Below are 88,462 nucleotides of genomic sequence, written 5' to 3'. Positions count from 1 at the left end.
TGTTTTCCGCTCCGTTTCCGGCGCTTCGTTCATCCAACTCGCTGGTGTCTTCTGCGGCTTGACGCCCCGTCCGACGTTTCAAACTCTAGCCGATCCCCGCTCCGAAAAGCGAATCGACCGCAATCCAATAAAACGAACACGCCGAATAGGAACCAAGCCGCGACAAGACGCGACCCGGCCCGAACCGGGAAATGGTGTTTCAAAAGGATTGGCTGCCCCGGGACCGTCCGCGCGGAGATGCGTGTCCGGTGCTCCCAGCCAGGCAGCTCGAAGAACTCTACGCGTGATCGCGACCGGATGCAAACGGGGTGCAAAGGGCCGGCCGGACCCCGGGGAGAGGAGTCCGGCCGGCACGACCGCGGGGCGGGGGATCAGCTGTTGGTGGGGAAGCCGAGGTTGATGCCGCCGTGCGAGGGGTCCAGCCAGCGCTGGGTCACGGCCTTGCCGCGGGTGAAGAACTGCACGCCGTCCGGACCGTACGCGTGGGCGTCGCCGAACAGGGAGGCCTTCCAGCCGCCGAAGGAGTAGTAGGCGACCGGGACCGGGATCGGCACGTTGATGCCGACCATGCCGACCTCCACCTCGAACTGGAAGCGCCGGGCCGCGCCGCCGTCGTTGGTGAAGAGGGCGGTGCCGTTGCCGTACGGGTTGGCGTTGATCAGTGCCAGGCCCTCGTCGTAGGAGGCGACGCGCACGACGGAGAGGATCGGGCCGAAGATCTCGTCGTTGTAGACGGACATGCCCGGCTTCACGTGGTCGAACAGGGTGGGGCCGAGCCAGAAGCCATCCGAGGTCGGGGCGCCGTTCTCGTCCTCGGCGGTGACCGGGTGCTTGCGGCCGTCCACGGCGAGCTCGGCGCCGTCGGCGACCCCGGACTCGACGTAGGAGGTGACCTTGTCGCGGTGCTGGCCGGTGACCAGCGGGCCCATCTCGGAGTCGCCGTTGCAACCGGGGCCGACCTTCAGGGTGGCGATCCGCTGCTTGATCTTGTCGACCAGCTCGTCGCCGATCGGGTCGACCGCGACCAGGACGGACACGGCCATGCAGCGCTCGCCGGCCGCGCCGAAGCCCGCATTGACGGCGGCGTCGGCGGCCAGGTCGAGGTCGGCGTCGGGCAGGACCAGCATGTGGTTCTTGGCGCCGCCCAGGGCCTGCACGCGCTTGCCGTAGCGCGTACCGGTCTCGTAGACGTAGCGGGCGATCGGGGTGGAGCCGACGAAGCTGACGGACTTGACGTCCGGGTGCTCCAGCAGGCGGTCCACGGCGGCCTTGTCGCCGTGCACGACGTTGAAGACGCCGTCCGGCAGGCCGGCCTCCTTCCACAGCCCGGCGAGGAAGTTGGCGGCGGACGGGTCCTTCTCCGAGGGCTTCAGGACGACGGTGTTGCCGGCCGCGATCGCGAGCGGGAAGAACCACATCGGCACCATGGCCGGGAAGTTGAACGGCGAGATGATCGCGACCGGGCCGAGCGGCTGGCGGATCGAGTAGACGTCGACGCCGGTGGACGCCTGCTCGGTGAAGCCGCCCTTGACGAGCTGCGGGATGCCGCAGGCGTACTCGACGACCTCCAGGCCGCGGGCGATCTCGCCGAGCGCGTCGGAGTGGACCTTGCCGTGCTCGGACACGATGATCGCGGCCAGCTCGTCGCGGCGGGCGTTCAGCAGCTCGCGGAAGGCGAACAGCACGGTGGTGCGCTTGGCGACCGAGGCGGTGCGCCACTCGGCGAAGGCCGAGGCGGCGGCGGCCACGGCCTGGTCGACCTCGGCGATCCCGGCGAAGTCGACCTGGCCGGCGACCTGGCCGGTGGCCGGGTCGAAGATGTCACCGCGGCGGGGCGCCGCGCCGGCGGTGGCGACGGGCTCGCCGCCGATCCAGTGAGTGATGTGCTTGCTCAAGTCCGTCTGCCTCCGAAGTCCCGGGCGGCGTCCTGCCGCCGGTCCTGTCTGGCGCCGCCCGCGAGTGGGCCGGGCGACGGGATTCACGGGGCTACCGCGCTCGTCTCCAGTCTGGTGGCCGCCGCGCCAGGCCTCAACGAACAGGCTGACGGGGATCGCGGATTCAGCCTTACAGGTCGTCCGGTTGCTCGGCCGAACGCGTGAGAGAGCACGAACGTGTGAAGCCGGACCCGCAAGGACGAACGCGCGAGGACGAAGCGCCGCCACCCCGCGTTCAGGACTCCTCGTCCTCCAGGTACGGGTCGTGCAGACCGTCGGCCGCCTCCTGGGTCTCCAGCAGGTCCAGCCGCAGGTCCTGGGCCCAGGCGAGCGCCCACCGCTTCAGCCCGCCGACCGCTCGTGCCGCGACACCCCGGGCCCGGAACCGCCCGTCCGCCGCCTCGGCCAGCGTCTCCAGCCGGTCGGCGAGCGCCGCGGGCTGGAAGTCCGCGTCCAATTCGCCTGCCAGTGCGAGGAGCTCGCCCTCCCGGTAGCAGTCGGTGAGGGCGTGCACATCAACCAGGTCCCGCGGCATGCCACGGTCCACCAGCAGCGCGGTGGTGAGCGCGGCGGCGTCCTCCAGGGCGACGACCGGCAGGACCACCGGCAGGACGACTGGCGGCGCCACCGGCGGGACCGCCGACAGCACCACCGCCGGCTCGCCGGGCGGGGGCGCGGCAAGGTCGAAGCGCACCGGCCGGTGGGCCAGCGGCTCCTTCCGCAGCTCCACCGAGTGCGACCGCCCGCCGAGCGCGAGCCGAACGGTGAGCTGCTCCAGTCGCGGCGTGCCCGGGCGTTCGGCGACCCCGCCGCCGGCCGCGCGGTAGGCCTCGCCCAGCGCGGCGGCCACCTCCGGCAGGTCGGCCCCGCCGGTCACCAGGGTGAGGCCGTCCTGCGGGCAGGCCGCGACGCCGTGGGCGCGCAGCGCGTGCCCGCCGGCCAGGGCGAGCCCGTACCGGTCGCAGACTGGGGCCGCCAGTGCGGCGAGGCGCAGCTGGGCCGGGCCCGGTCGAAGGGGCGCGTCGACGGCGTCCGGGGCGGTGGTCACGTTTCCAGTCTGACGCGACCGCCCGCCCCGCGCGCCACCGCCGGCCGGGGCCGGAGCCCGGACCGCGGGATCACCAGCCGCTGAGCCCGGCCGCGGCCTCGTGCAGGGCGAGTTCCAGCAGCACCGGGTCGTTGAGCCGTCCGGAGCCGTCGGGCGGGACCAGCCAGCGCACCCCGCGGCTGCGGCGCTCGGGGTGCGGGACGACGATCCAGGTGCCCTCCCCCGCGCTGCGCACGCCCGTGCCGATCCAGCGGGCGGCGGTGCCGACGGGGACCAGGAAGCTGACGTGCTCGTCCCCGAAGTCGGTGAGGACGGGGCCGCAGGAGCCGGTGTCCAGGATCTCCAGGGCCGGGCGCCCGAGCCGTCCGGGGACGGAGAGGACGTCCCAGCGGCGGCCGGCCGGTAGCAGCATCAGCCCCAGTCCGGTGCGCTCCCATTGCTCCCGGAAGGCCTCCGGGTCCGGTGCCACCTGGGCGAGCCAGTGCAGTCCGGTGCTCTCCATGTCTGTCCCCGCTTCTTGCCGCTGGTTCCGGTCGGGTCGTCCCGGTCGGGACGCGGCGGGGAGACCGAGACCCGCCGTCACCAAGGAGAGGCGGACGGCGGGTCTCTCTTACACGGATAACACGGATGACACGGATAACGCGGACAACGGGGTCAGCTGTCGAAGCCGAGCCCCATGCGGTCGAGCGTGCGCAGCCAGAGGTTGCGGTGGCCGCCGTTGCGGTCCGCGCGCTCCAGCGAGCGGGTGGTGATCTCGATCCCGGCCCAGCGCACCGGCTCGGGCGGGAACGGCAGCGGCTTGCTGCGCACCATGTCCAGCGAGGTGCGCTCGGTGCGCTCGCCGGACAGCAGGTCGAGCATCACTTCGGCGCCGAAGCGCGTCGCGCCGACGCCGAGCCCGGTGTACCCGGCCGCGTACGCGACCTTGCCCCGGTAGGCGGTGTCGAAGAACGCCGAGAACCGGCTGCAGGTGTCGATGGCGCCGCCCCAGGCGTGGGTGAACCGCAGGCCCTCCAGCTGCGGGAAGCAGCGGAAGAAGTGGTTCGCCAGCGTGCGGAAGGTCTCCGGCCGCTGGTCGTACTCGTGCCGGACGTGGCCGCCGTAGTGGTAGACGGCGTCGTAGCCGCCCCACAGGATCCGGTTGTCGGCGGAGAGCCGGAAGTAGTGGAACTTGTTGGCGCTGTCGCCGAGTCCCTGCCGGCCGCGCCAGCCGATCGCGGCGAGCTGTTCGTCGCTGAGCGGCTCGGTCATCAGCGCGTAGTCGTACACCGGCACGACGTACGGCCGGACCCTCTTGACCAGCGACGGGAACACGTTGGTACCGAGTGCGACGCGCCGGGCGAAGACCCGTCCGTACGGGGTGCGGACGGCCATGCCGCTGCCGTACTCCCGCAGGTCGGTGGCCCGGGTGTGCTCGAAGATCCGCACGCCCTGGCCGAGGCAGGCGTCCCGCAGGCCCCAGGCGAGCTTGGCGGGGTGGACCATCGCCACGCCCTCCTTGTCCCAGAGACCGCCGAGGAAGGTCGGCGAGTCGACCTCGGCGCGCAGCTCGTCGGCGTCCAGGACGGTGATGTCGAAGCCGTACCGGGCGACGGCCTCGGCGATCTCGTGGAGTTCCTCGACCTGGTGCGGCTGGGTGGCGACGTCGATCTCGCCGGTGCGCTCCCACTCGGCGTCGATGCCGTAGCGCTTGAGGGTGGCCTCGATGCCGTCCAGGTTGGCGGCACCGAGGCGTTCCAGCTGGGCGAGTTCGGCGGGCCAGCGTTGCAGGCCGTTGCCGAAGCCGTGGGTGAGGCTGGCCGCGCAGAATCCGCCGTTGCGCCCGGACGCGGCCCACCCGACCTCGTTGCCCTCGACCAGCACGACGTCCAGCGAGGGGTCGCGTTCCTTGGCGATGAGGGCGGTCCAGAGGCCGGAGTAGCCGCCGCCGACGACCAGCAGGTCGCAGGTGGTGTCGCCGACCAGGGCGGGCAGCGCCGCCGGCCGGCCCGGGTCCTCCAGCCAGAAGGGGGTGGGCCTGGCGTCACTGAGTGCGCGGGCGGAGTCCATGCATTATCAGCCACTTTCTGTACTTAGGCGATGATTTGTTCGGCCACCACACCCGACCGTACGTCAGGCGGTGGCCTTCCGGCGGTTGCCCAGCCACTGGCCGCCGACGGTCAGCGCGACGGCGGCGATGAACATCGCGGTGCCGATGACGTTCACCTGCACCGGGATGCCGCGCTGCGACGCGCCCCAGACGAACATCGGGAAGGTGACCGTGGTCGGGCCCGAGTTGAACTGGGTGATGATGAAGTCGTCGAAGGAGAGCGCGAAGCTGAGCAGCGCTCCCGCCGCGATGCCGGGGGAGGCCAGCGGCAGGGTGACCCGCAGGAAGGTCTGGGTGGGGGTCGCGTAGAGGTCCTGGGCGGCCTGTTCGAGCCTCGGGTCCATGCTCATCACGCGGGCCTTGACGGCCGTCACCACGAAGCTGAGGCAGAACATGATGTGCGCGATGAGGATGGTGGTGAAGCCGAACGGGATGCGCATGTTGAGGAACAGCGTCCCGAGCGAGGCGGCCATGACCACCTCGGGCATGGCCATCGGCAGGAAGATCATCGCGGTGGTGGCCGAGCGGCCGCGGAAGCGGTAGCGGGCCAGCGCGAAGGCGACCATGGTGCCGAGCACGGTGGCGCCGATGGTGGCGAGCACCGCGATCTGCAGGCTGAGCGAGAGCGACTGGCACATGTCGGCCACGCCGCAGGGGTTGGTCCAGGCGTCGGTGGAGAACTCGTTCCACTCGTAGTTGAACTTGCCGACCGGCTTGTTGAACGAGAAGGCGAGCACGACCAGGTTGGGCAGCACCAGGTAGGCGAGGGCCAGCAGGCCGGCCAGCACCACCAGGTGGGCGCGTATCCACTTGGTAATCCGGGACATCAGACCAGTTCCTCCGTCCCGGCCTTGCGCATGTAGACCGTCACCATGCCCAGGATCAGGGCCATCAGGATGAAGCTCAGTGCGGCAGCCGTGGGGTAGTCGAGCACGTTCAGGAACTGCTTCTGGATGCCGTTGCCGACCATCTGCTCGCTCGGCGAGCCCAGCAGCTGGGCGTTGATGTAGTCGCCGGAGGCCGGGATGAAGGTGAGCAGGGTGCCGGCGACCACCCCGGGCAGCGAGATCGGGAAGGTGACCTTGCGGAAGGTGGTGAACGGCCGGGCGTACAGGTCGCCGGCCGCCTCGTGCAGGCGGGGGTCGATCCGCTCCAGCGAGGTGTACAGCGGCAGGATCATGAACGGCAGGAAGTTGTAGGTGAGACCGCAGACCACGGCGAGCGGCGTGGCGAGCACCCGGTCGCCGGAGGTGAGGCCGAGCGCGTTGGTGACGTCCAGGACGTGCAGGGTGTTGAGCACTCCGACCACCGGCCCGCCGTCGGACAGGATGGTCTTCCAGGCCAGCGTGCGGATCAGGAAGCTGGTGAAGAACGGCGCGATGACCAGGATCAGGATGACGTTGCGCCAGCGCTTGCTGGCCTTGAAGGCGATCGTGTACGCGAGCGGGTAGCCGACGGCCAGGCAGAGCACGGTGGCGATGCCCGCGTAGGAGAACGAGCGGACGAAGTGCCACTTGTACTCGACCAGGGCGTCCCAGTAGGTCGCGAGGTGCCAGGTGACCTTGAAGCCCGCTTCGAGCGAGCCGGTCTGCAGCGAGGTGGACGCCTGGTAGACCATCGGGACGGCGAAGAAGACGACGAGCCAGGCGATGCCGGGCAGCAGCAGCCAGTACGCGGTGAGCTTGCGCTTCGGCTTCCGCGCCGGTTCCGCGAGCGGTATGACCTGTGACGGGGCGGCCGGGGTGGTGGTGGTCATGCGGCCTCCTCCGCGGTGCCCGCGTCGATCGCCTGCGCGGCGTCCAGGGCGAAGGAGTGCGCCGGGTTCCAGTGCAGCAGGACGGGCGCGCCGGGGACGATCCGGGCGTCGCGCTCCATGTTCTGCTCGAAGACGGTGACCTCCTGGCCGCCGTCGGTGCGCACCACGTACTGGGTGGAGACGCCGATGAAGCTGGAGTCGAGGACGGTGCCGGCCAGCCGGTTGCGGCCGTCGGCGACCTCGGCGGAGGCGTGCGCGATGGTGATCTTCTCCGGGCGCACGCCCAGGTGGACCTGCCTGGCCTCGGTGGCGCAGCGCGCCTTGGGCACGGCGAGGCGGACGCCGGCCGCGCTGAGCAGCAGGTCGCCGCCGTCGGTGCCGGTGACCTCGGCGGGCAGCAGGTTGGACTGGCCGAGGAAGTTGGCCACGAAGGTGGTGGCGGGGTTCTCGTACAGCTCGGCGGGGGCTCCCAGTTGCTCGACCCGGCCGCCGTTCATCACCGCGATGGTGTCGGCCATCGTCATGGCCTCCTCCTGGTCGTGGGTGACGTGCACGAAGGTGATGCCGACCTCGGTCTGGATCCGCTTGAGCTCCAGCTGCATCTGGCGACGCAGCTTGAGGTCGAGCGCGCCGAGCGGCTCGTCGAGGAGCAGCACCTGGGGGTGGTTGATCAGGGCGCGGGCGACGGCGACGCGCTGCTGCTGGCCGCCGGAGAGCTGGTGCGGCTTGCGCCGGGCGTACTGGCCGAGTTCGACCAGCTCCAGCATCTCCTCGACCTGCTTCTTGACGTCCTTGCGGCCGCGGCGGCGCAGGCCGAAGGCGACGTTCTCGAAGATGTCGAGGTGCGGGAAGAGCGCGTAGCTCTGGAAGACGGTGTTCACCGGCCGCTTGTACGGGGGCAGGGCGGTGACGTCCTGGCCGCCGATCAGGACGGTGCCGCTGGTGGGCTCCTCCAGGCCCGCGATCATGCGCAGGGTGGTGGTCTTGCCGCAGCCGGAGGCGCCGAGCAGGGCGAAGAAGGAGCCCTGCGGGACGGTGAGGTCGAGCGGGTGGACGGCGGTGAAGGCGCCGTAGGTCTTGCCGATGCCGGTGAGGCGGACGTCGCCGCCGGCGGCCGCGTCGCGCTGCTGGTCTGTCATGGGTGTCTTCCTGGGTTCTCTGCCGGGAGTGGGCCGCGCGTGGGGGTCAGGCGCCGATGAGCTTGGAGAACTTCTGCTCGAAGTCGCTCTCCTCGGTCTCGGTGAGGGTGCGGAACACGTGCGACTTGGCCGCCATCTCGGGGGTGGGTACGACCAGCGGGTTGGCCGCGCTGTCCGGGGCGAGGGTGGCGAGTTCGTCCTTCATCCCGGTCACGGCGGAGACGAAGCCGATGCCCGCGACCAGCTGCGCCGCGATCTTCGGCTGATAGTAGAAGTCGATGAGCTTTTCCGCGTTCGCCTTGTGCTGCGCCCGGGCCGGGATCAGCATGTTGTCCGTCGAGGAGACGTAGCCCTTCTCCGGGATGACGAACTCGATGTCCGGGTTGTCGGCGCGCAGTTGGATCAGGTCGCCGCCCCAGGCGACGCAGGCCGCGATGTCGCCGGAGGACAGCTCCTGGCCGTAGTCGTTGCCGGTGAAGCGGCGGATCTGCTTGCTGTCGACGCCCTTCTGCAGCCGGGCGACGGCGGCGTCGTAGTCGTCGGCGGTGAACTTCGCCGGGTCCTTGCCCAGGTCCAGCAGGGTGATCCCGATGCTGTCGCGCATCTCGGAGAGGAAGGTGACCCGGCCCTTGAGGTCGGGGTCGTCCAGCAGTTGGGAGACGCTGGTGACCTCCTTCCCCTTGGTCGCCTTCTTGTTGTAGGCGATGACGACCTGGATGCCGGCCCACGGGTAGGAGTACAGCCGGCCCGGGTCCCAGTCGGGGGCGCGGAAGCGGGAGTCGATGGTGGTGATCGCGGTGGTGACGTTCGCCGGGTTGAGCTTCTGCGCCCAGCCGAGCCGGATCAGCCGGGCGGCCATCCAGTCGGTGAGGACCATCAGGTCGCGTCCGGTGTCCTGGCCGGCCGCGAGCTGCGGCTTGACCTTGCCGAAGAACTCGACGTTGTCGTTGACGTCCTCGTTGTACCTGACCTTGACGCCGGTGGCCGCGGTGAAGGCGTCCAGGGTGCCGTGCTTCTGCTTGTCCTTCTCGTCGGTGTCGATGTACAGCGGCCAGTTGGAGAAGTTGACCACCTTCTCGCTGTCCGAGAGGTCCTTGGCGGCGTTGGCGGTCGAGTCGCCGCCGACGGTCCTGGCCGCCGGGATCCCGCAGGCGGCCAGCGTGCCCGCACCGGCGGTCAGCGCGGCGGCCCGCAGCAGGGTGCGGCGGCCGATCGCGGCCCGGCCGCTGGTCAGGCTGCGTTCCCAGGCCTTGCGGACCGGTTCGGGCAGACCGTCGGTGAACTCGTTGAACGCCATGGAACGGGCCTCCTGGGGGTAAGAGGTCGAATCGGGGCGCCCTGGGGGCGGCGCCCCTGGGCAGGGGTTATCTGTCTCCGAAGACGGTGCGGTGCCAGTCCTTGCGGGCGACCGCGGTGGTGTCGAACATGACGTGCTTGACCTGGGTGTACTCGTCCAGCGAGTACTGGGACATGTCCTTGCCGTAGCCGGACGCCTTGTAGCCGCCGTGCGGCATCTCGCTGATGATCGGGATGTGGTCGTTGACCCAGACGCACCCGGCCGCGATCTCCCGGGTGGCGCGCAGCGAGCGGTGCACGTTGCCCGTCCAGGCGGAGGCGGCCAGGCCGTAGGGGGTGTCGTTGGCCAGCCGCAGGCCCTCGTCGTCGGTGTCGAAGGGCAGCACGACCAGCACCGGGCCGAAGATCTCGCCCTGGACCACCTCGCTGTCCTGGGCGGCGCCGGTGATCAGGGTGGGCGCGTAGTACGCGCCGCGGGTGAGGTCGGTGCCGTCGTGGCCCTTCTCCGGCGCGCGGCCGCCGGTGACCACGGTGGCGTAGGAGCGGGCGCGTTCGACGAAGCCGGCCACCCGGTCCCGGTGGGTGTACGAGACCAGCGGGCCGAGGTCGGTGTGCGGGTTGAGCGGGTCGCCGATCCGGATCGCGGCGTACAGCTCGGCCACGCCGGCCACGAACGCGTCGTACAGCGGGCGCTGGACGTACGCGCGGGTGGCGGCGGTGCAGTCCTGGCCGCCGTTGATCAGCGAGGCGGCGACCGCGCCGTGCACGGCGGCGTCGAGGTCGGCGTCGTCGAAGACCACGAACGGGGCCTTGCCGCCGAGCTCCAGGTGGGTGCGCTTGACGCTCGCGGTGGCGAGTTCGGCGACCCTGCGGCCGACCGGGGTGGAGCCGGTGAAGGACACCATGGCGACGTCCGGGTGCGCGACCAAGTGCTCGCCGGTGGTGCGTCCGGCGCCGGTGACCACGTTGACCACGCCGTCCGGGATGCCCGCCTCGGTGCAGGCCCGGGCGAACATCAGCGAGGTGAGCGGGGTCAGCTCGGACGGCTTGAGCACGATGGTGTTGCCCGCCGCGATCGCCGGCAGGACCTTCCAGGCGGCCATCTGCAGCGGGTAGTTCCACGGCGAGATCGAGCCGACCACGCCGATCGCCTCGCGGCGCACGTAGGAGGTGTGGTCGCCGGAGTACTCGCCGGCCGCCTTGCCCTCCAGGTTGCGGGCGGCGCCAGCGAAGAACGCCACGTTGTCGATGGTGCCGGGGACGTCGAACTCGGTGGCCAGCTTGACCGGCTTGCCGGTCTGCGCGGTCTCCACCCGGGCGAGGTCGGCACTCGCCGAGGCCAGGACGGCGGCCAGTGCGGTCAGCGCCTCGGAGCGGGCACCGGGGGTGGCGCGGGACCAGCCGGGCAGGGCCGCCTTCGCGGCGGCCACGGCCGCGTCGACCTCGCCGGTGGTGGCCAGGGCGACCTGCTCGACCACGCTGCCGTCCGCGGGGTTGACGACCTGGAAGGGCTCGCCGCTCCCCCGGGTCTGACGGCCCGCGATGTACTGCGCGCCCGCGCCGAAGTCGGTCAGGTCCATCTGGTTCCTCCAAGTGCCGGTGGGTCGACTGCCACGGCGATTCTCACGGTTGTGCCGTGGGGGAATCCGACCGGCTGATCACCGGGGTTGCGCGATCCTGGCAGTCCGGCGGACTCCGGACAAGGGATTCCGCTGTTGCATTCCGGCAACGCGATGGATTCCGGCGTGAGGTCTGTTTTTCGCCACAGCCGACCCGCTGACCATGCCCGCTACCGCCCCGGCGTGACAAGGGTCACTGCGACAACCTCGGCGGGTAGGGCCTTACAGGGTGCAAGGGTTCACCGAGGGCGACAGGTCGTCGCCGCGATGGATGATTTACCTGACACTCTGGTCCCTCAAGGCCCTGGAGGCCCGCGATGCTCCCCACCGTCGCCCGCGTGCTCGACCTGGAGGTGATGCGGCGCGGCCTGCCCCAGGTCGTCGCCGGCGCCGACCACCTGGAGCGGCCCGTCCGCTGGGTCCACGTGAGCGAACTGCCCGACGTCGCCGGGATGCTCCAGGGCGGCGAACTGGTGCTCACCACCGGCATCGCGCTGCCCGACGACCGCGAGGGCCTGGCCCGCTACGTCCGCGAACTGGACGAGGTGGGGGTCGCCGGCCTGGTCGTCGAGTACGGCCGGCGCTACTTCGACTCGCTGCCCCGCGCCCTGGTGCACGCCGCCGAACAGCGCGGCCTGCCGCTCATCACGCTCCGCCGCGAGCTGCGCTTCGTCGCCGTCACCGAGGCCGTGCACGCGCTGGTGGTCAACGCCCAGCTGGAGCAGCTGCGCGTCTCCGAGGCCGTCCACCAGGTGTTCAACGAGCTGGTGGTGGAGGGCGCCGAGCCGCCCGAGGTGATCCGCCAGGTGGCCCGGATGGCGGGCGCGCCGGTCGTCCTGGAGAACCTCGCGCACCAGGTGCTCGCCCACGACACCGCCGGCCGCCCGGAGGTCGAACTGCTGGAGGACTGGGAGCGCCGCTCCCGCGGGGTCCGCCCGCCCGGCCGCACCGGGCACGACCCGCGCAGCGGCTGGCTGGTGACCACGGTCGGCGCCCGCGGCCAGGACTGGGGCCGGCTGGTACTGGTGCAGGATCCGGGCCCGCTGCCCGAGAACGAGGCCCACCCGCACACCATGCTGCTGGAGCGCGGCGCCTCCGCGCTGGCACTCAACCGGCTGGTGGTGCGCGACCGGGAGAGCCTGGAACGGCAGACCCACCGCACCCTGCTGTCCGGCATCCTCACCCACGCGCTGACCGTCTCCGAGGTGGCCCTGCGCGCCCAGGCGCTCGGCGTCCCGCTGGAGGGCCGCCGGCTGGTCGGGGTGGTGCTGCGGCAGCGGCGCGGCCCGATCCCGGCCGCCCTGGAGGCGCAGGCCCGGCTGCGCGACTTCACCGAGCTCGCCGCAGGAGCCGTCCGGGCCTGCCGGCTCTCCGCCCTGGTCGGCGCGCTGGACGACGAGGGCGTCGGCGTGCTGATCACGCTCGGCACCCAGCAGGACGAGCACGCCGCCCTGGACGCCTTCTCGGCCACGCTGCGCCGGATGTCGGCCGAGGCCGGCCGGGACGACGCCGCCGCCGCCGCACCGGCCCCGGTGGTCGCGGTCGGCTCCTCGGTCGGCTCCGTCCGGGACGCCCGGCGCACCCTGCTGGAGGCCACCCAGGTCGCCGACGCGGCCCTGCACGACGCGCCCGGCGGCCGGGCCGCCTCGTACTACCGGCTGCCGGACGTCCGGCTGCGCGGCCTGCTCCACCTGCTGCGCGACGACGCCCGGCTGCAGACCTACGTGGAGCGGGAGCTCGGCCCGCTGCTGGCCCACGACGCCGAGCACAACGGCCAGTTGGTGCAGATGCTGCGAATCTACCTGGAGCAGGGCCGGAACAAGTCGGCGGCGGCCGACGCCGCGCACCTGTCCCGGCCGTCCTTCTACGACCGCCTGCACAAGGTCGAGCGGATCCTCGGCGTCGACCTCGACCAGGTGGAGTCCTGCCTCTCCCTGCACGTGGCACTGCTCGCCCTGGACGCCGTCCGCCGCTGACCGCTGCACGCCGGTGGCCTACACGCCGGTGATGCGCCCCCAGACCTTGTGCAGTTCGGGCCGCTCCGCCGAGGTGACGTCGCGCATGGTGTGCAGCCGGGCGCGCATCTCGTCGGTCGGGAAGAGCAGCGGGTTCTCCGCCAGTTCGGCCTTGTCCTTGTCACCGCTGGCCGCCAGCACCTCGCGGGCGGCCGGCACCGGGCAGATGTACTGGACGAACGCGGCGAGTTCGGCGGCCACCTCGGGCTGGTAGTAGTGGTCGATCAGCAGCTCGGCGTTGCGCTTGTGCCGGGCCCGGTTGGGGATCATCAGGCTCTCCGCCCACAGCTCGCCGCCCTCCTGCGGCACCACGAACTCGATGTCCGGGTTCTGGGCGGTCAGTTGGACGGCGTCGCCGGAGTAGGCCTGGCAGGCGACGGCGGCGCCGGAGGCGAGGTCGCTGGTGTAGTCGTTGCCGGTGAAGCGGCGGATGTGGCCGGTGTCGACCATCTTCTGCACGGTGTCCATCGCCCGGTGCGCGTCGTCCTCACCGAACCGGGAGACGTCCGCGCCCTGGGCGAGCATCAGCAGCCCGAGCGCCTCGTCCAGCCCGGCGAACAGGGTGACCCGGCCCTTGAGGTCGGGCGCCCAGAGGTCCGCGGTCGACTTCAGCTCCCGGCCGAGCGCCTTGCGGTTGTACGCGATGCCGGTGATCCCGGACTGCCAGGGCACGCTGCGCCGGCGCCCGGGGTCGAAGGCCGGGTCGGCGAGCTGCGGGTCCAGGTTGGCGGTGACGTTGGGCAGGTTGGCCCGGTCCATGGCCTGCACCCAGCCGAGCGAGACGTACCGGCCGGCCATCCAGTCGCTGACCACCATGAGGTCCCGGCCGGGGTCGGCGCCCTGGGTGAGCACCGGGCTGATCTTGCCGAAGAACTCGTCGTTGTCGTTGATGTCCTCGGTGTAGGTGACCGCGATGCCGGTCCGCTCGGTGAAGGCGTCCAGGGTCGGCCGGTGCCCCTGGTCGTCGGTGTCGATGTACTGGGTCCAGTTGGAGAAGGCGAGCCGCTGCTCGCGGTCCGAACGGTCCTGGACCAAGCGGCGGTCCTCGGCGACGTACGCGGACGGGATGCCGCAGCCGGTCAGCGTGCCGGCGCCGAGCAGCGCGGCCCCGCCGAGCACCGAACGCCGGCGGATCGTACGGGAGTTGTGGGGGCGGGTCGGGGTGGTGCTGCTGGGCATGGGGAAGGCCTCCGGAGCGTGGGACGGCCCCGGGCGTGCGCGACACCCGGGGCCGTCCGGTCGGTACGTCAGACGGTGTGCGCGTCGGCGAGCGACAGCACCTCGTCGAGCACCGCGAGACCGGTCTTGGCCTCTTCCTCGGTGACGGTGCACGGCGGGACGACGTGGAGGCGGTTCATGTTGACGAACGGCCAGAGCCCGCGCTGCTTGCAGGCGGCGGCCAGCTCGGCCATCGGCGCGTTGGCGGCGCCGGCCGCGTTGTACGGGACCAGCGGCTCGCGGGTCCCGCGGTCCTTCACCAGGTCGAGCGCCCAGAACACGCCGAGGCCGCGGACCTCGCCGATCGAGGGGTGCCGCTCGGCCAGCTCCCGCAGGCCGGGGCCGAGCACGGTCTCGCCGATGTGCTTGGCGTTCTCGACGATGCCCTCCTCCGCCATGGCGGTGATGGTGGCGACGGCCGAGGCGCAGGCCAGCGGGTGGCCGGAGTAGGTGAGCCCGCCCGGGAACGCCCGCTCGGCGAAGGTGGCGGCGATCTCGGCGCTGATCGCCACGCCGCCCAGCGGGACGTAGCCCGAGTTGACGCCCTTGGCGAAGGTCAGCAGGTCCGGGGTGACACCCCAGTGGTCGGCCGCGAACCACTCGCCGGTGCGGCCGAAGCCGGCCATCACCTCGTCGAGGATGAACACGATGCCGAAGCGGTCGCAGATCTCCCGGACCCCGGCCAGGTAGCCCGCCGGCGGGATCAGGATGCCCGCGGTGCCGACCACGGTCTCCAGGATGATCGCCGCGATCGTCCCGGGGCCCTCGAAGGCGATCACCTGCTCCAGGTGCTCCAGCGCGCGCTCGCACTCCTGTGCCTCGTTCTCGGCGTGGAAGTTGGAGCGGTAGGCGTACGGGCCCCAGAAGTGCACCACGCCGGAGACGCCGGTCTCGTTGGCCCAGCGGCGCGGGTCGCCGGTGAGGGCGATCGCGTTGGCGGTGGCGCCGTGGTACGAGCGGTAGGCGGACATGACCTTCTGCCGGCCGGTGTGCAGCCGGGCCAGCCGGACGGCGTTCTCGACCGCCTCGGCGCCGCCGTTGGTGAAGAAGATCTTGTCGAGGTCGCCGGGGGTGCGCTCGGCGATCAGCCGGGCGGCCTCGCTGCGCGCCTCGACCGCGAAACCGGGGGCGATGGTGCAGAGCTTCGCCGCCTGCTCCTGGATCGCGGCGACCACCTTCGGGTGCTGGTGACCGATGTTGGTGTTGACCAGCTGCGAGGAGAAGTCGAGGTAGCGGTTGCCGTCGTAGTCCCAGAAGTACGAGCCCTCGGCGCCGGCCACCGCGAGGGGGTCGATCAGCGCCTGGGCGGACCACGAGTGGAAGACGTGCGCGCGGTCGGCGGCCTTGACCGCCTGGCCGGCGGCTGAGTCAGCGGTGGGGATGCTCATGCCGGTAAGGCTAGGGAGTCGCGGCCCCGAAGTGCAGTTTCATCTTGTCAGCCGGTCACGCGAACGGCCGACAGGATGCAAAGACACCGGGCCCGGGTCGAAAGGACCCGGGCCCATTGTCCGTTCACACGATGGACGCGCGATCAGATCGCGGTCATACAGCGCCGACCGCCACGACCCGCTAGATCGCGGTCATACAGCGCCGACCGCCACGACCCGCTGGATCGCGGTCATACAGCGCCCGACCGTCACGACCCGCTAGATCGCGGTCATGACGTGCTTCACCCGGGTGTAGTCCTCGAAGCCGTACGCGGAGAGGTCCTTGCCGTAGCCGGACTTCTTGAAGCCGCCGTGCGGCATCTCGGCGACCAGCGGGATGTGGGTGTTGATCCAGACGCAGCCGAAGTCCAGCCGGCGCGACATCCGCATGGCGCGGGCGTGGTCCTTGGTCCACACCGAGGAGGCCAGCGCGAAGTCGACGCCGTTGGCGTAGTCGACGGCCTGGTCCTCGTCGGTGAACTTCTGCACGGTGATGACCGGGCCGAAGACCTCGTTCTGGATGATCTCGTCGTCCTGCCGCAGGCCGGAGACGACGGTCGGGGCGTAGAAGTAGCCCTTCTCGCCGACCTGGTGGCCACCGGCCTCGACCTTGGCGTGGGCGGGCAGCCGCTCGATGAAGCCGGCCACCTGCTTCAGCTGGTTGGCGTTGTTCAGCGGGCCGTACAGCACGTCCTCGTCGTCCACGCCGCCGGTCTTGGTCTCGGCCGCGGCCTTGGCCAGCGCCTCGACGAAGGCGTCGTGGATCGACTCGTGCACCAGCACGCGGGTGGCGGCGGTGCAGTCCTGGCCTGCGTTGAAGTAGCCCGCGACCGAGATGCCCTCGACGGCCTCGGCGATGTCGGCGTCCTCGAAGACCACGACCGGGGCCTTGCCGCCCAGCTCCAGGTGGACGCGCTTGACGTCCTTGGAGGCGGACTCGGCGACCTGGATGCCGGCCCGGACCGAACCGGTGATGGAGGCCATCGCCGGGGTCTTGTGCTCGACCATCAGCCGGCCGGTCTCGCGGTCGCCGCAGATCACGTTGAAGACGCCGGCCGGCAGCTCCAGGTCCTTGAGGACGCCGCCGATGATCTCGGCGAGCAGGACGGTGGAGGCCGGGGTGGTGTCCGAGGGCTTCAGGACGACGGTGTTGCCCGCGGCGATGGCCGGGGCGAACTTCCAGACGGCCATCATCATCGGGTAGTTCCACGGCGCGACCTGGGCACAGACGCCGACCGGCTCGCGGCGGACGATCGAGGTCATCCCGTCCATGTACTCCCCGGCGGCCTTGCCCTCCAGCATGCGGGCGGCACCGGCGAAGAAGCGGATCTGGTCCACCATCGGACCGATCTCCTCCGAGAGGGTCAGCCCGCGCGGCTTGCCCGTGTTGCGGACCTCCGCCTCGACGAGCTCGTCGGCCCGGGCCTCGACCGCGTCGGCGATCTTGAGCAGCAGCTTCTGGCGGGTGCTCGGGGTGGCGTCGCGCCAGACCGGGAAGGCGGCGGCGGCCGAGGCCATGGCGGCGTCCACATCGGAGGCACCGGACAGCGGGGACGTCGCGTAGACCTCACCGGTGGTGGGGTCGACGATGTCGAGCGTGCGGCCGTCCGCCGCGTCGACGAACTCACCGTTGATGTAGTTGCGCAGCGTGCGAAGGTCGCTCACGGGGTCTCTCCTCGGTCTGGGCCTGCGGCGTTGCAGTTTCCGGCGCCATGGTACGTCGGCGGGTCCGGCGCACGAAGGGTGTCGGGTGGCCGGGCCCTGGACGGCGCGGTCCACTGGTTTGGGGGAACGCGCGCTGCGCTGCGGGGCTGCGCGCGTACCGTGCCAGGGTAGCCGCATGACTGCTGGTATCGACAGGTGCAGTGCACGTAGGCGATGAAATCCGTACGCGGATTCCAAGATCACGACGAAATCAGCAGATTCCTCGCTTGCGAACAGGAGAACGATCAGGCACAGTGGCGGCGTGGCCAACCGCGACCGGAACGCGAGCGTTCCCCTCGATGCCGCCTCCAAGGCGATCATCGAGCAGCTCCAGGAGGACGGACGCCGCCCGTACGCCGCCATCGGCAAGGCCGTCGGCCTGTCCGAAGCGGCCGTGCGCCAGCGCGTCCAGAAGCTGCTCGACCAGGGCGTGATGCAGATCGTCGCCGTCACGGACCCGCTCACCGTCGGCTTCACCCGCCAGGCGATGGTCGGCATCCGGGTCGAGGGCGACATCGAGCCCGTCGCCGACGCGCTGGCCGCCCTCGACGAGGTCGACTACGTCGTCTGCACCGCAGGCTCGTTCGATCTCCTGGCCGAACTGGTCTGCGAGGACGACGAGCACCTGCTCGAACTGATCAACAAGCGCATCCGCGCGCTTCCCGGCGTGCGGAGCACCGAGAGCTTCGTCTACCTGAAGCTCCGGAAACAGACCTACACCTGGGGCACCCGATGACAGCCGACCCGGCGCAGAAGGACCTTTCCAAGACCGCCTACGACCACCTGTGGATGCACTTCACCCGCATGTCGTCGTACGAGAACTCCCCCGTGCCGACGATCGTCAAGGGCGAAGGCACCTACGTCTGGGACGACAAGGGACGCAAGTACCTCGACGGCCTCGCCGGCCTGTTCGTCGTCCAGGCCGGCCACGGCCGCGAGGAGCTGGCCGAGGCCGCCGCCAAGCAGGCCAAGGAGCTCGCCTTCTTCCCGGTGTGGAGCTACGCCCACCCGAAGGCCGTCGAGCTGGCCGAGCGCCTGGCCAACTACGCCCCGGGCGACCTGAACAAGGTCTTCTTCTCCACCGGTGGCGGCGAGGCCGTCGAGACCGCCTGGAAGCTCGCCAAGCAGTACTTCAAGCTGACCGGCAAGCCGACCAAGTACAAGGTCATCTCGCGCGCCGTCGCCTACCACGGCACCCCGCAGGGCGCCCTGTCGATCACCGGCCTGCCGGGCCTGAAGGCCCCGTTCGAGCCGCTGGTGCCGGGCACCCACAAGGCCCCGAACACCAACATCTACCGCGCCCCCGCCTTCCTCGAAGGCCCGGACGGCACGGTCGACCCCGAGGCCTACGGCCGCTGGTGCGCCGACGAGATCGAGGTGGCCATCCTCAACGAGGGCGCCGAGACCGTCGCCGCCGTCTTCGTCGAGCCGGTGCAGAACGCCGGTGGCTGCTTCCCGCCGCCGCCCGGGTACTTCCAGCGCCTGCGCGAGATCTGCGACCGCCACGACGTGCTGCTGGTCTCGGACGAGGTCATCTGCGCCTTCGGCCGCCTGGGCACCATGTTCGGCGCCGACAAGTTCGGCTACCAGCCCGACATGATCACCTGCGCCAAGGGCATGACCTCGGGCTACTCCCCGATCGGCGCCACGATCATCTCGGACCGCCTCGCCGAGCCGTTCTACAAGGGCGACAACACCTTCCTGCACGGCTACACCTTCGGCGGCCACCCGGTCTCCTCCGCGGTGGCGCTGGCCAACCTCGACATCTTCGAGCGCGAGGGCCTGAACCAGAACGTCCTCGACAACGAGGCCGCGTTCCTGGGCACCCTGAACAAGCTGCGCGACCTGCCGATCGTCGGCGACGTCCGCGGCAACGGGTACTTCTACGGCATCGAGCTCGTGAAGGACAAGGTCACCAAGGAGTCGTTCAACGACGACGAGGTCGAGCGCGTCCTCTACGGCTTCCTGTCGAAGGCCCTCTTCGACAACGGCCTGTACTGCCGCGCCGACGACCGTGGCGACCCGGTCATCCAGCTGGCCCCGCCGCTGATCTCCAACCAGTCGACCTTCGACGAGATCGAGCAGATCCTGCGGACCAGCCTCACCGACGCGTGGGCGAAGATCTGACCCCCTGATCCTCCTTCCCCACCCTCCGCCGAAGGGCGGTCCCACTCCCCCGGGACCGCCCTTCGGCGTTTTCCGGCGCGGACAGCCGATCAAACATGCCTGATTGCGGGTGATTTGCCCGCGATGGACCAGAGCGCCGCAACCGCACCAGGCCCCAGTCGTTCTAATCTGACGACTGTCATATCCCTGCGGCCACCCAGGATGGAACCTCATGTCAGCGGCACCGCCTGACAACGACGTGCTGTGGGCCCGGGGGATCGTCAAGTCCCATCACGGCACCCCCGCCCTGCGGGGCATCTCGATCGGCGTCCGCGAGGGCGAAGTGCTCGCCGTCACCGGCCCGCGCGGCTCCGGCAAGAGCACCCTCCTCGGCTGCCTCTCCGCCCTCCTCACCGTCGACGAGGGCGAGGTCTGGTTCAACAGCGCGCCCGTCCACACCCTCGGCCGGGCCGGGCGCGAACGGCTGCGCCGCGACCGCTTCGGCTTCGTCGGCTCCGAACCCCACCTGGTGCCCGAACTGACCGCCCGGGAGAACGTCGCCCTGCCGCTGCTGCTCGCCGGCGCCGGCAACAAGGCCGCCTACACCGCCGCCGACGAATGGCTGGAACGCCTCGACGTCGGCGAGGTCGCCCGGCAGCGCCCCGACCGGCTGCTCCAGAGCCAGCGCCAGCGGATCGCCGTCGCCCGCGCCCTCGCCCCGCTGCCGCCCGTCGTCTTCGCCGACGACCCCACCGCCCCGCTCCACCGAGAGGCCGCCGACCAGGTCCTGCGGATACTGACCAGCGCGGCCCGGTCGCACCAGCTCACCCTCGTCCTGGCCACTCACGACCCCGAGCTCGTCCGGTTCGCGGACCGCGCCGTCGCCCTCGTCGACGGACGGCTCACCGCCCCCGCCGCCCCCGTCCCGCGCGGCCCCGCCGCCCCGGGGGCGGCCGGCGCGTCCGCCGTGTCGGCCACCCGCCGCTGACGACGCCGAGCCGCTGAAAGAGTCGACGTGTTCTATCTCCGTCTGGCCCGGGGCTACCGGGTGCCCGACCTCGGCCGCTGGCTGCTCACCGTGCTGGCCGCCGCCGTGGTCTCCGCCTTCCTGCTGCGCTCCCTCGGCCGGGCGATGAGCGACCCGCTCGGCGGCGAGGACGCGCTGGTGCGACTGCTCTGGTGCCTGCCCCCGCTCGCCGCCGTCGCCTGGTTCGCGGCCGTCACCGCCCGCGCCGTACCCGCCCAGCGGCCCGAACGGATCACCGGCCTGCGCGCCGCCGGAGCCGGCTCCGGCCGGATCCGCACCCTGATCGCCGGTGAGGTCGTGCTCGCCTGCACCCTCGGCAGCGTGCTCACCCTGCTGGTCTTCCTGGTCCTGCGCAACGACATCGCCGGGCCCGCGCTCGCCCCCGATCTCGGCATGGGCGTACCGCTGCCGGCCGTCGCGCCGGTCGCCCTGCTCGCCCTGGTCCCGCTCACCGCCGGGATCGCCGCCGCCTGCGCCGTCCCGCCCACCGAGTACCTGCCCGGCAGCCGCACCCACCGCGGCACCGGCTTCGGCGCGCTGCGGGTCGCCCTGCCGGTCGGGCTCGCCGTGATCGGCCTCGCCCTCGAACTCATCGCCCTGCGGCCCGGCGCCGCCGCCGACGGCCGGCCGATCCACCTGCCCGCCGGGCTCGGCAGCACCAGCACCGCCGCACTCGGCGGCTGGGCCGCCAGCGCGGTCGGACTCGCCCTGCTCACCGGCCCGTTGCTGTCCTGGACGGGACGGCTGCTCGCGCTCGGCCGGCCCACCCCGCTGCGGCTGCTGGCCGGCCGCGGACTCACCGCCCAGGCCCGCCGCCTCGGCCCTCCGCTGGCCGTGCTCACCCTCGCCCTCGCGCTGGTGCTCACCACCATCCGCTACTGGATCGGCACGCCCGACAGCGCCGACGTGCTGCCCGCCGTCGAGGCCTGCCTGGTGCTCGGCTGCGCGGCCGCCGCCGTGGCCGCCCGGCTGGCCGAGGTCCGCACCGACCGCCGGGACGTCACCGACGTGCTGCTGCGCCTCGGCACCTCGCCCCGGCTGCTGTTCGGCGCGGTCGCGCTGCGCACCCTGGCGGTGGGCACCACGCTGCTGGTGACCGGCGGGGCGACCGCCGCACTGGCGGCCGCCGGCCTGCGCTGACTTCCCGGCCTGCGGTGATTGCCCGGCCTGCGGTGACCCGCCGGCTCAGCCCGCCGGCTCAGCCCGCCGCGGCGAGCTGGCCGCAGGCGCCGTCGATCTCCTGGCCACGGGTGTCGCGGACGGTCGTCGGCACCCCGTGCGACTGGAGCCGGCGGACGAACTCGCGCTCGTCCTCGGGCCGGGAGGCGGTCCACTTGGAGCCCGGCGTCGGGTTCAGCGGGATCAGGTTGACGTGCACCCGGTGGTTCTTGATCAGCCGGCCGAGCAGGTCCGCCCGCCACGCCTGGTCGTTGATGTCCTTGATCAGCGCGTACTCGATGGAGATCCGCCGGCCGGACTTCTCCGCGTAGTTCCACGCGGCGTCCAGCACCTCGGCAACCTTCCAGCGGGTGTTCACCGGCACCAGCTCGTCGCGCAGCTCGTCGTCCGGGGCGTGCAGCGACAGCGCCAGGCGGCAGCTGAGGCCCTCGTCGGCCAGCCGGTTCATCGCCGGGACCAGGCCGACGGTGGAGACCGTGACACCACGCTGGGACAGGCCGAAACCGTCCGGCGCCGGGTCGGTCAGCCGGCGGATCGCGGCCAGCACCCGGTTGTAGTTGGCCAGCGGCTCGCCCATGCCCATGAAGACCACGTTCGACAGCCGCGCCTCGCCGCCGGGGATCTCGCCGGCCTTGAGCGCGCGCATCCCGGCGGCGATCTGCTCGACGATCTCGGCGGTGGACAGGTTGCGGGTCAGCCCGGCCTGGCCGGTCGCGCAGAAGGGGCAGTTCATGCCGCAGCCCGCCTGCGAGCTGATGCACATGGTGACCCGGTCCGGGTAGCGCATCAGCACCGACTCGACGAGCGTGCCGTCGAAGAGCTTCCAGAGCGTCTTGCGGGTGCTGTCGTCGTCGCAGGACACGTGCCGCACGACCGACATCAGCTCCGGCAGCAGGCTCCCGGTGAGCTTCTCCCGGCTGGCGGCGGGGATGTCCGTCCAGCCCGCCGGGTCGTTCGACATCCGGCCGAAGTAGTGGTTGGAGAGCTGCTTGGCGCGGAACGGCTGCTCGCCCAGCTCGGCGACGGCCTCCTTGCGCTCGGCGGGGCTCAGGTCGGCGAGGTGTCGCGGGGGCTTGGCGCCGCGCGGCGCGACAAAGGTGAGTTCTCCGGGCTTAGGCATGGTTCATCCAGTGTCGCAGACGCCGGGAGCGGGCCGGGACGTGCGAGGGCCCCGGACGCGCAGACGTCCGGGGCCCTTCCGCCGCTCGCGGCCGGAGGCCGGGTCGAGGGCCTGTCCGAGGGCCGGACAGGCCCTAACTGCCGACGAAGGCCGCCAGCAGCAGCCAGACCACCGGGGCGGTCGGCAGGAGCGAGTCCAGCCGGTCCATGATGCCGCCGTGGCCGGGCAGCAGCGTGCCCATGTCCTTGATGCCGAGGTCGCGCTTGATCATCGACTCGCCCAGGTCGCCCAGGGTCGCGGTGACCGCCGCGCAGCCGCCCAGGATCAGGCCCTGCCACCAGCTGCCGCCGTCGATGATCAGCTCCATCAGCACGGCGCCCGCCAGCATCGACAGGCCGATGCCGCCGGCCAGGCCCTCACGGGTCTTGCCGGGGCTGATCGTCGGGGCGAGCTTGGTCTTGCCGAACTTGTAGCCCACCGCGTAGGCGCCCGTGTCGCTGCAGATCGTGACGATCAGGAACAGCACGATCCGCTGCGGGCCGTCGTCGGCCGCCAGCATCAACGCCACGAAGGTGGCCAGGAACGGCACGTAGAAGGCGGTGAACACCCCGGCCGTTATGTCCCGCAGGTAGTCCTCCGGCGGCTCGGCCATCCGCCAGACCATCACCGCCAGCCCGGTCAGCGCGAGCGAGGCCGCGGCCCACTGCACCCCGGCCCAGTAGCCGGTGGCGATCATGGCGATGCCGCCCGCGACCAGCGGCACCAGCGGCGCCTTGATCTGCTTGCGCTCGGCGAGCCGACTGGTCAGCTCCCAGACGCCGACCGACACCGCGGCCATCACGACGAACAGGAACAGCGCCTTCACCACGAACAGCGAGGCGATGATCACCGCACCGAGACCGACCCCCACGCCTATCGCGGCCTGGAGGTTACGGCCACCGCGCTGCTTGCGCGGCTGCGGCTGCGGGGCGGACTGGGCGGCCACGGGTGTCTCCTGCCCTGGATGGGACGACGGCACGAAGTGGGGCTGCCCGGCCGCCGGGTAACTCGACGGCGGCGCGGGAGGCACCGAGGCCCCGGGGCGCGGCGGGGCGCCGCGGCCGGGGGTGGCGTCATCGGTTATCGCGCGCAGCACGACCGTCTCCGTCACGCCCGGCACCGCCGCCTCGGACCGGTCGTCCCGGAACAGCGGGCCGCTCAGCCGACCGGCCTCCCGGGACTGACCGGCGGCGGGGTCACCCGGCCGGCCGGAGCCCGCCGACGGGCCCTGGTCCGGCACGCCGGGGAACGGGCCGGGGCCCGCCGGTACGGGAGGCATGACCTGAGTCTCCTCCGCGTCGCCGCCCCAGTACACCGGAGGCTGCTGCGAGTGATCCGAACGGTGGCCGGGGTCACCCGGCGCGCCGCCCGGCGCACCCGGGTGGGCGGCCCCGCCGCCCGGGTGACCGGGGTAGCCCTGGGCCTGCGGCGGCGCCGGGTACTCGCCGTACCCCGGCGCCGGGTGCGCCTGCTGCAGAGGAGCCTGCGGCCGGGGCTGCGGCGCCGGGCGGTAGGGCTGGAACTGCTGGTCGGACGGGCCCCAGTAGCCAGGGGCGTCAGGGGCGTCGTTCATCAGACTTCGAGCAGCTCGGCTTCCTTGTGCTTCAGCAGCTCGTCGACGGCGGCCACGTACTTGGCCGTGGTGTCGTCGAGCTCCTTCTCGGCGCGGCGGCCGTCGTCCTCGCCGACCTCGCCGTCCTTGACCAGCTTGTCGATGGCGTCCTTGGCCTTGCGGCGCACCGCGCGGATCGAGACCTTCGCGTCCTCGCCCTTGCCCCGGGCCACCTTGATGAACTCCCGGCGGCGCTCCTCGGTCAGCTCGGGCAGCACCACCCGGATGAGGGAACCGTCGTTGGACGGGTTGACGCCCAGGTCGGAGTCGCGGATCGCCTGCTCGATCGCCTTCAGCGCGGTCTTGTCGAACGGCGAGACGACCGCCATCCGGGGCTCCGGCACCGAGAACGAGGCCAGCTGGTTGATCGGCGTCACGGTGCCGTAGTACTCGGCGACGATCTTGGCGAACATCGCCGGGTGGGCACGGCCGGTGCGGATGGCGGCGAAGTCGTCCTTGGCGACGGCGACGGCCTTCTCCATCTTCTCCTCGGCTTCGAGGAGGGTCTCTTCGATCACTGTGATCTCCCTGTCCGGTTCATCTGCGATTGTCCCGACCGGTGTCGGCGTCGAGGCCGGTCACGGCGACGGCGCCGTCCCGTACGGCTGATTGCTGCTCAGGCCCGGACAGAATCCTGGCTGATGAGTGTGCCGATCTTCTCACTCTTCACCGCGCGCGCGATATTGCCCTCCGCCAGCAGCTCGAAGACCAGCATCGGGAGGTTGTTGTCCTTGCACAGCGTGATCGCGGTGAGGTCGGCGACCTTGAGGTCGCGCGCGATGACCTCGGAGTACTCCAGCGCGTCGAACTTCACCGCGTCCGGGTTGGTCCGGGGGTCCGAGTCGTAGACGCCGTCCACGCCGTTCTTGCCCATCAGCAGGACGTCGGCGTGGATCTCCAGGGCCCGCTGGACGGCGGTGGTGTCGGTCGAGAAGTACGGCATGCCCATACCGGCGCCGAAGATCACCACACGGCCCTTCTCCAGGTGCCGGACGGCCCGCAGCGGCAGGTACGGCTCAGCGACCTGGCCCATGGTGATCGCGGTCTGGACCCGGGTCTCGATGCCTTCCTTGACCAGGAAGTCCTGCAGCGCCAGGCAGTTCATCACGGTGCCGAGCATGCCCATGTAGTCGGAGCGCGCCCGGTCCATGCCGCGGACCTGCAGCTCGGCGCCCCGGAAGAAGTTGCCGCCGCCGATGACCACCGCGACCTCGGTACCGGCACGGACGACGGTGGCGATCTCCCGGGCGATCGCGTGCACGACGTCCGGGTCGACGCCGAGTCCGCCACCACCGGCAAAGGCTTCACCGGACAGCTTGAGCAGCACCCGGCGGCGCGAGCCGGCCTTGGGGTCCTGCGCGGTCTCCTGCGTCTCCTGCATGGACTTCTCCTTTTTGCACCTACTGGCTCACAGGCGCGGGTGTGCGGATGCCCGGCCTGCGCGTACGCGAGAGGAGGCCACTGCCGCGGGAACCGGTTCGGTGTCCTGCACGGCAATGGCCTCCTCGTCGTTCATGGTGCCGACGCGGCCCGCCCGTGGACGGTTGGCACTGGGTGAGCCCGTTCGGCGTTCCGCCCGCCCCGGTCAACGGGCGGGGGCGGTTCCCAGCGTAAGGGCGCCGGGGACCAGGTGGAACGTGGCTCAGGCGCCGACGCGGAAGCGGGCGAAGCGCTTGAGGGCGACGCCGTTCTCCTCGAGGACCTTGGCGACGGTCTTCTTGTTGTCCTTCGCGAAGGCCTGCTCCAGGACGGAGTTCTCCTTGACGAAGCCGGTGACGCGACCCTCGACGATCTTCGGCAGGGCGGCCTCGGGCTTGCCCTCCTCGCGCGCGGTGGCCTCGGCGACGCGACGCTCGTTCTCGAGGTCCTCGGCCGGGATCTCCGCGCGGGACAGGAACTTCGGCGCGAACGCGGCGATGTGCTGCGCGACGTCCTTCGCGACCTCGGCGTTCTCCTTGTCCAGCTCGACCAGGACGCCGACGGCCGGCGGCAGGTCGGGGCTGGTCTTGTGCAGGTAGACCGCGACGAAGCCGTCACCGTCGAACTGGGCGAAGCGACGGAAGACGATCTTCTCGCCCAGGGTCGCGTTGGCCTCGTCGACGAACTGCTGGACGGTCTTGCCGGCCTCGATCTCGGACGCCAGGGCGGCGTCCAGGTCGGCCGGGGCGGTCTTGGCCACGTGAGCGGCGATCGCGTCGGCGACCTTGACGAAGTTGTCACCCTTGGCGACGAAGTCGGTCTCGCAGTTCAGCTCGACCAGAACGCCGGACTTCTTGTCCTCGGCGATCAGCGCGGCGACGGCGCCGTTGGAGGCGTCACGGCCCTCGCGCTTGGCAACGCCCTTCTGGCCCTTGATGCGCAGGAACTCGACGGCCTTCTCGACGTTGCCCTCGGCCTCGTCCAGGGCCTTCTTGCAGTCCATCATGCCGGCGCCGGTGAGCTCACGGAGCTTCTTGACGTCCGCGGCGGTGAAGTTCGCCATGGTGTGAATCTCTTCTCGCGTCTCGCGTGTCTGCGTGGGGAGACGCCGGGACCGATGGTTCGGTCCCGGCGCGGGAGAGAGGGGCACCTACCGGTGTCGTACCGGCGGGTGCCCCTCACCCTTGGTACGTCAGGCCTGCTCGGCCGGCGCCTCGGTGGCCGCAGCCTCGGTGGCCGCTGCCTCGGTGGCGGGGGCCTCGACGGCCGAAGCCTCGGCGGCGGGGGCCTCAGCGGCCGGAGCCTCGGCGGCGGCGGGGGCCTCCTCGGCCTTCTTCTCGCCCTCGATGAGGTCCTTCTCCCAGTCGGCCAGCGGCTGGTCGGCGCCCGGCTCGGCCTTGACGTCGCCCTTGGCGACACCGGCGCGGGCCTTCAGACCCTCGGCCACGGCGTCGGCGATCACGCGGGTCAGCAGGGTGACGGAGCGGATCGCGTCGTCGTTGCCCGGGATCTTGTAGTCGACCTCGTCGGGGTCACAGTTGGTGTCGAGGATGGCGACGACCGGGATGTTGAGCTTCCGGGCCTCGCCGACCGCGATGTGCTCCTTCTTGGTGTCCACGATCCACACGGCGCTGGGAACGCGCTGCATGTCACGGATACCGCCGAGGGTCTTCTCCAGCTTGTCGTGCTCGCGCTGGAGGACCAGGAGCTCCTTCTTGGTGAGGCCGGAACCGGCCACGTCCGAGAAGTCCAGCTCGCCGAGCTCCTTCAGGCGCTGCAGGCGCTTGTAGACGGTCGAGAAGTTGGTCAGCATGCCGCCGAGCCAGCGCTGGTTCACGTAGGGCATGCCCACGCGGGTGGCCTGCTCGGCGATGGCCTCCTGGGCCTGCTTCTTCGTGCCGACGAAGAGGACGCTGCCGCCGTGGGCAACGGTCTCCTTGATGAACTCGAAGGCGCGGTCGATGTAGTTCAGCGACTGCAGGAGGTCGATGATGTAGATGCCGTTGCGCTCCGTGATGATGAAGCGCTTCATCTTCGGGTTCCAACGGCGGGTCTGGTGACCGAAGTGGACGCCGCTCTCCAGCAGCTCCCGCATCGTGACGACGGCCATAGCCGTGCTCCTCAGGTGTTACGGCCCGGCGGTCGCGCAACGGACGGCGGGTTCGCGCGGTGGCGCTCCCCGCTCGCGCGGTGCGTCCGGCCGGGTCAGGCTCGGTTTGTCCGTGGCAGCCAGGTGACAGCCACGCCTGACGCCCCGAACGTGCCGAGCCGCTTGAACCCACATGGTCCGGGGACCAGGCGGACTCGGCGGACCGAGCGGCACTCGCACCTGGCGGGGGCAGCGGCCGGGCCGCGTCCGTCCACCGGTGGCGGGGCGTGCGAAGTCGACCCGGCGGACCGGGTCGCGTGTGAAGTGTACGGGAAGCGCTGCGGGGCGGGCGACTCCGCGACCGGCGGGGGCCCTGGGCGGGCGGATCAGCGCTGGCGGGAGCTGGGCGGAGGCGGGCCGGAGACGGACCGGAGGCGGGCCGGCCGGGCCCTGGGAGCGCCGCTGCTGCGGTGCTTGTACACCGGATGGCGGCATCCGTACACCCGCTGGAGGGACGGGATCCGGCCACGAGGGCGGTTTGTCCACAGGAGTCCGGAAGTGGGTGGCACCGGGGCGGCGGCGCAGCAAGCCTCGGGGCATGACTGCTCGCGCTGGGTACCCGGTTCTGTCCGCCGTCGGTCCGGCCCGCTTGGGGCCGGACCGGTTGGGGCCGCGCTCGTTTGGTGTGCTGCGGGGGGTGGTCGCCGTGCTGGTGACACTGGTGCTGCTGGTCTCGGGCGGCGCGGCGCGGGGCGCCGCTCTCAGTGGGGGTGTCGGCTCAGGTCCGGGCGGGGGTGCCGGAGGTGCTGGCGGGGGCGGCGAGACCGGCCGGACCGGTTCGGGCGGTGCGCGGGCCTGGCCGGTGGGCGGGCCCGGCGGGGTGCTCGGGCGATTCGAACCACCGGCCGCGCCGTGGGCCGCCGGACACCGGGGAGTGGACCTCGCCGCCGCACCCGGGGCGGAGGTACGGGCGGCTGCCGCCGGGGTGGTCACCTTCTCCGGGCTGGTGGCGGGGCGCCCGGTGGTGACCGTCACCCACCCCGGCTCGGGGTCACCCCCCTTGCGGACCACCTACCTGCCCGTCGCCGGCACCGCCCCGGTCGGCACCGAGGTACCCGCCGGACAGGTGATCGGGCGGCTCGCCCCCGACGGGCGGCACTGCCCAGCGCGGCACTGCCTGCACTGGGGGCTGCTGCGCGGCGGACGCTACCTCGACCCGCTGGCCCTGTTCGGCGCGGGAGCGGCGCGGCTGCTGCCGCTGGGCGGCGCTGGGCGCACCTGATGAATCAGCTGAACCGGATGAACCAGACGAACCGGGCCGAATGGCGGTTCAGGCCCGGTCGAGGCCGTGCAGGGCCATGGCCACCGCGGCGTCCGCGATCAGCTCGGGGCGCTCGGCCGCACACCCGGCGCGGCCCCCCGCCGACACTTGCTCGGCCCGGCGCACGGCCGCCTCCACGACCCCTTGGAGCAGCGCCGCAGCGAGCCGGGGCTGCGCGTGACCGAGATCCTCCAGGGCCCGGACGACCAGGCCGACCAGCTTGCCGTGCGCCGCCCGGATGCGCTCGCGCGCGGCCTCGTCGAGTTCGAGCGCGGAGATCGCCACCACCGCCCGGTGGCGCGGGTCCGCGGCCAACGCCAGCTGGCCGCGGACATACGCCTCGATCCGGTCGGCCGCGCTGTCACAGCTCTCCATCCCGGCCTCGATCTCGGCCGCCCAGAGCGGGAAGTCCACCTCGCAGAGCGCCTCGACCACGGCGGCCCGGGAGCGGAAGTACTCGTAGACCGAGGAGCGCGCCAGGGAGGTGCGCGCAGCGAGCGCGGGGAAGGTCAGCGCCTCCATGCCGCCCTCCGTGAGCAGGGTGCGGGCAGCGTCAAGGAGGGCTGCGCGCTGCAGCTGGCGATGCTCGGCCACCGTGGCCGCTCGGATCTTCGGCACGCTCCCACTGTACGGAGCCCTACCTTCGGCCGGTACGGCGCCGCGCATCTGGCCGGGGAGCGAGGGCGCGCAGGCGCGCGGCGAGGCGTGCGAGTGGGCGCGCAACCCGGGGTCCGGCCCGGAGTAACGGCCCAGGGTTCCGGCCAGGCAGGTGCGGACCGGGCACGCGGCCGGGCGGGTGCGGACCGGCGGCGTGGTCGGGGTCGCGACCCGGAGGTCGGCCGGGCCGGGACGGGCCCCGGCCCTCGCTACCGGATGTCCGACAGCTTGGCGCGCAGTTGGAGGACGGACTTGGTGTGGATCTGGCTCACCCTGCTCTCCGTCACCCCCAGCACCTGGCCGATCTCGGCGAGGGTGAGGCCCTCGTAGTAGTAGAGCGTCACCACGGTCTTCTCCCGCTCGGGGAGGGTGTTGACCGCATGGGCCAGCAGCCTGCGCAGCTCGCGGTCCTCGGCCACCTCGACCGGGTTGTCGGCACCGTGGTCCACCAGGGTGTCCATCAGGCTCAGCCGGTCGCCGCCCTCCCCCACCGGGTGCAGCAGTTCGTCCAAGGCCACCACGTTGGCCAGGGACAGCTGGCTGAAGATCGCGTGCAGATCCTCGATCGCGATGCCCATCTCGGCCGCGACCTCGGGCTCGTGCGGCGTACGGCGCAGCCGGGCCTCCAGCGTCGCGTACGTCCGCTCGACGGCCTTCGCCTTCTGCCGCACCGAGCGCGGGATCCAGTCCAGGGCACGCAGTTCGTCGATGATCGCGCCGCGGATCCGGCTGATCGCGTAGGTCTCGAACTTGATCGCGCGGTCGACGTCGAACTTCTCGATCGCGTCGATCAGCCCGAAGACCCCCGAGGAGACGAAGTCGGCCTGCTCGACGTTGGAGGGCAGGCCGACCCCGACCCGCCCCGCCACGTACTTGACGAGCGGTGAGTAGTGCAGGATCAGCTGCTCGCGCAGCCGCTGGTCGCCGGTCTCCTTGTAGGAGCGCCAGAGCTCTTCGAGCGCGGTGCGCCCCTGGGCTCCGGGGCCCTGACCGCTCGGCCCCTGCTCCGGGCCTGGCGGGGGGGTGCCGTCCGGTGGCAGGGCACCGGCAGCGATCGGGCGGGCTGCGCCGTCGCCGGTGGCGGCGGCGGCGGCGACCGCGTCGGTGGGCTGGCCCGGCACCGCCGTCGGCCGGCCGCCCTGGCGCGACAGGCCCCCCATCGTCCCCGTCGCCTTGGGCGGGAACTCAGTCACGGGGCGCCGCTCGGTCCGCGGCCCTCCCGAGGACCGGGCGCCACCGGTCACTCTGTGTCCGGGAATGTGTGTGGGCATGCGTTGGTCTGCGCCGTTCTGCCGAGTCATGTGCTGATAGGGAAGGCATGTGGAGCGTAGCGTGACCGACTCGCTGCAATGCGCTACCGCCACTCGGTCGTCCCCCGATCCGGTGGCGTTCGCGCCACCGGATCCGGGCACGCGAACGGACGAACCGGAGCAGCAGGTCAGCCAGGCGATTCCGACACTCCCTCTCCACGGCACGGATGTGCGCTTCGTTCCGACCGTCACCTCCTCCGCACCAGGCGCCAGTGCGCGCCGTGCCGCTCGACGTAACCGAGCGAGCCCAACTCGTAGAGCCGCTGCAGTACTTCGTCCGGAGGGAGTCCGGACTGTCGGGCCAACCGCTCGATCGGCGCGCCCTCCGCCGTCGCCGGGACGGCCTCCAGCACCCGGGCCACCGCCGGCTCCAGCAGATCCCTGGGCAGGACCGGGCCGCTGCGCTGCGGCGCCAGGTCGTCCCCGATCGCCCCGATCAATTCGGCGATCTCGGCGGAGTCGGTGACCAGCGTGGCGCCGCCGCTGCGGATCAGGGCGTGCACCCCGGCCGAGAGTTCCGAGGTCACCGGGCCGGCGACGCCCATGGTGTGGCGGTTGAGGTCCCGCGCCCGTCTGGCCGTGCTCAGCGCGCCGCTGCGCATCGCCGCCTCGACCACCACCGTGCCCCGGGTGAGCGCCGCGATGACCCGGTTGCGGAGCACGAAGCGGAAGCGGTTCGGGTGCTCCCCGGGCGGGAGTTCGCTGACCAGCAGCCCCTGGGCGCCGATCCGCCGGATCAGTTCGGCGTTCCCCTTCGGGTAGGCCACGTCGACCCCGCAGGCGAGCACCGCGATGGTCATCCCGCCGACGGAGAGCGCCCCTCGGTGGGCGGCCGCGTCGATCCCGTAGGCGGCTCCGGACACCACGACCCAACCTCGCTCGGCCAGTTGGGCCGACAGTTCCCCAGCGACGTGGGCGCCGTAGGCCGTGCAGGCCCGGGAGCCGACCATCGCCACCGAGCGGAGCGCGAGCAGCCGCAGCGAACCCGTGCCGGTCGTCCAGAGCCCGATCGGGCGCCCGTCGCCCAGATCGTCCAGTTGGCTGGGCCATTCCGTGTCCCCCGGAATGATGAAGCGTCCACCGACGGCTCGTACCCGTTCCAGGTCCTCGGCCGGGTCCAGACCGGGGAGTCTCGCCTGGTAGCCGGCCAGCCGGGGGCCGTCCAGTCCGGGGTGCGCGGGCACCGTCCCGTCGCGGATCGCCCGGACGACGTCGGCTGCGGAGAGCTGACCGAGCCACCGGCCGACCACCGCGTCCCCGGGCTCGCTCAGCCGGCTGAGTACGGCGCGGGCGAGGCGCTCCGGTTCGGGACCGGACTCGGGCTCTGCCCGACCGGGAGGCTGAAGGTGCGTCATCATCGGGTTCATGCCTCACCGCCCTCGTTCGCCGGATGCTGGTCGCGTTTCCCGGACCGCTTGGCGGAGCCGGACCGGATGGATCGGCCAGGGGCATCGGGGCGGTCCGACGGACCAGGACTCTCCGGGCCAGGACTCTCCGGGCCAGGACTCTCCGGGCCAGGGCAGTCGGGACGATCGGGCTTCTCGAACCGGCCCGACCGGCTCTGCCCTTCGGGCGGCTCGTCGACCGGCCCGCTGCGCTGGGCCGGGATGCCACCGAGTCGGCCGTAGACCCGCTCGCCCAGCGGCAGCCCCTGCTCGACGCCGGTACGCAGGACCAGTGCGGTGCGGACGTCCCGCTGGTCCGGCCGATCGCGACCGGCGAGGTCGGCGACCGTCCAGGCGACCCGGAGCACCCGGTCCAGGCCGCGGGCGGTCAGCACCCCTCGCTCCAACTGGCGGGCGACATCGTTCAGTGCGCCGGGGGCGAGCTGCCAGCGGGTCCGCAGTTCGTGGCCCGGGACTTCCGCGTTGGTCCGCCACGGGGTGGCCGCCAGCCGGGCCGCCGCCCGTTCCCGCGCGGCCAGCACCCGGGCCGCGACGGTCTCGGTGTTCTCCGCCGTGGCGTCCCGTTCCATGAGTTCGATCCTCGTCACCGGGGCGACCTGGACCTGGAGGTCGACCCGGTCCAGCAGCGGCCCTGAGAGCCGCCCCTGGTAGCGGCTGACCATCGTAGGAGTGCACTCGCAGCCCTCACCCCGCCGTGAATGCCGACCGCACGGGCAGGGGTTGGCGGCCAGACAGAGGAGGAACCTGGCCGGGAGCCGGAGTGAGCCGGCCGAGCGGGCGATCACCACCTCGCCCGACTCCAGCGGTTCTCCAGACGCTTAAAAGTGTCTCGTTGGAGTGGAACGTGGGTGCTTCGCGTGGCCTACCTGGGTGGCTGCCCGTTGAGCGGATGAGCTGCTCTTGGGGAGTGTTGGGTGCATCTGTTCTTCTGGGACGACCAAGTTGTCTGGAAGGTCGGCGAGGTCGCTGGCCTGGGCCGCGCCGAGGTGTCTGAGCTGCTGAACCAGCGCCACCTGCCTTCTGGGACACCTGTGCTGCTTGACGATCTGATGCGGCCGGTGGAGCCGCTCTCGTCGTGGTTTCGAAGCCTCGCCTTGGACGGACGCAAGCCGAAGACCATGCGTACATACGCCTACGCGGTCTTGCGCTTCCTGGAGTACTTGCTCGATCGCGGTCTTGACCTGCGACTGGCCACCGAGAGCGACGTTCGGGAGTTCCGAGTGTGGCGCCGAGAGAGGGGCAAGGCGACAGTCCAGGGATCCACCTGGGACAAGGAGTCGGCCGCAATCAGCGAGCTCTACACCTATCTCGGCCGGACCGGGTACGTAGCAGGCCGTCCCTGGCGCTCGTCGGCCACGCTGACCGAAGGAGTCATCCGGGATCTTCGGGTTCGCCACCTTGAGCTCGACCAGTACATCTACCTGCGGGACGTGGGATTCGGCGGCCTCTCTCCTGCGGCATGCCTGGATGAGTCCTTCCACGGATGGCAGCCGCACCGAAACCGGGCATCGTGCGAGCTTGCGCTACTGACCGGGATGCGCATCCAGGAGTGGACCACTCTTCTGACAGTCGAGCTCGGCGTGGACGCGGGCCAGCGGCCCCTCACCGCAGATATCGACCTGGCGGCGTGCGCGAAGGGTGGCCGCCCTCGGTCCGTCTACGTTCCGGTCGATGCGATGGAGCTGCTAGAGCCCTACCTCATGCTGGAACGCCCCGAGATCGTCGCGAGGGCCCAGCGCACACTGCGGCGGCGAGCCGTAGACCTGTTCGTGGTCCAGCGTGTCGATCCGGATGGCGAGCACGTGCACGGAATCTTGCGAGGCTCCAGGGCCACGAAGGTCGTGAAGGACATGAGCCCCGACCTTCGCCGCATCAGCGTGCGCGAGACCGGGGACGGCCTGGACCCGCTCGGGCTGTTCATCGGTCGCGGAGCCGGGATGCTCAGCTTGTCGGGCTGGGACCGGGTGCGCTGGCGGGCGTGGGACCGGATGCGCGGCTGGTCTGGCGACCAGGCGGCTCCAGTGATGCCTCGACGCTGCTGGGTCTACCACGACCTGCGGCATACTTTCGCCCTCAGACTGCTGATCTTTCTGACCCGCGAGGCCCTTAACGACGCCGAGGTCCAGCAGCTCCCGATGTCGACGCTTCTGGACCACATGACCAGCAACCCGCTGCTGGTGGTGCAACGGCGCCTTGGCCACGCCAGTCCGTCGACGACGTACCGATATGTCCGTTACCTGAAGGAGCCCATGCGCGAGGTCGACGCCGCTTTCCGGGACTGGACGGATGCCGGCGGCGCTTCGTACGTCGACGTCGCGCGCCGCCTCATGAACCTTGAGGAGGGGCGCCTTGCCTCGCAGGGGTGAGTACAACCGCGACTTCCCTCCCCCGTCGGAGCCTGCCCAGAAGGAGACCCCTCGGATCGGTTTGCGGGAGGTCACCGCACCGGATCCCCGGGGCGTGAGGAGAACCTGCTCAGTAGATCCGTCCGAATTCCTATGCGAGCACCTGGCAATGGAACTGGCGGACGAGTGGGTGGAGTTGATGACCAGCAAGTCCTACGCGGTGGCGACAGCGGGGGCCTATCGCGAGGCGATCACGAGCTTCTGCAAGCACGTTGACGCCACCGTCGCGCGGGCGCGGGAAGCCTCGCTGGCTGCCTCCGAGCCCGATCTCCACCTGGCGGTGACCGAATGGCTCCAGGTCATGCCCTTGGGCTACCGAACGGGATCCCGCACGCCCGCGTGGACAGCCGGCAGGCTCCGGACTTTGATCGCCCGACGCATCGAGCACCCGGATCGGCACGTCGCCGGGCTGCTCGGCGGCTGGGTTTCGGGGGCCCTGGGCCTGCGCCGGGGTCAGTCGGAGGAACTCGACGAGTTCACCCTCGCGGAGAAGAAGACCATGGTGCGGGCCGCGTGGGCCGACAAGTTGGCCACCGACGCTCGGATTCGTCGCGGATGGGAACTTGCCGCCCACGGCCATAATCCGGAGCCGGATGGATGGACGGAGCCCGCGAACCTTCTCTGGGCGATCAGCAACAGCGTGTGGTCGTGCGAGGAGATCGCCCATCGCCTGCCACCGTTCCGGACGTGGCCACCAGCGTTGCGCGATCTGATTCCGGACGAAACCTACCCGAACCTTGCACGGCGGGTGGTGCTACGGGCACTGGTGCGGATGCTCCTTCCGCACAACCTGGACCTGCAGAGTTACCGCATCCTCATGATGGCGGCCACTGGTCGCGCACCGGAGGAAGTTGTCGGGCTAGACGAGGACGATATCGAGTACGGCCCGAAGAGCGTGATGATCGACTTCTCGAAGCATCGAGCACACAGCGAACAGCGCCGGGCCTTCGGGGCAGAGCCGTCCCAAGGAACGCTCCACCCAGCCAGGCCCCGGCTCGACGCGGCGGAGCTGACCCATGATCTTCTGCGGATGGCACGGCCGTTGGCGGCTCTGACCGGCGCTTCCCCGGTCCCGCTCTTCCTCCGCGCCTCCGTAGATGTCTGCTCGCTCAGGATCAGCCCTTTCTCTGGTGACATGGCCGGCGCGAGCTTCGCGACGTGGTTGCAGGCCCACAGCGTGACCGTCAAGGGTTCCAAGGACATCCGCAGGCTTCGGAAGTCGGGGAAGGTCGAGAAGGCGATCGCGTTCAAGGGACGTATCAGTGACATCGCTGACGACCACTCGGTCGAGACGTTCCGCGGCCACTACGCGCACGGCACCACGTTGCGCGTGATCGCAGGGGGCGTGATCACCGCCGCCCAGAAGCGCTGGTTCGACCAGGCACTGACGGGGCCGACCCTGCTCACGCCGGAGGCCGAGGCGACCTTGGGGGAGGCCGGAACAGCCTCAGCCCTCGGTTTGTCGGCAGAGGACATCGACCAGTTGCGGGCCGGCGCACTGGACATGGGTGTTTCGAACTGCAAGGACCCCCTCGACTCACCATATGGGCGTCCCGGCCAGCTGTGTCCGGTCGCTCCGACCCGGTGCCTGGAGTGCCGCAACGCGTTCATCCTTCCATCGAATCTGCCCCAGCTCCTGCTCTTCGCCACCCATCTCGAACAGCTCCGGCTGCGGCTGGCCCCGCCACACTTCCACGCACTTTGGGGCCAGAGCCACGCGAACCTCCAGGAGGCTCTGCGGGCCCGAACCGATGCCGAGATCGCGCAGGCGCGCCAACTCATCGTGGACGAAGGTCTATCCCTGCACCTGCCCCTCGCAACCCAGGTGGAGTTCGACGCATGACTGGCCAGCTTCCGCTGCCTCGGCAGCGATCCGTCTTCCGAGACGACGAGTGCATCGTCCAAGCCGCCTCCACGCCGGCCGGCGCCCGGCAGCCGCGGTTCGGAGACACCGACTGGGACATGAACCCGGTCCTACGGCGTCCGGCGAACCGTCGTGCGGACGAATGGCGGATCTCTTTCTCCCATCTCACGGGCCCCTGGGAGCTGCTGGCTCGCGAAACCTCCATGATCGCGTTCAACCCGCGCCATCAGGCTTTGCTGACCCGCGGCATCCACCTCGCGCCAAGTCCCGCCCAGGTCAGTAGCGTCCGAGCTCGCGTTTCGATCATCCGTGCCCTTCACGCCTTTGCCAGTTCCCGGGGGCTTCCCGACGAACTCATCCACTGGAGCGATGACGACTTCAAGATTTATGTCACCGACAGCTTGCAGAGCAGGGAACCCGAGAGCGTCGCTCCGCATGTCACGTTCATCAAGTCACTCCACCAACTCGCGCCCGTGCTCGCTGACGGCGGCATCGCCGCCGACCCCTGGCCTGACAAGACCGCAAGCAAGGTCCTGGACATCGAGTCGGATGCTCCGCTCAAGACCCCCGCGGTCAAGCCGGAGGCATGGTTTCCGCTGGTCCGCGCCGCCTGGACCTATATCGATCGCTTCGGGCCAGACATCCTCACCGCGCGCACGAGATGGCAAGCCCTCCAGGCAGCAGCCACGACAATGAGCCGATCACAAGCCCGCGCCCGATGCAACGCCTGGCTGGCGGATCCCTCCAACCTGGTCCCTATCTGGCATCAGGATGACCGGGCGAGGAAGGCCCAGGCCGCGACCAGCATCAACTGGTCGCTTCTGGCCCACATGATCGGAGCGACCAAGGACACCGGAGTCTTCGCGGTGACGGAGCCGAATGGCCGCCGTCAGCGGGCAATCGTCGAGCAGGCCGTCGCCGAAGGCAGGACCCAGTACGGCCTCCTTGCGTCACCGGCGGAGGTCAAGCGAGGGGACGGGAGCCATGGTCCGTGGACGTATAGCCTCCACCCGCACTCGCTGTGGATCGAATACACAGCCTTGCGCAACGCCTGCTACGTCTTCGTCGCCGCCCTGTCGATGATGCGCGACAGCGAGATCCGCGAAGTCCTGAAGGATTCCGTCGTCGAGCACTACGGCAGCCCTGCGGTGAAGTCGAAAAAGCTGAAGCTCGACCCCAACCTACCAGTCAAGCACTGGTGGATCATCGATCCCGTTGCTCGCGCCATCGACACCGCCTCGCAACTGTCTCTGCACGACGAGCTCGCCTTCGGCTCTGTCCAGGCGCGGTCGCCCGACAATCACTTCGACAGCGGGTGGGCCATCAACAGCTTCATCCGACATGTTAACGGCCACCGGCACCTGACCGGTCTGACGGAAATCCCCCGGCTTCGAGCGAAACCGCACATGTTCCGAAGGACCATGGCCATGCTTACCCGGGACTTCCCTGGGGCAGAGATCGCGGTCGGGATGCAACTGAAGCACGCAGCTACTCGCGCTCTGGCTAACCGCACCACCCAGGGCTACATGGATGCGGACCCTTCCTGGGCCAAGTACCTCGACGAGGCCATCGCCGACCGGCGCTTCAACCGGCTCAAGGACCTCTTCACCGCTGACAGTCACGGAGAGAACATCGGCTTCGGTCCAGGCTCCGACAAAATACGGGATGCCTTCGCCGCGGTCCGTGCCAAGGCTGCGGAGCTCCAGGCCAACGGCCAGGCCCGGCGTGGCGACCTGCGGGTCGAATACGACCTGCTCCGGCGAACCCGGATCTCGATCAGGTTCGGCAAGCTTAACCACTGCACCATGGACGATTCCAACCCCGTCGGCGCCAAGTGCATTGAGGATGCGGTCATCCCGGAAGGTCACCATGGGCCCCTGATCGACCGCTGTCAGCCATCAAGATGCGCCAACAGCGTCCTCGCTCCCGAGCACTTGCCAATCTGGACGGCGGAGCGGGCCTCCCTCGACGGACTTTTGTGTACCAAGAACCTCGCGCCGGGCCGCCGAGCCCTGATCAAGGAACAACTCCGCGAGGTCAACCTCACGATCCAGAAGATGCAGCCATGAGCACGAAGCCACCTTCACCGGTGAGCCTCCAGACCGAGCGGGCCCTGCGCGAGGCCATGGAGCGACTCTTTGCCGGCAGGCCCGAGCGTACCGACGGCCGGCTGACGAAGAACAACCTCTGGCAAGAAGCCGGCGTGAGCCGGGCCACCATGAACCGCGCCTCTACGGTCCTTGCAGAGTGGGACGCCCTGGCCGCGATGAGCCCGGCTGGGGCCTTGCAGCAGAAGCGCAACAACGAACTCGCCGAGCTCCGTGGGAGGCTCCGCCGCAGCCGTGAAGAGTGCCATCAGCTGCGGGATCAGGTCGACGCGGCTGCCACCGTGATCATGACACTCCTCGCCGAAAACGCCGCCTTGCGAGAGCAAGCCGTCAGGCGATCCGCTGTCATCGTCCCGATCTCTAGGTCCGTAGCGGATCGCCCATGAGCCGTTAGGACGTCACGTCCGCTTGCGAATGGCGATGTTGGTCTCGATCAGTATCTGCGGGAGGCTCAGCGACGCGACCAAGGGTCTTGGATTCAGATTTCCGTGAAATTTGTCCACTCTAAAACAAGGAGCTCTGCTGGGCGGGCTGCCCGCGGTCAGGCACCGACCCATACGGAGTATTGAAGGGCAGATCGTGCAGTCCTGACAGATACGCCGCAACCCGACTGCTAGCAATTCGACCCAGGCATCTGAACCCCACCAGCAATAGCGCCTTGTGCTCCATCGTAAATAGATGTTCAAATGCCTTTGACTTCCACGCCTTGCCGCCGACCAGGGCGTCAAAGCACGCCAGTTCCGCAGTCTGCAATAGCTCTCGCGCGACGTGCGGATTCGATCGCAGCCTTTCCACAAGATCAAGGTAGTCATTGATGTATGTGGGCGGAGTTGCCACAGAATCGCGCAACGAAGGGTAATCAATCCGGATTGGTTCGGCGCCTGAGCCCACGTAAGCCTTGTGTGTCCGCTCCTGCACATGGCGAATAATTGCGTCCGCCCTCTCCAGCATCGGAAGCACATAGCTGTCGTCCGGATCGCCAACAGTAAGCGCGCTCTCAAGCCTGCGCCGCAGGAGGCGATCAGAGAGGTCGTCGAGTCGTCCAGCATCCTGCAAGGCCGCCAGCAGTACCGCCATCAGGCTGTGCCCAGCCAAGATCGTGGCAGCGGGCTCGGGGAGGACGCCCTGCCGTCCCACTGCAGCACCAAATGCCTCAACCCCACGAAGGAGCGAGGGTGAGTCAGCAAGGATCGCCTCACCGCGCAGAAATCGTGCCAGCGAGGAAAAATCTGCCGGCATTCCCTTTAGCTGCGTGTCGGTCCTGGCCTCCTGGGCAGCGCATTCCGGGCCGTCCAAGTGCGCAAACCGCTCGGGAAGCCACGCGTGGGCCTTCTCTCGCCGGCTCACAGTCGCCTCGTCTGCCACGAGGATTCCAAGTCGCCGCGCCAAGGCTCGGCCCCGCGGACTTACCATCTGCCGGACAATCGTCACCCGGTCCAGATTGAGCAACTGACGAAATCCAGCCAGCCATACAATGGTATACGGCTCGCCGCTCTGTCCCTTGCCGCTCTTGCATTCCATGCTTGACCGAGAAATTCGCAGCCGAGAGTCAATATCAATCGAGAGAACGTCAATATCGGTGAGCACATCGCGGCCAGCATCTGCGTCATCCGCCGGGAGCGGGACGCGCAACCGAACGAATGCGCCGTCCGCAAACTCGAGTCGAGCCACCCGTCGCTCCAGCGTTCCCCCGGCGGTATCCGCAGGCTTCGTGCCAGCCCGGGGGGAGGCCGCAGGGCGTCGGCGCCGGCTGGGGGCCCCTTCACCAGCGGTTCCACTACTCGCTTCGGTCACTTGCGGCCGCCCATCATGCGGTTCACAGGAACCTCCCGGAGGGCGGCAATCAGCCTGGCCTCCTCGATCTTGTCAACATCGCTGGTCAACGCCAGACGCGCCCGTTCCTGCTCCACGTGGCGGTACGAACGCTGGGCTCGGAGAGCTGCCGCGTCCGCCTTCTCGTTGCCGGTACCCTCTCGGGCATTGAGCATGTCGAGGGCGTCCTGAGCAACGTCCTGCTGCAGAAGCTGGAGCGCGTACCGGCCCGGAACGCGGCCGTCTACAACCTTCACAACACCCGCCTTCTCGAGCATCGGGTAGTCCGTTCCGACGTTCGAGGTGTTGCCCGCCACACCGCGATTGATGAGCGCCTGGAGGAACGCCTCCGGCGAGTAGAGCTTGTAAGTCGCGAACGTCGCGGCGTAGATCATCGAGCCGACGAGCTGCCGGACATGACCAGACGCGTCTCCAGCTGTTCCCCCAAAAGGATCACGGCGGGCGTGAGGACTGAAGAGGAACCCCCGTTCGGCACCGTCAGAGGTCTGGATGACCGACCTCTGGACCAGGTTCTGCGAGACGGCAAAGTCCACCCATTTCGCCTCGGTGGACTGGACGTGCGCTTCGGGCAGACCTGGGTTGAGCGAGACCTCCTCCATGAGGGCGGTCACCTCAGCGGTCGCCCTGGCGTCCGCCGCCCTCAACGCCGCCTTCGCAACGGAGTCGTCACCCTGGGTCCACACATTCGGGTTGTAGAGCACGGGCCGGCCATCATCGACGACGACGCGGCGAATGAGCCCCGTATGGGTCAGGTACCTCAGAGCGTCGGCGGCCGCCTGATCGTGCCCGGTGACCCGCTCAGCCGTAGCGGCGATCTGGATCGCATCCTGCTCCAGGAGTGGCTGCAGCGTCGTCGCGCGAAGCAGCGCAAGTGCAGCCCGCTCCACAGGGCCAACCATGAGCACATCAAAGAGCGTAGGTGCGGCCTGAATGAGGTCGCCTGCCGCCGGAATACTCTCGGTAATGGACACGAGCTGACCGTTCGTGTCCCTAGCCGTCGTGATCCAGCCCATGCTCTCCATGGTCACGATGACGTCTCGCAGCCTCCGCACGCCGAGGCCGACATCGAGCCCGATGGCCTGGACCCTGCTGGCGCTGCTGACCGTACTTCCCTGAAGCCGGAAGGCGACATCGAAGGTCCAACCAGCAAACTCCAGCTGTTCCAGAGCCGCCCGCTCGGGCCCCATCTGGTACACGGAGAGATGTCTGGAGAGACCCAGGGCAAGCTCAGCATCGGTCAAGTAGCTCAAGACGTCCCCACCTCGCACTAAGGTGCCGGGCTCGCGGTAGTCCGGCAGAGCCCCGGCACCAGCCTACCGATCACCCCTGCTGTCAGCCCTCGTTTTCGTATGACAGCACCGGGCGGCGGCGGGCTCAGATCCTGGGCTCAGGAACTGACTTCTTTGCGGCAGCCCACTCAGCCATGAGGGCCGGGTCCATCTCAGCTGATTCGAACACGCGCGCTACATCGAGATTGGTTCGCACGGCACGTGGTCCCGTCACCCTCAAGTGACCGCGAGCCAGGAGACGCGTGATCGCGATCTCGCGCTCGTCGTCCGTCAAGCCGAGAAACATAGTGGCAGTCATCATGACCATCGGGTTGTTCACCACCGGGCATTCGGGGTCGTACTGGCCGATCGCAACGACAGTGAGAGCCCCCATCTCATCCGGGTCTCGGACTAGCGTCCTGAAGATCATCTGCCGGACTCCGAGAATCGGCGAAGCCGGGTCTGCGACGTTCAGGGGCTGGTAGATCCACGCAGCGTCGCGGGCAATCAGCTCGTACACCGGCAGGGGTGCCTGGTCTCGCAATGCGAACTCCACCCGTGCTCGGTGCGTATTCGACCTGCCTCCCGGGCCTGCCTTGCAGGGCTCCCCGGGTTCTGCCCAGCAGTCCGTGCAGGTCTTCAGCCGGGCTGCCTCGCGCTGCTGGGCACGTGCTGCCCGCTCCTCGCGGGTGAGTGTGTTCATGGCCGGCATCGTGCACGAGCAGATCGGCTGACCAACTTCCGCCGCGCCCGGCAACTGAGCCGGATGGGCTACAACATCTGCCTCCACGGGGAAGGACTCGTGGCCAGGCGCCTCGATGCGCACGTCGACAACATCCCACCGACGTGTCTCATGAGACATACAGCAGTCTGGAGAACACCGGCTGGCGCAGTGAGTCGAGCACCCGGACCGGAAACTCCGGCGCCTCGTCCAGGAACAGCACGCCCCGGTGGGCCAGCGAGACCGCCCCCGGTCTCGGCAGGCCGCTGCCGCCGCCGACGATCGCCGGCATCGTCGTGGAGTGGTGCGGGGCGCAGTACGGCGCCGTGTCGATGAGCGGGCGCCCTGCCGGGAGCAGCCCGGCCACCGAGTGCACGGCGGTGACCTCCAGAGCCTCCTTCTGGGTCAGTGGCGGGAGCAGCGAGGGCAGCCGCTCCGCCAGCATCGTCTTGCCCGCGCCCGGTGGGCCCTTGAGGTACAGGTGGTGACCTCCGGCGGCGGCGATCTCCAGGGCGCGCCGGGCCTCGTACTGTCCGGCCACGTCGGCCAGGTCGAGGCGCGCCGACTTGTCGTCGGACAGTCCCCGGACGCCGGCGCTGGGCAGCATCAGGCCGGCCATCAGCGGATCCGGCCGGCCGCCGATCGGGTCGGGCGGCTCCTCCGGCGCGGGCGCGCCGGTCAGGACGGCGATCAGCTGCCGCAGGCTGCGGACGCCGATCACGGTCACGCCCGGGACGAGCGAGGCCTCGGGCGCGGTCTGCTCCGCGACCACGACCCGCTGGTATCCCGCGTCGGCTGCGGCCAGCACAGACGGCAGCACCCCGCGGACCGGCCGCACCCGGCCGTCCAGCCCCAGTTCGCCGATGATCAGCAGCTCGGCGATGGAGGAAGGGTCGAGCCGCTCGGCCGCGGCCAGGACGGCACAGGCCACCGCGAGGTCGAAGCCACTGCCGCTCTTGGGCACCGAGGCCGGACTGAGCCCGACGGTCAGTTTGCGCTGCGGCCAGGCCTCACCGCTGTTGACCACGGCCGCGCGCACCCGGTCGCGGGCCTCGGACAGCGCCTTGTCGGGCAGGCCGACCAGGGTGAACGCGGCCACCCCGGGCTCCAGGTCGGCCTGGACCTCGACGATCACTCCGTCGACGCCGACCAGCGCGACGGAACAGGTACGGGCGAAGGCCATCTCAGACCACCCCCCGCAGGTGGTCGACCAGGGCCGCACCCCGGGCCCGGTTGACCACGGCCACCAGGTCGATCCGCACGCCCCCGGGCGGAGCGGGCGGCCAGTGCGGGTCCGTGGGCCCGGGGTCGTACCCGGGACCGGCCAGCCGCGCGAAGTGGCCCGGCCAGCGTTCGGCCATCCAGCGCTCCGCCAGGCGTTGCAACCGGGCGGCCTTGGCCTGGCCGATGGCCTCGCTGGGTTGTTGGAAGCCCCGCTCGGAGCGGGTCTTCACCTCGCAGACCGCCACGGTGTCGCCGTCGAGGGCGACGATGTCCAACTCACCCTCGACACAGCGCCAGTTGCGGTCCAGGATGCGGAGCCCGGCCTCCGTGAGACGGCGGGCGGCGACCCGCTCGCCGTAGCGGCCGAGCCCGTTGTTGGTACTGCGGCCGCCGGCACTGCGGCCCGGGCCCGGTCCGGTTCCGTCCCTCGTGTCGTCTTTCGTGCCGTCCCGCACGGCTGCGGCCGCTGCGGCCTGGTCCAGTACGGCCGCACCCGGTACGGCCTGGTCCTGCGTGATCGTGTTCTGCACGGTGACCACCTCCGCCGTGGAGGTTGCACCGTCGCGCACGGCGGGGCCGGGGATTTCCGGTTCCCTGTGGATAACTCGAGCCTGTGGATAACTTTTGTCACCCGCAGGAGTGAGACGCCCCGATCGCGCGAAATTCCGCTGGACAACGCCGGTCCGAGCAGTCCAACGTCAGTTCCCGAAGCCGGACTCGTCCGAGGGCAGCTCCAGATCGCTCTTCGCGAGTTCCTCGATGTTCACGTCCTTGAAGGTCAGCACCCGGACCTTACGGACGAACCGGGCCGGCCGGTACATGTCCCAGACCCACGCATCCGCCATCGACACCTCGAAGAAGACCTCGCCCTGCACCGAGTGCACCTGCAGCTCGTAGTCATTGGTGAGGTAGAACCGTCGCTCGGTCTCGATCACGTACTTGAACAGGCCGACGACGTCCCGGTACTCCCGGTAGAGCTTGAGCTCCATCTCGGTCTCGTACTTCTCGAGATCTTCGGCACTCATCCAGGCGTCCCCTCAACTTGTCACGTCCACCCATTGTGGACCACCGCACCCACGCTCAGAGCCGTACCGGGGCGACCGGCGGGCCCTCGGCCAGCAGTCGCTCCAGGAAGTCCGCCAATCCGGCCGGGTAGACCGTCTCGGCGGTCCCCCTCAGCTCCTCGACCGTCCACCAGCGCGCCGCGAGCAGTTGGGCGTGTTCCTCCTCGCCCATCCCCGAGTGGTCGAGCCCCGTCTCCGTGGTCCGGGCCAGATGGAACCACTGATCCTGCTCGTAACGCCGTCCCTGAAAGGAGAACGACACCGTGCCGTACGCCACCAAGGGCCCCAGGTCCACACCCCGCAGGCCGGTCTCCTCCGCGAGTTCCCGCGCGGCGGCCTCCCGCACGTCCTCCCCGGGCTCCAAGCCGCCGCCGGGCGTGAACCACCACGCCTCCCCCGGCGTCGCCGGGTCGGAGCCCAGGAAGAGAAGGATGCGGTCCTGCCCGTCCAGCAGCAGGATCCGCGCCGCCCTGCGCCGTTGTGCCGTCATGGCAGCGCTCCACGCTCCTTCCGTTCGCATCGGTGGCGCTACCGATCCTGCCACCCGGCGCCGCCGTCCGGGGCGATGTTCGGCAGAGCGGCCCGGGCCGCGACGACCGCGATCAGGAGCTGCGCCCCCGGCTGAGCCGGCGGGCCAGGCCCGCCACCCCGCCCACCGCCGAAGTCACGAGGATCAGCGCCGCGCCCGCAACGGTCGCGAAGGCGGCCGGTTGCAGCGGCCCGGGCGCACCGGCCTTCGGTCCGGGAAGCCCGTCGAAGGCCGCGGTCCGGCCGAGGTCGCCCACCCGGCCGAACGGCATCATGGTGGCCTCGACCCTGGCCTCCACCGCGCCGGCCGGGACGGTCCCGCCGTCGACCTCCAGGTGGGTGCGGGAGTCGAGCGAGCCCAACCGGTTGTCGCCGAGCAGGAACAGCCGCCCCGGCGGCACCGTGACGCTGAACGAGGAGCCCTGCGGGCCCTGCGCCGCGAGGTACGGCTCCTCCACCGTCTGTCCGTCGACCGTCAGCCGGTGGTCGTTGCCGGTGGCCGCGACGGTGTCCCCGCCGACCGCGACCACGCGCTTGACCATGAGCTCGCCACCCCAGTCCTGGTCCCGGAAGACCACGACGTCCCCCCGGCCGACGGCCCCGCCGTCGATCTTCCGGGCGAGCACGGTGTCCCCGATCCGAAGCGTGGGGGACATCGAGGCGGTCGGGATGCTGTACGGCCGGTAGTCGATCGCGATCAAGGCGAAGCCGCCGATCATCAGCACCAGCCCGAGCGCGATCGCGACGCCCTGCAGCACCGCCGCGGGCCGGCGGCCCGGACGGGCGGGCGAAGCCGGGTGGTCGGCCGTCTGATCAACGACACCGCTCATCGAATCCGTCCACCTCTGGCCGACCGGAGAACACCACTGGCACGCCGGGGGCACCGGCGGAAAAGCCGACGGGCCGTGGCACGTCCGAGCAGATTACTCGTCGGTACCACGGCCCGCGCAAGGGCTGGGGAGAACCCGGTGGAGCTCAGGAGTCCTTCCGGCCGTCCCTCCGCTCCCGCACCCGACGCACCAGCGGAAGCAGCGCGACCGCGCCCACCGCGCCGGCCACGGGAGGCGCCAGAGGCGCGGCCGCCGCCAGACCCTTCTGGTCGAAGGTGTTCGGCACCGAGAGCGTCGACCAGTGGCCGACCGGCCAGGCCACGACGAAGGCCCGCCCGATCACGTTGCCCACCGGAACGGTGCCGCCACCCGGCTGGTCCATGTGGAAGCGGGAGTCCAGCGAGTCGGCGCGGTGGTCGCCCATCACCCAGATCCGGCCGTTGGGCACCTTCACCGGGTCGAACGGGTGGTCACCGCAGGGGGTGTTGCCCTGGTAGACGTACGGCTCGTTGAGCGCGACACCGTTGACCTTCACCGGCCCGGTGCCCTGGCACTCGACGGTGTCCCCGCCGACCGCGATGACCCGCTTGATCAGGTCCTTCTCGTTGGCCGACGGCATCAGACCGACGAAGCTGAGCACGTCCTGGACGCCCCGGACGAAGGAGTTGCTGCTCTGCGGGGTCGGCTCGTCGTTCAGCCAGCCGCCCGGGTCGTGGAACACCACGACCTCACCGCGCTCGGGCTCCGCTCCGAACCAGGGGGTCAGCTTGTCCACCAGGACACGGTCACCGACCTGCAACGTGTTCTGCATCGACTCCGACGGAATGGAGAAGGCCTGGACGAAGAAGGTCTTGATCACCAGCGCCAGGACCAGCGCGATGCCGACCAGGATCGGCAGTTCCTTCCAGAAGGAACGCTGCTTGCGCTGCTTGCCGGGGGCCTGCGACTCCGACTGGTCCGCCGACTCGGCGTCGGGCCGGTGGGACTCCGAAGAGCCCCCGGTGGGGCCCTCCGTCCCGTCGCCATGCTCGTCGGCGGTCTGGGCCGCCGCGTCCTCGACCGAGGCCGAGGACGCACCGGACTCAGCGGACCGGGCCGCTCGACCGCCAGAGCCCTCGGGCTCGCCGGCACCTGAGCGGGCGCCGATCACCACATCCCCCACAACGTCTCCTCCCTGCTGTGCGGACGCCCGCGCGCCCGCGCTCACAGTGCCGCACAGCGGGCACCACGCTCACCACGACCATGGACGCTTCGGGACTGCCCATCGCGGGCTCCCCTGACACCAGCACAGCCTCGACGCACGACCGGGACCTCCCGGCCGCACCTGCACTTCTCTATCACTCCAAGGCATCCGGCTCGCGGTCCCACGCGCGCGGCCCGGCCGCGAGACGCCCGGCCCGGCTCACTCGGGCGGCCGCCCTGGCCGGCGAACGACGGCCGGAAGGATGCCCAACACACCCATAACGAGCGGAGGTTCCATCGGAACCGGCCCAACGCCCACGGATTCCGGCGCAGTTCCGCGCGCCTGCGGAGCCCGGGCCAACGAGGAGAGTGAACTCGGCACGCCAAGTTGATGGAGGCGGTCCAGCGGCCAGGCGTTCATGAAGGCCCGGCCGACCACACCGCTCAGCGGGATGGTCCCCTGCCCCGGGTTCCCCATGTGGAAGCGGGAGTCGGCGGACACGTCCCGGTGGTCGCCCATGACCCAGAGCCGGCCCTGCGGCACCCGCACCTTGAAGGGCTGCCGGGACGGCGGGTTGGCGGGCGCGAGGTACGGCTCGTCCACCGGCGTGCCGTTGACGCTCAACCGGCCCTGCGTATCGCAGCACTCCACGGTGTCCCCGCCGACGCCGATGACCCGTTTGATCAAGTCCTGCTCGCTGTCCGACGGCAGCAGCCCGACGTAGGTGAGGACCTGCTTGGCCGCCCCCAGCACCGGACCGTCGCCGGACGGTTTGTGGTCGCCCTCCAACCAACCGCCCGGATCCTTGAACACCACCACGTCGCCGCGCTGCGGCTCGCTGCCGAACCAGGGGGTCAGCTTGTCCACCAGCACCCGGTCCCCGACCTGGATGGTCTGCTCCATCGAGCCGGAGGGAATCACGAACACCTGGAGCAGGAAGGTCTTCATCACCAGCGCGACCAGCAACGCCACCACGATGATCAGCGGGAACTCCCTCAGCAGCGACCGCTTGCGCCGCCGGGCCACGCGTCGGGCGCTGCGGCGGCGATCGGCCCGGCCCCGGACCGGCAGCACCACGGCTGGGCCCGCACCCCCGGGGGAGGCGTCTCCTGGTCCGGCACCGTCAGATCCGCCACTCGCGGGATCGGCCTCCACACGCCCGGCATCCACACGTCTGGCCTTCACACGTCCGGCCTCCGCAGGTCCGGCACCTGCGGATCCGGCGCCGACCGGTCCGCCGGCGCCCGGCTCCGGAGCCGGGCGGTCCGCCACCCGGCCCCTGCCCCTGCTACCTCTGCTCCCCATGACCGCCCGTCCCCGCAGTCGCGGCGAAGGCTGCGGGCCGGTCCAGGCCGGTCAAGCGCGAGAACGGGTAGACCACCCAGTCCGCCCGGCCGATCACCCTGCTCTCGGGCACGAAGCCGCCGCCGGGCTCGCCGAGGTGGTCGCGGGAGTCACGGGAGGCGCTGCGGTGGTCCCCCATCACCCAGAGCTTGCCGGTCGGCACCACCACGTCGAAGGCCACGCTCGACGGCTGGTCCCCCGGGGCCAGGTAGGAGGACTCGTCGATCGGCACCCCGTTGACGGTGATCGGCCCGCCCGGGCCGGTGCTGGTCACCCGGTCCCCGCCGACGCCGATCACCCGTTTGACGTAGACCGTGTTCCCGGCCGGGGCCAGCCCGAGGTCCCGGCCGAGCGAGCTGAGCCCGTCCCAGAAGCCGGTCGGCCCGCCCGACCCCGGCAGGAAGGAGCCCGTCCCGTCGAAGACCACGACGTCGCCCCGCTGGGGGTGGCCGCCGAAGGCATAAGCGAGCTGGTTCGCGATCAACCGGTCGCCCGGTCGCAGGGTCTCCTCCATCGAACCGGACGGCACCGAGAACGGGCGCGCGACGAAGGCGTTCACCAGCAGCAGGGCCAGCAGGCAGATCCCCACGAGCAGCAACAGGTCCCGCGAGCGCGAGTGGCCCGGATCCTCATCCCCCGGCGCGCGCTCACCTTCCGGCACGCCCCCACCTTCCGGTGCACGCTCGCCCTCCGGCGCGTTCTCACCCTCTGGTGCGTCCTCGTCCTCGGAAGCGGCCTCGCCCTCCGGCGCACCCCCGGCGTCCGCCCGCGGGTCCCCACCGGGGCCGGATCCCTCCCCACCGGGCCCCGGGACGGCCCCCGAAACGACCGCGGACCGCGACAGCGAGTCCGCACCGGTGGGTACGGGACTGCCGTCGCGGTCCGCGGGTGGTTCGTGCGTGCTCATCGGGGGCTGAGCTTACCGTGCGGCGGCCCGGCCCCTCAGAGCGATCCGATCCCCCGGCGAGGCCGGGGGACGGTGGATCAGCGGTCGCGCTTCTCCTTGATCTTCGCGGCCTTGCCGCGGAGGTCACGCAGGTAGTACAGCTTGGCGCGGCGAACCGCACCGCGGGTCACGACCTCGATCTTCTCGACGACCGGGGTGTGCACCGGGAAGGTGCGCTCCACGCCGACGTTGAAGCTGACCTTGCGAACGGTGAAGGTCTCACCGACGCCGGCGCCGTGGCGGCGGATGACGACGCCCTGGAAGACCTGGACGCGGGAGCGGTTGCCCTCGATGACCCGGACGTGGACCTTCAGGGTGTCACCGGCGCGGAAGGCCGGAATGTCGCTACGCAGCGAGGCCGCGTCGACAGCAGCGAGCTTGTTGCTCATGTTGCTCTCCATCGCAGGCGCCACGGGCCGCCCACGGAAGTTCGTCACAATGGGGTTTGCTGCGGGCCGCATCGGCTGACGACGATCCCCCCGTGGCGAGGGCGCCGGTCCACGTGGCCCCTACGAAGGGGGCCCAGCAACAGACAGCAGCGGCCTATTCTTCCACACCGACGGCCACGGACCGAAATCGGCCGAGCTCCTCGTCCCAGGCCAGGCCGAGGATGCTGAGCGCCTCCCGGTCCTTCTTGTCGAAGGCGCCGTAGCGCCAGCGCTCGACCAGGTCGGTGCGGTTCGCCAGGGTCCGGGCGAAGGCCTGTTCCCGCCGCCAGCGGGCGATCCGACCGTGGTTTCCGCTGAGCAGCACATCCGGCACGGTCCGGCCGCGCCATTCGGCGGGCTTGGTGTAGACCGGGCCCTCCAGCAGGTCGGCCATCGCACCGGGCGCGAAGGAGTCGTCCCGGTGGGACTCGGCGTTGCCGAGCACCCCGGGCAGCAGCCGGGCGATCGCCTCGACCATCACCAGCACGGCGACCTCGCCACCGGCCAGCACATAGTCGCCGATCGAGGCCTCGACCACCGGCATCCGGGTGGCCGCCTCCTCGATGACCCGCCGGTCGATGCCCTCGTACCGGGCGGGGGTGAACGCCAGCCAGGGGCGGCTCGCCAGTTCCTGGGCGAGTTCCTGCGTGAACGGCCGCCCGCTGGGGGTGGGCACGACGAGCGTCGGCAGCTGACCCTCGGGCCCGCCGGCGACCACCGCGTCCAGCGCCTCGCCCCACGGCTCGGGCTTCATCACCATGCCGGGGCCGCCGCCGTACGGGCTGTCGTCCACGGTCCGGTGCACGTCGTGGGTCCACTCGCGCAGGTCGTGGACGTGCACGTCCAGCTGGCCGCGGGAGCGGGCCTTGCCGACCAGCGAGATGTTCAACGGTTCCAGGTACTCGGGGAAGATCGAGACGACGTCGATCCGCATCCCGTCCTGGACCTGCGCGACGCCCTCCTCCACCGTCACTCCGACCCCTCCGCGCCCTTGGCGCCGGCCGCACCCTCGGCGCCCTCGACACCCTCAGCGTCCTCGACACCCTCAGCATCCTCGGCGTCCTCGCCCTCGGCGGAGGCACCACGGGCGACCTCGGCCTGCTCGGGTTCGATCAGGCCGACCGGCGGGGTGATCACGGCACGCTGGTTCTCCAGGTCGATGGTCGGCACGATCTGGCGGACGAAGGGCACCAGCACCTCCGTCCCGTCGGCCTTCTCCACCGTAAGCAGGTCCTGGTACGGCAGGTGGACGACCTCGGTCAGCTCGCCGACGAGGGTGCCGTCGAGCAGCACCACGTCCAGGCCGATCAGCTGGTGGTCGTAGTACTCCTCCGGGTCCTCGGGGCTCTCCTCCGGGTCGACCTCGGAGATGAGCAGCGTGCCCCGCAGCGCCTCCGCCGCGTTGCGGTCCTTGACGCCGGCGAAGCGCAGCAGCAGCCGGCCGCTGTGCACCTTGCCGGACTCGATGGTCAGCGGGCCCACCGACGCGGGGTCGGTGAACAGGACGGCACCGGGGCCGAGCCGGAGCTCCGGCTCGTCGGTGCGGACCTCGACGCTGACGTCCCCCCTGATGCCGTGGGCGCGGCCGATCTTGCCGACGACGAGCTGCACGGTGATCGTTCTCCTGGAGTTCCTGAAGCGGGACGGAATGCGGGAAGCGCGAGAAACGCGAAAGGCCGACCGGGACGACATGCGTCCCGGCCGGCCTCACAAGCCCTGACGGCTGAACGAGCAGCTGCGTCAGCGAATGTTGTCCACGTCGACCAGGTCGACCCGGACGTTGCGACCGCCGAGGGCGCCGACCACGGTGCGCAGTGCGCGCGCCGTGCGGCCACCCCGGCCGATCACCTTGCCGAGGTCATCGGGGTGCACTCGCACCTCGATGGTGTTGCCCCGACGCAGGTTGCGCGAGCGCACCTGCACCTCGTCGGGGTGCTCGACGATGCCCTTCACCAAGTGGTCGAGGGCGTCCTCGATCACGCTCAGGCCTCGGCGGCGGCGTCGGCCTCAGCCTCGACCTTGTCCGACTTCTTGGCCTTCGGGGTGATGGCAACACCGGTGGTGGCGTCCTCGAAGCCGGCGACGGCCTTCGCGAACAGGTGCGAGAAGTCCTCGACCTTGGGCTCGGCGACCAGCAGCGGCGCCGGGGCCGGGAGGCCCTTGAACTTCTGCCAGTCGCCGGTCAGCTTGAGGATGGCGAGCACCGGCTCGGTCGGCTGGGCGCCGACGGACAGCCAGTACTGGGCCCGGTCGGTGTCGACCTCGATCTTCGAGGGGTTGTAGGTCGGCTGGTAGATGCCGATCTCCTCGATCGCGCGGCCGTCACGCTTGGTGCGCGAGTCGGCGACGACGATGCGGTAGTGCGGGGAGCGAATCTTGCCGAGACGCTTGAGCTTGATCTTGACTGCCACGGGAGTGGATTCTCCTGGTGTTGACGTGGGTGAGCGGCCGCGCCGTCGCGTGGGGTTGCGCCGTGGGCCGTTCAAGGGACACGCCAGCCGTAGGAGAGAGGGGTCCTGCTCGGCTGCCGAGTACTCAGCTGTCCATTCTGCCATACCGGCGCGAACCGCCTTCGCTCGGCCATCCGCAGGAGGCATCCCGGCTGCATCCCAGCCGTACCCCGGCCGCGCACCCAGCCGTGCCCCAGCGGCGCGCCCGGCCGTCCGCGGGCCGCGCACGACCCTCCGGAGGCCGCCCCCCGACCGCCTCCGCAGGCCCGTCCACAAGGCGCGACCGGGAGCCCTCGCTCCCGGTCCGCCCACGAACTCACCGATGTACCGCTCGCTCCGGCCGGATCCGCTGCCCGCACAGCCGTCCGCCGGCCTTCCCCGTCTTCTGGTGTTCCGGTCTAACGATCTCCCGGTCCGGTGGACCGATCGGTCACGAGATCTTGAACGGCTGCTGGCACGCGCCGCAGACGATGGACGCCTGGGCGAGCACCGACGGCACGACCCGGACGTTCCGTCCGCAGCCGCACACCGCCTTGACCCGGACGCCGCCCCCGGAGGAGCCGTGCCGGGCGGCCGGGCCGCGGAAGGCCCGCGTCGTACCGTCGCCGGCCACCGCCTCCTGGTGCGCGCCGAGGGCGCGGTCCAGTCGCTCGATGGTCTCCGCGTAGCGCTCCTGGGTCTCCTTGAGCATGGTCACCTGGGAGAAGCCGCTGCTCGCGTGCGGTTCGACCGGGTGCGCCAGTCCGAGCTCGGAGGCGAGCAGCAGGAAGCGCCGGTTGTGGTAGCGGCCGGCTCGCGAGGTGTCCCGGATGTCCCGGGCCGCGGCCAGACCGTGGGCAGCCTCGTGGAGGAGCCGCTCGAAACCGAGCCGGGTGCCACAGGCCGAGGAGGATTCGCCGATCAGGGCCTCGGGCGAGGCCAGGTCGGGGAGGTCCTGGTGGTGGGCCTGGATGTCACTCCAGGCGGCGGCCAGTTCGGCCGCGAGGACGAGGGGCTGTGTCGTGCTCACGCTAGACCAACGATGGAGTGCGAGCCGATGTTCCGCATGTTCTCGTTCTTCGGGAATTCCCAGGAAACTCCCAGGAATGCATGGTCGCGCGCGAATTGCGCGTTCCGGATCTGACGCAAGACCAACCCCCTGCCGGTTTCGGCTCGCCGCAGCTCGGCGGGCCTCGTGAATTCCGTCCGGGGGCGGGCTGTCGCCCCCTGGACGTACGGCCCGTGGACCCGTCGAGTTGACAGGGCCACGGGCCGTACACCGTACCGCTATTGCGTTAATACCGGCAGTTGACCGGCCAGTAGGGATGTCCGCGGCCGGGGCGCCCCTCGGACAGTTACCGGATTCTTACTCATCCGCATTCCGGGCAAATGTCGCCGGCAACGGTCATTACCTGCTGGTAACAGGCATCAGTACGCGCGGGCGACGATCGCGATATTGCCGTCCTGGTCGTCCGCCAGCGGCACCGAGCCGTCGGCCGCGACAATGCAGCGCACCGAAACGCCCTGCTCGGCCAGCTTGGCCTCGCCCTCCGGGCCGAGGTCGGCCCAGGAGATCCGGCCCCAACCGGTCGCGGCGGCCTCGGCGGCCTCCTCGATGGTCTTGACGTCGACGGTACGGGCCTCGCGGCGCTCGCGGGACTGGCGCAGCAGCAGCGCCTGGTCCTCCTCCAGGATGCCCGGGACCAGCGCGGCCAGGGAGTCGATGGAGACGGGCTCCTTGCCGCCGGGGATCCGGCGGGCCAGCATCGCGGTGCCGTTCTCGAGGTCGCGCGGGCCGACCTCGATGCGCAGCGGCACGCCCTTGAGCTCCCAGTCCACCGCGCGGCGGCCGAACGGGGTGTCGGTGCGGTCGTCGACGACCACCCGGACACCGGCGGCCTCCAGCGTGGCGCCGATCTCGCGCACCTTGGCGATGACCGCGTCGTCGCCCTTGATGGCGAGCACGACGGCCTGGACGGCGGCCAGTCGCGGGGGCACCCGCAGGCCGTTGTCGTCGCCGTGGGACATGATCAGGCCGCCGACCATGCGGGTCGAGACGCCCCACGAGGTCTGCCAGACGTGCTCGCGCTCGCCGCCCTGGAGCTGGTAGGTCGTGTTGAACGCCTTGGCGAAGTTCTGGCCCAGCTCGTGGCTGGTGCCCATCTGCAGCGCCTTGCCGTCGCCCATCATGCCCTCCAGGGTGAGGGTGTTGATGGCGCCGGCGAACCGCTCCTTGGCCGTCTTGCGACCGAGCACGACGTCGATGCCGAGCACGTTCGTCATGAAGTCGCCGTAGACCTGGGTGTGGATCATCGACGCGTACGCGCGGGCGTCCTCGTAGGTGGCGTGGGCGGTGTGGCCCTCCTGCCAGAGGAACTCGGTGGTGCGCAGGAAGACGCGCGGGCGCAGCTCCCAACGGACCACGTTGGCCCACTGGTTGATCAGCAGGGGCAGGTCGCGGTGGCTCTGCACCCACTTCGAGAAGTACTCGTTGATGATCGTCTCGGAGGTGGGCCGGACGACGACCGGCTCGTCGAGCTGCTTGCCGCCGCCGTGGGTGACCACCGCGAGCTCGGGGGCGAAGCCTTCGACGTGCTCGGCCTCCCTGGTCAGGTAGGACTGCGGGATGAACATCGGGAAGTAGGCGTTCTGCGCGCCGGCCTTCTTGATCCGCGCGTCCATCTCCTGCTGCATCCGCTCCCACAGGCCGTAGCCGTACGGTCGGATGACCATGGTGCCGCGCACCGGACCGTTGTCGGCCAGCTCGGCCTTGTTGATGAGGTCCTGGTACCAGCGCGGGAAGTCTTCCGCCTGAGGGGTGAGAACGGGTGCCTTAGCCATGGCCCGAATGGTACGGGGCGCGGCCCCCTGACTTCGAATCGATAACACGCCCGCGGCCGCCGGACGGACGACCGCCGCACCCGCCGGACGGGCGACCGCGCACCCGCCGGCGGCCGGAGGCGGCACCCGCCGACCGCAGGGGGCGCACGACCGCGACACGCGCGCACCACCCTGCACCCCTCTGGACGCCGGGCCCGACCCGCTGTTCGCTGGAGTGGGGCGGGACTTTGGGGGAGCCGTAGCAGCACACCGAAGGACCGGATGGGAGGCCGCGATGGCTTCAGCTCGGACGACCGGCACGACCGTACGACCGACAGGCGCACGACCGCACCACCCGCAGCCCGGGGCGGGGCGGCCCGCGCGGGCGCGCGACTGGGCGGAGATCCAGGAGCGCATGCTCGTGCCGCTCTACGAGGCGGTCCACGACCGGCTGGAGGTCGGCCCGGCGACCAGCGTGCTGGGCCTGGGCTGCCGGTCCGGACTGGCGCTGCTGCTCGCCGCCGGGCGCGGTGCCCAAGTCACCGGCCAGGAGCCGCGGGACGAGCTGCGCGAGCTGGCCCGTGGCCGTCGGCTGCGGGTGTGCGCGGGGGCCCGGCCGACCGCTGCCGTCCCCCGCTCGGCCCATTCACTGGTGACGGTGTTCGAGCAGTTGCCCGGTTGCGCCGAGCCGGGTGCGGTGGTCGTCGAGGCCGCCCGGTTGACCCTCCCGGGCGGGCACGTGGTGCTGGCCGCCTGGGGCCCTCCGGAGCGCTGCCAGAGCGCCCCGGTGCTGGACGTGGCACGTCGGCGGGCGGGCCGGACCACCGCGCGCGACCCGTTCGAGCTGAGCACGCCCGGCACGCTGGAGGACCTGCTCGCCCCGGCCGGCCTGCGCCCGGCCGGCAGCGGGCGGGTGAGCTGCCCGTTCGCCTACGCGGACCTGGACAGCGCGGTGCGCGGTCTGCTCTCCACCGGTCTGTTCGAGGCGGCCGAGGAGTTCTCCGGCGCGTCGCTGGTCGCCAAGGAGCTGGAGGAGGCGCTGCAGCCGTACCTGCGCGCGGACGGCTCGGTCCGGATGGAGAACGTCTTCCGCTACCTGATCGCCGAACGGCCCCGGTAGCGGCTGGCGGCGGCCGACCCCGACGGCGTTGGGAACGGGGCCCACGGCGACGCCCGGAACGAGACCCCGACGGCACTGGGAACGAGACCCCCGGCGGCGATCGGAACGGCCCCGGGCGACAACAGATCCGGCAACGACGAAACCGGGGGCGCCCGCCAGCGCGGCGAGCGCCCCCGGCCCGCCGGTTCACGCCTGGTCGAGCGACTTCTGGTCGGAGCCGGAGCCCTTCCGCGGCACCCCGGCCGCCCGGTACGCCTGCTCCTCGTCCAGCGTCTCCCCCTCCAGCAGCGCCGCCGCCAGCGCGTCCAGCCGGGCCCGCTGCTCGGTCAGCAGCCGCACCGCGTCCTCGTAGCACTCGGCGACGATCCGCCGGGCCTCCTCGTCCACCGCGTCGAGGGTGGTCGGCGCGGCGGAGAGCCCGTAGGCGCCCTGCGGGTCGGCGGGCACCGCGGTCAGCCGCCCGACCCGCTCGCTCATCCCCCACCGGCCGGCCATCCCGCGGGCGATGTTGGTGACCTGCTCCAGGTCGCTCTCCGCCCCGGTGGTGATCACCCCGTAGACCACCTGCTCGGCCGCCATCCCGCCGAGCGCGCCGATGATCCGGCCGCGCAGGTAGGGCTCGGTGTACGAGTAGCGGTCGTTCTCCGGAGTGGACAGGGTCACGCCGAGCGCCCGGCCGCGCGGCACGATGGTGATCTTGCGGACGGGGTCGGCGCCGGGCTGCAGCATGCCCAGCAGCGCGTGCCCGCTCTCGTGGTAGGCCGTGCGCTCGCGCTCCTCCTGCGGCATCACCAGCGGCCGGACGGCGCCGAGCTGGACCTTCTCCAGGGCGTCCGAGAGGTCCCGCTCGTTCACCGCGTCCTGCTTGCGCTTGACGGCCAGCAGGGCGGCCTCGTTGACCAGGTTGGCGAGTTCGGCGCCGGTCATCCCGGGGGTGACCTTGGCCAGCCGGGTGAGGTCGGCGTCGCCGGCCAGCGGGACGGTCCGGGTGTGGATGCGCAGGATGGCGGCGCGGCCGTCCCGGTCGGGCGGGCTGACGGTGATCCGCCGGTCGAACCGGCCGGGGCGCAGCAGCGCCGGGTCGAGCACGTCCGCGCGGTTGGTCGCGGCGATCACGATGACGCCCTCGGAGCCGGTGAAGCCGTCCATCTCGGTGAGGATCTGGTTGAGCGTCTGCTCGCGCTCGTCGTGCCCGCCCATGCCGCCGCCCGCGCCGCGCTGGCGGCCGATGGTGTCGATCTCGTCGATGAAGATGATCGCCGGGGCGACCTTGCGGGCCTCGGCGAACAGTTCACGGACCCGGCTGGCGCCGACGCCGACGATCATCTCGATGAACTCGGAGGCGGAGGCGGAGAAGAACGGCACGTCCGCCTCGCCGGCGACGGCCCTGGCGAGCAGGGTCTTGCCCGTCCCGGGCGGGCCGCTCAGCAGCACGCCGCGCGGCATCTTGGCGCCGAGCCTGCGGTACTGCTGCGGGTTCTTCAGGAAGTCGACCACCTCGGTGAGTTCGGCCTCGACCTCGTCGATGCCGGCCACGTCGGCGAAGGTGGTGCGCTTGCCCTGGTCGGCGGTGACCGGCTTGGGCGGGGCCTTGCGGCCGAGCGCGCCGGCGCCCAGCCCGCCGGCCATCCGGCGGGCGAGCAGCACCCAGATCAGGATCAGCAGCACCATGGGGGCCAGCGAGATCAGCAGGTTGGCGAGGAAGCTGCGCTGCTGGACCACCGGGGAGGTGGCGGTGACCTCGACGCCCTGCTGCTGCAGCGTGGTCCACAGGTTGTCGTTGGCGAAGGACGGCCGCTGGGTGGCGAAGTCGGTGTAGTCGCCCTTGCCGCCGTCCGGTTTGGGCTGGGCGCTCTTGAGGGTGCCCTCGATCGCGTCGCCCTTGGAGTAGATCTTGGTGATGTTGCCCTTGTTCAGCTGGTTGTTGAACTCGGTGTAGGAGATCGTGGTGGCGCCGGCGTTGCCGAAGAAGGACAGCAGCAGGTCGGAGATCAGGAACACCACGAGCGCGGTGAGGGCGAGTCCCATCCAGCCGCCGGGCATCCGGCGGCGGGGCGGCGGCGGGGGCGGGGCGCCCTCGGACCGCCAGGGCTGGTCGGGGGTCTGGCGCGGCGGCACGGGTTCGGTCACCCATCGGACGATACGGACGCGGGCTCGGGCGAGCCACCCGAAACGCCGCGCCGAGCACGCCCCTGACCAGCCGCGACGGGGCCCTGCCCGTGGCTACGCCTCCGCGCCCGGCCACTCCTCGGCGGTCAGCGCGAACCGCTCGTGGTCCCGCCAGTCGCCCTGGAGGAACAGCATCCGGGGGGTGAAGCCCTCGTGCCGGAAGCCCAGCCGCTTGGCCATCGCGACCGACCGCTCGTTGTCCGGCTGCACGTTGATCTCCAGCCGGTGCAGGCCCAGCCCGCCGGCCGACTGCGGGGCGAAGCAGCGGTCCAGGACCAGCCGCAGCCCCTCCGTCATCCGCCCGGTGCCGGCGAACGGCAGGTACGCGTCGTAGCCCAGCGCGCCGTTGCAGAACCGGCCCATCACGATGTTGGCGACGTTCACCTTGCCGACCAGCCCGCCGGTGTCCCGGTCGACGATCAGGAAGGTGCGCAGGCCCGGCCCCTGGCGGTCCAGCAGTTCGGCCAGGCCGTCCGGCTCGACCGGGTTCCACCGCCCGATGTGGTCGGCGGACCGTCGGACCGCCTCGGCGTACACGTCCTTGTCCTCGGCCCGCGGGGCCCTGATCGTCACTCGCACACCACCATCATCGGGCATGCGAGCGGCCCGCCGCCCGGAAGGTCCCGGACGGCGGGCCGCTCGAACGACGGACCGGTCTACAGCAGGTCCTTGAACTCCTTGGGCAGCTCGAAGTCGGCCGGGCCCTTGCCCGCACCGAGGCCGAACGCGCCGCCGCCGGCCGGGTCCTGGTCGCCGCCCGGGCCGAGCGCGCGGCGCTGGGCGGCCGCGGCCTCCTCCTGCGCCCGCTTGAGCGGGTTGCCGCTCTTGCGCTTGCCCTTGGCCTGCGGGGCCTTCTTGCCGGACTTCTTGGCGCCGCCGCCCATGCCCGGGATCCCCGGCATGCCGGGCACGCCCTTGCCGGAGGCCATCGCGGACATCATCTTGCGGGCGTCGAAGAACCGCTCGACCAGGTTCTTCACCTCGCCGACCTGGACACCCGAGCCCTTGGCGATGCGGGCCCGGCGGGAGCCGTTGATCAGCTCCGGCTCGGCGCGCTCGGCCGGGGTCATCGACTTGATGATCGCGCCGACCCGGTTGACGTCCTTGTCGTCGATGTTGTTGATCTGGTCGCGGATCTGGCCCATCCCGGGCAGCATCCCCAGCAGCTTGGAGATCGAGCCCATCTTCTGGACCTGCTCCAGCTGCGACAGGAAGTCGTCCAGGGTGAACGCCTTCGGACCGCCGCGCAGCTTGGCGGCGATCTTCTCGGCCTCCTCCTGCGAGAAGGTCTGCTCGGCCTTCTCGATCAGCGAGAGGACGTCACCCATGCCGAGGATGCGCGAGGCCATCCGGTCGGGGTGGAAGGCGTCGAAGTCGTCGACCTTCTCGCCGTTGGAGGCGAACATGATCTGCTGGCCGGTGACGTGGGCGACCGACAGGGCGGCACCGCCGCGGGCGTCGCCGTCGAGCTTGGAGAGCACGACACCGGTGAAGTCGACGCCGTCGAGGAAGGCCTGCGCGGTGGTGACCGCGTCCTGGCCGATCATCGCGTCGACGACGAACAGGACCTCGTCCGGGTTGACCGCGGCGCGGATGTCCGCGGCCTGCTGCATCAGCTCGGCGTCGATGCCCAGGCGTCCGGCGGTGTCGACGACGACGACGTCGTACTGCTTCTGCTTGGCGTACTCGATCGAGTCCTTGGCCACCTGCACCGGGTCGCCGACGCCGTTGCCCGGCTGCGGGCCGTAGAAGGCCACGCCGGCGCGGTCGGCGACCACCTGGAGCTGGTTGACGGCGTTGGGCCGCTGGAGGTCGCAGGCGACCAGCAGCGGGGTGTGCTTCTGGCTCTTCAGCCAGTGGCCGAGCTTGCCCGCGAGGGTGGTCTTACCGGCACCCTGCAGACCGGCGAGCATGATCACCGTCGGGCCGTTCTTGGCGAACCGGACCCGGCGGGTCTCGCCACCGAGGATCGCGATGAGCTCCTCGTTGACGATCTTGATGATCTGCTGCGCGGGGTTGAGCGCGCCCGAGACCTCGGCGCCGGCCGCCCGCTCCTTGACCTGCTTGATGAAGGCCCGCACGACCGGCAGCGCGACGTCCGCCTCCAGCAGCGCGATGCGGATCTCGCGGGCGGTGGCGTCGATGTCCGCCTCGCTCAGGCGGCCCTTGCCCCGGAGGTTCTTGAACGTCGCTGCGAGGCGATCGGAAAGAGTGTCGAACACGTCGTCGCGGGTCCTCTGCGGCATCGGTATCGGTACGGTCGTCGCCCCCCAGGGTATCCGGCCGCCCCGGGTACGGTCTCCACCCGGGTTGCCACGACCTCGGAACGGACCTCGGCAGGCGCCGGCGGGCCCCGGCGGAACCCGGCGGAACCGCACCCCGGCGAGCCCCGAAGGCCCCCGGTACGGCTCAGCCCAGCGCCGCCCGAACCGCCGCCGCCACCTCCCCGGCCCGCCCGGCGGAGAGCGACCGCCCCTCCCCGTCGGTCAGGTAGAAGGAGTCGACGGCCTCCGCGCCCAGCGTCGAGACGTGCGCCGTCCGCACCCGCACGCCCGCCCCGTCCAGCGCCCGGCCGATCCGGTGCAGCAGCCCCGGCGCGTCGTGCGCGCGGACCTCCAGGACGGTCGCGGTCGCCGAGGCCACCGCAGGCGCCACCGCGACCACCGGCGGCGGGGTGGGGATGCCCCGGCGGCGCGGGGCGGCGGCGTCCCGCTCGGCCAGCCGGCGCGCGACGTCCAGCGAGCCGTCCAGCGCCCGGCGCAGGTCGGCCCGCAGCCGGGCGGCCTCCGGCAGCTCGCCGAACTCGGCGGCCACCCGCCAGGACAGCAGCAGCACCGGGCCGGCGCCGATCGGGTCCAGCTCGCGCAGACCGGCCGAGCGGACGGCCAGCCGGTGCAGCGCGAGCACCCCGGCGACGGTGCCGAGCAGTCCGGGCCGGTCCGGGACGGCCAGGGTCAGCTCGACGCCCATCGGCTCGGCGCCCGGCTCCGCCCCCTCGGACCGCGCCAGCAGCGACAGGGCGGGTCCGCCGGTCCGGGCGGCCTCCACCGCGAGCCGTTCCTGCGCGGCGGTCGGCGCGGTCTCCACGGGCGCGGCGTAGGCGCCGGCCAGCCGGGCGGCGACCCGGGCCGCCAGGCCGTCCACCAGCGAGGCCCGCCAGCCGCTCCACGCGGCCGGGCCGGTGGCCAGCGCGTCCGCCTCGGTGAGCACGTGCAGCAGCTCCAGCTGGGCCGCGGTGCCGACCACCTTGGTGATCGCCTCGACGGTGGCCGGGTCGTCCGGGTCCCGTCGGGTCGCGGTGTCGACCAGGGTCAGGTGGTGGCGGACCAGCACCGCCAGGGTCTCGGTGTCCTCGGGGCCGAAGCCCATCCGGGCGGCGACGTCCCGGACGATGACCTCGCCGGCCTCGCTGTGGTCGCCGGGCCAGCCCTTGCCGATGTCGTGCAGCAGCGCGGCGACCAGCAGGAGGTCCGGCCGGGCCACCCGGCGGGTCATCGCCGCGGCCCGCACCGCCGTCTCCACCAGGTGCCGGTCCACCGTCCAGCGGTGCACGGCGTTGCGCTGCGGACGGCAGCGCACCCGCTCCCAGTCCGGCAGCAGCCGGGTGACCAGTCCCTCCGCCTCCAGCGCCTCCCACACCGGGACGGCCGCCTCGCCCGCGCCCAGCAGGGTGACCAGTTGCTCGCGCGCCTCGTCCGGCCAGGGCACCGGCAGCGGGCGGCACTCGGCAGCCAGCCGGCGCACCGTCGCGTACGAGACGGTGAGCCCGTTCTGCGCGGCGGCGGCCGCGGCGCGCAGCGGCAGCACCGGGTCGGCGGCCGGGCGGGCACCCTGGGCGAGCACCGCCTCGCCGTCCTGCTCGACCACGCCCTCGGCGAGCGGCCGGCGCGCGACCGCGCCCCGGGCCACCGCGCCCGCGCCGCGCCCGGCGCCGGTGAACGGGAAGGCCAGCCGGGCGGCCCGGCGGCCCCGGCCGGACCGGGCGGCGAGCACCCGCTCCACCGCCCGCCAGGTGACGTCACTCGCGTAGGCGACGGTGCGGGCGGCCTCGTAGACCTGGCGCAGCAGGGTGTCGGCGTCCAGCACGCCGAGCCGTTCGGCGACCTGGTCCTGGTCCTGGAGGCCGAGCCGCTCGGTGGCCCGGCCGGTGGCCAGGTGCAGCGCGTCGCGGACGTCGGCGAGCCGCAGCGCGGCGGCGTCCAGGCCGTCCCGGGGGGCGTCGGCGAGCCAGGTGGCGGCGACGGCCTTGAGCGCGACGGCGTCGCGCAGGCCGCCGCGGGCCTCCTTGAGGTCGGGCTCCAGCAGGAACGACAGCTCGCCGTGCCGCTCGGCCCGCTCCCGCCCGAGGTCGCGCAGTTCCGGCAGGCGCGCGGGGGCGCTCGCGCGCCAGTCGGTGAGCACGGCGGAGCGCAGGGCGGCGGTGAGCTCCTGGTCCCCGGCAAGGTGGCGGGCGTCCAGCAGGCCGAGCTGGGCCTTGAGGTCTGCGGCGGCGACGGACCGGGCCTCGGCGACGGTGCGCACCGAGTGGTCGAGCGCGGCGCCCGCGTCCCAGACCGGGTACCAGATCCGCTCGGGCAGGTCGGGGTCGAGCCGGCCGTCGTGCAGCAGCAGGACGTCGAGGTCGCTGCGCGGGGACAGCTCGCCGCGCCCGTAGCCGCCGACCGCGACCAGCGCGACGCCGGGCGGGCCGCCGGCGGCCGCGAGCAGACCGGCCAGCCAGTCGTCGGTGAGCCGGGCGAGAGCCGCGCGGCGGGGCCGCCCGGCCGGGCCGGGGCCGGCGAGCAGCGCGGCCCGGGCGGCGCCGTAGTCGGGAGGGCTGGTCTCGGTGGTCATGGCGTTTTGGTCCCGTCCGTCGTGCGGTTGAGCGGGCGGCGCCGGACGGCCTGCGGGCGGCCGATGGGAGATCTGCGGACGGCCCGGGCGGCCTGGCGCCGATGCGCCGTCGGCGGACCCGCGACCCCTCGGGGACGGCGGGCCCGCCTGCGGCGCGTCCTACGGTTCAGGGCCCTCGACGAAGGGCCCTCGGCGAAGAGCCCTCAGAGGGCGTCCGGCCCGCGCTCTCCGGTCCGGACCCGGACGGCGGTGTCGACCGGGACGCTCCAGACCTTGCCGTCGCCGATCTTGCCGGTCCGGGCGGCCTTCACCAGGACCTCGATCAGCTCGTCGGCGTCCTCGTCCTCGACCAGCACCTCGATTCTGACCTTGGGGACCAGGTCCACGGTGTACTCGGCGCCCCGGTAGACCTCGGTGTGGCCGCGCTGGCGGCCGTAGCCGCTGGCCTCGGTGACGGTCAGCCCGTGCACCCCGAAGGCCTGTAGGGCGGCCTTCACCTCGTCCAGGCGGTACGGCTTGATCACGGCGGTGATGAGCTTCATCGGGCGTCGACCTCGGTCTTCTCGGTGGGCTCGGCGGTGGTCGTGTCGGCGGCCTTCCCGGCGGCCGTGGCGGCTGGCTCGGCGGAGGGCTCGGCGGCGGCCTTCCCGGCGGCGGCCCTCTCCGCGGACCTCGCGGCCGCCGCGGCGCCGACCAGGCCCGGCAGGGCCCGCGCCAGGCCCGCGCCCACCGCGCTGAAATCGTAGGCGGACTCGGCGTGTTCGGCCTGGTCGATGCCGCCCACCTCGATCTCCTCGGCGACCCGGAAGCCGACCGTCCTGTCGATCGCCTTCGCCAGCAGCCAGGAGAGGACGAAGGAGTACGCGGCGACCACGGCCACGCCCATCGCCTGCTTGCCGAGCTGCGCCGGCCCGCCGCCGTAGAACAGGCCCTTGGCGGTCTGGCCGACCCCGCCGGTGGCGAACAGGCCGATCAGCAGCGAGCCGATCGCGCCGCCCACCGCGTGCACGCCGACCACGTCGAGCGAGTCGTCGAAGCCGAGGCGGTACTTGAGGCTGACCGCGGCGGCGCAGACCGCGCCGGCGATCAGGCCGATCGCCACCGCGCCCAGCGGGCTGACCGAGCCGCAGGCCGGGGTGATCGCGACCAGGCCGGACACCGCGCCGGAGGCGGCGCCCAGCGTGGTGAACGCGCCGTGCCTGAGCTTCTCGTAGACCAGCCAGCCGACCAGCGCCGCACCGGTGGCGACCTGGGTGTTGACCATCGCCATCGCGGCGACGCCGTTGGCGGCCAGCGCCGAGCCCGCGTTGAAGCCGAACCAGCCGAACCACAGCAGCCCGGAGCCGAGCATCACCAGCGGCAGGCTGTGCGGGCGCATCGGGTCCTTCTTGAAGCCGACCCGCTTGCCCAGCACCAGGCAGAGCGCGAGGCCGGCCACGCCCGCGTTGATGTGCACGGCCGTGCCGCCGGCGAAGTCGATCACGCCGTTGCGGTCGCCCAGCCAGCCGCCGTGGCCGCCGTCGAAGAAGAACACCCAGTGCGCGACCGGGAAGTAGACGACGGTCACCCAGAGTGCGATGAACAGGCCCCAGGCGCCGAACTTGGCCCGGTCCGCGATCGCGCCGCTGATCAGCGCCGGGGTGATGATCGCGAACATCAGCTGGAAGGTGGCGAACGCGGTGACCGGGATGGTCCCGGTGAGGTCGTTCAGGCCGATGCCGCGCATCCCGAGGAAGTCCAGGTTGCCGATGAGGCCGGCGAAGGAGTCGGGTCCGAAGCTGAGCGAGTACCCGTAGAGGACCCAGAGCACGCTGACTATGCCGAGCGAGAGGAAGCTCATCGCCAGCATGTTCAGGGTGCTCTTGGCCCTGACCATGCCCCCGTAGAAGAAGGCCAGGCCCGGGGTCATCACCATGACCAGGGCCGCACTGATGAGCACGAAGGCGGTGTCGCCCGCGCTGAAGCCGTCCGGCATCGGCGTCTCCTCTGCGTGGAAGCCGATCCAAACCCGGATTACCCGTCCCGTGCCACCCGGGGTGTCGGCGATGAAGAGGAGAGTGCCGAAGGCTGGTTTCGGCCAGTGCGGCCCGTTGTTTCGCGGCCGTGACGCGTACGACGCGCGGGTTACACCTTCGTGAACGACGGCCGTGCCACAGGGCCGAACGGGTTACCGTGCCGCCGAACGGGACGGCCGGTGGCACGACGGCCACCGACCGTGGCGGCGGCGGCCGTCACGGTCGGCGGGGTCCTCGGGCCGGATCCGCGGCCCACGGGCTCGGGGTGCTCAGACCACCGAGACGTACTCGGGGATGTCCTGGACGACGCGCTCCTTGAGCCGGCTCACCGCGTCCACGCCCTTGAACCGGGCGGCCGCGGCCTCGGTGGTCTTGCGGACCCGGGAGTTCAGCCGCTCCGAGCGCACCTTGGTGGCGATGTCCACCGCCTGCTCGGCCATCACCGCGGCCTGCTCGGCCTCCCGCTGCAACAGGTGGACGCTGGCCATGCCGATCAGGTTGAAGGCGTACGAGCGCACGTGGTCGCCGTCCTGGCGGAACAGGTCGACCGCGCGCTCCATCACCGGCGCGGACATCGAGGCGTACAGCTGGGCGTTGTCGGAGTGGTACGCGAGGTCGCGGAAGGAGTGCGCGTTCTCGGCGTTCAGCTCGGCCGGCGAGAAGAACTTCAGCCAGTCCGGCTCCTCCTCCCCCTCGCGGATGTCGGTGAAGGTGTCCTCGGCCAGCCGGACGGCCCGGGCGCAGCGGTTCACCTCGCCGATGGTGGCGTAGGCGCGCGCCTCCATCGCGTACAGCAGGGACTGCTGGCGCGCGCTGGCGGTGTCCCGGCTGCCGTACTGCGCCAGGTGGATCAGCTCCAGGGCGTCCTCGCCCCGGTTGAGGTGGATCATCTGGCGGCTCATGTCGGTGAGGATGAGTGCGCCGAACGGGCGGTCCCCGGCCTCCTTGGCGGCGTGCAGGGCCAGCACGTAGTACTTCTGCGCGCTCGGGTGCATCCCGACGTCGTACGACATCCACCCGGCCAGGTGGGCGAGCTCGGCGGTGAGCCGGAACAGCCGCCGGGTGGTGTTCTCGTTGTACGTCTCCTGGAGCAGGTCGGTGACCTCGTGGAGCTGGCCGACGACGGCCTTGCGGCGCAGCCCGCCGCCGTTCTGCGCGTCCCACTGCCGGAACATGACCGTGGTCTGCTCCAGCAGTTCGAGCTCGGGCTCGGACAGCCGGCCGGTGAACGGATCTCCGCCGTTGGCCGCGGCGAGGATCGGGGTGGGGGCGCCGGTCGGGCCGGGGGTGAGCCAGCGCTGCATCGGCTCGATCAGCGCGGCGCCGGCGGTCAGCGCGAGCGAGGTGCCGAGGAAGCCCCGGCGGTTGAGCATCAGGTCGCTGCGGGAGTAGTCGCTGATCAGCTGGACGGTCTGCGGCGCGCTCCACGGCAGGTCGACGCCGCCGCCCACGGTGGAGACCGGGATCGCGGCGCGCAGGCCGAGGTCCTCGATCGAGACCACCGAGCCGAAGCGCTCGGAGAAGAGCTCCGACATGATCTTGGGAATCGGCTCGCGGGGCTGTTCGCCGTCGAGCCATCGGCGCACCCGCGAGGTGTCGGTGGACACGTGGTGGGCACCGATCTGCCGGGCCCGTCGGTTGACCTGACGGGCCAACTCGCCCTTGGACCAGCCGCTGCGGGCGAACCAGGTGGTCAGCTTCTCGTTGGGTTGCTTCTCTGCCATGGGAACGTCCCCATCCCGCCCGGCCCCCTCGGGGCCCCGATCGTGACGCCCGACGGTTTCGGGCCCTTGCCAGACGTACCGTGCCTGAGGTGTCGCCGTACCACGCTCTCGCACTGGTGTGCCATCGTTACGGACGGACCGTCAGATTCCCAACTCCCGCGCCCTGGCGGACCGGAGTCGATTCCACGATGACGTCCGTGTGCTGAACGTAATGCCCCGCGCGGCGCCCACGGGAGCGGCCCTGGCGAAACGCCACCTTTCGCCACCCCCACGAGTGAACCGAAGCCACGGCCCACGCGCTTCACTAGGAAGTCCGACGGCCCGGCATATGCGGGCCGCCAAGGCCTCCGGCGAAACCCGGCAGCCCCGGCAACCCACCGCAGTCACAGGCGAGTTCGACGCCCACCCTGATCGGCGGCCGCCTCGCCCACCCCACGATCCGGCATCGGTGCCGCCAGCCACAAGGCGGCGCCCGAGGCGCACCACCACGACAGGCGCACACCGGGCGCTGCACGCCGCCACCGCACAACGCACCACGCAACGGACAATCAACACACAGTCACCATCCCGTAACCATCGGCGACGGGAACCTGTTGGGGGAGGCATGGACAACCTGTTCGGCGAACTTCGACTGGGACACCTGCGGTTGACGCCGCTGGGCGCGCGCCGCCGCACCAAGGTCACCGCGTCCCAAGCCGCCGCGGAGTACACCGGCCGCTGGGGCTGGACGGTCGCCACCGGCGCCCCGGCCGGCTCCGCCACCGCCCCGACCCGCTGTCCCTGCGGCTCCGACCGCTGCGCCGCGCCCGGCCTGCATCCCGTACCGGGCGGCGAGGACCGGTCCCGGGAAGCGGGCGCCGGGGGCTCGGTGCTGTTCCCCACCGGCCGCGCCTTCGACGTCCTGGACGTCCCCGAGCAGGCCGGACTACAGGCGCTGGTCCGGCTGGAGCGGATGGGCACCCAGGTCGGCCCGGTGCTCGCCCCGCCCACCGGCCGGCTGCAGTTCCTGGTCGCCGTCGGCGCCGCCCGCCGACTGCCCGACCTGCTCTACCGGATGGGCTGGGACGACGCCGCGCTCGACCTCACCTGCCACGGCGAGGGCAGCTACGTCGCCGCCCCGCCCACCGTGCTCGGCGCGCTCGGCCCGGTCCGCTGGCTGCGCCGCCCCACCCGCGACAACGCCGGCTGCCCGCCCGAGGCCCGGCTGCTGCTCGGCACCCTCGCCTACGCCTGCCACCGCGGCCGCGAGCGCACCGCCGAACCTGCCTGGCTCGCCTCGTAGGCCTCCGCGCGCCCCGCACGTCTCGGCGTGCGCCCCTCCAGCTCGGCGCGCTCCTCCGCCTCGGCACGCTCCTCCGGTCCCGGGCACCCCGCCGGCCCCCGGGCGGCAACGCGAAAGGGCCCGCCCCTCGCGGAGCGGACCCTTCGTGCGTACGGGGCCTCAGTCCCCGATCAGCGCGTCCACGAACGCGCCCGGCTCGAACGGCGCCAGGTCGTCCGCACCCTCGCCCAGGCCGACCAGCTTGACCGGCACGCCCAGGTCGCGCTGGACCGCGACCACGATGCCGCCCTTGGCGGTGCCGTCCAGCTTGGTCAGCACGATGCCGGTGATGTCGACCACCTCGGCGAACACCCGGGCCTGGATCAGGCCGTTCTGGCCGGTGGTGGCGTCCAGCACCAGCAGCACCTCGTCCACCGGGCCGTGCTTCTCGACGACCCGCTTGACCTTGCCCAGCTCGTCCATCAGGCCGGTCTTGGTGTGCAGCCGGCCGGCGGTGTCCACCAGCACGGTGTCGGCGCCCTCGGCGATGCCCTCCTTGACCGCGTCGAACGCGATCGAGGCCGGGTCACCGCCCTCCGGGCCGCGCACGGTGCGCGCACCGACCCGCTCGCCCCAGGTCTGCAGCTGGTCGGCGGCGGCGGCCCGGAAGGTGTCGGCGGCGCCGAGCACCACCTTGCGGCCGTCGGCGACCAGGACGCGGGCGAGCTTGCCGGTGGTGGTGGTCTTGCCGACGCCGTTGACGCCGACCACCAGGACCACGGCCGGCCCCTCCGCGTGCTTGGTGGAGCGGACGGTGCGGTCGGAGTCCTTGCCGATCAGCTCGACGAGCTCCTCGCGCAGCAGCGCGCGCAGTTCGTCGGGCGTGCGGGTGCCGAGCACCTTCACCCGGGTGCGCAGCCGCTCGACCAGCTCCTGGGTGGGGGCCACGCCGACGTCGGCGGTCAGCAGGGTCTCCTCGATCTCCTCCCAGGTGTCCTCGTCCAGGTGCTCGCGGGAGAGCAGCGAGAGCAGGCCCTTGCCGAGCGAGTTCTGCGAGCGGGAGAGCCGGGAGCGCAGCCGGACCAGTCGGCCCGCGGTGGGCTCGGGGACCTCGACGGCGGGTGCCGTCTCGGCCTCGGCGGCCTCGACCTCGACCTCGGTCGGGGCCGTCGCCGGGGCTCCGGTCGAGGCTTCGGTCGGAGCCTCGGTCTCGGGGAGCTGCACCTCCTCGACGGTGCGGCGGGGCTCCTCGGTCGGCGGCGCGGCCTCCTCGCCGACCTGGGGCTCCTGCGGGGTGGTCGGCGGCGCCGTGATGACCGGCGACTGCGACTTCGGGGGCAGTTGCTGGCGTCGTCTGCCGGAAACGACGAGGCCGGCGATCGCGCCGATGGCGACCACGGCGATGACTACGGCAAGGATCACGTATTCCACATAAATCTCCTTCTCGGGATCCCACGACAGAGTGATCCTTCGGTCACCGACGCACGGAGCGTCGCCGCCTCCCTTACGCTGACCGCTGTGCCGTGCGGCACCGGTCAGGGCTTGGCCGTCATGAGGTCGTCAAACGGCTGAACGAGAAGCCCCCTCGCGAGCGAGGGGGAGGAGTCACAACCGCTCCAGTATCCGTGATCGGAGCGTCCGGGAGCATCTGCCCGGGCCAGGCCGGTGGATCAGTCTGTCGACCCGGAGACAACAGCCTCGTCGCGCCGCCGAGGAGGCATCGGGCGCGCCCTTCGCTCCCGGCGCCCCTCGCGCAGCCGCTGGCTGATCACCTGCGAGATGCCGTCGCCCTTCATGGTCACGCCGTAGAGGGCGTCCGCGGACTCCATGGTCAGCTTCTGGTGGGTGATCACGATCAGCTGGGAGCTCTCCCGCAGCTCCTCCATGATCCCGACCAGCCGGCGCAGGTTGGTCTCGTCGAGCGCCGCCTCCACCTCGTCCATCACGTAGAACGGACTGGGCCTGGCCTTGAAGATCGCCACCAGCAGTGCCACCGCGGTCAGCGAGCGCTCGCCGCCGGACAGCAGCGACAGCCGCTTGACCTTCTTGCCCGGCGGGCGGGCCTCCACCTCGACGCCGGTGGTGAGCATGTGGTCGGGGTCGGTCAGCACCAGCCGCCCCTCGCCGCCGGGGAACAGCCGGGCGAAGACGCCCTCGAACTGGGCGGCGGTGTCGTGGTACGCCGAGGCGAACAGCTGCTCGACCCGCTCGTCCACCTCCCGGACGATGTCCAGCAGGTCGCGCCGGCTGCGCTTGAGGTCGTCCAGTTGCTCCCCGAGGAACTGGTGGCGCTCCTCCAGCGCCGCGAACTCCTCCAGCGCCAGCGGGTTGACCTTGCCCAGTTGCTGGTACGCCTTCTCGGCCGCCCTGAGCCGCTTCTCCTGCTCGGCCCGGTCGTACGGGCGCGGCTCGCCCGGCTCCCGTCCTTCTTCCGGGGTCGACGGCGGGACGGGCTGGTCCGGCCCGTAGGTGGCGAGCAGTTCGCCGCCGTCGATGCCGAACTCCTCCAGCGCCCGGGCCTCCAGCTGCTCGATCCGCAGCCGCTTCTCGGCCCGCAGCACCTCGTCCCGGTGGCCGGCGTCGACCAGTTTGTCCAGTTCCTCCTTGAGACCGCGGCCGTGCTCGCGGTGCGCCCGCAGTTCGGTCTCGCGCTCGGCGCGCGCCTGCTCGACCGCCGCCCGCCCGGCGTCCGCGCGGGACAGCGACACCTCCAGGCAGGCCAGCAGCTGTCGGGCGCCCGCCGCGACGGCGTTCGCCACCCCGGCGTCGTGCTCGGCGCGTCGGCGGCGCTCGGCGGCCCGGGCACGCGCCTCGCGCTCGGCGCGGGCGGCCCGGTCCAGCTGGTCCGCCCGGCCGGCGAGCGCGCGGACCCGCTCCTCGTGGGTGCGCACCGCGAGCCTGGCCTCCAGCTCGGCCTGCCGGGAGCCGGTGGCGGCCTCGGCCAGCCGCTGCTGCTCGGCGGTGTCCGGCTCGTCCTCTCCGGAGTCCTGCGAGTCCTCGGCCGCGGCCAGGCGTTCGGCCAACTCCTCCGCGGTGGCGAGGAGTTCCGCCAGGCCCTGGTCGGCCCGCGCGGCGGCGGCGGACAGCCGATCGGCCTCGCCGGCGGCGGCCCTGGCCTGCCCGCCGAGGCGGCCGAGCGTGCCCGCCACCTGGGCGCGCTCCTTCTCCTGCCGCCGCCGCTGCTCGGCGAGTTGCTCCACGGCGGCGTCCGACTCCCGCCGCTGCTCGGCGAGTTCGGCCAGGCGTGCGGCCGACTCGGTGCAACGGAGGGCGAGTTCGGCGATCGCCCGGGCGGTCTCCTCGACCGCCGCCCGGATCTCCAGCAGGCTCGGCACACCGTCGGAGCCGCCCTGCGCGAAGTCGGCGCCGAGCCGGTCCCCGGCGGCGGTGACGGCGGTCAGCCCGGGGTGGTCGGCGACCAGCCGCAGCGCCTCGTCGAGGGTGCCGACGACCGCCACCCGGGCCAGCAGGCCCCGCACGGCACCGACCAACCCGGCCGGCCCGTCGACGAGTTCGGCGGCCCAGCGGGCTCCTTCCGGCAACTCTCCGACGCCGGCGAGCGGTTCACCGGCACCCCCGATCGGCAGCGCGGCCCGGCCGGCACCCTCGATCAGCAGCGCGGCCCGGCCGGCGTCCTCGGCACGCAGCAGCCGCAGCGCCTCGGCGGCGGTGCCGGGCGAGTCGACGGCGACCGCGTCGGCGGCCGCGCCGAGCGCCGCCGCCACCGGCACCTCGTACCCGGGGGCGATCCGCAGCAGCGCGGCCGCGGGGCCCCGCAGTCCGCTCAGCCGCTCCCCCGCGTCGAGCAGGGCGCCGGTGCCGTCCTTGCGGCGCAGTCCGAGGGAGAGCGCCTCGTGCCGCGCGGTGAGCCCGGCCCGTTCGCGCTCGGCGGCGCCGGCCGACTCCCGGGCGGCGGCGAGGTCGCGTTCGACGGCGGCGAGCCGCTCCCGGGCCTCCTGGTGGGCGGCCTCGGCCCGCTCGTCGTCCCCGGCGGGGCCGCCGACCTGCCGCTGGAGCTCCTCGTACTCGGCCTGCGCGGCCTCGGCCCGCAGCAGTGCCTCGCCGCCGGCCTCGGTCAGCCGGCCGATCTCGGCTTCGGCGGAGGCCGCCTTGGAGCGGGCGGCGGCGGCCTGCCCCTGCAACCGGGCCAGGCCCTCCCGGCGGTCCGCGATGGCCCGGGCGGCGTCCCGCAGCCGACGTTCCTCGGTGGCCAGCCCGCGCTCCAGTCCACTCCTGCGTTCGACCGCCTCGGCCAGCGCGTACTGCGCCTCCTCCAGCGCCTCGGCCAGCGCGGCCTCGTCCTCGCGGACCCGCGCGGCCTCCCGCTCCAGTTCCTCGGGATCGCGGCCGCGCCGCTCCTCGGCCTGCCCGCCCGCGGCGGCGTGCCGGGCGCGGGCCTCGGCCAGCCCGATGGTGCCGCGGGTGCGCTCGGCGAGCGCGGAGAGCCGGTACCAGGTCTGCCGGGCGGCCTCCAGGCTCGGGCCGAGCTGCTGGACCTGCGCCTCCAGCACGGCCTCGCGCTGGACGACACCGGCCAGCTCCTGCTCGACGGTGGTGCGGCGCAGCCGCAGTGCCAGCTCGTCGGCGATCTCGGCCTCGACGGCCTGCCGGAGGGCCAGCAGGTCGTCGGCGAGCAGCCGCAGCCGGGCGTCGCGCAGGTCGGCCTGGATGCCGGCGGCGCGGCGGGCGATCCTGGCCTGCCGGCCGAGCGGTCCCAGCTGGCGGCGCAGTTCGGCCACCAGGTCCTGGACGCGGTTGAGGTTGACCTGCATCGCGTCCAGTTTCCGCAACGCCTTCTCCTTGCGCTTGCGGTGCTTGAGGACGCCGGCCGCCTCCTCGATGAAGGCGCGGCGGCCCATCGGGTCGGCGTGCAGGACGGAATCCAGCTGGCCCTGGCCGACGATGACGTGCATCTCGCGGCCGATGCCGGAGTCGGAGAGGAGCTCCTGGATGTCCAGCAGGCGGCAGGTCTCGCCGTTGAGCGCGTACTCGCTGCCGCCGTTGCGGAACATGGTCCGAGTGATGGTCACCTCGGAGTAGTCGATCGGCAGGGCGCCGTCGGCGTTGTCGATGGTGAGGCTGACCTCGGCCCGGCCGAGCGGGGCGCGCCCGCTGGTCCCGGCGAAGATGACGTCCTCCATCTTGCCGCCGCGCAGCGACTTGGCGCCCTGCTCCCCCATCACCCAGGACAGCGCGTCGACGACGTTCGACTTGCCGGAGCCGTTCGGGCCGACCACGCAGGTGATGCCGGGCTCGAAGCGCAGGGTGGTGCTGGAGGCGAAGGACTTGAACCCGCGCAGCGTCAGACTCTTCAGGTGCACGCGGCCGGTCTCCTCGTCGCTCGCCAGGGCCCAGGGCCTGTCGTCAACGGCGACTGTATCCCCGGCGGGCCGCGAGCCCCGGGCCCGGACACGACGAAGGGACGCCACAACCGGGCGTCCCTTGCAAGCTGCGTCCCTTTCGGAGCGGCTCAGTGCACAGCGGCGTCGATCTGCGAGGACCGGGCGGGACTCAGGTGAGAGCCGGCTCCCGCTGATCCAGATCGATGCTGTTGAGCAGCGAGTGCCCGTCAGCGACAGCGGCGAGCGCGTCGTTCTCGGCCTGCATCCGAAGGAGCTCGGATTCAAGGTCCTGGACGCGCTGCTGAAGCCGTCGCATCTCGGAGAGCATTCGCGGGTCGGGGCCGCCGACGTACCCGAGAAGCGCCTTTGCCATGATGAATGGTCCTCCACGCTGAGTGACCGAACCGGAACGGTACAGGTCTAGGGGGAAGGGGGACGCACGCGCGGCGCGTCACCGGTAGTGCTGGCTGGGCACTTACGGCACAACCATCGTGAGCTGGGCTCACGAGGGCAGGCGCCTGCCGGGAAAACGCGGTCGTGTGCGCGGGTTTCCAGCGTCTCACCAAAGACGGAAAGGGTCAACACGATCACCGCACGCTACCGCGACCCTGTCACCTGCCTGGCGGTGTCGTCACGCCTGGGGGCCTCGGGCCGGGTCCACCAGCTGCTCGTGGATCATCGTTCGATGCGGAGTCAACCACGAGTCTGCCCGAATGGCAACCGCATGACACCGGCAGTTGCGGATCAGTTCCGGCCCGCGCGGGTGTGGCCGGGCTCAGCGGATCTCGAAGCCCTCGTAGCCGGGGCCCACGGCCGTCCAGATCTCGGTGACGCCGCTGACCTCGCCCGGGGTGTCCGGGCCGCGCAGCAGGTCCAGCAGCAGTTCGCAGTCGGCGGCCAGGCCCTCGGCGACCACCTGCACCCGGCCGTCCCCGAGGTTGCTCGCGTAGCCGGTCAGGCCGGTCTCCAGCGCCCGTGCCCTGGTCCACCAGCGGAACCCGACCTGCTGGACCTTCCCCCGGACCCAGGCGGTCACCCGGACCGGTTCCTCACTGTGGGCGTCGCGACCGTGCATGCCCCGAGCCTAACCAACGCGACGGACGGTCACAGGTCCACGGGGCCGTCGACCACGCGGAGCGGCCCCGCCGGAGGAGGTCCGGCGGGGCCGCAGGGGTGTCGCGGTGGGGCTCAGCGGGTCACCAGTCGCCGCCGCCGAAGTCGCCGCCGCCACCGAAGTCCCCGCCACCGAATCCGCCGCCGTCGCCGAAGCCGCCGCTGAAGTCGGAGGAGTTGAAGTCGGCGCCGGTGAAGTCGCCGCCCTCGTGCTGGTCCTGGTAGCCCTGGTCCATCATCGGCGCCGCGGCGTAGGCCGGGCTGCTGATCATCGAGCCGAGCATGGTGCCGACCAGCAGGCCCGGCAGCAGGCCGCCGCCGAATCCGCCGAAGTAGCCGCCCGCCCAGGGGGCGTAGGCCGGGCCGGCGTTCCAGTACGGCTGCGGGCCGTGCTCGGTCTCGACGGTACGGATGGCCGGGTCGAGGCCGGAGGCCAGCCGGTCCGCGTCGGACCGGCAGACCGGGACGGTGCGGGCGGCGCCGTCGGCCGGGGCCCAGTCGACGTCCTTGACCGACGGGCCGTGGCGCGGGTCGAAGAAGCACGGGGGACGGCGCTCGGGCACCGGGCGCTTCTCCCGCCGGGCGGCCAGGGTGGCCAGCGCGAACCGGCCGTCCTCCAGCGCCTCGGTGACCGGCTTGACGTCGTCCGGCCGCTTGGCCTCGTCCATCAGCCGCTTGGCCTTCTCGTACGAGTCCAGGGCGTGGGTGTAGTCGGTGCGCTGGGTGTCGTCGGCGCCGGTCGCGGCCGGGTTGAAGTCGAGCCGGTCCAGTTCCTCGCCGAAGGCGGTGATGTCCTCGTCGACCACCCGGCGCAGCTGCTCCAGCTCGGCCCGGGCCTGCTCCTCCTTGCGCGTCTTGGCGCGGCGGAAGAGGAGGAAGACGCCGGCGCCGGCCAGCGCGAGCAGCACGACCGGGATGACCACCCAGGCGATCGAGGTGCTGTGGTTCACCCCGGTGCCCTTGGCCTGCGGGGCGGCGCTGTCGACGAACTCGTTCAGGGTGGCGTCGATGTCGCCGTTGTGGGAGCGGAAGGCGGCGCCGGCGATCCGCTCGGCACTGCCCTGCGCCATCGCGCCGCGGTCTGCCTTGGCCGCGAACTGGTCACCGCGCCAGATCGCGTAGGCACCGTCGATGCCGACCTTGGTGCGCAGGTCGTTGAAGACGGTCCGCTCGCCGTAGGGGGCGCTGGCCGGGACGACCGCGACGAAGATCGGCTTGTCGGCCTTCTTGATCTTCTCGGTCAGGGCGTCGGCCTGGCTCTGGCTGAATCGGCTGGTCATCGCCGGGTCGACGTAGACCCGACCCTGCTTCAGGGTGGAGGCCGCGTCGTCCAGCCCGCCCGCGGCCGAGGCCGTCGGTGCGAGCAGGAGCAGCAGCCCCAGCAGCGCCGCCACCAGGGCAAGCGGCCCGGCGCCCCGGGAACGTCGTGCAAGGGTTCTCATGCCCTCGACGCTACCCCGACGGGCGTCAAGGCACGGCATACCCTTCGCATACTGGTAGTGACAGGATTCCCCGCCGACCGCCGGGGCCGCACCCCTCCTCGGGGATGATGTTTCCCCCACTCGCCCCTGACGCGGGTGGTGCGCGGGAACTGCGGCCGGCGCCCGGACGTACGTCCCGGCGGGCCCAGGGTGTTCCGGGCGGTGCGCCGACCGTACCGCGCGGACGGGCATAGTGGTCCCGGACCACTGGTCCCATTACCTGTTCTTGACCCATCTCCCGATCGGAGCACCCGGTGATCATCGGCCTCGTCACCGCCGTGGCGGCATCCGCCTGCTACGGCACCGGCTCAGTCCTCCAGGCCGTCGGATCCCGCCGTTCCGCGCGCGAGGAGGCCGCCAAGGGCGCCGCCGGCGCCACCACCGAGCACGGCGGGCCGAGCCTGTCCTCCACCGCGAAGGCTGCCGTCACCTGGGAGTTCATCGTCGGCACGGTGCTCGACCTGATCGGCTTCGGGCTGGGCGCGCTGGCCGCGCGGCTGCTGCCGCTGTTCCTCTCGCAGACCATCATCAGCGCCAACCTGGTGATCACCGCGGTGCTGAGCATCAAGCTGCTCGGCATCCGGCTCAAGCAACTGGAGTGGGCCTCGATCGGCGTGCTCTGCTCGGCGCTGGTGCTGCTGGCCGTCTCGGCCGGCCCGGAGGGCGGCCACCACGCGTCGATGTCCTTCCACTGGGGCCTGCTGCTGGTCACCACCGTGCTGCTGGTCGGCGGCGGCCTGCTGGTGCGGCGGATGGGCTCCAAGGGCGCGATCGTCGCCGGCCTGCTCTCCGGCCTGGGCTTCGGCGCGCTGGGCGTCGGCGTGCGCATCCTGAACGGCATCGACCCGTTCGACGTCGCCAAGCTGCTCTCCGACCCGGCGCTGTACGCGATCCTGGTCGGCGGCCTCGGCGGCATGTACGTGCACACCGTGGCGCTGCAGATCGGCTCGGTGAACGGCGCGACGGCGGCGCTGGTGGTCGGCGAGACGGTGCTGCCCGGCGCGATCGGCGTGCTCTGGCTCGGCGACTCCTCCAAGTCCGGCCTGGGCTGGCTCGGCGTGGTCGGCTTCCTGCTCGCGGTGGTGTCCGCGGTCGGGGTCGCCTACTTCGGCCAGGACACCCACGGCTCCCCCGGCGAGGCGGCCGCCGACCAGCCGGAACTCGCCAAGCACTGAGCTCCCCGGCCCCCGCTTCCAGCCCTCGCTGTCAGCCCCCGCTGCGGGCCCGCGGCACCCGCTGGCAGCGGGGGCAGAAGTAGCTGGAGCGGTTCATCCAGGCGGCCCGCCGGATCGGGGTGCCGCAGCGGCGGCAGGGCTCGTGCTCGCGGCCGTACGCGTCGAGGTCGCGGGAGAAGTAGCCGCTCTCGCCGTTCACGTTGACGTACAGGCTGTCGAAGCTGGTGCCGCCGACGGCGAGCGCCGCCGTCATCACCTCGCGGGCGTTCGCCAGCAGTTCGGCGGCCTGCGGGCGGGTGAGCGTCGCGGTCGGGCGGTCGTAGTGCAGCCGGGAGCGCCAGAGCGCCTCGTCGGCGTAGATGTTGCCGACCCCGCTGATCAGCGTCTGGTCGAGCAGCGCCCGCTTCACGGTGGTGCGCTTGGCCCGCAGCGCGGCCGCGAAGGCGGTGTCGTCGAAGCGCGGGTCGAGCGGGTCGCGGGCGATGTGCGCGATGGAGAGCGGCGTGCCCTCCGGGTCGCCGTCCTCGGCCTCCTCGACCGCGAGGCCGCCGAAGGTCCGCTGGTCGACGAAGCGCAGTTCGCGCCCGCCGTCGGTGAACCGCAGCCGCACCCGCAGGTGCGTCTCGTCGGGTACGGACGGGTCCTGGACGAGGAGTTGGCCGCTCATGCCGAGGTGGCCGATCAGCGAGAAGCCCGCGCCGGACCCCGCCAGCGGCACCCACAGGTACTTGCCGCGCCGCTGCGCGGTGCCGAGGGTGGTGCCGGTCAGCCGGGCGGCGAAGTCCGCGGCGCCGGCGGGCTGGCGGCGCACCGCGCGCGGGTGCAGCACCTGGACGTCGGCGACGGTCCGCCCGGCGACCCAGTTCGCCAGACCGCGGCGGACGACCTCGACCTCGGGAAGTTCGGGCACGGGAACAGGCCTCCTGCGGAAGGGATCAGCAGGAGGAAGGCTACTGCTCCCTCACGCCCCGGCGGGCAGCCGGTCGGCGTACTTCTCCTTGATCGCCCGCCAGGCGCTCTCGGCGGCCTTCTGCTCGGCCTCCTTCTTCGAGCGGCCGACGCCGCTGCCGAAGTCCTCGCCGGCCACCCGGGCCGCCGCGGTGAAGGTCTTCTCGTGGTCCGGACCGGACTCCATGACCACGTACTCGGGCACCCCGATGCCCACCGAGGCGGTGAGCTCCTGGAGGCTGGTCTTCCAGTCCAGGCCGGCGCCCAGCTGGGAGGACTCCTCGATCAGCGGGTCGAACAGCCGGTGGACGAACTCGGTGGCCGCGTCCAGACCCTGGTCCAGGTAGACGGCCCCGATCACGGCTTCGACCGTGTCGGCGAGGATCGACGACTTGTCGCGGCCGCCGGTGCCCTCCTCGCCCTTGCCGAGCCGGATGAACGTGCCGAGTTCCAGGCCCCGGCCGACGTCCGCGAGCGCGCGGGAGTTCACCACCGCGGCGCGCAGCTTGGCGAGCGTGCCCTCCGGCACGTCCGGGTGGACGCGGTAGAGGGTGTCGGTCACCACGAGGCCCAGCACCGAGTCGCCGAGGAACTCCAGGCGCTCGTTGGTGGGCAGACCCCCGTTCTCGTACGCGTACGAACGGTGGGTCAGGGCACGCACCAGAAGGGCGCGCTCGAGTGTGTACCCGAGGCGCCCTTCCAGGACGTCGTATTCGGTCGAAGCCGGCCCACCGGCCTTGCCACCGCCCGAAGAGGAACCCTTCGGGGCGGAGGACGCCTTGCGGGTGGAGTTACCGTCCGACATCGATCCGTGCACCCCGCCGATCAGACCGAGAGGACCTGGCGACGGTTGTACGTGCCGCAGCTCGGGCACGCGATGTGACCCAGCTTCGGCTCGTGGCAGCGGTCGCACGCCACGAGGGCCGGAACAACGGCCTTCCAGTTGGACCGACGGTGGCGCGTGTTGCTGCGCGACATCTTCCGCTTCGGAACAGCCACGGCTACTTCTCCTGGTTCTCGGCGAGACCCTCACGGGTGTCGCTGTTCTTGATCCCGTCACCCTCGTCGCCGGGGGCGGCGGAGAGTCCCTGCAGAGCCGCCCACCGGGGGTCGGCGGCGTCGTGGTGGTGCGTCGGGTCGTCGCTCAGGCGCGCTCCGCACTCGGAGCACAGACCCAGGCAGTCTTCCTGGCACACCGGCTGCAGCGGCAGTGCGAGCACCACCGCGTCACGCAGCACCGGCTGGAGGTCGAAGAAGTCGCCCTCCAGGCGGTAAGTATCTTCTTCCGAGTCCTCGTCGAGGTCCTCGGCCCCGGCGGTCCGGGCGCGGTGACGCTCGTCGGACTCCGGGTAGTAGTACAGCTCCTGGAAGTCGACGTCGAGGTCGTCCTCGACGGGCTCCAGGCACCGGGCGCACTCGCCCTCGACCTGGGCCTCGGCGGTGCCGGTGACCAGCACGCCCTCGACCACGGACTCCAGGCGGAGCTCCAGCCGGAGCTCGCTCTTCTCGGGGACGCCGATCACGTCGATGATCCCCAGGCCCGCGGGGGCCTCCAGAGTGCGGGACACCTTGCGCAGCGAGCCCGGGCGACGTCCCAGCTCGTGCGTGTCGAACACGAGGGGGTCGCGGTGGTCGAGGCGGTTCAAGGTGTCCTGACTTCCATGGGGAATCTTCGATCGCGGTGCCACCGCACCAACGGTGCGCGGGCAAGCCGACAGTCCGACACGAAAAGGCCGGAGTGGTCAGCCTACCGGAGTCTCCCGCCAGGCCCAACTTCGCTCCCGTCAGGAGCTTCCGCCGGGCCCGCGCGGGGCCGGCTCAGCGACCGCCCAGCTCCCGGAGCCGGGTCATGTCGATCATGCTGGTGTCGAAGAAGCTGGTCTCGTCCAGACCCGGCTGCTGCTGCTGTTGCGGCACCGCCGGCGGGGCGGCGGGCTGCTGCGGGTAGGTGTAGGCGTCGTACTGCTGCGCGCCGTAACCCGGCTGCTGCTGTTGCGGATAGCCGTAGTCCCCGTGCTGCTGCTGGGCCGCGTAGTCCGGGTGCTGCTGCTGTGGGTAGCCGTCCGCGGCGCCCTGCTGCTGGTGCCCCCACTGGGCACCGTACGGGTCGCCCTGGCCGGCCGGGTCGTAGCCGCCGGCGTACACCTCGGCGTACTGCCCCTGCTGCTGCCCGCCCTGCTGCTGGGCGGCCGCGTACTGGTCGACGCCCGGCGCCTGCCAGCCCGCCGCGGCCGGGGTCTGCTCCGGCCAGGTCTGCTGCTGCGGGACGTCCTCGCGGTACCAGGCGATGTCGTCGCCGTTGGCTTCGGCGTCGGTGGCGAAGCCGGCGGCCACCGCCTCGGCGCGCTCCTTGGCCTGCTGCGCCTCGTCGGCTGCGGCCAGGTAGGCGCCCAGCTCGTCGATCGGCCGCTTGCCGAGCAGCTTGTCGCGGCCCTTGCCGACGGCCTCCAGGGTGGCGCTGAGGACGTTCTCCAGCGTGGCGAGCTTCACATCGACGTACTCGTCGACCTCGGGGCTGGGGGTGATCCGCTGCGGCTGGAACTCCTCGCCGTCCGTCTCGCCGTCGAATTCGGTCTCGAAGACGCTGGAGTCACCGCGCAGCTTGGTCCGGCCGCGGCCGACGGCGCCGAGCGTCTTGGTCAGCACGACCTCGAAGTTGGCGAGCTTGCTGTCCACGTAGTCGTCGGCCTCGGCACGCTTGGCCTCGGTCTCGCCACGGGCCTCGGCGAGGATCCGGTCGGCCTCGGCCTGGGCCCGGCGGACCACCTCGGTGTCCGAGATCAGCGAGCCGCGCTCGGCGTGCGCACCCTGGATGATCCGGTCGGCCTCGGCCTGGGCCCCGGCCACCACCTGCTCGTGGTCGGCCATCATCGACTGGGCCTGGGCGAGTTCGGCGGGCAGCTCCGCCTTGAGGGCGTTGAGCAGGCCGATCAGTTCGGCCCGGTTCACCACGCAGGAGGCCGACATCGGCATCGAGCGGGCGTTCTCGACCGCCGCGACGATCTCGTCGACCTTGTTCTGCACGTCCACGGGGCTTCGTCTTTCCGTGTGCCGCCGACGGTCCGGCGGAGGCAGGCCCGACGCGGTGAACCTCACCGCAGGGGCAGGAATACAGACTGTACGGCCACCGCGCGGCGTGGTCACAACGCCCGAGCCGAACCGGTCGACCGGGCATCGGACAAGTCATGACGAACCAGCAGAAACGGACGCCCGCCCCGCGATGCCGACGCTCCCGCCTACTGCTGGGCCCTGCGCTCCGCGATCCGCTCGACCAGCCGCCGGTGCACCGTCTCCGGCAGCAGGTGGGAGACGTCCCCGCCGTACGAGGCGACCTCCTTGACCAGCGTCGAGGAGAGGAAGCTGTACGTCGGGGAGGTCGGCACGAACAGCGTCTCCACCCCGGACAGGCCGTGGTTCATCTGGGCCATCTGCAACTCGTAGTCGAAGTCGCTGACCGCGCGCAGGCCCTTGATGATCGCGGGGATCCCGCGCTCCCGGCAGAAGTCCACCAGCAGGCCGTGGTACGACTCGACCACCACGTTCCCGAAGTCCGCGGTGACCTCCTCGATCAGGCCCATCCGCTCCTCGACGCTGAACATGCCCTGCTTGTTGCGGTTGATCAGGACCGTGACATGCACGACGTCGTACAGCTTCGAGGCCCGCCCGATGATGTCGAGATGACCGTTGGTGATCGGGTCGAACGAACCGGGACAGACGGCGCGGCGCATGGCGTGGGTGCTCCCTCGTGGGGTGACGGCTGCTGCGGGCCTCGGCCCGCTACTCGTGCTGACTGGTCTCGGCGGCGGCGCGACCGTACCAGAGCGTGCCCTCGCCGTAGCGGCGCGAGCGCAGCACCTCGAAGCCCTCGGGCCAGCCGAAGTCGCCGCCACGGGTGCTGCGCTCCACGGTGACGAGTGCGTCCTCCGCGAGCCAGCCCCCGGCCAGGAGTGTGATCAGCATCTCGCGCAGCTCGTCGTCCGTCACGGCGTACGGCGGGTCGAGGAAGACCAGGTCGTACGGGGTCTGCGGGGGCGGGCCCGCGATCACCTGCTCGGCCCTGGCGGCCTTCACCTCCACGCCCGGCAGGCCGATCGTGCGGACGTTCTCCCGGATCACCCGGGCCGCCTGGCCGTCCGCCTCGACCAGCAGGACGTGCTCGGCGCCGCGCGACAGCGCTTCCAGGCCGACCGCGCCCGATCCACCGAACAGGTCGAGCATCCGGATCCCGTGCAGGGTGCCGCGCAGCGCCTCCAGGGTGGAGAACATCGCCTCACGGGCCTTGTCGGAGGTCGGGCGGGTGCCCCGGCCTGGCGGTACGGCCAGCCGGCGGCCGCCGGCCAGCCCGGCGATCACGCGGGTCATGGTGGGGGAAGGTCCTTTCGTCGCTGCCCGACCACGCTATACGGGTCGAGGCCCCACCGACGGATCGGTGGGGCCCCCGGGTCACGGCTCAGCCCGCCCCGGAGCCCGCCTCAGCCCGCCCCGGAGCCCGCCTCAGCCGGCCCCGGGGCGCGTCTCAGCTCGCCTCGGAGCCCGCCGGCGGGGTCGGGACGGCCGCGCCGAGCAGCGCCGGCGAGGCGTAGCGGGACCAGGACAGGCAGCCGTCGGGCGGGCAGAACTCGGGGCGGCGCGGGTCGTGCCCGAGCTCGCGCAGCTTGGTGCGGACGGAGTCGGGGGTGCGGCCGAAGCGGGCGGCGATCCGGGCGACGGTCTCGCCGTCGTGGAAGCGCCGGACCAGCTCCTCCTCGTGCTGCGGGACCCAGGGGGCGCCGTGGCCGGGGTACAGCTCGCGCAGCACGTCACGGTCGGGGATGGGCTCGGAGACGTCGGCGACGATCGCCAGCGCCCGCAGCGCGCGGTTGAGCGCGATCCGCAGCGAGGCGACGTCCTCGACCGGCAGGCGGAGCTTGCCCGAGGCGAGCGGCTGGGCGGCCGCCCCCTCGCGCCAGCCGGTCAGGGTGAGGGTGACCTCGCGGTCGTCGTCGCTGGCGAGTTCGATCCGGAAGACCTTGTCGCCCAGCGGGAGCTCGTTGAGATGACGGAATGCCATGGCAGGACCCCCAAATGTCGTGCCAGGTACGCACCTTGGGGGTGCGCCCTGAACACCTTCATTCTCTCGCGGGGGTCTGACAATTCCGGGGCCGGCGGCGGCCGCTCAGCCCTTCTCCATGTAGGCCGCGCGGTCCTCGTCGAGCAGGCTCTCCAGCGCGGTGCGCAGCTCCGGGTGGGCGGTCAGCTCGCGGTCCTCGGCGACCAGCCGGGTGGCCTCCGTCCTGGCGGTGAGGATGACCTCCTCGTCCTCCAGCACCGAGAGCACCTTGAGCGAGGACTTCACCCCGGACTGCGCCTGGCCCAGCACGTCGCCCTCGCGGCGCTGTTCGAGGTCGATCCGGGACAGCTCGAAGCCGTCCAGGGTGCCGGCCACCGCGTCCAGCCGGGCCCGGGCGGCGCTGCCCGCGGGCATGTCGCTGACCAGCAGGCACAGGCCCGCGGCGCTGCCGCGGCCGACCCGGCCGCGCAGCTGGTGGAGCTGGGAGACACCGAAGCGGTCGGCGTCCATGATGACCATCGCGGTGGAGTTGGGGACGTTGACGCCGACCTCGATGACGGTGGTGGCGACCAGCACGTCCACCTCGCCGGCCGTGAAGCGGCGCATCACCTCGTCCTTGGCCTCCGGGGCCAGCCGGCCGTGCAGGATCTCCACCCGCAGGCCCTGCAACGGCCCCCCGACCAGCTTCCCGGCGGTCTCCACCACCGAGAGCGGGGGCCGCCGTTCGTCGCTCCCGGCACCGGCGTCGGCGACGTCCTCCAGGTCCTCCTCGGCCGCCTTCCGCTTCTTCTTCGGCTCGGCGGCGGGCTCCTCGTCCCCGATCCGGGGGCAGACCACGTACGCCTGGTGGCCCTTGGCGACCTCCTCGCGCACGCGCTCCCAGGCCCGGGCGAGGAAGTTGGGCTTCTCCAGCGCGGGGACGACGTGGGTGGAGATCGGCGAGCGGCCGGCCGGCAGCTGGTCGAGGACGGAGGTCTCCAAGTCCCCGAAGACGGTCATCGCGACGGTGCGCGGGATCGGGGTGGCGGTCATCACCAGCAGGTGCGGCGGCTGTTCGCCCTTGGCGCGCAGGGCGTCCCGCTGTTCGACGCCGAAGCGGTGCTGCTCGTCGACCACGACCAGGCCGAGGTCCTGGAACTGGACCTTGTCCTCGATCAGCGCGTGGGTGCCGATGGCGATGCCCGCATCTCCGCAGGCCATGTCGAGCAGCGCCTGGCGGCGGGCCGGGACGCCCATGGAGCCGGTCAGCAGCACCACCCGGGTGCCGAGGTCGGAGCCGCCGAGCATGCCGCCCTCCGCCAGGTCTCCCATCATCTCGACGATCGAGCGGTGGTGCTGCTGGGCCAGCACCTCGGTGGGCGCGAGCAGCACGGCCTGGCCGCCCGCGTCGACCACGGCGAGCATGGCGCGCAGCGCGACCAGGGTCTTGCCGGAGCCGACCTCGCCCTGGAGCAGCCGGTGCATCGGGTGCTCGCTCGCGAGATCGGCGGCGATCTCGGCGGACACCTTCTGCTGGCCCTCGGTGAGGGTGAACGGCAGCCGGGCATCGAAGGCGTCCAGCAGGCCGCCCGCGCGGGCCCTGCGCGGGACGGCGGGCAGCGCGGACTCGGCGGCCCGGCGCTGGGCCAGGGCGACCTGGAGGACGAAGGCCTCGTCCCAGCGCAACCGGCTCTGGGCGAGCTCGCGGTCGGCCTGGCCGCGCGGGCGGTGGATCAGCTCCAGCGCCTCGGGCAGCGGGATCAGCCCGTGCCGCTCGCGCAGTTCGGCGGGCAGTGGCTCGCCGACGTCGCCCAGGTGCTTGGTGAGGGCCGTCTCGACGCAGATCGACAGCTTCCAGCTGGGCATCTGCGCGCTGGCGCCGTAGACCGGGATCAGCCGGCCGGCGAACTGCCGGGCGGCGTCCGACCCGGCCTCCTCGTCGAGCAGCTGGTAGTCCGGCGAGACCAGCTGGCGGCTGCGGTTGAAGACGCCGACCTTGCCCGCGAACAGGCCCTGGGCGCCGGACTTGAGCTCCTTCTGCCGCCAGCCCTGGTTGAAGAAGACCAGCGAGAGCCGGCTGCGGCCGTCGGTGACGACGACCTCCAGCCGGTCGCCCTTGCGGCCGCGGAACGGGATCAGGGTGACCTTCTCGATCCGGGCCAGCACGGTGACGTGCTCGTCGATCTCCAGCTCGTCCAGGCTGGTGAGCTGGCCGCGCTCGACGTAGCGGCGCGGATAGTGGTGCAGCAGGTCCCCGACCGTGCGCAGCTTGAGGCTGTCGGCGAGCACCTTCGCGGTGCGGTCGCCGACGAGTTTGGTCAGTGGTTCATCGAGAGCGCCCATCAGGCCCCTGTTTACACCACGGGGCCGACATTCCGGGCTCCGCGGCGTGCCCTACTCCACCCCGATGAGCAGCGGCGCGGACTCCTGGCCGCCGTGGAAGACCACCGCGTCGACCTCGGGCCGCCGGTGCCGGGCGTGTGCCACCAGGCGGTCGGCGAGCGCCTCGTCGGCGCCCTCGCCGAGGACCAGGGTGACGAGTTCGCCGCCTGCGCCGAGCATCCGGTCCAGCACGCTCGCCCCGACCTCGGCCAGCCCGGTGCCGATCACCGCGACGTCGCCGTCGATCAGGCCGAGCACGTCCCCGGCCTGGCAGACCCCGGCCATCGTCCAGGACTCCCCCTCGGCCACGGCGAGTTCGGCGTACCGGGTGGCACCTGCCGCGGAGGTCATGGCGACCACGTCCTCGTCGAAGCGGCGCCCGCCCTCGTGCACCGCGAGCGCCGCCAGGCCCTGCACCGGCGAGCGGGTCGGCAGCACGGCGATCCGCACGCCCTCCTCGCGCAGCTGGTCGGCGGCGGCCCCGGCGGCGGCGCGCAGTTCGGGGTCGTTGAGCAGCAGGACGACCTCGCGGGCGGCCGAGCGGCGCACGGCGGCGGCGAGTTCGGCACTGGCCGGCGGGCGGTCCGGGTCGGCGTGCAGGGCGACGGCGCCGGCCTGCTCGCACAACTCGGCCAGTCCCCCGCCGGACACCACGCAGAGCACCGCGCGGGCCCGGTCCCGGCGTTCGCCGCGCTCGGCGGCGCTGCCGGCCCGGGCGGCGGCCTCGGCGAAGTGCGTGATCCGGATCTGGTGCGGCCGCCCGGCCTCGACCCCGGCCTCGACGGCGGCGCCCGCGTCGTCCACGTGGACGTGCACGTTCCACAGGCCGTCGCCGCCGCCGACCACCAGGGAGTCGCCGAGCGCGCCGAGCCGCTCGCGCAGCGCGGGCAGGGCCTCGTCGGGCGCGTCGAGCAGGTAGATCACCTCGAACGCGGGGTGGCCGGGGCCCGGCGGCCTCAGGTGCACCGCGCAGCTGTCGACCTCCCGGACGTCCCCGCGCAGCGCGACCGGGCCCATCGGCTGCTGCCCGGCGACGGCGTCGGCGAGCGCGCCGAGCACGGCGACCAGGCCGCGTCCGCCGGCGTCCACGACCCCGTTCTCGGCCAGCACGGCGAGCTGTTCGGGGGTGTGCCGCAGCGCGTCCCGGGCGGCCCGGTAGGCGGTGTCGGCGACCTGCGCGAGCCCGTCCCCGGCCCGGACGGCCTCCCGGGCGGCGACCCGGGCGACGGTCAGCAGGGTGCCCTCGACGGGCTCCGCGACGGCCTGGTAGGCGGAGTCGGCGGCCCGTTGCAGGGCGGCCCGCAGCTGGTCGGCGCCGCCGCCCTCGGCGAGCGTCTCGGCGGTGCCGCGCAGCCATTGGGCGAGGATCACCCCGGAGTTGCCGCGGGCGCCGACCAGCGCGCCGCGGGCCATCGCCCGTGCGGTGTCGGCCAGGCCGGGGGCCGGGTCGGCGGCGGGGTCGGCGAAGCGGCTCTCCACCTCGGCGGCGGCGGACTCGACGGTCAGGTAGAGGTTGGTGCCGGTGTCACCGTCCGGGACGGGATAGACGTTGAGCGCGTCGATCTCCTCGCGGGCCTGGCCGAGCGCACGCAGGGCGAGCTGGCACCAGGTGCGCACGGCCGGGGCGTCGAGCGTGTGCAGCACCAGGTCTCCTCCGGGTGGGACGCCGCGACGGCCTGCGGGGCAGCAGCACGGCCAAGGCCGCGGCGAGGGGTGATACCGGCAGGTTATCGGGGGCCGGGGAGGGTCGCCCGGACCGGCGACCGGAGCGATCACCCTGCCGGACATGGTAGTTTCGTTGAACCGGAACAGGCGTTGTATGCTCTTCCGGTTGCCTGGAACAATCCAGGCTCACCCCTCGGTCCGGTCAGGTTCACGCGAGTGCTCCGCTGGTCCAGCGGGGTTGTCGAACGTAAATGATCTGAAGTCTTGGAGTGACTCCTGTGGCTGCCAACTGCGACGTCTGCGGCAAGGGGCCGGGCTTCGGCAACAGCATCTCCCACTCGCACCGCCGTACCCCCCGTCGTTGGAACCCCAACATTCAGACGGTGCGCGCTGTGATTGGGCGGACGCCGAAGCGGCTCAACGTCTGCACCTCGTGCATCAAGGCCGGTAAGGTCTCGCGCTGACGCGCAGACCGGCATGCCGGTCCTCCAGTGAAGCCGGTTCATCCTCGGATGAACCGGCTTCACTGTTTTTCCGCCGCGCTTTCCGGCCGCTGATTTCCCGCCGGCTTCCCGCCGCACCCGTGTTCCCCGCCACATCCGTGGTGGTGGGGGGGGGGGGGGGGGGGGCCCCCCGGGGAGCTCGCGCTCCAGTCAGGAGGGGGGGGCCGCGAGGAACCC

The 88,462-nt window shown here is 71.7% G+C and carries 74 protein-coding genes and 2 pseudogenes; 14 read left to right on the top strand and 62 right to left on the bottom strand.

Annotated features, from left to right (window positions below):
* Positions 1-371: 371 nt before the first annotated feature.
* The 9 genes from AC07AL_RS22710 to AC07AL_RS22670 all read right to left on the bottom strand — a co-directional run bounded on the left by AC07AL_RS22710 (position 372) and on the right by AC07AL_RS22670 (position 10,842).
* On the bottom strand, positions 372-1,895 hold the full coding sequence (locus AC07AL_RS22710; RefSeq protein WP_350882849.1) for a CoA-acylating methylmalonate-semialdehyde dehydrogenase: 1,524 nt from the start codon (positions 1,893-1,895) through the stop codon (positions 372-374).
* A 274-nt stretch (positions 1,896-2,169) separates the two neighbouring features.
* Positions 2,170-2,982: a nucleotidyl transferase AbiEii/AbiGii toxin family protein gene (locus AC07AL_RS22705; RefSeq protein ID WP_363624853.1), complete on the bottom strand. Its 813-nt coding sequence runs from the start codon at positions 2,980-2,982 to the stop codon at positions 2,170-2,172.
* Positions 2,983-3,052: 70 nt separating this feature from the next.
* Positions 3,053-3,484 carry a bifunctional DNA primase/polymerase gene (locus AC07AL_RS22700; protein WP_363585759.1) on the bottom strand — a complete coding sequence of 144 codons (432 nt, stop codon included), beginning with the start codon at positions 3,482-3,484 and terminating at the stop codon, positions 3,053-3,055.
* 152 nt (positions 3,485-3,636) lie between these two features.
* Positions 3,637-5,031: an NAD(P)/FAD-dependent oxidoreductase gene (locus AC07AL_RS22695; protein WP_363585758.1), complete on the bottom strand. Its 1,395-nt coding sequence runs from the start codon at positions 5,029-5,031 to the stop codon at positions 3,637-3,639.
* A 63-nt stretch (positions 5,032-5,094) separates the two neighbouring features.
* Positions 5,095-5,898 carry an ABC transporter permease gene (locus tag AC07AL_RS22690; RefSeq protein WP_363585757.1) on the bottom strand — a complete coding sequence of 268 codons (804 nt, stop codon included), beginning with the start codon at positions 5,896-5,898 and terminating at the stop codon, positions 5,095-5,097.
* A complete protein-coding gene (locus AC07AL_RS22685; RefSeq protein WP_350882859.1) occupies positions 5,898-6,827 on the bottom strand; it encodes an ABC transporter permease in 930 nt (309 codons plus the stop codon). The genes AC07AL_RS22690 and AC07AL_RS22685 overlap by 1 nt, the downstream gene beginning before the upstream one ends.
* Positions 6,824-7,966 carry an ABC transporter ATP-binding protein gene (locus tag AC07AL_RS22680; RefSeq protein WP_363585756.1) on the bottom strand — a complete coding sequence of 381 codons (1,143 nt, stop codon included), beginning with the start codon at positions 7,964-7,966 and terminating at the stop codon, positions 6,824-6,826. Before AC07AL_RS22680 ends, AC07AL_RS22685 begins: the two co-directional genes overlap by 4 nt.
* Positions 7,967-8,012: 46 nt before the next feature.
* Positions 8,013-9,263 carry a polyamine ABC transporter substrate-binding protein gene (locus AC07AL_RS22675; RefSeq protein ID WP_363585755.1) on the bottom strand — a complete coding sequence of 417 codons (1,251 nt, stop codon included), beginning with the start codon at positions 9,261-9,263 and terminating at the stop codon, positions 8,013-8,015.
* Positions 9,264-9,330: 67 nt separating this feature from the next.
* Positions 9,331-10,842, bottom strand: coding sequence for a gamma-aminobutyraldehyde dehydrogenase (locus AC07AL_RS22670; RefSeq protein WP_363585754.1), 1,512 nt, complete (start codon positions 10,840-10,842; stop codon positions 9,331-9,333).
* Between the two features lie 356 nt (positions 10,843-11,198).
* Between AC07AL_RS22670 and AC07AL_RS22665 the strand changes: the two genes are divergently transcribed.
* Entirely contained in the window at positions 11,199-12,857 is a 1,659-nt protein-coding gene (locus AC07AL_RS22665) for a PucR family transcriptional regulator (RefSeq protein WP_478317998.1), read from the top strand.
* Between the two features lie 18 nt (positions 12,858-12,875).
* Here the strand turns inward: AC07AL_RS22665 and AC07AL_RS22660 are convergent, their stop codons facing one another.
* From AC07AL_RS22660 to AC07AL_RS22650, 3 genes are all read right to left on the bottom strand, one after another.
* Positions 12,876-14,075 (bottom strand): polyamine ABC transporter substrate-binding protein, encoded by a 1,200-nt coding sequence (locus AC07AL_RS22660; RefSeq protein WP_478317997.1) that lies wholly within the window; start codon positions 14,073-14,075, stop codon positions 12,876-12,878.
* A gap of 68 nt (positions 14,076-14,143) precedes the next feature.
* Complete coding sequence (locus AC07AL_RS22655) at positions 14,144-15,502, bottom strand: aspartate aminotransferase family protein (RefSeq protein WP_363585753.1); 1,359 nt, start codon at positions 15,500-15,502, stop codon at positions 14,144-14,146.
* A gap of 258 nt (positions 15,503-15,760) precedes the next feature.
* A complete protein-coding gene (locus AC07AL_RS22650; protein ID WP_363585752.1) occupies positions 15,761-17,206 on the bottom strand; it encodes a gamma-aminobutyraldehyde dehydrogenase in 1,446 nt (481 codons plus the stop codon).
* Between the two features lie 301 nt (positions 17,207-17,507).
* Here AC07AL_RS22650 and AC07AL_RS22645 point away from each other — a divergent pair, with 301 nt between their 5' ends.
* The 4 genes from AC07AL_RS22645 to AC07AL_RS22630 all read left to right on the top strand — a co-directional run bounded on the left by AC07AL_RS22645 (position 17,508) and on the right by AC07AL_RS22630 (position 21,518).
* Positions 17,508-17,981: an Lrp/AsnC family transcriptional regulator gene (locus AC07AL_RS22645; RefSeq protein ID WP_030243538.1), complete on the top strand. Its 474-nt coding sequence runs from the start codon at positions 17,508-17,510 to the stop codon at positions 17,979-17,981.
* Positions 17,978-19,372, top strand: a complete 1,395-nt coding sequence (locus AC07AL_RS22640) for an aspartate aminotransferase family protein (RefSeq protein WP_350882875.1) — start codon at positions 17,978-17,980, stop codon at positions 19,370-19,372. The genes AC07AL_RS22645 and AC07AL_RS22640 overlap by 4 nt, the downstream gene beginning before the upstream one ends.
* Positions 19,373-19,583: 211 nt before the next feature.
* Complete coding sequence (locus AC07AL_RS22635; protein WP_478317996.1) at positions 19,584-20,339, top strand: ABC transporter ATP-binding protein; 756 nt, start codon at positions 19,584-19,586, stop codon at positions 20,337-20,339.
* Positions 20,340-20,366: 27 nt separating this feature from the next.
* Positions 20,367-21,518 carry a hypothetical protein gene (locus AC07AL_RS22630; RefSeq protein WP_363624864.1) on the top strand — a complete coding sequence of 384 codons (1,152 nt, stop codon included), beginning with the start codon at positions 20,367-20,369 and terminating at the stop codon, positions 21,516-21,518.
* Positions 21,519-21,576: 58 nt separating this feature from the next.
* Here AC07AL_RS22630 and rlmN read toward each other — a convergent pair whose 3' ends face one another.
* From rlmN to rpsB, 6 genes are all read right to left on the bottom strand, one after another.
* Complete coding sequence (rlmN, locus tag AC07AL_RS22625) at positions 21,577-22,677, bottom strand: dual-specificity RNA methyltransferase RlmN (RefSeq protein ID WP_363585749.1); 1,101 nt, start codon at positions 22,675-22,677, stop codon at positions 21,577-21,579.
* 133 nt (positions 22,678-22,810) lie between these two features.
* Positions 22,811-24,289: a phosphatidate cytidylyltransferase gene (locus tag AC07AL_RS22620; RefSeq protein WP_478317995.1), complete on the bottom strand. Its 1,479-nt coding sequence runs from the start codon at positions 24,287-24,289 to the stop codon at positions 22,811-22,813.
* On the bottom strand, positions 24,289-24,846 hold the full coding sequence (frr, locus tag AC07AL_RS22615) for a ribosome recycling factor (protein ID WP_063347665.1): 558 nt from the start codon (positions 24,844-24,846) through the stop codon (positions 24,289-24,291). Before frr ends, AC07AL_RS22620 begins: the two co-directional genes overlap by 1 nt.
* Before the next feature lie 98 nt (positions 24,847-24,944).
* Positions 24,945-25,709: a UMP kinase gene (gene pyrH / locus AC07AL_RS22610; RefSeq protein WP_030056790.1), complete on the bottom strand. Its 765-nt coding sequence runs from the start codon at positions 25,707-25,709 to the stop codon at positions 24,945-24,947.
* Positions 25,710-25,970: 261 nt separating this feature from the next.
* Entirely contained in the window at positions 25,971-26,810 is an 840-nt protein-coding gene (tsf, locus tag AC07AL_RS22605) for a translation elongation factor Ts (protein ID WP_363585748.1), read from the bottom strand.
* Positions 26,811-26,939: 129 nt separating this feature from the next.
* Positions 26,940-27,857, bottom strand: coding sequence for a 30S ribosomal protein S2 (gene rpsB, locus AC07AL_RS22600; protein WP_363585747.1), 918 nt, complete (start codon positions 27,855-27,857; stop codon positions 26,940-26,942).
* 685 nt (positions 27,858-28,542) lie between these two features.
* On the opposite strand from rpsB, the gene AC07AL_RS22595 reads away from it, so the two are divergent.
* Positions 28,543-29,118: a M23 family metallopeptidase gene (locus tag AC07AL_RS22595; RefSeq protein WP_363585746.1), complete on the top strand. Its 576-nt coding sequence runs from the start codon at positions 28,543-28,545 to the stop codon at positions 29,116-29,118.
* A 48-nt stretch (positions 29,119-29,166) separates the two neighbouring features.
* On the opposite strand, the gene AC07AL_RS22590 is transcribed toward AC07AL_RS22595, so the two are convergent.
* The 4 genes and pseudogenes from AC07AL_RS22590 to AC07AL_RS22575 all read right to left on the bottom strand — a co-directional run.
* Positions 29,167-29,751: a TetR/AcrR family transcriptional regulator gene (locus AC07AL_RS22590; RefSeq protein ID WP_363585763.1), complete on the bottom strand. Its 585-nt coding sequence runs from the start codon at positions 29,749-29,751 to the stop codon at positions 29,167-29,169.
* Between the two features lie 272 nt (positions 29,752-30,023).
* Positions 30,024-30,974 (bottom strand): RNA polymerase sigma factor WhiG, encoded by a 951-nt coding sequence (gene whiG, locus AC07AL_RS22585; RefSeq protein WP_400806477.1) that lies wholly within the window; start codon positions 30,972-30,974, stop codon positions 30,024-30,026.
* Positions 30,975-31,312: 338 nt separating this feature from the next.
* Positions 31,313-32,479 (bottom strand): DNA-processing protein DprA, encoded by a 1,167-nt coding sequence (dprA, locus tag AC07AL_RS22580; protein ID WP_363585744.1) that lies wholly within the window; start codon positions 32,477-32,479, stop codon positions 31,313-31,315.
* A gap of 281 nt (positions 32,480-32,760) precedes the next feature.
* Positions 32,761-33,339, bottom strand: a pseudogene (locus AC07AL_RS22575) (ATP-binding protein); the annotation flags it as partial.
* A gap of 105 nt (positions 33,340-33,444) precedes the next feature.
* On the opposite strand from AC07AL_RS22575, the gene AC07AL_RS22570 reads away from it, so the two are divergent.
* From AC07AL_RS22570 to AC07AL_RS22555, 4 genes are all read left to right on the top strand, one after another.
* The gene (locus AC07AL_RS22570) at positions 33,445-34,896 is read left to right on the top strand and encodes a tyrosine-type recombinase/integrase (protein ID WP_478317994.1); all 1,452 of its coding nucleotides are present in this window, start codon (positions 33,445-33,447) and stop codon (positions 34,894-34,896) included.
* A 148-nt stretch (positions 34,897-35,044) separates the two neighbouring features.
* Positions 35,045-36,778: a hypothetical protein gene (locus tag AC07AL_RS22565; protein ID WP_478317993.1), complete on the top strand. Its 1,734-nt coding sequence runs from the start codon at positions 35,045-35,047 to the stop codon at positions 36,776-36,778.
* Positions 36,775-38,868 (top strand): hypothetical protein, encoded by a 2,094-nt coding sequence (locus tag AC07AL_RS22560; RefSeq protein WP_478317992.1) that lies wholly within the window; start codon positions 36,775-36,777, stop codon positions 38,866-38,868. The genes AC07AL_RS22565 and AC07AL_RS22560 overlap by 4 nt, the downstream gene beginning before the upstream one ends.
* Positions 38,865-39,293: a hypothetical protein gene (locus AC07AL_RS22555; protein ID WP_478317991.1), complete on the top strand. Its 429-nt coding sequence runs from the start codon at positions 38,865-38,867 to the stop codon at positions 39,291-39,293. Before AC07AL_RS22560 ends, AC07AL_RS22555 begins: the two co-directional genes overlap by 4 nt.
* Positions 39,294-39,411: 118 nt before the next feature.
* Here the strand turns inward: AC07AL_RS22555 and AC07AL_RS22550 are convergent, their stop codons facing one another.
* The 18 genes and pseudogenes from AC07AL_RS22550 to proS form a co-directional block, all read right to left on the bottom strand.
* Positions 39,412-40,578, bottom strand: coding sequence for a hypothetical protein (locus tag AC07AL_RS22550; RefSeq protein ID WP_478317990.1), 1,167 nt, complete (start codon positions 40,576-40,578; stop codon positions 39,412-39,414).
* 119 nt (positions 40,579-40,697) lie between these two features.
* Positions 40,698-41,990, bottom strand: a complete 1,293-nt coding sequence (locus AC07AL_RS22545; protein WP_478317989.1) for a hypothetical protein — start codon at positions 41,988-41,990, stop codon at positions 40,698-40,700.
* A 124-nt stretch (positions 41,991-42,114) separates the two neighbouring features.
* A complete protein-coding gene (locus tag AC07AL_RS22540) occupies positions 42,115-42,711 on the bottom strand; it encodes a zinc finger domain-containing protein (RefSeq protein WP_478317988.1) in 597 nt (198 codons plus the stop codon).
* A 169-nt stretch (positions 42,712-42,880) separates the two neighbouring features.
* A pseudogene (locus AC07AL_RS22535) lies at positions 42,881-43,912 on the bottom strand (YifB family Mg chelatase-like AAA ATPase); the annotation flags it as partial.
* A gap of 1 nt (position 43,913) precedes the next feature.
* The gene (locus tag AC07AL_RS22530) at positions 43,914-44,483 is read right to left on the bottom strand and encodes a YraN family protein (RefSeq protein ID WP_363631477.1); all 570 of its coding nucleotides are present in this window, start codon (positions 44,481-44,483) and stop codon (positions 43,914-43,916) included.
* A gap of 168 nt (positions 44,484-44,651) precedes the next feature.
* Entirely contained in the window at positions 44,652-44,978 is a 327-nt protein-coding gene (locus AC07AL_RS22525; RefSeq protein WP_030056781.1) for a DUF2469 domain-containing protein, read from the bottom strand.
* A 55-nt stretch (positions 44,979-45,033) separates the two neighbouring features.
* Positions 45,034-45,507: an NUDIX hydrolase gene (locus tag AC07AL_RS22520; protein WP_363585743.1), complete on the bottom strand. Its 474-nt coding sequence runs from the start codon at positions 45,505-45,507 to the stop codon at positions 45,034-45,036.
* A gap of 112 nt (positions 45,508-45,619) precedes the next feature.
* On the bottom strand, positions 45,620-46,375 hold the full coding sequence (gene lepB, locus AC07AL_RS22515) for a signal peptidase I (protein ID WP_363585742.1): 756 nt from the start codon (positions 46,373-46,375) through the stop codon (positions 45,620-45,622).
* Between the two features lie 145 nt (positions 46,376-46,520).
* The gene (gene lepB, locus AC07AL_RS22510; RefSeq protein ID WP_208869071.1) at positions 46,521-47,537 is read right to left on the bottom strand and encodes a signal peptidase I; all 1,017 of its coding nucleotides are present in this window, start codon (positions 47,535-47,537) and stop codon (positions 46,521-46,523) included.
* Positions 47,538-47,777: 240 nt separating this feature from the next.
* A complete protein-coding gene (lepB, locus tag AC07AL_RS22505; RefSeq protein ID WP_478317987.1) occupies positions 47,778-48,635 on the bottom strand; it encodes a signal peptidase I in 858 nt (285 codons plus the stop codon).
* Between the two features lie 211 nt (positions 48,636-48,846).
* Positions 48,847-49,563 (bottom strand): signal peptidase I, encoded by a 717-nt coding sequence (lepB, locus tag AC07AL_RS22500; RefSeq protein ID WP_363631480.1) that lies wholly within the window; start codon positions 49,561-49,563, stop codon positions 48,847-48,849.
* A gap of 323 nt (positions 49,564-49,886) precedes the next feature.
* Positions 49,887-50,237, bottom strand: a complete 351-nt coding sequence (gene rplS, locus AC07AL_RS22495) for a 50S ribosomal protein L19 (protein ID WP_063347674.1) — start codon at positions 50,235-50,237, stop codon at positions 49,887-49,889.
* 154 nt (positions 50,238-50,391) lie between these two features.
* Positions 50,392-51,210, bottom strand: coding sequence for a tRNA (guanosine(37)-N1)-methyltransferase TrmD (gene trmD, locus AC07AL_RS22490; RefSeq protein ID WP_063351119.1), 819 nt, complete (start codon positions 51,208-51,210; stop codon positions 50,392-50,394).
* Between the two features lie 35 nt (positions 51,211-51,245).
* On the bottom strand, positions 51,246-51,887 hold the full coding sequence (rimM, locus tag AC07AL_RS22485; RefSeq protein ID WP_363631482.1) for a ribosome maturation factor RimM: 642 nt from the start codon (positions 51,885-51,887) through the stop codon (positions 51,246-51,248).
* A 129-nt stretch (positions 51,888-52,016) separates the two neighbouring features.
* A complete protein-coding gene (locus AC07AL_RS22480; protein WP_030056773.1) occupies positions 52,017-52,256 on the bottom strand; it encodes an RNA-binding protein in 240 nt (79 codons plus the stop codon).
* A gap of 2 nt (positions 52,257-52,258) precedes the next feature.
* Complete coding sequence (gene rpsP / locus AC07AL_RS22475) at positions 52,259-52,687, bottom strand: 30S ribosomal protein S16 (protein WP_063347676.1); 429 nt, start codon at positions 52,685-52,687, stop codon at positions 52,259-52,261.
* A 469-nt stretch (positions 52,688-53,156) separates the two neighbouring features.
* The gene (locus tag AC07AL_RS22470) at positions 53,157-53,735 is read right to left on the bottom strand and encodes a hypothetical protein (protein WP_063347677.1); all 579 of its coding nucleotides are present in this window, start codon (positions 53,733-53,735) and stop codon (positions 53,157-53,159) included.
* 398 nt (positions 53,736-54,133) lie between these two features.
* On the bottom strand, positions 54,134-55,546 hold the full coding sequence (gene proS, locus AC07AL_RS22465) for a proline--tRNA ligase (RefSeq protein WP_363585737.1): 1,413 nt from the start codon (positions 55,544-55,546) through the stop codon (positions 54,134-54,136).
* A 274-nt stretch (positions 55,547-55,820) separates the two neighbouring features.
* On the opposite strand from proS, the gene AC07AL_RS22460 reads away from it, so the two are divergent.
* The gene (locus AC07AL_RS22460; RefSeq protein ID WP_478317986.1) at positions 55,821-56,645 is read left to right on the top strand and encodes a class I SAM-dependent methyltransferase; all 825 of its coding nucleotides are present in this window, start codon (positions 55,821-55,823) and stop codon (positions 56,643-56,645) included.
* 186 nt (positions 56,646-56,831) lie between these two features.
* Here the strand turns inward: AC07AL_RS22460 and ftsH are convergent, their stop codons facing one another.
* From ftsH to nsdA, 7 genes are all read right to left on the bottom strand, one after another.
* Positions 56,832-58,775: an ATP-dependent zinc metalloprotease FtsH gene (gene ftsH / locus AC07AL_RS22455; RefSeq protein ID WP_363585735.1), complete on the bottom strand. Its 1,944-nt coding sequence runs from the start codon at positions 58,773-58,775 to the stop codon at positions 56,832-56,834.
* A gap of 93 nt (positions 58,776-58,868) precedes the next feature.
* Complete coding sequence (locus AC07AL_RS22450) at positions 58,869-59,411, bottom strand: GNAT family N-acetyltransferase (protein ID WP_363375916.1); 543 nt, start codon at positions 59,409-59,411, stop codon at positions 58,869-58,871.
* A 59-nt stretch (positions 59,412-59,470) separates the two neighbouring features.
* Complete coding sequence (gene ffh / locus AC07AL_RS22445; protein ID WP_400806480.1) at positions 59,471-61,036, bottom strand: signal recognition particle protein; 1,566 nt, start codon at positions 61,034-61,036, stop codon at positions 59,471-59,473.
* A 187-nt stretch (positions 61,037-61,223) separates the two neighbouring features.
* Entirely contained in the window at positions 61,224-63,647 is a 2,424-nt protein-coding gene (locus AC07AL_RS22440; protein WP_400806211.1) for a [protein-PII] uridylyltransferase, read from the bottom strand.
* 203 nt (positions 63,648-63,850) lie between these two features.
* Positions 63,851-64,189 (bottom strand): P-II family nitrogen regulator, encoded by a 339-nt coding sequence (locus tag AC07AL_RS22435; protein WP_063347683.1) that lies wholly within the window; start codon positions 64,187-64,189, stop codon positions 63,851-63,853.
* Positions 64,186-65,622, bottom strand: coding sequence for an ammonium transporter (locus AC07AL_RS22430; RefSeq protein ID WP_478317985.1), 1,437 nt, complete (start codon positions 65,620-65,622; stop codon positions 64,186-64,188). Before AC07AL_RS22430 ends, AC07AL_RS22435 begins: the two co-directional genes overlap by 4 nt.
* A 309-nt stretch (positions 65,623-65,931) precedes the next feature.
* Positions 65,932-67,386: a transcriptional repressor NsdA gene (nsdA, locus tag AC07AL_RS22425; RefSeq protein ID WP_350882914.1), complete on the bottom strand. Its 1,455-nt coding sequence runs from the start codon at positions 67,384-67,386 to the stop codon at positions 65,932-65,934.
* Positions 67,387-67,990: 604 nt separating this feature from the next.
* Here nsdA and AC07AL_RS22420 point away from each other — a divergent pair.
* The gene (locus AC07AL_RS22420; RefSeq protein ID WP_400806218.1) at positions 67,991-68,668 is read left to right on the top strand and encodes a bifunctional DNA primase/polymerase; all 678 of its coding nucleotides are present in this window, start codon (positions 67,991-67,993) and stop codon (positions 68,666-68,668) included.
* 159 nt (positions 68,669-68,827) lie between these two features.
* Here the strand turns inward: AC07AL_RS22420 and ftsY are convergent, their stop codons facing one another.
* The 5 genes from ftsY to AC07AL_RS22395 all read right to left on the bottom strand — a co-directional run bounded on the left by ftsY (position 68,828) and on the right by AC07AL_RS22395 (position 76,544).
* A complete protein-coding gene (gene ftsY / locus AC07AL_RS22415) occupies positions 68,828-70,078 on the bottom strand; it encodes a signal recognition particle-docking protein FtsY (RefSeq protein ID WP_363585731.1) in 1,251 nt (416 codons plus the stop codon).
* 239 nt (positions 70,079-70,317) lie between these two features.
* Complete coding sequence (smc, locus tag AC07AL_RS22410) at positions 70,318-73,968, bottom strand: chromosome segregation protein SMC (protein WP_478317984.1); 3,651 nt, start codon at positions 73,966-73,968, stop codon at positions 70,318-70,320.
* A 190-nt stretch (positions 73,969-74,158) separates the two neighbouring features.
* Positions 74,159-74,362 carry a hypothetical protein gene (locus AC07AL_RS22405; protein ID WP_063347689.1) on the bottom strand — a complete coding sequence of 68 codons (204 nt, stop codon included), beginning with the start codon at positions 74,360-74,362 and terminating at the stop codon, positions 74,159-74,161.
* A 402-nt stretch (positions 74,363-74,764) separates the two neighbouring features.
* Complete coding sequence (locus AC07AL_RS22400; RefSeq protein WP_350882923.1) at positions 74,765-75,064, bottom strand: acylphosphatase; 300 nt, start codon at positions 75,062-75,064, stop codon at positions 74,765-74,767.
* 121 nt (positions 75,065-75,185) lie between these two features.
* Positions 75,186-76,544: a hypothetical protein gene (locus tag AC07AL_RS22395; protein WP_363585729.1), complete on the bottom strand. Its 1,359-nt coding sequence runs from the start codon at positions 76,542-76,544 to the stop codon at positions 75,186-75,188.
* A 293-nt stretch (positions 76,545-76,837) separates the two neighbouring features.
* Here AC07AL_RS22395 and AC07AL_RS22390 point away from each other — a divergent pair, with 293 nt between their 5' ends.
* The gene (locus AC07AL_RS22390) at positions 76,838-77,758 is read left to right on the top strand and encodes a DMT family protein (RefSeq protein ID WP_363585728.1); all 921 of its coding nucleotides are present in this window, start codon (positions 76,838-76,840) and stop codon (positions 77,756-77,758) included.
* 31 nt (positions 77,759-77,789) lie between these two features.
* Here the strand turns inward: AC07AL_RS22390 and mutM are convergent, their stop codons facing one another.
* The 10 genes from mutM to AC07AL_RS22340 form a co-directional block, all read right to left on the bottom strand.
* Positions 77,790-78,668, bottom strand: coding sequence for a bifunctional DNA-formamidopyrimidine glycosylase/DNA-(apurinic or apyrimidinic site) lyase (mutM, locus tag AC07AL_RS22385; protein WP_363631492.1), 879 nt, complete (start codon positions 78,666-78,668; stop codon positions 77,790-77,792).
* Positions 78,669-78,719: 51 nt separating this feature from the next.
* Complete coding sequence (rnc, locus tag AC07AL_RS22380; protein ID WP_350882931.1) at positions 78,720-79,511, bottom strand: ribonuclease III; 792 nt, start codon at positions 79,509-79,511, stop codon at positions 78,720-78,722.
* Positions 79,512-79,531: 20 nt separating this feature from the next.
* A complete protein-coding gene (gene rpmF / locus AC07AL_RS22375) occupies positions 79,532-79,705 on the bottom strand; it encodes a 50S ribosomal protein L32 (RefSeq protein ID WP_030056747.1) in 174 nt (57 codons plus the stop codon).
* A 2-nt stretch (positions 79,706-79,707) separates the two neighbouring features.
* Positions 79,708-80,352, bottom strand: coding sequence for a YceD family protein (locus AC07AL_RS22370; RefSeq protein WP_063347695.1), 645 nt, complete (start codon positions 80,350-80,352; stop codon positions 79,708-79,710).
* 172 nt (positions 80,353-80,524) lie between these two features.
* Positions 80,525-81,736: a cell division initiation protein gene (locus tag AC07AL_RS22365; RefSeq protein WP_363585726.1), complete on the bottom strand. Its 1,212-nt coding sequence runs from the start codon at positions 81,734-81,736 to the stop codon at positions 80,525-80,527.
* Between the two features lie 206 nt (positions 81,737-81,942).
* The gene (gene coaD, locus AC07AL_RS22360) at positions 81,943-82,434 is read right to left on the bottom strand and encodes a pantetheine-phosphate adenylyltransferase (RefSeq protein WP_363585725.1); all 492 of its coding nucleotides are present in this window, start codon (positions 82,432-82,434) and stop codon (positions 81,943-81,945) included.
* Between the two features lie 49 nt (positions 82,435-82,483).
* Positions 82,484-83,068: a 16S rRNA (guanine(966)-N(2))-methyltransferase RsmD gene (gene rsmD, locus AC07AL_RS22355; protein ID WP_363585724.1), complete on the bottom strand. Its 585-nt coding sequence runs from the start codon at positions 83,066-83,068 to the stop codon at positions 82,484-82,486.
* A gap of 154 nt (positions 83,069-83,222) precedes the next feature.
* Positions 83,223-83,756, bottom strand: a complete 534-nt coding sequence (locus AC07AL_RS22350; RefSeq protein WP_363585723.1) for a hypothetical protein — start codon at positions 83,754-83,756, stop codon at positions 83,223-83,225.
* A gap of 105 nt (positions 83,757-83,861) precedes the next feature.
* Positions 83,862-86,078, bottom strand: coding sequence for an ATP-dependent DNA helicase RecG (gene recG, locus AC07AL_RS22345; protein WP_363585722.1), 2,217 nt, complete (start codon positions 86,076-86,078; stop codon positions 83,862-83,864).
* Positions 86,079-86,129: 51 nt separating this feature from the next.
* On the bottom strand, positions 86,130-87,761 hold the full coding sequence (locus AC07AL_RS22340; RefSeq protein ID WP_363624916.1) for a DAK2 domain-containing protein: 1,632 nt from the start codon (positions 87,759-87,761) through the stop codon (positions 86,130-86,132).
* A gap of 299 nt (positions 87,762-88,060) precedes the next feature.
* On the opposite strand from AC07AL_RS22340, the gene rpmB reads away from it, so the two are divergent.
* On the top strand, positions 88,061-88,246 hold the full coding sequence (gene rpmB, locus AC07AL_RS22335; protein WP_014138233.1) for a 50S ribosomal protein L28: 186 nt from the start codon (positions 88,061-88,063) through the stop codon (positions 88,244-88,246).
* The last annotated feature ends 216 nt before the right edge of the window (positions 88,247-88,462 follow it).

Source organism: Kitasatospora sp. NPDC043949, from assembly GCF_056435365.1.
The sequence above is the reverse complement of the archived record's forward strand: the minus strand, read 5'-3'. Positions and strand labels throughout refer to the sequence as shown.

Excerpts from the sequence above, each read along its gene's own strand:
- AC07AL_RS22700 (WP_363585759.1), bottom strand. The coding sequence starts at position 3,484 with ATGGAGAGCACCGGACTGCACTGGCTCGCCCAGGTGGCACCGGACCCG.
- AC07AL_RS22695 (WP_363585758.1), bottom strand. The coding sequence starts at position 5,031 with ATGGACTCCGCCCGCGCACTCAGTGACGCCAGGCCCACCCCCTTCTGG.
- AC07AL_RS22690 (WP_363585757.1), bottom strand. The coding sequence starts at position 5,898 with ATGTCCCGGATTACCAAGTGGATACGCGCCCACCTGGTGGTGCTGGCC.
- AC07AL_RS22685 (WP_350882859.1), bottom strand. The coding sequence starts at position 6,827 with ATGACCACCACCACCCCGGCCGCCCCGTCACAGGTCATACCGCTCGCG.
- AC07AL_RS22680 (WP_363585756.1), bottom strand. The coding sequence starts at position 7,966 with ATGACAGACCAGCAGCGCGACGCGGCCGCCGGCGGCGACGTCCGCCTC.
- AC07AL_RS22675 (WP_363585755.1), bottom strand. The coding sequence starts at position 9,263 with ATGGCGTTCAACGAGTTCACCGACGGTCTGCCCGAACCGGTCCGCAAG.
- AC07AL_RS22670 (WP_363585754.1), bottom strand. The coding sequence starts at position 10,842 with ATGGACCTGACCGACTTCGGCGCGGGCGCGCAGTACATCGCGGGCCGT.
- AC07AL_RS22665 (WP_478317998.1), top strand. The coding sequence starts at position 11,199 with ATGCTCCCCACCGTCGCCCGCGTGCTCGACCTGGAGGTGATGCGGCGC.
- AC07AL_RS22660 (WP_478317997.1), bottom strand. The coding sequence starts at position 14,075 with ATGCCCAGCAGCACCACCCCGACCCGCCCCCACAACTCCCGTACGATC.
- AC07AL_RS22655 (WP_363585753.1), bottom strand. The coding sequence starts at position 15,502 with ATGAGCATCCCCACCGCTGACTCAGCCGCCGGCCAGGCGGTCAAGGCC.
- AC07AL_RS22640 (WP_350882875.1), top strand. The coding sequence starts at position 17,978 with ATGACAGCCGACCCGGCGCAGAAGGACCTTTCCAAGACCGCCTACGAC.
- AC07AL_RS22635 (WP_478317996.1), top strand. The coding sequence starts at position 19,584 with ATGTCAGCGGCACCGCCTGACAACGACGTGCTGTGGGCCCGGGGGATC.
- rlmN (WP_363585749.1), bottom strand. The coding sequence starts at position 22,677 with ATGCCTAAGCCCGGAGAACTCACCTTTGTCGCGCCGCGCGGCGCCAAG.
- AC07AL_RS22620 (WP_478317995.1), bottom strand. The coding sequence starts at position 24,289 with ATGAACGACGCCCCTGACGCCCCTGGCTACTGGGGCCCGTCCGACCAG.
- pyrH (WP_030056790.1), bottom strand. The coding sequence starts at position 25,709 with ATGCAGGAGACGCAGGAGACCGCGCAGGACCCCAAGGCCGGCTCGCGC.
- tsf (WP_363585748.1), bottom strand. The coding sequence starts at position 26,810 with ATGGCGAACTTCACCGCCGCGGACGTCAAGAAGCTCCGTGAGCTCACC.
- rpsB (WP_363585747.1), bottom strand. The coding sequence starts at position 27,857 with ATGGCCGTCGTCACGATGCGGGAGCTGCTGGAGAGCGGCGTCCACTTC.
- whiG (WP_400806477.1), bottom strand. The coding sequence starts at position 30,974 with ATGGGGGGCCTGTCGCGCCAGGGCGGCCGGCCGACGGCGGTGCCGGGC.
- dprA (WP_363585744.1), bottom strand. The coding sequence starts at position 32,479 with ATGACGCACCTTCAGCCTCCCGGTCGGGCAGAGCCCGAGTCCGGTCCC.
- AC07AL_RS22565 (WP_478317993.1), top strand. The coding sequence starts at position 35,045 with ATGGAACTGGCGGACGAGTGGGTGGAGTTGATGACCAGCAAGTCCTAC.
- AC07AL_RS22560 (WP_478317992.1), top strand. The coding sequence starts at position 36,775 with ATGACTGGCCAGCTTCCGCTGCCTCGGCAGCGATCCGTCTTCCGAGAC.
- AC07AL_RS22555 (WP_478317991.1), top strand. The coding sequence starts at position 38,865 with ATGAGCACGAAGCCACCTTCACCGGTGAGCCTCCAGACCGAGCGGGCC.
- AC07AL_RS22540 (WP_478317988.1), bottom strand. The coding sequence starts at position 42,711 with ATGAACACACTCACCCGCGAGGAGCGGGCAGCACGTGCCCAGCAGCGC.
- AC07AL_RS22525 (WP_030056781.1), bottom strand. The coding sequence starts at position 44,978 with ATGAGTGCCGAAGATCTCGAGAAGTACGAGACCGAGATGGAGCTCAAG.
- AC07AL_RS22520 (WP_363585743.1), bottom strand. The coding sequence starts at position 45,507 with ATGACGGCACAACGGCGCAGGGCGGCGCGGATCCTGCTGCTGGACGGG.
- lepB (WP_363585742.1), bottom strand. The coding sequence starts at position 46,375 with ATGAGCGGTGTCGTTGATCAGACGGCCGACCACCCGGCTTCGCCCGCC.
- rplS (WP_063347674.1), bottom strand. The coding sequence starts at position 50,237 with ATGAGCAACAAGCTCGCTGCTGTCGACGCGGCCTCGCTGCGTAGCGAC.
- trmD (WP_063351119.1), bottom strand. The coding sequence starts at position 51,210 with ATGCGGATCGACGTCGTCTCGATCTTCCCCGAGTACCTGGAACCGTTG.
- proS (WP_363585737.1), bottom strand. The coding sequence starts at position 55,546 with ATGGCTAAGGCACCCGTTCTCACCCCTCAGGCGGAAGACTTCCCGCGC.
- AC07AL_RS22460 (WP_478317986.1), top strand. The coding sequence starts at position 55,821 with ATGGCTTCAGCTCGGACGACCGGCACGACCGTACGACCGACAGGCGCA.
- AC07AL_RS22450 (WP_363375916.1), bottom strand. The coding sequence starts at position 59,411 with ATGCCCGATGATGGTGGTGTGCGAGTGACGATCAGGGCCCCGCGGGCC.
- AC07AL_RS22440 (WP_400806211.1), bottom strand. The coding sequence starts at position 63,647 with ATGACCACCGAGACCAGCCCTCCCGACTACGGCGCCGCCCGGGCCGCG.
- AC07AL_RS22435 (WP_063347683.1), bottom strand. The coding sequence starts at position 64,189 with ATGAAGCTCATCACCGCCGTGATCAAGCCGTACCGCCTGGACGAGGTG.
- AC07AL_RS22430 (WP_478317985.1), bottom strand. The coding sequence starts at position 65,622 with ATGCCGGACGGCTTCAGCGCGGGCGACACCGCCTTCGTGCTCATCAGT.
- nsdA (WP_350882914.1), bottom strand. The coding sequence starts at position 67,386 with ATGGCAGAGAAGCAACCCAACGAGAAGCTGACCACCTGGTTCGCCCGC.
- AC07AL_RS22420 (WP_400806218.1), top strand. The coding sequence starts at position 67,991 with ATGGACAACCTGTTCGGCGAACTTCGACTGGGACACCTGCGGTTGACG.
- AC07AL_RS22405 (WP_063347689.1), bottom strand. The coding sequence starts at position 74,362 with ATGGCAAAGGCGCTTCTCGGGTACGTCGGCGGCCCCGACCCGCGAATG.
- AC07AL_RS22400 (WP_350882923.1), bottom strand. The coding sequence starts at position 75,064 with ATGCACGGTCGCGACGCCCACAGTGAGGAACCGGTCCGGGTGACCGCC.
- AC07AL_RS22395 (WP_363585729.1), bottom strand. The coding sequence starts at position 76,544 with ATGAGAACCCTTGCACGACGTTCCCGGGGCGCCGGGCCGCTTGCCCTG.
- rnc (WP_350882931.1), bottom strand. The coding sequence starts at position 79,511 with ATGTCGGACGGTAACTCCACCCGCAAGGCGTCCTCCGCCCCGAAGGGT.
- coaD (WP_363585725.1), bottom strand. The coding sequence starts at position 82,434 with ATGCGCCGCGCCGTCTGTCCCGGTTCGTTCGACCCGATCACCAACGGT.
- rsmD (WP_363585724.1), bottom strand. The coding sequence starts at position 83,068 with ATGACCCGCGTGATCGCCGGGCTGGCCGGCGGCCGCCGGCTGGCCGTA.
- AC07AL_RS22350 (WP_363585723.1), bottom strand. The coding sequence starts at position 83,756 with ATGGCATTCCGTCATCTCAACGAGCTCCCGCTGGGCGACAAGGTCTTC.
- recG (WP_363585722.1), bottom strand. The coding sequence starts at position 86,078 with ATGGGCGCTCTCGATGAACCACTGACCAAACTCGTCGGCGACCGCACC.